Here is a 115,343-nt window from a genome sequence, read left to right on the forward strand (position 1 = left end):
GCTTTCAGATGGATAGATTCAAAACAGTTTGAAAAGTGTTTTATCCACTGGGTTAGAGAAATAGCTGCGTTATCAGACCGTTCAATAGTTGCAATAGATGGTAAGACTATGTGTGGAGCCTTTGATACAGATGATAAAAAATCTCCAATCCATATTGTAAGTGCTTGGGCAAGTGAAAATGGAATGGTACTTGGACAGGTGAAAACAGATGAAAAAAGTAACGAGATAACAGCAATTCCAGAATTATTAGATTTGATATTTGTAAAGAATTGTATTGTGACTATTGATGCTATGGGAACACAAACTAAAATAGCTGAAAAGATCAGAGATAAAAAAGCTGATTATGTCCTTGCACTTAAAGGAAATCAACCTAATTTGTATAACGATGTGGTAGATTTTTTTGAAGATGCTGAAAAGACGAACTTTGAAGGGTTAAAAGTGAAATCCTGTACGACTACAGATAAAGATCACGGACGTATTGAAACAAGAAAGTATTTTTTAGTTGAAAATGTAGATTGGCTTTCCATGAAAGATGACTGGAAAGGATTAAAAAGTATTGGAATAGCTATACGTGAGTGTGTAGTAAAAGATAAAAAAACAGTTAAAAAAAATACTTTATTTCCTCTTTAAAGGACTCAATAGAGGAGTTTGGAAATGCTGTGAGAAAGCATTGGGGAATAGAAAGCACACATTGGTTTCTTGATGTTGTATTTAAAGAAGATACTCGTAGAGTAAGAAAAGATAATGGCCCTCAAAATTTAGCGCTACTAAAACGAATGTCTCTAAATATTTTAAGAGAAGACACTACAGAGCCAAAGTATAGCTTGAAATCTAAAAGATTCGCTTCTTCTATAGATAATGATTACCTTGAGCAGGTACTTATCAAAAACTTTATATAGTAAAACAAAAGATGTATTGTATACCAATTACTGGGCATATCCTGAAAAAGGACTACTTTGTTTTCTATACAAAAAATCCTAGCGGAGCTAATAAGGTCCCTGAAAAATTTTGTTTTTACTCAAATAAAAAATATCAGGGCTCCCATCATTAAATATTTTCCTGCCATATAATGAGCCATTGTAGCATTTTTAATCCCCTTTCGGGGGGGTTAGGAGAAAAAAATATTCATGCGTTTGCCCTGAGTATATTCCTTTTTATTATTGACATAAATGAATTTTTAATATAACATTAAAAAGAAATTCAAATTTATGGGGTGATTACTTAGAATGAGCATTTAATCTTATCCGATTATTACTTTCTTTAAATAGAATTGCAAAAGCTTTAAAATATCTTTTGATAAAAGGATATCTTATTAAAGTTTGCTATAAACTACTTAGAGTTATGGATAGGATTATGTGATTTGTAGATTACCTTATATTTTTATGCACTTATTAGATTAATTTTAAGCAAATTATGCGATAAATTGATACTTTCTGTGCTCGGAATATTTATGTGATGATATCATAACCTTTCCTTAACTTAGTATTGAGGAAAGGTTTTTTGTTTTATCTAAAATTATAGAGTATTGAAAGGATGATAATTATGACGAATATAAATAAGAAAAATGGACCTTCTCCAGATGAATTATACCCAATAGAAAGAGCGAAAAGTCTTTGTTTTATTAAAAATGTTGTTAAAAGTCAAAATATCATAGTAGGGGACTACACCTATTATGACGCTTTTAATAACCCAGAGGATTTTGAAAAAAACGTATTATATCATTATGACTTCATAGGAGATAAATTAATCATAGGAAAATTTTGTGCCATTGCAAGTGGCGTAAAGTTTATTATGAATGGAGCTAATCATAAAATGAAGGCATTTACAACTTATCCATTTGGTATTTTTGGTTCAGGTTGGGAAGCAGGAATGCCTGAGCTTAAAGACTTACCTTTTAAAGGTGATACTGTGATTGGTAATGATGTCTGGATTGGAATGGATTCAACAATTATGCCCGGTGTTAAAATAGGTGACGGGGCAATAATAGCAACGAAGTCAGTAGTTACTAAGGATGTTCCGCCCTACTCAATAGTAGGAGGAAACCCAGCAAAAGTTATTAAAAAAAGATTTAATAATGATATAATAGAATTATTACTTAAAATCAAATGGTGGAATTGGGAGATTGAAAAGATTACAGAAAACATACCAGTTCTATGTAATGAAGATATAAGCAAATTAAAAGAATTAGTTTAAAAAACTTTCTATAGATAACTTCAAATTTTTACACCTTTACTATCAATTTGGTTAGTAAAGGTGTAAAAAGTGCATACTTGCACATGTATATAATTAATCTATAATAAGTTATATACAACATGTGCAAATAAGACCACATTGTTACAGTTTTAAATACAGGAGGGGAAATGTTATGCCTAAAACATATAACTTATATCAAGTTGATTCATTTACAAAAGAAAGGTTTTCAGGAAATCCTGCTAGTGTAATAACCAATGCTGATGGGTTAAATGAGGAGGAAATGCAGAAAATAGCAAGAGAGCTTAACAATTCAGAGACTGCTTTTATTTTTGTTTCAGACAATAAGGATTATGATGTTTACTTGCGTTATTTTACCCCAAGAAAGGAAGTTCCAATTTGCGGACATGCTACAATAGCTGCCCATTATGTTAGAGCTATTGAAGGAAACCTAGGAAGTTCAAGAGTTATACAAAAAACAGGAGCAGGAATACTTCCTGTTGATATCATAAAAGACAAAAAAGATTTTAAAATTATTATGACACAGGGTAAAGTTGAATTTGGTGATTATATCTCCGGTGAAAATAAAAGAATTCTATTAGATGCTCTCAATATATCAGAAGAAGATTTGTTACTTAATTGTCCGATACAAATAGTGTCAACGGGCCATTCAAAGGTTATGGTAGGTATCAATAGTAGAGAACTTTTAAATAACCTAAACCCAGATTATAATGCACTTTCTAAATTAAGTGAAGGTATACTCTGTAATGGATATTACATTTTTACATTTGATTCTGATGAGGAAGAAATTCTAGTAAAAGGGAGAATGTTTGCACCAGCTATAGGTATTAATGAGGACCCAGTAACGGGTAATGCTAATGGACCATTAGGTGCGTATTTAGTTCATCATAACTTAGCAAAATACAATGGTAATACCTTCAAATTTAAAGCTAAGCAAGGGGAAGCGATAAAAAGACCAGGAGTAATAGAAGTCGAAGTTAAAGTTGAAAATAGTAAACCTGTAGAGGTGAAAATAATTGGAGAAGCAGTTGTAATATTTAAGTCAGAATTAACTGTATAAGTACTTAAAAGTTTGAGGTGAAAGCTAAATGCAAAGAACTTATGAAACGGTCAGGCTTCATCTAAAAGTGCTAGACCAGACCTAAGAAGGTTTGGTGTTAGACTATTATGTTATAAATAGAGGATTTTTAGAAGAATGGGAAGATTATATACATATAGTCCTATTGAATGATAGTATGTAATATTTTCTCTAAGTTTGTGCATTTTAGATTATTAAGTAGAATTAGAGAGCTATATAATTATTGACATATTGCATATAATATAGTAGAGTATTTAGTAAATAAAAAGAAAATTCTATGAAGAGAAGAGTAGTTAATAATTAAGTACACAAAGCGAGTGAGGATTGGTGCGAGCCTCATTGGAAATTTATTGATGAATGACATCTCGGAGAAGTTTATTTGAAATTAAGTAGAATAAATCGGTTACCACCGTTAAAAGGTTTAGAGATATCTTTGTTTTGCTAAGATTAAGCAGGATGGCACCGTGAGTATAGCCTCACTCCTACACCAGGAGTGAGGCTTTTTTACTTTTGTTAAAGGTGTTTTATTAATATTCTTGTGCTGTGCGAAAGTGGTGCTATATTTTTAAATTCGCTCAACTAAGAATTAAACGATATTTATTTATCAGATGTTTAAGTTTCACTTTGTGAGCTGCTTAATAGTATAAAACAAGATAAAGTAGGATGGCACAGCGGGTATTACCTTCGCTCCTAAATGGAGCGAAGGTTTTTTTGTTTATCTTCAATTCTAATGAAGTTATTACAATTTAACAACTATTAAAAAGGAGTGATTTACATGAAAAGAACACTAATCAATGAGCTAGAAGGAAAATTAAATAGTAATGTTATAGTAAAGGGATGGGTTCATAGAGTAAGAAAACTTAAGAGCATTACTTTTATAATTTTAAGAGATAGAAGCGGATTGGTACAATGTGTAGTAGATAATAAAGATAATAATATATTAGGATTAAAATGCGAAAGCGTAGTAGAAATAAAAGGTTTAGTTAAAGACGGAAAAAACTCATTGAGTAACTTTGAACTAGCAGTAGAAAGTATTAAGATATTAAGCAAAGTAAATGAAGATTTACCAATTGAGATAAATACTGATGAGTTAAATGTCTCTCTTGAGACAATGCTTAACAACAGAGTTTTAAGCCTTAGAAATGAAAAAAAGAATGCTATATTCAAAATTCAACATCTTATAGTTGAAGGATTTAGAGAATTCTTATCGAATGAGGGTTTTATAGAAATATTTAGCCCAAAGATTGTTGCAGAGGGAGCCGAAGGAGGAACATCTCTCTTTAAATTAGATTACTTCGGAAGAGATGCGTATCTTGCACAAAGTCCGCAGTTTTACAAACAAATGATGGTTGTAGCGGGATATGAAAGGGTATTTGAAATAGGAAACTTTTTCAGAGCAGAAGACCACGATACTGCAAGACACCTAAACCAATTTACCAGCATGGATCTTGAAATGGCGTTTATTGAAGATGAGAATAATATTATGGACATAGAAGAAGAGTTGTTGAAGCATATATTTAATAAGTTAGAAGAGAAAGCTGTAAAATACTTTAGATTACTAGATGCTGAAATTCCTAAAATATCAGTTTCTATACCAAGAGTACAATTTGAAGATGTAGTAAAAATATTAAAAGAGAATTTTAATAAAATAGTAAATGATAATGACTTAGACCCTGAGGCAGAAAAACTTATAAGTAAATATGCAAAGGAAAAGTTTAATTCTGAATTCATCTTTGTTACAAATTATAGTAAGGATAAAAGACCTATGTATACAATGTCTAAAGGTGAAATGGGTACAAAATCCTTTGACCTTATATTCAGAGGGACAGAAATAACTTCAGGAGGTCAAAGAATACATGAATATGATATGCTAGTTGATAGCTTTAAATATAAAAATTTAAATTATGAGAATTTTGCTAGCTATGTAAATGTATTTAAATATGGAGTGCCACCACATGGAGGGCTGGAAATAGGGCTTGAGAGACTTTTGGCTTTGCTTTTAGGTATAAGCAATGTAAGAGAAACAACTTTATTCCCAAGGGATAGAAGCAGGCTAACACCTTAAAACTATATTATAATTTAATAAAAAATTACAGTTTAAAATTTAAATTGTAATCATGGGGGGATAAAATGATTAGGAAATTAAAAGAGCAAGATAGAGAAATAGTCTTAGACTTTTTAAGTGAGGAGCCTTCCATAAATCTATTTATTATCGGAGACATTGAGTGCTTTGGCTTCGATGAAGAATTTCAAGAAGTATGGGGAAGCTTTAATGAAGGCAATGGACTAGAAGCTGTATTATTGAGATTCAACGAGAATTATATCCCATATTTTAAAAATCAAGACTTTGATATCTCAGGATTTAAGGGTATCATTATGGCAGACACTACAAGAAAAATGATATCAGGTAAAGGAAGTATTGTATCGAAATTTAAAGATGTACTAAGAAATCCAAAGGTAAGATCTACTTATTTCTGTGAGCTATCTAATGGAAGTAGCTTGATGAATTTTACTGATTTAATTCAAGTGGCTAATGAGCGTGATGCAGAAAGGATTTGCGATTTGCTGGAGAAGATTGAAGAATTTAAAGATACAGATACTAATTCTGTTGAGAGAATAAGAAGAATTATTACTACTAAAGCAGGTAGAATATATTTCATTGCAAATAAAGATGGGGATGTGTGCACTGTTGCACAAACTACTGCAGAGAACTCAAAATCAGCTATGGTAGTAGGGGTAGCGACTAAAAAAGACCACAGAGACAAAGGACTAATGAGTCAATGCTTATCAAGGTTATGTAAGGATGTTCTAGCAGAAGGTAAAAGCTTATGCTTATTTTACGATAATCAGAAAGCGGGGAGAGTTTATCATAAGCTAGGCTTCGTTTCAATTGATATGTGGACGATGCTAATTGAGGAAAAAGAGGATTAAGGTATAAATACATGCATAAAATAAAACTTGAATAGTTTCCAGGTTTATTTTATTATGTGAAGGATGTGATCAAATGAATGCTGAAGAAATGAAAAAGAAAATAAATAGTAAGGAATACGATTTTCTAAGAGAAGATAAAAGGTTAAACAAAAGTTTAATATTGCTAACAACTGGTGGAAGTTATGCTTATGGGACGAACGTTGATACAGAGGAACACATAAGTGATTTCGATTTAAGAGGGGTCTATTTAAATAGTAAAGAAGAATTGTTAACTATGAATTGCTATGATAAACCAATTGAAAATAGAGAATTAGACGTAACTATATACCCTCTAAAACAGATAGTTAATTTACTTGTTAATGCTAATCCGAATACTATAGAGTTGTTGGGGACAAAGGAAGAGCATCTATTTATTTGTTCAAAAGAAGGGAAAATGTTAAGAGATAACACAGAGTTATTTTTATCAAAACGGGCATATTCTTCTTTTGGGGGATATGCTACCCAGCAGCTTCGCAGGCTTCAGAATGCTTTAGCACATGATAATTATCCTCAGCCAGAAAAAGAAAAGCATATTTTAGGAAGTATTGATAGACAGATGATGACTTTCATCGATAGATATAAAAATATTACAAAAGACATGTTGAAACTATATATTGATAGATCAGATAAAGAAGGATTTGAAAATGAAATATTCATAGATATCAATTTTAATCATTATCCACTAAGAGATTTGAAAAATATGTATTCGGAAATGGCTCAGATATTGAATGATTATGATAAATTAAATCATAGAAATAATAAAAGGGATACTCTACACTTATTAAAGCACTCTATGCATTTGATAAGGTTGTTAAAAATGGGTACAGAAATATTACAAGGTAAAGGAATAAATACTTATAGAGATCAGGATAGAGATTTGCTTTTAGACATAAGGAATGGTAGGTATACCTATGATGAAATTTTTGAGATGGCAGATAAATATGAAAGAGATCTTAAATATGCAAGCGAACATACTTCTTTGCCGGATAATCCAGATTATAACAAAATAAATGAATTAACTATGGAAATAAATAAAAATGTTGTAAATGAATAGCGATAGCGTAAAAGTACCATACCTGGAAGGAGGATTTATATTATACACATATAAATAATAAGGAATAAAGTTATTAATAATACATAAACTCTTAAAAGATTATATGGAAGGAGTTTATCTTGTATGAGTAATTTTAGTCCAGATGATTTTGAAAAAATATTAAATCGTATAAAACACAAAATAAGCAATTTTGTTGAATGTGATGATATAAAATCAATTGAAAGTAACTTTAATACTAAAGCTATGATCTTTAAGTCGAAAAATGATCCTAAAGAGGATGGAACGGTTATAGTTGGAGAAGATAAAGGGTTAATTGCTGTAGATATAAGTGTAACTGATAATGTCATAAGAAGCTTTATTCTCAAAAATCAGTGGGATACAGGTGGGGTTGAGAATATAGTAGGATGGTTTAAACACAAGTATGAATTAGAGAAGAGTCTTAGATAAGGCTCTTCTTCTTTGTTATACATTATTTTTTGAATATTGCATCATGTTTTCTCTGCTTATCGGTAAGTTATGTATATTTAAAAAGGCATATTTAAATGGAGTTTATATAAAGAACCATCTAATAATTGTAATAGAATTAATGAATATGAATAAATATATAATAAAAACAAATTTTTACTATTCAGACAAATGTTCCAAATAAGGGTTGTACATATCAAAAATATATTGATATAATAAAATTGTGAATGTTTTGTGAATTGTAATAATTTATTGATAGTTTAGTAACTAACAATTAAAAGTGATATTTATTAAACTAGACAGAAAATACTTTTAATTCACAGAAATATTATTAACTCAATCTAAATATAAACAGGGGGGATTACATTGAATAAAAGGCTAAAATCAATAGTTTGTACAGTAGTAGTAACATGTTCACTTTTAGCAGTGGAGAGTAGCGTAAGGGTAACACCAGTTGGCATAGATGTTGTTTCAGCAGCTACAGCAGAAGCGCCAGCACCAGCTGCACCTGTACAAGCTACGCCTAAGACATCAAATACATCCAAGTCATATACTTCATATAGAGTATCAACATCAGGAACTGGATTACTTAAACTTGGTTCAAGTGGTAGTGAAGTTAAGTCTTTACAAACACTACTTAATAATAATGGATACAAACTTAATGCTGATGGTATCTTTGGAGAGTTGACTCTAAATGCTGTAAAGGATTACCAAAGTAAAAATGGTCTTACAGCTGATGGAATAGCTGGACCACAAACTCTTGCAAAATTAAATCCAGTAACTACTACATCAAGTGCAACTATACTTGTAATAGGTTCAAGCGGAAGTGATGTTAAATCATTACAAACAATGCTTAATAATAACGGGTGCAATCTAACTGTCGATGGTATCTTCGGTAATTTGACTCTAGAAGCAGTTAAGAGTTATCAAAGCAAAAATGGCCTTGTTGTTGATGGAGTGGTTGGGCCAAATACTCTTGCCAAGTTAAATTCAGTTGCTGTCACATCGGCTACACCAGCGAAACCTACGACACCTGATGTTGTAAAATCAGAAAAAACTACTATAAAAATTGGAAAAGCTGAATTTGCTGCACATGGAACAAAATGCTTTACTGTTGCAGTAGTAGCAATGGCAGGTGATAAAGTTATCAGTGCCTATTTAGATGATTATCAAGTTATGGGTAAAGATGTAGCAAAAGGAGTACCAAATTCTGATGCAGATTTCGGAAAAAATTTCCCAGAAGGAAAGGTGCTAGCATCTAAGAGAGCAAATGCAGTCTATTACAGTGAACATATGAAAGAAGAAGCGAAGGCAACAACACCTGTTGATAAGTCATTAGATGCTATTCAAGCCTTTGTAAAAGGAAAAACAATAGCAGAGTTAGAGGAAATATCAAAGACAAATAGCAAAGATCCAAATGTTGATGCAGTAAGTGGTGCTACATTAGTAGACACAAATGGCTATATTGCTGCAGTTGCTGCGGCAGGAAAGGCTGCGAGTACAAGTAGTCCAGTTGAAGTAGATACTGCAGCAGTAGATTCTATAAAAGTTGGAAAAGTTGAATATGCGGCTCATGGAACAAAGTGCTTTACAGTGGCATCAGTTGCAATGGCAGGCGATAAAATTATTAGTGCTTTCTTGGATGATTACCAAGTTATGGGCACAGATGTAGCAAAAGGAGTACCAAATTCTAATGCAGATTTTGGCAAGAATTTTGCAGAAGGAAAGGTATTAGCATCCAAGAGAGCAAATGCAGTTTATTACAGTCAGCATATGAAAGAAGAAGCGAAGGCAACAACACCTGTTGATAAGTCCTTAGATGCCATTCAAGCATTTGCAACAGGAAAAACAGTGTCAGAATTAGAAGAAGCAGTTAAAGCAAATAGCAAAGATCCAAATGTTGATGCAGTAAGTGGTGCTACGTTGGTAGACACTAATGGTTATCTTAATGCAATTGTTACAGCAGCAAAAGCTGTAAAATAATAAAAAATAGATTGTAATGCACTATTTTTCATAAGCATTACAATCTAATCTTTATAACTAATGTTTTTTCAAAGTAATTATAAAAGACACACCTACATCCTCATTTTTGGCTTTTATACTTCCGTTGTACATGCGTACTATTCTACTTACAATATCTAGCCCAAGCCCAAAGTTACCTCCTTCATCCTTTTTAAAAACGCCAAAAATGTTATTGACCTTATCATCAGGAATTTTTTCACCATCATTATATATAGTAATATATTGTTCCGAGATGTCTTCATATATTTTTATCTTGATAAAACTTTTCGCGTACCTTAATTCGTTGTCTATTATATTTTCGAAAACTATAGTCCATTGTTCTTCGTCTCCGTGCACTTCTATATCATCAATATCAAGATCGAATTTAATATTTTTCTCGTTGTACATGAAATTGTCAACAAGTTCTTCAACTAAATTCTTTATATAAATTTCCTTAAATTCACTTTGATGCTTGGAGATGTATTTGATTTTGGTCAAATAAAGCAAGTTTTTAATTCTTTTCTGCATTCTTAGGGCTTCGGAATCTATTACCTTCATAGTACTTTCCAAATCTCCCTTTGGATAAATTCCATCTTCTACGGCCTTAACATAACTTCTAATTACCATAAGAGGAGTCTTTAAATCATGAGATGCCTGCTGGAGCATTGCCTGTTCATATTCATCCTGCTTAACCAGTTCTTTTCTCATCTCCTCAATGGAGTTTGAGAGTTCTCCTATTTCATCATTCCTATCTATGTTAATACTTTCATCCCACTGCTTCTTTCCTATCTTTTTCACCCTGCTTTCTAGTTCTCTTAAGGGAACCACAAGTCTTTGAGCCAAGTATTTTGCTGCTATAAGACTTATAATTAAAGCAATTATCATTATAGAAAATACTCTTTTCATCAAATTCGCGGCTAGCGAATTTCTATAGGTATCCCACATATATGAGATAGCGAAATTCCCCTTTTTATTATTTCCATTTAATTTGATTACATATAGTATTCTTCCAGTACTTAGTTTTTGAACATATCTTTCAGTTGTACTAGTCTGATTTTCTACCTGATTTTTTAACTTCTTTAGGAAGGGTTTTGCTGCTGTTTCGTTTGGTATGAGCTTTTCTAGCTTCACTAAGTTTGCATCATCATTATAATAGTTTAATTTTATATGCTTAACTTCTCTAATATCATTATTCATTGTACCTGTGTTTATTTCTTCTTTTGAATTAGTCCCACCAGTAGATTTTTGGATTGTATTTTCTTGGGCTACTTCGATAGTTTTATATATTTCATCAGTAAAAAATCTTCTTATAGTTATAGAAAAATATATGGATAACAGTACGAATACAATCACGATTACTGATGTGAATATCATCCATATCTGAAGAGCTAGAGGCCAATTTTTTAACTTCTTCATAATATATCCTTTCTAGTTGGATAGCCTATACCCGTGACCATATATAGTTTCAACCTTTAAATTAGGCATTTTTTTTCTTAGTCTTCTAATTAAGTCATCAACAACTCTGTCACTCCCAAAATAGTCATCTCCCCAAAGTTCATTTAATATCTGATCACGCGTAACTGCGCCTCCTTTTTTATTTATGAGAAGCACTAATAAATCGAATTCTTTGGAGGTCATGGGTATTTCCTCCACATTAAGTTTTACTATTCTCTTTTCCATATCAACAGTATACTCATCTACTATAATTGTATCCTTGTTCTTATCAGTGTTATAGACCCTCTTTAGCAGTTTCTGAACTCTTATAACTAGTTCCCTAGGCATAAAGGGTTTTGAAATGTAGTCATCGCTACCCATTTCAAGGCCAATAATCTTGTCGATATCTTTATCTCTTGCGGATATAAAAATAACAGGAATATCAGCATCTTTCGCCTTTATTTCTTTCAAAAGCTGAAAACCGTCTATGTCAGGCAGCATAATATCTAATACCCATAAGTCAGGTTTAGTATCTATATTATTTCTCGCTGATTCTCCATTCAAGAAGGAAGTAACTTGAAATCTCTCTTTTTCAAGATAAGATTTTAATATATCATTTAGATTTTTTTCATCTTCTACCAAGTATATTTTATAGTTCATATTAAAGTAACACCTCATCAACACTTATTTTATTCGATGGATTTCCGCTCTTGCACTTTGTGAAAGTGAACATCTTAGTTGAACGAATATATATTCGTTCAACTAAGAATTAGGTAAAACTCTATTACTTCATATAATTATATCAAGAAACTGAATAAATAATAAACTAACATTTTCAAAAGTATTCGTAACAAAATAAATGCATGACCTTAAAATTACTAATTCTAAAGTCATGCACATAAATTATTTTAATTCAAGGAAGCAATCACTTGATTTAGTATTGTTCCTCTTTCTTTTATATTAGCTAGAATAGCAGCCTTTTTATCGATAATGGATTTAAAGGTTGTTTCAGCTGCTGTATAATCCTTATTTTTTATATTTTCTTTATAAGTATCCCATAGATGTGCCTTCTCTTGCTCCTGAGTTTTTATAGTTTCATGTAATGTTTTAGACTGTTGAATCTGACTATTAACATTACTTTTTAGTTGTTTATTAGTATCCTTCATGGCCTTTAGCTGATCCTTTAAAGGTGCAATCTGTGTCTTAATTGCATCATCTTTAATCTTTAAATCTTTTACCTGGTTAGTTAAATCTTGTATTTGTTGTTTAATATTATTCGCTTTAGCTACATCTTTTGCGCTAACAGCATCCTTGTGTTGGCTCTTTAAAGAAGCTATCTGTGCATGTAACTGCTTTGCTTGGTCTATTAAGGTTTTTCTCTGACCAGCTAAATCCTTAAATTTAGATACAGTATCTTTACTTAGTGTAGTTTTTGTCTTAATCTTATCCTTTATTTGTTTTGTAGCAGCATTATTTGCATTTTCGGCTTCTTTTGTCTGTTGTCTGAGAGATGTAAGCTGATTCATATCATTAAAATGTACCTTTAAGTATGCATCTCTTGCTTGTTTCTGCTCAGGAGTAAGAGTTGTACTCTGAGAATTTGTTGTAGTTTGAGTAGTGCCAGCGGTATCAGTTCCAGCTGCAAAGGCAATTGTTGATGGTCCTGCAATTAGAGAGAGAGTAAGTAAAATTGACATGAATTTTTTCATTTTATTTTCCTCCTTAAAATTAATTAATATTTAAGTTACTGTTATCATCTAGCAGTGAATCTATCTCATCTGAACTTAGATTCTCAGACTGAGCGTCCACTGAAGTTAGTTGAGTAGGAGAGTCTTCACTGGCAGAATTTATTAAATCACTGTCAGCAATGTTTTTTGAATCCTTCTTTATAGTGGGATTGTTACCATTAGTTAAAGTGTTTAAGGCTTGCTGTGTGTTATTTCCAGCATTCAAGTTACGTGCATCCTTTCCACTATTAGAACATCCAGCAAATAATAGTGTCGATATAGCAAATATGTTTATTAACCCTAATAAAAATCTTTTCTTCAATTTTATCACCTCGTTCTTTAGGTTAATTTAATTATAGATAATCTTTGTGGTGTAAGTATTAAATAATTGTGTGAAATTGTGTGAAATGTTCTTAATAGTAATTTCATAATGACACTAACTTATTCAATAAAGCTAGAACTATGCCTTTGTGAAAATAATAAGATTGAAACAAACACATAATATTAATAGAATTTTAAGAATTAGCTATGCAAAGGAGATTGTGAAAATGATTCATAAACATGGGTTTACAAGATCGCTAATAACAGTTTTAGTGTGTTTTGTTGTAGTTTCAGGTATTTATAGTATGAGAAAACAAGCGAGCTTTTCAAATACAGTTCAATTACTAAAAAATAAACCATTACCTCAACTTAATAATGGTCCAGAATATAAAAATAGAAGGCCAGACCATAGTCCGAAGCTTGGAAATATCGTGTATTATGAAGGCACTAATACTAAAAAAGAAGTAGCGCTAACTTTTGATGATGGTCCTGATACAGTTTTTACTCCTCAAATTTTAGATATTTTAAAGAAAAATAATATAAAAGCAACCTTTTTTATAGTAGGTAATAGAGCAGAAGCTAATAAAGAAATTATAAAGAGGATAGCAAAAGAAGGTCACGCTATTGGAAATCATTCTTGGGACCATGCTGATTTGGGTAGACTGGGACCTGATCAAATTATATATGAGATTAAAAAAACAGAAGATACACTATTTAGCTTACTGGGGTATCGTCCGTCTATAGTACGACCTCCTTATGGGGCTGCTGATAAGAAAGTTTTACAAAAAATTGGCGATATGGGATATAAAGTTATTGATTGGTCTGTCGATTCACTTGACTGGTTGGGTACTCCTCCAAAGATGATAACTTATATTGTGAAGAAGGAAACAAGACCAGGAGGAATAGTTCTCCAGCATTGTGCTAGTGGAAAAAGAGAAAATCTATCTAACACGATAACAGCACTTCCTGAAATAATACAATATTTGAAGTCGGCGGACTATACGTTTGTTAAAGTGTCTGAGCTATTAAATATTTCACCAAGCTTATAAGAAGGGCTATGAATGGGAAGCGAATATCTAAAATGAATATAGTGTACGAAAAGTTTTAATGTAGTGTTTTTGAAAAATAAAGTTGGAGTTTTAATTATATTATAGAAAAGAGGCTATTCCAGAATATATATCTATACATTCTGAAATAGCCTCACTAAATTTATTGAGAAATAAGGGCAATTTACCAAGCGAGTAGTATAAAAAAGCTGTGATTTTAAACCACAGCTTTTGTTTTAGACTTTACAAAGTTAAATATTAAGAGTATAATTAAAAATTGCGCACAAAAATAACCATTCTATCATTATAAATCAAATTTACATTGTAATGATAGCATAAAGTTGGTGATGATGTCAAGAGATTTTATAAAATATAGGAGAGTGATAGAATGTCTAATTTTAAAGAAAGTCAGAAAGAAGAATTGATGAATCTTGAAAAAACTCAATCTATTATTAAAAATGAACTTAAAAAAGAGGAAGAGTCTCTAAATTCTAAACTTCGTAAGGTTATAGCTTCAAGAAGAGAAATGTGGGAAGAAAGTGCACATTCTTCGGAGGATTTTGATGGAATACCAGAAATGAATCAGTATTTAAATGAAGCTAATATAGAAACAAGAACTTATACAAGTACAGAAAAACGAATTGATAGGTATAAAAGGATGTTTAAGTCTCCTTATTTTGGAAGATTTGATTTTGTAGAAGGGGGGATTGGTGACGTAGAAAAGATTTATGTTGGATTGTATAATTTGATGGATGAAAGAACTGATGATATATATGTGTATGATTGGAGAGCTCCTATATCCAGCATATTCTATAGAAATGAACTGGGAAAAGGAAGTTATAAATCTACAGTAGGGATGATTTATGGTGATGTTTTACTAAAAAGACAATACAAAATTGAAGACTCAAAACTTAAATATTTTTTTGACAGCAGCATAAGAATAAATGATGAAATACTGCAGGAGGTTTTAGGTAGAAACTCTTCCGCTAAGATGAAAAGTATAGTTGAAACTATTCAAAAGGAGCAAGATATTATCATAAGAGACACTGAAAATGATCTATTAATCGTTCAGGGTGTTGCTGGAAGTGGGAAGACATCTATTGCACTTCATAGAATAGCCTTTTTGCTTTATGAAGGCTTGAACTCAAAACTAAGTGTAAATAATATCATAATAATTTCTCCAAACTCCATATTTAGCAAGTATATTTCTGATGTACTTCCTGAGCTTGGCGAGGAAAATGTAAAGCAGTTGACCTTCGATGATTTTATTCAAGGAGAAAAAAGGCAAGACCAAATGGAATGCCTCATTCGGCTTCAAGATAGTGATGAAATTGATTTAAGCCTCGAGAGTATAAAATTCAAGGGATCTAATGAATTTGTAGAAATACTTGATAGGCTACTCAAATACTATGAGAGAAAATTGGTTCCTTTTAAAGATGTATATTATAATGGGAAAATAATTGAAAAGGCACAAGAGTTAAAAAGTACATTTCTCAATAACAAGATTAATATGCCTATAGCTAAAAGGCTAAAAAGAATAGAGGGTATGATATTAAACAAGGTTCATCCATTAAGGAAGGAAAGGCTCCAATTGATTGAAAAGATTGTGGAGCAAACAACTGAAAACCATATACTAGAGATAAAATCCTTCAGCAGACTTATAGCTATCAAGGAAGCTAATAGGCTTATGGGGTATATACACAGCTTTACGGAAGTAAATCATTTGGACTTATATAAAATGCTATTTAAAGATAAGAATTTATTTTCAAGGTTATCTAAAGGTATAGATATGCCACATAATATTGATAGAATTATATTTGAAACAAATAAAAATCTTAGTATGGGAGTTATATCCCATGAGGATGCTGCTGCACTTTTATATACTAAGCTTAGGTTAGGCGGCAATGAAAAATTTGGCGAAATCAAACAAGTAGTAATAGATGAGGCACAAGATTATTATCCTATGCATTATCATATTTTTAAAATTTTATTTAAAGCAGCAAGATATACTGTGCTAGGTGATTTTAACCAAACTCTTGAAAAACAGGGCGATAAGAGTTTATACGACCATGTAGAGGATATACTAAATAAAACAAAGTCGGTAAAGCTTACCTTAAATAAAAGCTACAGGTCCTCCTTTGAAATTAATGCATTTAATCAAAGACTGCTTAGTAATAAACAGGAACTTGTATCCTTTGAAAGACATGAGGCAGCTCCTGAGGTTAAATACAATAATGATTTAGATGAACTCAATAAATCAATATGCGAAGATATAGCTAAATTTTATGGGATGGGCTATAAGTCTATAGCCATAATATGCAAGAGTGAAAAAGAGGCAAAGTGTATAAAAGATAGACTAAGTAGTACTATTGATATAAAGATTTTAGATGATAATAGCTATGAAAATAAAAATTCGGTGCTGGTTATACCTTCCTATCTGGCGAAGGGCTTGGAGTTTGATGTGGTGCTTATGTATAATGTGTCTAAAGAAAACTATACAAGTGATTTTGATAAAAGGCTTATTTATATAGCTTGCACAAGAGCGTTGCATCAATTGGTTTTATATTATACGGGTGAGAAGAGTGAATTTATTGACTAAATTCTCATAATAAAATATATTGACTTGCCACTTGCCAGCTGAACGGTACCTTGACATGAAATTAAAATTATGTTATATAAAAGTTAAGAGCTAGCACTCGGCGGCCGAGAGTGCTAATAAGTATTAAAATATAAAATAATATGCATGCGTAGTTTTTTACGAAAGGGGAAATTGTCATGGAAACAAAACAGTTTAAAGCAGAGTCTAAAAGACTGCTAGATTTAATGATTAATTCAATTTACACTCATAGGGAGATTTTTTTAAGAGAGATAATTTCTAATGCTAGTGATGCAATTGATAAAATTTATTACAAGGCATTAACAGACGATTCTTTGAGCTTTGATAAAGATAATTACTATATTAGAGTAATACCTGATAAGGAAAGCAGAATGCTCAAAATTTCTGATACTGGTATAGGAATGACGAGAGAGGAACTTGATGAGCATCTTGGAGTTATAGCGAAAAGTGGATCTTTGAAATTCAAGAAAGAAAATGAATTAAAAGATGGATATGATATAATTGGTCAGTTTGGCGTAGGTTTCTACTCTGCATTTATGGTAGCTGATACTGTTACTGTTATAAGTAGAGCCTTTGGAAGTGACGAAGCTTACAAGTGGGAATCTAAAGGGGTAGAGGGCTATACCATTGAACCATGTAAAAAAGACTCCTTTGGTACAGATATTATATTAAAGATAAAAGAAAATACAGAAGAAGAAAATTTTGATGAATACTTACAAGAGTATAGACTAAAATCTATTGTTAAAAAATACTCTGATTTTATCAGATACCCAATAAAAATGGATATAACTAGAAATAGACTAAAAGAGGGCAGCGAAAGTGAATACGAAGACTACACAGAGGAACAAGTTGTAAACAGCATGGTTCCTATATGGAGAAAGAATAAAAACGAGCTTACAAAGGAAGATTATGAAAACTTCTATTCTGAGAAACACTATGGGTTTGATAAACCAATAAAACATATTCACTTTAGTGTTGATGGAGCTGTAAGTTATAATGCAATTTTATTTATTCCAGAAAAAACTCCATTTGATTTCTATACAAAAGAGTACGAAAAAGGCTTAGAGTTATATTCAAACGGTGTTTTAATTATGAATAAGTGTGCAGATTTATTACCTGATTATTTTAGCTTCGTAAAGGGTATAGTAGATTCAGAAGATTTATCTCTTAATATATCTAGAGAAATATTACAACATGATAGGCAATTAAAGCTTATTGCTAAAAACATAAAGAACAAAATAAAAAGTGAATTAGAAAACTTATTAAAAAATGAAAGAGAAAAGTATGAAGAGTTCTATGAGTCTTTTGGAAGACAATTAAAGTTTGGTGTGTATAGCGACTTCGGAAGCAATAAAGAAGTTCTACAAGACTTACTAATGTTTTATTCATCAAAAGAGAAGAAGATGGTTACTATAGATGAATATGTTTCAAGAATGCCTGAAGAACAAAAATACATCTACTATGCAGCAGGGGAATCAAAAGAAAGAATCGAGAAACTGCCACAGACAGAACTAGTACTAGATAAAGGATATGAAATTTTATACTTTACTGATGATGTTGATGAGTTTGCTATAAGAATGATAATGAATTATAAAGGTAAGGAATTCAAAAATGTATCAAGCGGTGATTTAGGTATAGAAAATGATGAAAATGAAAATTCATCTAATGAACAGAATAATGAGAGTAAGGAACTGTTTGAAAATATGAAAAACATCTTATCAGATAAAGTTAAAGATGTTAGAGCTTCAAAAAGGCTAAAGAATCATCCAGTATGTTTATCAAACGAGGGTGAAGTTACAATTGAAATGGAGAAAATATTAAGCTCTATGCCTAATAATCAAAACATAAAAGCAGATAAGGTTTTAGAGATAAATGTAAATCATGATGTGTTTAAGTCATTGAAGGAAGCTTACGAAAATGATAAGGATAAGCTAAAGCTTTACACAGATATATTATATAATCAAGCACTGCTTATCGAAGGGCTAACAATAAATGATCCTGTAGAATTTACAAATAATATCTGTAAAATAATGAAATAATTAAAAGCCACTTTCAAGTAAAGTTAATCTTGGAAGTGGCTTTTAATTATTGTAAATACCTACTGAGTAATTTATAGTATATATTTATTTTAAGGGAAAGGAAAATGCACCATTTTATAGTGAAATACCTTGAGAATATAGTAATTGTAAATAGAATAGGATATGAGATTTCCGATTTAATGGAACTTAGGAATATACTAAAAAATAGATGCTAATTAAAGGAATAATGAAACTGCACAATAGACAAGCAATAGAGACATAACAACATTAACGGCTTTATCATTTTTTGTAAGAAATTTTTGAAATACAGAGCCAAACAATGACCAGCAGCAGGTTGCTACAAATCCAATAGAAGCAAGAATTACAGAAAATACTGTAAGCATGAGCATAGATTTGTAGTATGGTACTATAAATGTTGAAACAGTTGTAATGCCATAAAGAATAACATTTGGATTGATGAACTGTAAAAGTAGACCGAATAAAAATGTATTTGTACGTTTTTGAGGTTTGTCCTCGCTAAGAGATTTGCTGTTGTAGGTTTTCCATGCAAGCCATAACATATAAGCAGCTCCAATGCAGGACATAATTGGTTTGAATGATGGAATAAAGTTGTAAAGGGCCATGCTGAAAGCGCTACACAGAGCAGTTATAATGAAGACTCCAAAGAATATGCCTACATTAAACATAATGCTCTTCTTAAATCCGTATCGGCCGGCATTTGACATTGATATAATACTATTTGGTCCAGGTGAAAGATTTGAAACAAGGACATAGGATAAAAATGCTGGAAAATTCGGCATAGACATTTACCTCCTAATTATTGTATGGTATAATACACAAAAAGAACAATATATTGTGTTGTGCAGTATAATAATACCATTTGTACAGTATACTGTCAATAGAATGGAGGTAAATTTTGGATAAACTTAATGCTATTATTGCTGAAAACTTAAAAAGATTTCGTGAGGAAAAGAAGCTTAGTCTTGACAATGTCTCAAAGCTTACAAGTGTAAGCAAAAGTATGCTCGGACAGATTGAACGGTGTGAAGTAAACCCCACTGTGTCAACGGTATGGAAGATTGCAAATGGGCTTAAAATATCATGTACCGAACTTATGAGTATGCCGGAATCTGACTTTGAAATCGTAGATAAGTCTGAGGTGCAGCCACTTGTGGAGGATAACGGCAGGATTAGAATATTTCCCGTATTCCCATTTGACAGTGAAAGGCGGTTTGAAATGTATTCTCTCGAGATTGAGACTGAAGGTTATCTATCTACAGAGGCTCACCAGCAAGGCACACAGGAATTCATCACTGTATTTTCTGGTAAGCTTGTTGTAAGTATAAATGGTGAAGATTTTACTGTAACAACGGGCAATTCTATACGGTTTAGGGCAGACAGTATTCACGCTTATAAAAATATTGGCGATTCAATTTGCTCACTAAGTATGGTTATTTACTATCCAATTTAGATTATTAATTATTATTAATTGAACCTTTACGTAGGAAATTGTGAAAAACTATTAGCCATTACTTTACAATAACTAGAAACCCCATTCTGCAATGGAATTAATCCAATGTAGAATGGGGTTTCTAGTTATTGTAGGAATTTTTCATTCATTTTACTTCTTAATAGGGATCCAAATCTCACATTTGTAATCTGACGAGGACATATCCCCCACAGGGAAAACTTCAAGCTCTGGTGCACAATCATGCTGATATCCTGTAGATGGGAACCACTCTGTGAATATTCTTCGAAGAAGACCATGTAATGTTTCAGGCAGTGGTCCGACTGATTCAAATACAGCCCAGGTTGCTGCTGGTATAGTTGCCGAAATATATCCTTTTGGAAGGGTGTCTTTAATTCCCTCAACTGCTATCATATAATTAAATTCATCTTTTGTAAATTTGTCAAAATCCTTACTTACGCCTAAGACACCTAGTTTGCCAGCCTTTGAGGAAAGCCACTCGTATGAACCATTCTTCATGCAGTCGTCCCAAAACTTAGGTACCTGGTGAAAGTTTTCTTCGTTTGCCATAGTTATTCTAGTTTGCTTACCTATTACTGTAAAGCTTCTTTTTTCAACAATCTTATAATTCATATCCTTATCTCCTTTTATTGAAATGTGAAAGGAGAGCTTGGGGTATGCCTTGAGATTTGCTCCTGGCTCGCGGGCAGCGGTCGGGCTCATTCCATGCATTTTCCTAAAAGCTTTTGTAAATGCTTCGGGCGTTTCATAGCCATATTTATAGGCTACATTAATGATCTTTTCACCAGATATAATATCCTGTGCAGCGAGTGTAAGCCTTCTTCTGCGTATATATTCAGCAATTGTAACACCAGTTATCATATGATACATACGCTGAAAGTGAAACGTGGATGATAAGGCAATTTTCGCCACCTTCTCAATATCAAGTTTTTCAGTAATGTTAGCCTCCATGTATTCTACTGCATTGTTCATTGCATTAAGCCAATCCATAAAGCAACTCCTCTCTAGCTCTATATTAAATGATTTCTACTTATTTTTCCTGTCTTTAAATGCTGCCTGGTGACAGGGGTGCTTTATTTCCGCCGTATTTTTTAAAAATACCCTTAATTTTTTCATTTTCACAAAAATCCAAAGGAGTTAATCCAGAAGCGTTTGTTGAATTTATGTTAAAGCCTAGACTTAGAAGAACTTTTAAAAACTCTTCAAAATTTTCATCAAAACAGTTGATATAGTCATCGTGAAGCAGAGTGTTTTTGTATTTATCCCTTATATTTATATCAGCTCCGTATTTTACAAGAAGATTAAGAAGCTCAACAGAATAATTAAAGCTACAGTGGAATATAGGAGTCTTACCAGATATGTTGATTGCGTTAACGTCCGCTCCTTTTTCCAATATCATAGTTATTACATCTATCCGAGGTTTTACCCTTGCACAAAGTCTATGAAGAGGAGTTTCTAAGAATTTACCATGATGACTGTTAACATTAGCACCATTACTTATTAGAAACTCAATTATTTCAGAGTAATTATTCTGGCAATTATCAATAGCATAATAGAGCATGCTTTCAGGTTTAAAGTCAGAGTTTAAATTCTTAGTTCCATGCAAATAATCCCTTATTTCATTTATGTTGCCTTCTTCAATGAATTTATAAATTGACTTAGGTTTTGGAGAAAATATATTATTAAATAATTTCATATTGTTTACCTCCTGTTAATAGATATTTTAGCATACTTAAACAGTAAAAAATACCAGCCATTTAATTTCAAGTTTTCTACAGTGCTCTAGTATTAGAGGGATTTTATATATAAGTTTTTAGATAGTTTTCGAAGCCTATTCTCATCTAAGATATATATTGTCTTATTCTCACATTTTATAATTGATTCTGATTCAAGTTCCTTAAAGGTTCTATTTAAGTGCCGATAGGTTGTTCCTAAGAATTGGGAAATTTCTATAAATGATGAATTTAAAATTATATAGTTTTTATCTGTTATATGCTCAACTAAATAGCTAGACAGCCTATTTATGAGTGGATATACAAAGTTGTATGAGCTATTATTAATGGTTGCATAAAGTTTTTCACTTAAAGAGTCTACTAAATGGTGTAAAAATTTTAGGTTATCAAAATATTTTGTTCTAAGTATATCTGAAGGTATTGCTATCAAATATGTATCCTCTATTGCATCAATGTTACAAAGTATAGGGATGTTTTTTAAAAGCTCTAAATCACCTATAGTATTAAAATCCTTATAAAACTTTAAAAGCATTGATTTACCGTTTTCAAAAAGATAAGAAATTTTGATTTTTCCATCTACAAGCAAATAGTAGTATTCAAGATTAGTCTCTGCTTCTAATATGTATTCGCCATTCTCGTAAAAGTGAAGTTGTGCATGCCTTAATATATCTTTATCCAAAATGTTTTCTATATTATGATTAGCAATATAATGGTTTAAAAGGTCATTGTTCGAGATTCTTCTCATAAGTCCTCCTTAACCTGACATATGTCATATGAAAATTTATATAAATATTATAATTTATATATAAAGTATTGTAAATTATATGAGGAATTAATATATGTACAAAAATTTACCTCTTATAAATTGTATAATACTTGATAGGATATTCTTTAAAACAAAATGATAGTGGGTATAACATGGCCTTGCTTGTATGTTATAATTAGAAAAATCAACTATATTAGGAGGAATTATTATGAAATACGAAATTATAATATTTGATGCAGATGAGACTTTATTTGATTTTAAAAAATCTGAGAGAGATGCTTTTAAGAATACTATGCTTGAATTTGATATAGAATATGATGAAAATCATCATTTAAAAATATACCATGATATAAATACAGCTATATGGAAAGAATTTGAGAAAGGGCTTATTACTCAAAAAAAATTAAAGGTAGAAAGATTCAAAAGATTATCAGATAGCTTAAATGTAGGATTTGATGAGATTGAATTTGCAAAATCATATGTGAAGCATTTAGCTAATGCATCATTTTTATATGATGATAGTATAGAACTAGTAGAAAGTCTGCATAAAGATTATAAACTTACAATAGTTACTAATGGTCTTAAGGATGTTCAGGATAAGAGAATAAGAAAATCTATTATAGCAAAATATTTTGCAGATATAGTAGTATCAGAGGAGGTTGAAATATCAAAGCCAGATCCTAAAATATTCGAACACGCTTTAAACAATATAAAACATACTGACAAGAGTAAAGTATTGATAGTAGGGGATAGTTTAACCTCTGATATACAAGGGGGAATAAATTTCGGCATAGATACATGCTGGTTTAACCCTAATAAAATTATAAATAAAACTGAACTAAAACCTACTTATGAAATTTCTAATTTGTTGGAGCTTAAAGATATACTTGAAAAATAAAAGTTCAATACGAAACCCACTAGGTCATGGTACTTAGTGGGTTTCGTATTGAACTTTTAAGTATCTTTTAAATGAAAAAATAATAGTGTAATGGTTGAATTTTCAACTAGTATATGCTACTATGAAATATATAGTTGAAAATTCAACTATATTTGTTGGAGGTGAGGACTTATTAAAGCTTTAGATAGTCAGATTTTAAGAGAAATAGGAACTTTATCACGTTGTATCCATACTATAAGTGATCTGAAATTTAAAGAAATAAATTTACAGAAGGGTCAGTTTACATTTTTAACCAGGATATGTGAAAATCCTGGAGTAAATCAGATCGATTTATCATATCTTTTAAAAGTAGATAAAACCACAACAACAAAGGCTATACAGAAACTTATTGAGGCAGGCTATATAGATAAAAAAAGGGATAATATTGATAAAAGAATGTGGAGACTTTATCCAAAGGAAAAAGCATTAGAAGTATACACATTTATTATTGAAGAAGAAAACAGAAATATTCAGGTCTGTTTTAATAATTTTACCGAAGAAGAAAAGGAACTAGTACATGGATTAGTTAAAAAAATGAGAGAAAATGTTGAGAATGATTGGAAAGAAACAAAAAAAATTTAGGGGGTATTACGATGATTAGAAAAGCAGTTAATGAAGATATAAAGGATATTATGAAGATTATACAACAAACTATTATTGAAATGCGTTCTTACAACAATACTCAATGGGATGAGAAGTATCCTCAAGAAAAAGACTTCTTAAATGATATAGAAAAAGAGGATTTATTTGTGGTTGAAAGGGAAGGAAAGCCAGTTGGTTTCGTATGCATTAATAAAGTAGAGCCAGCTGAATATAACGGATTAAGTTGGTCACTAACTGAAGAGGTTATGGTTGTTCATAGAATGGCGGTTAATCCCGAATACAGAAGAAACGGGATTGGTACTGAATTAATGAAATTTGCCGATGAATTTGCCATAAAGAATGATATAAGATATTTAAAAACAGATACTTATTCAATAAATACTAAAATGAATAGGTTGTTTAAAAAATGTGGTTATGAATTTGTAGGAGAAATGAGTTTCTTAGGAAGAGAAAAACCATTCTATTGCTATGAAAAAGTGCTAAATAATTTAGTATTGAACTAACGAGAGGAGAAAGGATTGTGAAAAGCGAAAAGGAAAAAATGTTAGCAGGTGATTTTTATAATGCTGGTGATGAAGAATTGATTAAAGAAAGAGCTTATGCAAGAAATTTAACTTTTGAGTTTAATAATACAAGACCAATTGACAAAGAGAAAAGACAAGAAATTTTAAATCAATTGATTATTGCTAAAGGTGCATTTCATATTGAAGCACCGTTTAATTGTGATTATGGTTATAACATTGAGGTTGGTGAAAATTTTTATGCTAATTATGGGTGTACTATACTTGATGTGAATAAGGTTAAAATTGGAGAAAATGTACTCTTAGCACCGAACGTTCAAATATATACTGCTACTCACCCTATTGACCCTATAGAAAGACTCACTGGTAAAGAATATGCTAAACCTATTGTTATTGGGAATAATGTTTGGGTTGGTGGTGGAGCAATAATATGTCCAGGAGTGAAAATTGGAGATAATGTAACTATAGGCGCAGGGAGTGTTGTGACTAAAGATATACCTGATAATGTAATTGCAGCAGGAAATCCATGCAGAGTTATAAGAAGTATTTAATGTTGTGAAATTTTCTCATTACATCTCTAGTCAAGGCTTCCTTGCTTCCAAAATAAAAGTCTACATAATAACCGTTACAATGATCCGTACCATAAATAAATGAGAAAACTGTTGTCAAATAAAGTTTTTATGATTGTATAGTAAAGAAGTTTAGGAAAAATAATATTGACAAGTACATTAAATTTAATGTACATTATAAGAGATAGATTTCAGAAGAAGAGAGGTATTTTTGTGAGTGTTTAGTATCTAAAATAGTTAACTTAATATTAATTCCAAAATAGGGTATATTATACCTTCTGTTTGTTATGGAATTAATTTATACTATTGAAGATACAAGTCCACGAATTTACTTTAAAGAGGTAATAGAATTACCTTTATTAATTGTTGAATTTTAAGCTGTGGAGGTATCCATAGCTTTTTTATTATACAAAAATAGAAATCTATCAAGATTTCGTTGACTTGTAGTGTAATAAAAAAGTAAGGAAGGTTTATTGATATGAATAAGGAAACATTAGAAAAATTACATTACTATGAGTTAAAAGAAATAATAAAAGGATATTGCGTTAGCGGACTCGGAAAGAGATTAATTGATAAATTAGAGCCAAGTAACAATATAAAAGTTGTAAATCAAAGACTAAATGAAACATCGGAGGGAAGAGCATTAATAGATGCCTCTTATCATATGCCATTAAAAGGTGTTTTCAATATATTACCTCTTATTGATAAGATAGAAAAAGGGTCATCTTTAGAGGCAGCTGATTTAACAATGATGTCAAACTTTTTAAGCGGGTGCAGGAAGGTTAAGTTATTCATAAAGGATAAAGAAGGATATGCGCCTACATTAAGTGCTTATGGGGAGAATATTTCTGATTTAAGCTACATTGAAGATGAAATAAACATTTCAATTAGAGGAAGCATGGTGGACTCAAATGCTAGTAAGGAATTAAAAAAAATAAGAAGGCATATTGATATATGTGAAGGCAAAATAAAAGATAAGTTAGACAAATTCCTTAAAAGTAGTGAAAATAAAGAGTATATTCAAGAATTCTTTGTTAGTCAGCGTAATGGAAAATATACTATTCCTGTTAAGGCAGCATATAAAAATCAAGTTCAAGGGACCATTGTAGAAGCGTCTTCAAAAGGAACTACTGTTTTTATGGAGCCAAATGTTATTTCAAAGTACACAAGTGAATTAAGTATATTAAAAGCAGAAGAAGCAGTTGAAGAATACAAAATATTAGCTACTTTAACAGATATGCTTTTCGAGAGAATAAGAGATTTAAAGATGAATATTGATGTTATATCCGAATACGATATGATTTTAGCAAAAGCTAAATATAGTAAAGAAATAGACGGAATTAAGCCTAAGCTAAACGACTATGGATATATTAAGATAATTAAAGCTAAGTATCCTTTAATTAAGAACAGTGTACCTTTAGATTTTGAAATTGGCAAAAATTACAGGGGACTAATAATAACAGGACCAAATGCAGGTGGAAAAACCGTCGTATTAAAGACCATAGGACTATTAACATTAGCAACACAATCTGGATTTCATATTGAAGCTGGAGAAGGTACGGAGATTTCAGTATTTAGCAATGTGTTTGTTGATATAGGCGATAACCAAAGCGTTGAAAATGCTTTAAGCACATTTTCCTCACATGTAAAGAATCTAGCTGAAATAATAAGAAAAAGTACAAAGTCAACATTACTACTGTTTGATGAAATTGGTAGTGGAACAGAACCTAATGAAGGATCAGCTTTGGCTATTGCAATACTGGAAGAGTTATATCATAAGGGATGTATAACTATAGCAACTACTCACTATGGAGAAATAAAGAACTTTTCAAAAGAACACCCTGATTTTGAAAATGCAGCTATGGAGTTTGAAAAGGAAACCCTTGAACCACTATATAAGCTTAGTATAGGAAAAGTAGGAGATAGTAATGCTTTATATATTTCCAAAAAGATGGGGTTATATGACTCAATCATAGATAAAGCAAAGAAATATATAGATAGCAAAAGCTATAATTATAATTTAATAAACGATAGCAAGGTTCTTAAAAGTAAAGAGGTTCAGGTAGATGAAAATTTATATGAATACTCTGTAGGAGATAAAGTTATTCTTTTGGATAATAATGAATCGGCTATTGTATACAAGGAAAGAGATAGATTAAATAATGTGACTATACTATATAACAAGGAGTTTATTGAGGTTAATTATAAGAGAATAAAACTAGAAATAAAGGCAAGTGAGCTTTATCCAGAGGGTTATGATTTAAATCAGTTATTTGTGAGCTATAAGGAAAGAAAGTTAGAAAAAGATATTGAGAGAGGTTCTAAAAAAGCATTAAAAAAAATAAGAAAAGAAAGCCTAAAATGATATAATTACCATTAATTTAAGGTATAGAGAATTAATTTTAAATGGAGGAGAGCTGCATTATGACTATTTATATAGCACTATTAAGGGGTATTAACGTAGGTGGAAAGAATATTATTAAGATGGTTGAGTTGAAACGAGTATTTGAAGAGATTGGGCTTTGCGGGGTTAAAACATATATTCAAAGTGGAAATGTTCTATTCAAATCAAATGAAAAGGAAGAACTGCTGCGCGATAAAATTGAGCGTGAGATTGAGAGGGTTTTTGGATTTTCGGTTAAGGTTATTTTGAGAACAGCAGAGGAGTTAGAACGGATCATCCAGAATTGTCCTTTCTCAGAGAAAGAAATATCAGAAGCGGAATCGCTATCTGAAGCACAGAGTCTATATGTATCTTTACTTCTTTATACTCCTTCTCAAGAAAAGATTGAATGCTTGAATGCCTACAAAAGTGAGGGTGATAAGTTCCAAATAGAAGGAAGAGAGGTTTTTCTTTTAGTTCATAATAGTATCCGAAATTCCAAGGTTGCTAATAATCTTCATAAGTTAAGTGTTCCTGCGACTGTGCGCAATTGGAAAACAATAAACAAGCTTGATAAATTAGCAAAAACTATGGAGATTTAAATTTTAAAAGACATAGGTATTAAGCAATTAAGGTTTAACTTATATAGTACAGATTCGGATTCGGATTGCCCCATAATATCACCACAAATATTTAATGCTCCTAAGTACTTAACAAGATGTGAGTGGTTCACTTCTTAATGGATATTTATTAGTTGCTTATTTATTTACATAGAGTTAACAAATTACATAAATATGTAATAAAGTTGACATAAATATGTAACAATTGGCAACTATAATAATAAGTGTCCTAAGCAATAAAAGCTTAGAGAAAAATAGAATATAATAAGTCCCCTCTTGTTATATAGATTATATAGAAAATAAGCGCTAGTAGAAATACTAGTGCTTATTTGTTTTGTGAAAAGGAGTGAGAGTATGCTAAATATCCACAAAAGCTATGCAGGATTAGAAACTTTTATTTACTTTAACTTTATGTAGCCTTGATTAATTAATTCTTCAAAAAGGTTAAAATGAAGCTAGTTCCAATACCTACCTTACTTTGAACTTCGATAATTCCATTATGAGCTTCCACTATAGACTTAGCAAGTGCTAAACCTATACCCACAGAATCACTTTTTTTTGAATTCTGTGCTTTATAGAATCTTTTAAAAATATTGGGCAAATCATCTTCATTTATGCCTTCTCCAGTATCCTCTATTATAATTCTTGTATAAACAGGATTTTCATAAAGATTTATGTTAAGTTCTCCTCCTTCTAATGTGTGCTCAATACCGTTTTTTATAATATTAATTAATGCCTCTTGAAGCCATAGTCTGTCATGTTCAAAGCAAATTTCTTCTTTTTCTATAAAATTAACTCTAACATTATGCTCTAAAGCCTTACTTTCTAAGGTATCTATTGTTTCTTGTATGGTCTCATTTATACTTTGATTTTCTCTGACAAGTTCTATAGCTTTGGCATCTATCTTGGCTAGTTTTAAAATACTTTGTATAAGATGATGCATTCTATCAAGCTGATTTTGATTGTTTAGTAAAAATGTCTTGCTCTGTTCCTTAGAAAGCTCTTTACTTAACATAATGTCATTATATACAATCATAGAAGATAGAGGAGTTTTAAGCTGGTGAGATATGTCTGACAAAAGATCAACTAAAAACTGCTTTTCCTCATTGAGTTCACTAATATTATTTTTAATTATTCCTCTCATAGAATTAAATGCAACTGAAAGCTTAGATAGGTCTCCTTCCTTGTTTTCATTTATGGTTAGGTCATAATCTCCATCTACAACTTTCTTTGCACCAATAGTAATTCTTCTTATCTTTTTATAGAAAAAAACATGCTGCAAATAGTTAAGCACTAAGAACAAAGCGGACATCAATATAAAAATCAAAAGGATGAAATAATTACTTCTTATGGAGGTTTTGTTTATATAAGGAAAAAGTTCATTCTCTAAATCTTCTGTTAATCCATATTGACTTAACAAAGTTTTTCCTTTTGCTTCATCTTCTTTTGATATTCCTTTTGTGACGATAGGCATAATTTCCTTCTCTAGGCTCGGATTAAACTCAATTATCCTTGCAGCAACAGCTCCAACACTTTTAATATAATCATTCTTTAAGTCATTATAATAAAGCTTTTGAATATATATATCTATAAGTAAAAATGAAATCATTAATGAAAAAAGAATAACTGAGCTCATTTTAAGCTCAGGGTTTGTAAAATATCGTTTCATATTTGTGCTTCTCCTTATATTAGAAATCTTGAGCAGCCTGTAAGCATTAGCCAACCTTAGCAGGTTTTCTTTAGAAGTTATACATGTCATTGTTAACATCTTTGTTCCACTTGTAGCCTAAACCTCTTAGAGTAACTATATATTCAGGTTGCTTGGGATTATCTTCTATTTTTTCCCTTACTCTTTTAATATAAACAGAAAGTGTATTCTCATCAAAGAAAACCTCAGAGTCTTCTGTTAGTTCCCTTAATATCTTCTCACGTTTCATTAAAACCTTTGGGTTATTCATAAATATGAGTAAAAGTTTATATTCCTGAGCAGTTAAAGTGATTTGAGAACAATTTTTTCTAACTACTGCGGTTCCTAAATCAAGTTCTATCTCTCCACTTACAAGCTTATTTGAGGAGGGCATAATACCATTAAAACTTCTTCTCAATAAAGCTTTTACTCGTGATAAAAGTTCTCTTACCCTAAAAGGTTTAGTTATATAATCATCTCCGCCAATTTCAAGTCCAAGCACTATATTTACTTCATCATCTAAGGCGGTTAAAAAAATTATTGGTACGTTGCTTTTTTCTCTAACATATTTGCAAAGCTCATATCCACTTCCATCTGGTAAATTTATATCTAGTATAAGAAGGTCAAAGTGCTCAGAATTAAATAGACTTTTGCCTTCCTCAAGTGTTGCAGCTCTCGACAACATATATCCTTCATCTTTAAGTGAAAATTCTATTCCTAATGCTAAAGATTCATCATCCTCAACTAATAATAACTTACTCATCTATTTCACCTCAAACTATATTATACCAGAATACCACATTCCTCAAAAATCTTATTCCTATTAGTGTTATCCTTGTTAATCAACTCTTTTGAAAAAAACATTAATGCAACACATATACAAATAGTTTCTAACATATTCTTAAATTTAACCATCTTTTATTCTCCTTTAGGTAAGTTTTTAATTTACTATACTTTAATTATATACGGCGGAACCTATCCTATCCATGTCTTCTGCCTTACAAAACAAAAGGCTATCTTACAATTTAGTAAGATAGCCTGTAATAATTTTAATCTTCCCTAATAGCCTCAATTAAATTTTCGTTTTTTATTCTTCTAAGAGGTGTTAACACTGAAAGATATCCAATAATCATTGCAGAAACGGCTGCAATAGCCACAGCATTCCAAGGAATAGTCCATGGAAACTCTCTAACATTACCCAATCCTATATACATTCCGTAAGAGACTAGACATCCTATAAGAGAACCATATATAGTACCTACAATACCATATAGAAGCCCCTCAAGAGTAATCATTTTCTTAAGGCCTCTTTGAGTTAAGCCTATTGATTTTAAGGCTGCAAACTCTCTTTTTCTTAATATAACATTTGTAGTAAGTGTATTTACAATATTAACACTTCCAATTAAAGATACAACTATAACAAAGCCATATACTAGAATTTGCATCATAAGCATTGAGGTTTTCTCTTTTCTATTATTGTCTATATTATTTATTATATTTAAAGATGGATATGCTTTTAATACATTTCCAATCTCATTTAGGGCTTTTTCTTCACTTTTTATGTCTTTAATTTTAACATTTAGGTTTACTGGTTTAATATCCTTGGCACCTGATAAAGCCTTTGCCACCTGAGCTGTAGATATCATCTTTATTCCTGACTGATTTCCCCTATAGTTAAAGGGATCATTATCAAGTATAGCCATGACCTTGGCTGTTTTAACTACATCTTTTCCAAATTCCTTTTTTTCAAATTTATTAGTATAAGCATCATAATATTGAAGTTCTATTTCATCTCCAACCTTTATATCAGCTATTGGTCCCATATAGGATTTACTTGTTTTACCATTAAATATTTTACTTTTGTTTATTAGGATTATTCCATTTTCTTTATTCATTTTTTCTATATTAATATTACCTGCCGATAAATATTTTTTAGACTCCTCTAGGGATTCAGTATCATACACCACTATGGAGCTTGATATAACACTTTTTTCATTAACTTGATTATATATACCGTTGATAGATTTAACTTCGTTAATCTCCTTATCCTTACTAATTGCTGCATCGAAGAAAAATGCATCATATACTCTATAAATCTTGTCAACTGTACTTAAATTCTTTAAAGCCTCAACAATTTTTTCATCTATTATCATTTTTTCTTCCGTAGCTTGATAATCTCTTATTACAGAAAAATGTATGTCCTTTGATTCATTTGGTGTGTTTGTAATGTTTAGGGACATATCCATGAAGGATTTAAAAGTGATAAACAATACAACACTTATTACTATAGAAAACACAGTAATTCTATATCTTTTTCTGCTTCTTTTTATGTTTTTGCTGGCAAGTGATCCCTCAAAGCCAAATAATTTTTGCATAAGCCTATTTTTTCTTCTTTTTATTTTCTCCTTTGTTATAGAGTTTCTGCTGCTTATAGCAACTAAAGGAGATATTTTGCTTGCAAAGTAAGCTGGTATTAATGCGGATATATATATTGATAAGATTCCAACTATCCCACTTATAGCAAGTACTCTAAGTGAAATGTCGGTCTTTATAGCAAAGACTGAATCTCCACCTATTATTTTAAAAGCAAGAGTTATAGAATCCATTGCTATAATTCCAAATAATAATCCTAAAGGAATACCTATTACTGTTAAAACAGTAGCTTCCCTTAACACAAGCTTTCTAATTTGCTTTGGTGTTGCTCCCACAGCTCTTAGTAGTCCAAACTGCTTAATCCTTTCTACTACACTTATTTGGAATGAGTTATATATAACTGCAATTGTGCATATAACTACTATTCCAATTATTATACTTAAGGTCAAATACAGCCCATTCATTCCAGAGCCTTCACCAACGCCAAGCATCATAAGAAGATTCTGGTTTTCTGTAACATTATCCTTTGAAGTCAAAGCCTTAAGCTCACGAACAGCAGTACTTAAATTTGTCTTACTGCTAATTTCTACAACTAACATTGAGTTATTCTTATCAATATTATTGTTTTTAGATAACAATATTCCTTTATTATTTATTTGATTGTCTATGTTGTTTTCTAATATACCTGTAAGTTTATATTCATTATTATTAAATTTAATAGTGTTTCCTATCTTGGCACTTTTATCAATATAACTTAATACCCAATTTTCGATTGCTACTTCATTATCCTTCTCAGGAAGTTTTCCTTCTTTTATTTTGTATGGAATAAGCTCTAAGGCTTTATCTGTGGCAGTTACCTCACTAACCCTTAATTTATTTGTTACATTTACTTCCTCTCCAAAACTGCAAAATCCATACCTTGAAACCTTAGGATTATTAATAATTTTTGAAACTAAGCTCTCATTTGTATTTTTAAAAATTAAATGAAATGCCCCATAGTTGCTTTTGGCTCTTTCTACTTCTGATACTTGCATGCTGTGGAAGAAAAGTCCTATAGTTGATATTAGTGCAACTGATAAAACTATTCCTAAAATAGTAAGTATGGTTCTCTTTTTAGTTGCTCTTAAATATTTTCCCGTAAGCTTTTTATATGAATCTATCATTATATTTACTCCTTTATGTAATTTTTCGGCAAACCCTAATTATTTTTAATATATTTGTCCGAAACTATTTCGCCATCTTGTATTGTAATTACTCTATCAGCCATGGAAGCAATATTTATATCATGAGTAATTAAGATAAGTGTTTGATTATACTTCCTAGCAGTGAGCTTTAATAATTCAATAACCTCTTTTGAATTTTTACTGTCTAAGTTTCCAGTAGGCTCATCTGCAAGTACAATAGAGGGTCTGTTTAGTAGGGCTCTTCCTATAGATACTCTCTGCTGTTGCCCGCCTGAAAGCTCCGAAGGCAGATGATTCTTCCTGTCTTTAAGTCCTAATAAATCTATAATCTCCTTTAGGTAATTGTTATCAATCTTTTCATTATCCAAAAGGACTGGAAGCGCTATGTTTTCTTCTACATCTAAAACGGGAATAAGATTGAAAAATTGAAAGATAAATCCTATCTTACGTCTTCTGAATATGGCAAGCTTCTCTTCCTTATAATCATAAATATTTTCATTATCGATAATAACACTGCCATCTGTGGGCCTATCTAGCCCTCCTAATAAATGAAGTAATGTACTTTTACCTGAACCTGATGCCCCTACAATGGCAACAAATTCTCCTTTATTAACAGATAAATTTATATTTTTAAGTGCTTCTACCTTGCTTTCTCCATTGCCGTAGGTTTTATTTAAATTTTTAACTTCTAATATTTTCATATATACCGCTCCTTTTATTTAATACTATGGGTTAATTATATCCAATTACTATTTTTTGCTCCATGTCTATAGGCTTACAAAAGGTTTAAGCTATCTTACAATTTAGTAAGATAATTTGGGACTAAACTTATAATTTAAATAAAAGAAACAAAACTAAGTTGGTTGCACGAGGAGGAAAGTATATTTATAATTTACAAAGAGATCTTCATTCCTAATTAAAGCATTAATTGAATTTACAACTCTATTACATTCTTAGATTATTGTATATGTTATAATAGGGTCGGAGGTGGTTTTATGGCGCACATTCTCATAGTTGAGGATGAAAAATCCATAAACGATCTTATTGCCATGAATCTTTCATTAGTAGGGCATACCAGCGAGCAGGTATATGATGGCAATGAGGCGCTTGAATACATAAAGCAAAATAATTATTCACTGATTATAATGGATATAATGCTTCCGGGTCTGGATGGTTTCAATCTTATGAAGTACGTTTCTGAAAGTACGCCTGTGATATTTCTTACCGCCATGGGAAATTTATCTGACAGGGTCAAGGGACTAAAGCTTGGGGCTGATGATTATATAGTAAAACCCTTTGAAACTATAGAGCTCCTTGCACGGATTGAAGCTGTACTCCGTCGTACTCAGCGGGCATCGAATATTTTTTCTCTTGATGGTACTGTTGTAAACTTAGAAAGCAGAGTTGTTACCGTAAATGGTAGCGAAATCGAACTAACTCTTCGTGAATATGAATTACTAGAAATACTCATTAAAAATAAGAATATTGCTCTTTCTCGTGAAAAACTACTTAAATTAGCCTGGGAGTATGATTACTTTGGAGAAACGAGAACCGTGGATGTTCATATTCAAAAACTGCGCAAGAAATTAAATTGGGAAAATAGAATAAAGACTGTGTATAAAATGGGTTATCGTCTGGAGGTGAACCTGTGAAGTTTTGGCAAAAGACTTTTATCGGGATTCTAGTGGTTTTTATTGTGTCTATAAATATATGTCTTTACCTGATTTCTAAACACAGCTTTTCACTTAATATGAAACGAGATACGGATCGGGCATTAGGTGAGTATCACCTTATAATGAATAATGTTTATGAAACGATGAACAGTATTTACTATCGTGAACAAACTATGCCAACACATTTTTCTATAGAAAGCTTAATGCAATCTTATGCTGACTACTATATAAAGGAGAATGTATTCCTTGAACTCAAGGAGTCAGATAAGATCCTTTTTTCTAATATACCTTCTTCTGTTATGGCTAACATTAATACTGAGGGGCTTACAAAGGATTCTTATAGAATACAAGTGCTGTCAAAAAACGGAATGAGTTATTTATATATAGACGGTACGATAGCTGAGCAGTATGGAAATTATACTTTAACATACGTCCGTGACCTGTCTGAGCTTTATAATACTCAATCTAAGCTCACACGATATCTTATAATGGTAAGTGCTTCCGTGGAAACAGTGTTGACCTTAGTGCTATTGTTGCTTCTAAGGAAGCTTACCAGTCCCATAAGTGCTATGCAGAAAGCTACCCGTAAAATAGCAGGTGGTGTATATGATGAGAGAATCACTATACCGGGAAAAGATGAATTTCATGATCTTGCAGAGAACTTCAATCAGATGGCTTTCAGCATACAGGAGAAGATAACTGAGCTTGATAAAAATGCACAAGATAAACAACGGCTCGTAGATAATTTAGCACACGAGTTGCGAACACCTCTTACAGCTATACGTGGTTATGCTGAATACCTGCAAAATGCCAATGCCCGTGAGGAGGATAGAATAAAAGCTGCTGGCTATATTCTAAGTGAAACTGACAGAATGCAGAGCTTGGCTTTTAAACTGCTGGATTTAGCACTTGTAAGAAACAGTACATTGGATAATCAGCAAATTATTCCTTGTGAGCTGTTTAATGAAGTTAAAGTAGTGTTAGAATCAAAATTGAAGGAGAAGGGTATCAGATTAGATATTTTTTCCTCATTGCAGGAATTAACTGGTGATTTTGTTCTTTTACAGTCTTTGCTTGTGAATCTGGTGAGCAATGCTGTGAAAGCATCTTTAAATAATTCATCAATACAACTGTCATGTTATTTTGATACCGTACCAGTAATTGAAGTAAAGGATTTTGGCTGTGGCATGGAAGAAGCACATACAAATTTGGTGTGTGAGCCTTTTTATCGCGTGGACAAAGCCCGTTCGCGTAGCTCAGGTGGTATAGGACTTGGATTGTCTATTTGTCGTGAGATTGCACACTTGCATGGAGCAGAGTTAAGAATCAATTCCCGTCCTGAAAGAGGAACAACAGTACAGGTAATATTTACAACTCCTTTACAACCTTCTGAAAACTCTGTAACGCACCAGGATGTATGATATGTTTGTAGTGCTACAAAACATTAATTTAAATGGAGGTTATCAAAATGACAAAGTTTAAAACAATAATTAGTAAATCGTGGATATTTGCTACAGCAGCTGTATTAATAGTAGGAAGCAGTTCTGTAATGGCTCTAACTCTTGGACGCAATGTTGCTGAAAGTGCACCTAAAGACGCAGTTTCAATCGCGACTACTGTAAAAGAGAATACTCAAAGTAAATCAAACAAAAATGAAACTACAGTAGAATATACAGTTAAAGACTTATCCAAGAATGTTTCAGACCAAAAGGATTTGATTATAAAGAAGTTAAGTAAGACATCAGGCATAACTCCTGAACAGGTTGAGGAGAAATACAAAACCGTTATAGCAAATATGACTCCTGGAAGAAAGGATATTTCAGCGCAGCAAGCTGCCGCTTATGCTGTAGATATACTTAAAAAGACATATGGAGTGGATTTTAAGGGGTACAGCGCTGAAGCAAGCTTTTCAAGGGGGGCTGTTCCAAACTCCGATAGTTGGACAGTAATTTTCTACTCTCCAGAAGAAGCTCAGAATAAAGATTCCAAATCATATGTTGCTACAGTAAACTCTGTGAATGGTGCAATCCTTAATGCAGATTTTATCAGCCCTGATCATGATTATACATACTTTCAGAACAAAAATTAATAGCCTGATATGTAGTGAAATTCAGAAAAGAATATAGTAGCATATAATCATGTACGTATTATGAATCCTCCGAAAATTGTTTTTCGGAGGACTATTATTATTTCTTAAGAAATTTGCAATAATTATTGAACTTCAAGGTGAAAAGATGAATATATTTTACAATTTCCTCTGAAGGTTTAGGAAATACTTAAACAGTTAAGGAAAGAATTCTAATGGATTTTTAATTATTCATTATACTGATTAATCCACTCCCTTTTTAAAATAGCATAGACTATATCATCCGTCCATTCATTATCAAGCCAAAAACTTTCCCTAAAATGCGCCTCTTTTCTCATTCCGATTCTTTCAAGTAAGGCTATAGATTTTGTATTTCTTGGGTCAGCTGAAGCAGTTATTCTATGTTTTTGTAAATTACTAAATAAGTAGTTCATTACACCAATGACAGCTTCGGCTGCATATCCTTTACCTTGATTTTCTAAAGATACTGTAAACCCTATTTCTACCTGTTGATTATCTGGATCAATAAAATGAATTCCTATATCTCCTATTAACTCATCGGTTTCCTTAACCAAAATTCCAAGCTGATACCATGTATCTGGCGTATTTGGAACATTGGCAACCTTTTTATAAATGAATTCTTTTACGTCTTCAAGAGTTTGTGGTTTCCAGCCTTGAAATTTATATATTTGTGGATTGGAACGGTATTTAAATATAGACTCTGCATCAGAAATTCTAATACCCCTTAATACTAATCTTTCTGTTGAAATATTCAGTTCATTGAAACTCATTATTTTTACCTCCGAGTGTATAGTTTATATAATCAAAATAGGACAATTCGCTTTTAAAACTAAAAGTATCTACATAGCCATAGTTATGATTTATATGTCTTGTTGCATATAAAATTACTTTTTTTATTTTCTAGAAATGGATAAGATAAAGTCATCTATCATCAATTGAAAGCTGTCTTCGTAATTTGCCGCATTTTGAAAATACCCAAGAAAGCATAAAGAAACAAAACCGTGTAACAGACTTCTTAATGCTCGACTTTTATGAATTAAATATGTTTCATCCTTAATATAGAAACCAAGAACCTGTCGAATAATACCATTTGTTTCTTTTGCCAAACGATTTACTTCTTCATCTTCTGTGCTTTTAATATTCATGAAAAGTCCATAGGCAGTTCTGTTTTCAAAAGCAAAATCTCGATAAACATAGGCATATTCTCTGATAGCTTCCTCACCACTTTTACCAATTAATCTCTGCATTAATTTTAAATTTAATCCATTTAAAAGATATATCGTCATTTCTATCTTAAGGTTATCCATATTAGAGAAATGATTATATAAAGATGGATATTTTATATTTAACTTTTCAGCAATTTTGACAAAAGTAACTTGATCAAGACCAATTTCATCAGCTATTGAAAAAGCAACTTGAATAATTTTTTCCTTGGTTAAGTTTCGTTTTTGCATTTGTAAATCACTCCTTGCAACTATGCTCTATAATGATAGTTTAACATTACAACGCATATTTATCAAACTATAACCAATAGTTTATTAGTTATAAAACATAATTTACTATTATATTAGAGAGTTTGTTTTAAAATCATATGTATTCTAATAGTTTATTGATTTTCATTATGTCTTTTATAATGAGTACATGTGATGCTACACAACATTGTTCTTAAATAATTTTATTCGATGAATACCTGCCATAAAATATCAATTAGTTATATGATAATCAATTTGAAGTAAAAGAGAAGATGAAAACACGGTATTTGGAGGTGCTATAGATATCTATAGAAAAGTTAAGGTACCTTAATAAAAGTATTGACAATTAAAGTGGCAAAGTATAATATAATAATAGTAAGGTACCTTAATAAAATAAAAGGAGATAGTTTGTATGTATAATATATCATCAGAAAAATTGTTGCAACAAATAAATTATTTTACCAATCTTGTTAGCAGAGCACAACATCATTCGAATACTAAATCTAATGAAATCTTGGCTAGCCGGGCGCAAACACATTTGTTAGGCTTGTTGTTAGTACAAGATGGTCTAACACAGAAGGAGTTAAGTTCACGATTGCAAATAAGACCTGCTTCTCTTGGTGAGTTAGTTAATAAACTACAACAAAATGGTTATGTAGAAAGGCGTGTAAACGAAAAGGATAAGAGAATATCAAATGTTTATCTTACAGATGAAGGTCGCAGGTCAGCTAAGAGCGTTATGCAAGCAAGGATGGAATTAGTTGATAATATATTTTCTGGTTTATCAGAAGAGGAAATAAGTCAGCTTTCTTCCTTGATGAGTAAACTAATAAATTCAATTGAACAAAATTCTGGCGATAATGTTGATGATTTACGTAAAGAGTATCATGGAATGATAGAAGAAAGTAATTTCCCCGGTGGAACTGACTTTTTTAATGAAGGTCATAAACATAGTCGTTAGAAACAAGATAGAGATAAAACCTTAGTAACAGCTACTTTAGCAAGTTTTAGGAGGAAAATTAAATGGAACAAGTTGATTTATATTATTTTGAAAAATCGTCTATTTGGAAGGCCATATTGCATATGGCATTGCCAATGATGCTGGGAATGTCACTAAATTTATTTTATAATATTATTGATGCTTTCTTTATTGGGAAACTCAATAACACGGAAATGATGTCAGCTATTACTCTTGCATTACCTTTCACAACCATTCTTATGGCTGTTGGAAATTTATTTGGAACTGGAGGAGGTACTTATATTTCACGACTTTTGGGAGAGAAAAAGCTTGAAGAAGCTAAAAAGGTATCGTCTGTGACCTATTTTATGAGTTTGATTACCGGTTTAGTACTAATAATGTTTTGTGTTCCACTTCTTCAGCCAATACTACAATTGCTAGGTGCGGAAGGGAATAACACAATATTTACTGAGAGAGTTATCCTTGTTTTTACTATTGGGAGTCCTATTGTAATCGCAAACTTTGTTTTAGAGCAGTTGGTCCGTTCAGAAGGTGCCTCTACAGTTTCAATGTATGGAATGGGCGTAAGTGTCGTAGCAAACATTATCTTAGATCCTATCTTGATTTTTACATGTCACTTAAATATTATGGGAGCAGCATTAGGCACAGTATTAGGGAATCTTTGTGCTGTAGTCTATTATATTTTCTATATTCAAAAAAAAGGCTCAACACTAAGTGTTTCATTGAAATCATTTAAACCTACTTTAGATATAACTAAAGATATTTTTAAAATAGGTGTAACAGCTCTATTACTTGATGTGTTTTTAATTACTTCCGGTCTATTATTTAATAACCTTTCAATGAATTATGGAGATTATGTAGTTGCAGGCTTCGGTATTTCACAAAGGATTGTGCAGTTGTCTGATTTTATAGGTATGGGATTATTTATGGGAGTAGTGCCACTTATCGCTTATTCCTACACTGCCAAAAACATAGAGCGGATGTTTAAAATTATTCGATCTACAGCCTTCTATATTACAGTTCTAATTATAATAATTTCTGTAACTTTACTGGTTTTCCGTACGCAGGTTTTTCAGTTATTTAGTAGGGATATAGAAGTTATAAGCATTGGAAGCTTAATTTTTACAGCAATGCTGCTATCCTCTTTATTTACAAGTCTTTCAGGACTGTTCATAGGAATTTTTCAAGGAATTGGAAGAGAAAAAGAAGCGGGAATTATGTCAGTAGCAAAGGGATTAATTATAATTCCTATAATGCTCTTAGCAAATACCTTTTGGGGGTTGTCTGGTCTCATATGGTCATTGACAGTATCAGAAATCCTAGCTTTTTTGGTAGGATTATTACTATGGCTGTGTTTTAAACAAGACCAGACTATGAAAAGTTCAACTCATTAAAATTAAATTGCTTTCAAAAGTTACATGGCTTTATTACACTATACTATTGTGTTATTTTTATAGTTCTTCTTCTTAAGTCATCAGATGATGGCGTATAGTTAACGTAGTTATCATCTGCATCCTTAATACTTCTAATTGATACAGTAGGTTTAACTATTACATCAATTGCATCTATAAGTGACGCATAATATTTGTTAGTAGTATTAAAGTAAAATGTAAGAGTATTTCCCGATATCGTTACAGAATCGGCTTTTACATTTGTTCCATTAATGCCTATAAATAACAAATCATCAGTTTTTATACCACTATTTACATCAAGTGGTGTATCAAATGTTATATAAACTTTTACACCATTTGAATCTTTAACTGCACTCCAATAATCGGAAGTAGTTTTTGGAGCTGCTTGATAATCGTATATTGTAGACTGAGCCGTTGAAAGAGTTGCTGGACTTCCATCGTCATTTGTGGAAACTAGTGAACCAGTTTCATCCTTTGTAAAAGTGGCTCTAATAGCAAGTTTTGCACTTTGGCCTTGAGCTTTTATAGCATCTATCTTAGTTGGACTGCTATTAGTCTTTCCATTAAGATAGGTCACTGCAGGAGCTGTATCATTACTAGTAAGCTCTGCGCCGTCTTTAAATGTAAGAGTTACTTTGTCTCCTAAAATAGTTGCACTATTTGGGTGTACTCCACCTAGTGAAAAGTCACTTGCATTTATTTCATCTAGTGCTCTGCTGAATGCAAGATCAACTTTAAAATCATCTCCATCGTAATAAACTTTGATTGAGTTATCCTTGACAATGGTTCCGGTTGATGATGGTGACTTAATTGTGTCAGCATATGCCACACCATCTAATACATCTCCTGATTCATCTTTGACGTTGGAAACTATTAAAGCAGTCACATCAGTATACTTACCGTTAGTCGTTCTGCCTGTTGTTACAATTAGATAATTTGATGGAAAAGATATTATAGCGCTTTTATTGTCCCCACCAGCTGATATAGTTGTGTCTACTGGAAGTACTTTTGTATTACCTTCTCCATCTATAAACCTGTAATTATCCTGATTTGTAATTGTATCTACGTTCATAGCTTCGCTAAAGTAAACAATAACTTTATCTCTATTTGCTGAAGTATATATTCCTGTTACCTTAGGAGCTGAATAATTACTGCTAATTAAAGTACATGTGTAATCATCCATTGTATTAGGTATAGATTCTGTATCAATTATATTCTTTATTGTTAATAGGTACTTAAGATCAGTTAATGTCCAATTATCATTTGTATTACTTGGGTTGTATTTCTTCATTTTGATTTTGTATGTATCAGTGTCTTCAGTATCTGATTCGCCAGATACATTGTATATTGCATCTATATGGTTAGTTATATCTGTATTATGGCTATCTAACAATTTGTAATTTTCTACATTTGTAGCGTACATGTAACTAACATCTTTGCTGAATTTTACACGGATAGTTTCATTATCAATTACAGTAACAGATTCCACCAAAGGCTTAGTAGTTGATAAATCTTTAATCTGAACTGTAAAATCTGAAGCTTTTATATCTGTTGCTAATAATTTACCCTCAACATATACTGTGAACTTTCCAGTTGTAGTATCCAATGATGCAGCTTTTCCTTTTACTGTTACATTATAATTCTGTGAATCTAATACAGATAACTTGAATGATACAAGTGTTGAAAATGTATCTATTGGATTACTGCATTGTACTGTTGTCATATCTACAAGTGTTGATGATATTTGGTCGTTAACAAATAGGTTTCCGCTAGTATCAGTAGTGACATAATTGGTAGATATTGTTGTAGTTGGAGTAGTAGTAGATTCCAAAAAGGATTGAAAGTTAAAAGTTGTGCCCTTTAGTGTCGCGGAAATAGCTTCTTTAGATATTATATCGTAGTCTACATAGGACTTTCTTACATCATCATAAAAGGCCTTAATACCTGTCTTCCTTTGTAAGAAATCATCATATAATTTAGCGCCAAGATCGTTTGATCCTCTAAGTGTATATGACACAGCTGACGATTTTAATTTGTCATATTGATATTCATATATTTTGCCATCGTTACTACCTATGGCTATAGATGAAGCCTTAGCAAGTACTGTAGAATTTGCTGCAGCTATTAATAAACTAGTTATAGCTGTTGTTGATAGTACAGTCAGTATTTTTTTATTCTTAATCATTTTTTTAATCCCCCATTCTTTTGCTCATTATTATAAGCTGAAAAATATATATTTCATTATCTAAATGATAATTTATATATCCTTTATTTTCTATACTAGTATAATTATACTACTAAATACTATTCTGTAAACCCTAACCATTATTTTAAAAAATAGTAAGATAATATTAGATGTTTTAGGAAAGAAGGAGGTGGGAGATAATTCGACTTTCGTTTCAAACTATTTAAGAATCCACATAAAATATTAAAAAAATAATAAAATATAATTGTTAGAATAGATCATGTTCTTCGAGAATCTTAACTTTAACGGTAAGTTAAAACTAACAAATGAAAGGAGAAGTCAACATGGTAAAAATTATTCCACACTTATGGTTTGATAAGGAGGCTGAGGAGGCATCTAAATTTTATATGTCCATATTTGAGAATACAAAATTAAAGAATAAAACTACCCTTAATAATACACCCTCGGGTACAGTGGAAATGATCACAGTTGAGCTTGCAGGACAAGAATTTATGCTACTATCCGCCGGTCCATTTTTTAAGTTTACACCAGCGATATCATTTTTAATCCTCTGTAATTCTATTAGGGAGACTGAAATTCTATGGGAGAAATTAGTCGAAACTGGTACAGCACTTATGCCTTTAGACGTCTACATGTTTAGTGAAAAATATGGATGGGTAGTTGATAAGTATGGTCTTTCTTGGCAACTAATGTATATGGATGATTTTGAGATTAAGCAAAAAATAATACCCACACTAATGTTTGTTGGAGAACAATATGGAAAGGCAGAAGAAGCCATTCAATTCTACACCAATATATTCAAACACTCGAAAGTGGATTATGTACTTAGATACGGTGAGGATGATACACCAAACAAATCTGGCACTATTAGAAATGCTGAATTTACACTGGAAAATCAAGTGTTTTCAGCTATGGACAGTGCTTATGAGCACGATTTTACTTTTAATGAAGCCATTTCATTTCTTGTGAATTGTGATACACAAGAAGAAATAGATTATTATTGGGATAGATTATCTGAGTTTCCAGAAGCAGAACAATGTGGATGGCTAAAAGATAGATATGGACTCTCATGGCAAATTACGCCAGCTGTTATGAATGATATGATGCAGGAAAAGGATGCTACAAAATTATCACAGGTAACTGAAGCATTTCTTAAAATGAAAAAATTTGATATTGCTGAATTGAAAAAGGCTTATGAAAAATAATTATTCAGCTTTAAATCAATTTGGGTAAAAGACATTTAATGCAACCTTAGTTCAATAAAGGTAGAAACAGAGTGTTTTGCAGAGGAATTTGTAAAAATAAGAAGATTATGATAGTATATAAGCGTATAAGAAACTACCTATGCATTTTTGTAGATTTTAAACTCGTCGTCGCTATTCTCACGAAGTCGTAATGGGTAAGTTAGAGGTAATTCTTATATATTTAGAACTAACAATAGTGAATGGAGGAACTGAAAATATGTCTAATTTACCAAATTGTCCAAAGTGTAATTCAGAATACACTTATGAAGATAGAGGAATTTTTGTTTGCCCTGAATGTGCTCATGAGTGGACTTTAGAATCAGAAGCTGAAAACAGTGAGGAGAAAAAGGTTATAAAAGATGCAAATGGAAATATCTTAAATGATGGTGATTCCGTGACAGTAATAAAAGATCTTAAAGTTAAAGGAAGCTCACTGGTAGTAAAAATGGGTACAAAAGTGAAAAATATACGTTTGGTTGACGGAGACCATGACATAGATTGTAAAATTGATGGTTTTGGGTCTATGAGTTTAAAGTCCGAGTTTGTTAAAAAGATATAGTGAGTACATGTCAAACTAGGCTTGATGCCTAGTTTTTTTAATAAATAAAGGCCAAGGAGAAATCGGTTTATGTAAAGAATTTGTGGGTATCCTTAAATATAACCGAAATTAAAGATCAAAATTTTCAATAACTTTAGAACCAAAGATTTAAAGTAATATTTTATAGGAGGTACATTAGTATGCTTAAAGATGAGTCAAGAAGAATAATTTTAGATTTAGCAGTAAGTTTGGACGGATTTATAGAAGGTCCTAAAGGTGAAGTTGATTGGTGTGTTATGGACCCGGAAATGGGGTTTAATGATTTCCTAAATGAGATTGATACTATTTTTTATGGACGAAAAAGCTATGATTTATGGGGACAATATATTCCACAAGATGAGATTTCTGATACTGAAAAAGAAATATGGAAACTAGTACATAGCAAGAAGAAATATGTTTTTTCGAAAACTTTAACGGAGGTTAATGGCAATGCCATGTTGATAAATAAGAATTTAGAGGAAGAAGTAAGAAAGGTAAAGAAAGAGAATGGTAAGAATATATGGCTATATGGTGGAGCAAGTATTATAAAAGATTTTATAAGTTTGGGACTTATTGATGAGTATAGGTTATCTATACATCCTGTCATTTTAGGAGCTGGGAAACCTTTGTTCATTGATATAAAGGAGAGGATAGGACTTAGACTTGTTAGTACTAAAAGCTTTTCTTCAGGTGTTGTCCAATTATGTTATTATACTAATAAGCAGTAAGGGTTATTAAGGAGTTTTTTATGTTAACAATTAAGAAATTTCGTATGTGTCCAAAGTTTGAAAATTTCTTTGAATTAGTAGTAAGAGACTGACTGGATTTATTTTAAATACAGTGATAAAATGTAAGACGTTGGTTGAAAACTGGCGAAATAGAGGGAAAATTTTAATTTGAGAATCTGTAATTATTGACGGAGGGTGAAAACGCATAATGGCATTTGTAATTGAATTGTTAATCAGAACTTGTATAGAGACAGCGTATCTTACGGGTATGATTATTTTGATTGGATTATTCCTTGGAGTATTAAGAGATAATTCTATACGAAATTTTCAGAGAAGTTTTGGTAGCAAAGCATTAATGGTAACAGGAGTTATTGGTGTTCCAATACATGAATTAAGCCATGCTATCTTTGCTTTATTATTTGGACATAATGTTACAAAAATGAAATTGCTTCAAAAACCAGATGAAGACGGAATAATGGGATATGTACAGCATAGTTATAACCAACGTAGTATTTATCAACAGATAGGAAATTTTTTTATAGGCATAGCACCTATATTTGGAGGTATTTTTTCTATAATAACTTTAATGTATTTTATAATACCACAGGCATATAACAGGTTTATTAGTATATTAATTAAAAGTTTGAACGTTACAGTGTTAAATGAAAGTACGATTAAAGGAATAATAAATTCTTATTTAGGGCTAGTAAAGGTTATTTTCTCGCTAAGTAACTTTAAAAATCCATACTTTTATATATTTTTATTTATAGCGATATGCATATCATCACATATATCTTTGAGTTTTGCTGATATAAAGGGGGCTTCTAGAGGGCTTGCAGTTATATTTTTAATATTATTTATACTCAATGCTTTAAATTTATCAAAGTACATATTAGCTATTGAGTTAATAAAATATAATATTTTATTAACTGGAATCTTAATTGTAGCTCTGATACTTTCTGCTGTAACATTTTTAATAAGTTTAATTTCTATTAGCATAAAGTAAAAATTATAGGCAATGACTGGGAATATGAATTCAGTTTTATTTAATAAATCCTTATGATATCCTTGAAGCTTTATCGGGTAACTTAATAAGTGTAAACCATCAGTTCTAAACTACTTAGCGTTTCAATTGAGAGGATGATTATTATGTTTAAAATAATGATAGTGGAAGACGATCAAAAGATGCGAGAAATAATCTTAGAAAATATTCAGAGATGGGGATTTAAAGGATCTTACGTGCAGGACTTTAATAACGTATTTGATGAGTTTACAAAATATGAGCCTCATCTTATCTTGATGGATATAAATCTTACTGCTTATGATGGATTTTACTGGTGCAGCAGGATAAGAGAAGTCTCAAAAGTTCCAATAATCTTCATATCCTCTAGAAATACTAACATGGATATAATAATGGCCATAAATATGGGAGGAGATGACTTTATTCAGAAGCCTTTTTCACTAGAAGTGTTAATGGCAAAGATAAATGCACTTTTAAGAAGAACTTATAATTACACCAATGCTTCTTCCAATATAATAGAACATAACGGTGTAGTTCTTAATCTTAAGGATAGTTCAGTTTTATTTAACGATAAAAAATTGGAGCTTACAAAGAATGAATTTAAAATTCTTTACACTCTTATGAAGGATAAGGGGAACATAGTAAGCAGAGATAACATAATGAGAGTTCTTTGGGAAGATGAGAGTTTCGTAGACGACAATACCTTAACTGTAAATATTAATAGACTCAGAAAAAAGCTGGAGGATTTAGGGCTTAATAATTATATTCAAACAAAGAAAGGTCAAGGGTATGTAATCTCATGAAATTTACCAAATTTTTAGCAGATAGAAAGTTTTCAATACTTTACTATGTTTTGCTTATGATATTTGTATCTCTGGTCATTTATTTGGGTGGCCCTGTTAAAGTAAGTATAGGAAACATATTATACATAAATTTAGTTTCTTCAGCCTTTTTTATAATTTATTTGATAACAAGATATTTTTATTATAGAAGTTATTATAAAAGTCTATCTGATATTATAGAAAGTGAAAGAGATGAAATAATAAGTCGGCTTCCAAAGCCTAAAAATTATGAACAAGTTCTTTTCCAAGAGGTACTGGCCGCTTTATATAATGAGCAAAGTTCAAAAATACAAAAACTTCATGGGCAAAAAAAGGAATATGAAGAGTTTATAACTTCCTGGGTTCATCAGGTGAAGACACCCATTGCAGTTAGTAGGCTATTAATTGAAAGTAATTCAAGTTCCCGAAACAAGGAAACCTTGTATAGCCTTGAAGAAGAATTAGATAAAATTGAAAACTATATTGAACAAGCTCTTTATTATTCGAAAATAGATGATTTCTCGAAAGACTATCTTATAAATCAAGTTCAATTAGATAGAATAGTTAAAGAATCTGTAAAAAAGCAGGCTAAAACTTTTATTAATAAGAAAATAAGCATAGAAATTGAAGACACTGATTTAGAGGTTACAACGGATAAAAAATGGCTTTCCTTTATTTTTGACCAAGTACTATCTAATGCTTTAAAATATACTTCTGAACGTGGTCGAATTAAAATTTGCGGATTAACCGAAAATAAAGTCCAAAAGCTTATTATAGAGGATAACGGCATAGGTGTTAAACCAGAAGACATCAACAGAGTATTTAATAAAGGATTTACAGGCTATAACGGAAGGGAGAACTATAAATCAACAGGTATAGGTCTCTATCTTTCTAAAAAGTTGGCTAGAAAGCTTGGGCATGATATATTAATTGAATCAACATATGGTGAATATACAAAAGTAATAATTATCTTTCCTAAGCTACTAGATTACTTTCAGGTTTCAAAAGAGTAAACACAAGAGAATAAAAATACTGCATTTAAAAGTGGCACTGCCACTTTTTTGTGCTTTGTGACAAAAATGTAAGGAATCAATATAGTTTTGTAAGGTAGAAAAATGGATTGAAGTAGTTATATTTTATAGAATAATAGTGTAGTTAGAAACAAAAAAGAAACCGGAGGATTAAATATGAATGATGTTTTAATAGCTAAGAATTTAAAGAAAGTTTATGGATCAAGAGGGAATGTGTACACCGCGCTTTACGATATAGGCCTAAATATTAAAGAAGGGGAATTCGTAGGCATAATGGGGCCATCTGGCGCAGGTAAAACAACACTTTTAAATATTATTTCTACCATAGACAAACCAAGCAGCGGTACTGTTACTATAGGGGGAGAAGACATAGTGAAGATGAATGAAGAAAAGTTATCCGTTTTCAGGAGAAATAAGCTGGGTTTTATTTTTCAAGATTTTAATCTTTTAGATACATTGACTGTAAAAGAAAATATAGTTCTCCCATTAGCACTTTCTAAGGTAAACTTGAGTGAGATAGAAAGAAGGCTTAAGGAGGTTTCTGTAAGCCTAGGTATAGAGAATATTTTAAATAAATATCCTTATGAAATTTCAGGAGGTCAAAAGCAGAGAACTGCAGCAGCCAGAGCTATTATAAGTAAGCCTACTTTAGTTCTTGCAGATGAACCTACTGGTGCTTTAGATTCAAAGTCATCTACCGAACTGCTTCAGGCTTTAAGTGATTTAAATGAAAACAACAGAGCAACTATCATGATGGTAACTCATGATGCCTTTGCAGCCAGCTACTGCAAAAGAATAATCTTTATTAAGGATGGTTTATTGTTTACAGAGCTTGTCCGAGGAGGTTCCCGAAAAGAGTTCTTTCAGAAGATACTTGATGTGCTAAAAACCTTAGGCGGCGGCTTAGCCGATATGTAATAAGTTTATTTGAAAGGAGTGGAAAAATGATGGGCTTATTTGATATTGCCCTTAAAAATATAAAAAGAAACTTTTACAACTACTTTTTATACTTTGCATCTATGGTATTCAGCATAATGATTTACTTTACATTTACTTCAATAGAATATAATACACAGGTTCAAAAGGTTGTTGGTTCTTCAATGAATTTTGCTACTGTATTTAAAGCATCAGCCATAGTTATTGCAATATTTGTTACCATTTTTATTTGGTATTCAAACTCTTTCTTTATAAGGAAAAGAAAAAAGGAAATTGCACTTTATTCTCTTCTTGGAATAAGAAAAAGGCAAATTGGAACAATGCTTTTTTATGAAAATATTGTCATGGGTATAGCAGCACTGGGTGCAGGTATTTTGATTGGAAGCTTGCTTTCAAAACTATTTATAATGATTTTGATTAAGCTTATGGGGTTTTCAGCTAGTATTAATTTTATGATACCTTCAAAGGCTGTAATAAATACTATTGTTGTATTTATTATATTATTCCTTATAACCTCAATACATGGTTACAGTCTTATATACAGATTTAAGCTTATAGAGCTTTTTAAAGCTGAAAGTCAAGGGGAGAGAATACCAAAGACTTCAGTATTTCTTTCAATACTATCTGTTTTATTAATCGGAGGAGGATATTGGTTATATACTAGACCAATATCAAGCTTTACGGTCTTTGGAATACTTATAACCTTAGTACTTACGGTAATAGGAACTTTTATGCTCTTTTCTTCGGCAACACTATTAATTATTAAGCTTTCAAAGAAAAATAAGAGAAGATATTACAAAGGTATTAATATGATAGGAACTTCTCAATTGTTATACAGAATTAAAGCTAGTGCCAGAACTTTGGCTACAATTGCAGTATTAAGTGCTGCTACTCTTACATCCATGGAGGTATCTGCAAGTTTTTATTATAAGCTTTCGGTAAATTTACAAGAGAATTATGGTTTTACTTATGCTTATGCAAGCAATGACAAAGCTTTAGATAAAAAGGTAGAAGCTATAATTGCAAAGTATCCTAAAAATAAAATTATTGCATCTGTGGATATGAATTTTATTAAAGTAAATGGACTTTGGCCTGATTTTTCTAAAGCATCTTCGGTGAAAAAGCCTATCACAGCTAATTTTTATATAATATCAGAAAGTAACTATAATGAAATTGCAAATATAAGAGGATTAAAGGACAAGGTGAAACTAAAAGGGAATAATGAGGCTGTTGTATTTAGTCAAATTTTAAATTTTACTACACAGCATGATTATTCTGAAAAAACTATTACAATAAATGAAAATAACGAGAAGAGCACTATGAATGTTGTGGATGTTAAGAATTATTCACTTTCAAACTCTGGCATGATGAGAAATGCTGTTGTTGTAACAGATGATATTTATAATAAGTATTGCACAAAAGATAATACTTTAAGAATCAAAGGTTATGTTACTGATAATAAAAAAGATAGTGAAGGATTGAACAATGAACTTACCAGTCTATTATTGAAGCAACTTCCACAAAATAATGAAGAATCTTTAACTTTTTCATCATATTATTCAGAATATAGGGGAGGACTTAGCATTTCAGGTATAACAATCTTTATCGGTGCTTTCTTAGGCCTATTATTTTTGGTAGCCACCGGAAGTATAATATTTTTCAAGCAATTATCTGAAGCTAATGATGATAAAAGCAGGTATGAGATTCTTAGAAACATAGGGGTAACAAACAAAGAAATCAAGACTTCTATAAGCAAACAAATATTTATAGTCTTTGCTCTGCCGCTGGCAATTGGAATAATGCACAGCTTAGTGGCATCAACACTTTTATCTAGAATCATGAGATTAAATTTAACATTGCCTATAATCATAACTATCAGTGCATACACAGTTATATATATGATATATTATTTTCTAACAGTAAACTCTTATTATAAAATTATTAATGCAAACAGTTAGATAAAGTGCCTAGAGAAATTATTCTCTAGGTGTTTTTATTTAGTTTAGGATATAACTATGGCATACAGATGTCGTACTATTCGGCTATAATCGGATATAAAAAGGATGAACAGGTTGCTGTGGCTGACAGGAAGCCAAACTTAGTTACATATATCAGATGACTTTGTTACTAAAGGTTGGGAAGAATAAGAAGGTTAGAATTATCAAATGAAGAAGTAAGCATGTTACATACCAATCTCTATATAATCAATAAGTTTTTTGATTCATATAGTAGACATGATGCTATTGGTATTTAATAAGTAGTGTGCGAAAAAGGATTTTAAGTAAATATTTAAGTACATTTTATGTTCCCTCAGGCTAGAAGGTTTGAGGGAATTTTGCTTTAGGGGTCGAAATTTCATGTAAAAATAAGTAAATTCAATAAACTATAATACTTTTTAAAAAGTTAAAGAAAATAATTAATAAAATCTCTTGTTTGTGACGTCACGTAACATAATATAATAAAACTAGAGGAGGCGAGGGTATGAGTAATAACAAAGACAAATTACTTACAGTAGGTGAGCTTGCTCGAAGGGGCGGTGTAACAGTGCGTACTTTACAATATTATGATACAAAAGGTCTCTTAGTCCCAAGTGAATACAGTGAGGGTGGAAGACGAATGTACAGTAGGCGCGATATTATACGCTTGCAGCAGATTGTTTTTTTAAAATCGATGGGCTTCTCACTAGAGGAAATACGTGATAGCATACTTCCTACTGAATCGACTTCAGAGCTGGAACAGATGCTTAAACAACAAAAACAAATGCTAATTGAGCAGATATCTCATATCCAAGAAACCGTAAATCAGATGGATAAGATTATAGATGAGATTAAATTAGGCTCTGAAATTGGAATCGACAGATTATTTGTCATTATGAAGTCGACCCAGCTAGGTAATCCTTATTCTTTCCTGATTAGGCACATTAGCAAAAATCAGATGGAGTATTTCTCAAATTGTTTTGCAAGCGAAGAAGCTGCAATTGAATTCAACAAAAACTTACAAGCATTATCTGCGGAACTTATTGAACTATATCAACAAAATGAAAAGCCGCAAGATGTGAAAGGACAAAAGCTGGCAAGTAGATGGTGGAATATGATGATGTCATTGACGAAAGGAGATACTGAATTGATTAAAAACATGTCCACTGTAATTATAAATGATGATAACTGGCCATCGAATGTCAAGCATTTGAAAGAAGCGACTATGTTATTTTTAAGGAGTGCAATCATTACTTATTTAAAAAACAACAATATTAAGCTATTTTAAAAAGAATAAGATAAAGAGGAGAGTATTGAAATGGGCATTAAAAAAACAGGAATATTATCTGTACCAGGAGCTAGTCTTTACTATGAAGTGCGCGGCTCAGGCCCGGTACTTCTTATGATCCACGGCGGAAATAGTGACGCCGATGTTTACTTCGGCGTAGCAGAACATCTTTCAGGCAAGTACACAGTCATAACATATGACCGACGTGGTCATTCACGCAGCAAACTTTTAAATGTAGCTGAAAAGTATCAGATAGAAACGCATAGTGAAGATGCCTACAGACTGCTAACTGCACTGACCAATGAACCGGCTTACGTGTTTGGAAGCAGTTCTGGAGCTATCATCGGGCTGGATTTAGCTATGAGACATCCTGAGCAGATAAGTATACTGATTGCACACGAACCACCATTAACTCATCTTTTGTCTGGAGATGATCAAGTCCAAGCAAGACAAATCCAAGAAAATCTAGAGAATATCGGTCGTCGTGAGGGAGTCATTCCGGCTATTAAGCAATTCGCTTCAATTCTGGGAATGGACAACACTAGCAATACATCCTACCGACCAAATGCCGAGCAAATAGAACGTATGGTTGGCAACATGAGATTTTTCGTTATGCATGAAGCATCAGCAATTAGACGTCACTTGTTGGATCTCGAAAGACTAAAGGTTATATTGAAGACTACATCGATGCCAATTCTTATAGGTGGCGGTGGTGCTTCACGAAATTCCTTTCCATATCTTTGTGCAATTGCTTTGGCAGAACAATTGGAAGTAAATAGCGTGGAGTTTCCCGGAAATCATTTAGGCTATGTAAATCACAGTGAAGACTTCTCTAGTAAATTGCATATCACTTTGGAAAATGAAAGATTAAAAATAGAAGGATAACTTTAACAAAGGATGTGATAAAATGACGCATAAGGAACGAATGAATAAACATTTTAATGGAATGGTAAAAAGATTAATTCCAAAACTTATTGTAAATTGGCTTGTCCCGTTGCTCTTATACGCGCTTTTACGTGATAATTTTTCTAACGACACCATCGCCCTTGAAGTTGCTGGAGTTATCCCGGCAATATGGACTATAATTCTATGGCTATGGAGAAGCCAAGTTAACTGGGTTGGTATAATAGCTATCCTTGGTCTCTCTATCGCAATTGCTGTCTCTGCGTTATCGGGAGGAGGTTCTCTACCGTTAAAACTCTATCACCCGATGATATCTGCTATTGTGGGATTTAGTTTTCTTATCTCTGTGGTCATAAGAAAGCCATTAATGATACTATTACTAAAGAAATTCAAGATTGGTGATCCAGAGCGATTTAGTAATCCTGTAATCAATAGAAAAGTTACCAGTATCACTGTGGTATTTGGATCAGCACTACTACTTGATGCAATAATTCACGTTATTATGGCGATTACTATATCCACAGGCACATATCTTATTATGTCGCGAATAGTTACGATTGGTATGCTAGCTATATTGTTTTTTGCTTCAAAGTGGGTTATGAGAAGAAAGTTCTAAAATATAATTACGTTTAAGTATTATTTTCTCTATATAACTATGTTTATAAACTAATAGTTTATAAAGACCGCAGTGAATATTACTTATCAAGACTTAAATTGAAAAAAGGTAGGTAAATTAAAGGACATAACATATTAGTCATATAAAATATGTTATGTCCTTTCTTCTTCAACTAACGCACCGCGTTAGCTTAGATGAGCTTATTCACAAATGTACATTTATATTGTAGGATGACAACTGTGTCATTTATTTTTATACCTTAAAAATGTATAACCCCGTCCTAAAATTAGGCAGGGTTAGCATAGATTTAATAAAATTTTGATAAAAACACTTCACCAAACTAAAAACTTACTAATAAACTTTCTAAGAAATACGTTACCTCGTCATGAAGTTACTCCTGAATCATCTGACAATAACTATATCGTAAACAACTTCAATTAATAAAGTAAAATAAGAAGTAAATAAAACAAAGTAAAAATATTGACAAAGAATGTCGTTTAATTTACTGTTATGGTATAAGAATAGTAAATTTAGGGCGGTGTTTAATATGGTATTTGGGTATGCTCATATATCTACGGTTGAACAAAATTTAAATAGACAATTAGATGCCTTAAAAGCAGCAGGGGCAGAGGAAATTATCCAAGAGAAAATTACTGGTACAAAAGCAGATAGACCAGAATTAAATAGGCTATTGGATAAATTAAGAAAAAGTGATGTTATATTAATAGCCGATCTTACAAGATTAAGCAGGAGTACAAAAGATTTATTTAGTTTAGTTGAGCTGATAGAAAAAAAAGGTGCAAATATTAAAAGTCTAAAGGAAAGCTGGATGGATACAACAACTCCACAGGGGAAGTTAATGTTTACAATATTTGCAGGTGTAAGTCAATTTGAAAGAGACTTAATAAGTCAAAGAACCAAAGAGGGATTGGAAGCTGCAAGGGCAAGAGGGAAAAAAGGTGGCAGAAAGCCTAAACTAGATGACGTAAAAAAGAAGGCTATATATGATTTATACCAACAAAAGAATACGCTAATAAAAGATATTTGTGATATGTTTGACATAACAAAGCCGACTTTATATAAAGTAGTAGAAGAGATTAGCACTGGTAACAGTGTTGAGAATATCTATAAAAAGTAATTATTTTATGGAATAATTAATAAAACCTTAAGGTTTTCATAAGAAAATTATTATGATATAAATTTTTGTTTTGCAGTACTATAATAATGAATGTTTAAACAGGAAGAAGGGACAGAACTTATGAGTATCAATATTTTGGTTGTAGACGATGAGCAGTCCATAGCAGACCTAATTGAAGTTTATTTAAAAAATGAAGGTTTTACAATATACAAATTTTATAAGGGTGAAGATGCGCTCCGGTGTGTTGAGTCGGAACAGTTGGAGCTTGCGATACTTGATGTCATGTTGCCGGATATTGATGGCTTTACTCTCTGTCAGAAAATTAGGGAAAATCATAATTTTCCTGTTATTATGTTGACTGCTAAAGAGGAAGAAATTGATAAAATTACCGGATTGACACTAGGTGCGGATGATTACATAACAAAACCCTTTCGACCTTTGGAGCTTGTTGCCCGTGTCAAGGCGCAGCTACGGAGATTTACCAAATATAATTCTGCAGATCCAAAACAAGAAGAACACTCGATTGCCTTTTCTGGATTGGTATTGGATATAGATACCCATGAATGTACGCTGAATGAGAAAAAGCTATCACTTACTCCTACAGAGTTTTCAATTCTTTGGGTCCTTTGTTCCAATCGCGGACGGGTGGTAAGTTCGGAAGAATTATTCCATGAGGTATGGGGAGACAAATATTTTACTAACAGTAATAATACGGTAATGGTTCATATTAGGCATCTAAGAGAAAAAATGCAGGACAGCACAGAACATCCTAAATATATCAAAACCATATGGGGGGTTGGCTATAAAATTGAAAAATAACAAAAAGGGTAACTATACAAACCTAAAAAGAAAAGTCTTCTCGCAAATACTTCTGATTACAGTTGCTGATACTGTGACTGTTTATCTAGTGCGCTCTATCCTACGTGGACAGATCGGAGATCGTATCGTTCGATTTTTAGTCAACGCTTTTAATTTTGAAAATTCGGACGCACAGACAATCTATCAGTTAGTGATTCGCAACAATATGGACATGATCCTTTTTGTTGCAATGATAATACTTTTAGTTATCCTTTTTGGACTTTCAATTTCTTGGTTTGTTAAATATTTCGATGAAGTCAGTGCTGGAATGGATAAACTTGCTGAGGAATCCGATAATGAAATTACACTATCACCAGAATTGGATTTTATGGAAAATAAGCTTAATCAGATAAAAAACAACTTGGAAAAACAAAAGAAAGCCGCGCTTGATGCCGAACAGCGCAAAAATGATTTGGTAGTTTACTTGGCTCATGATATAAAGACACCTCTGACATCCGTTATAGGATACTTAAGTCTCCTGGATGAAGCTTCTGATATGCCTCCTGAACAGAAGGCAAAATATGTGGGTATTACCTTGGAAAAAGCTTATCGATTAGAGCAGCTTATAAATGAGTTTTTCGAGATCACAAGATTTAATCTTCAAACTATTATTTTGAATAAAGAAAAAATTAATTTACTGTTCATGCTCCAGCAGATGGCCGATGAATTCTATCCAATGCTGACTCCACAGGAAAAACAGATGTCCGTCAATGTGCCCGAAGGCCTCACTCTGTGGGGAGATGCAGACAAACTAGCTCGTGTGTTCAATAACATTCTGAAAAATGCCATAGCCTATAGCTATGAAAACAGCATCATTGACATTTCTGCAAAACATCAGGAGAAAAATATTGTTATAACTTTTACTAATCAGGGAAATCCAATCCCGCAGGCAAAGCTTGAAACTATTTTTGAAAAATTTTACCGATTGGATTCTGCACGTTCCACAAACACCGGTGGAGCAGGGTTAGGTTTGGCAATCGCACAAGAAATTGTTACGGCTCACGATGGAACAATCTCTGTGGAAAGCAGCACAGAAAATACTACATTTACAGTAAAGCTGACCTCATAAGAAAATCTTAAGAATTTCATAAAATGGAATTCCAACATAGCTCCTTGTTCTGTGGTTGAATAATATCATCACAGAATAAGGAGTTGTTTTATTTAGGAGGAAAAACTGGATATACCGATGAGGCCGGTCTATGTCTCGTGAGTCTCGCCAAAGTGGGTAAACAAGAATATATTCTGATTTCAACTGGTACGAAAGGGGATCACCATTCGGAACAGTATAATATTACCGATGCATTAGCTGTATACAACAGTATAGGAAAATAATAAGTTCTTCATAAGAATTTATTAAGATTTTGATAAGCAAAAATTCCAACATCTCCTGCCTGATTTCGGTAAGATGAAATTGCCAAATCGGACAGACTTTTATATTCCTGAAAGGGGACCTCAGAGATGAAAAGAAAATAGATCATGAAAATGTTTCTATTTCTACTTGGCCTAATACCAGCATAGCTGTCACCAAGTGCAAAGTAAAATTTAAATCGTAGTAATATCAACGATTTCATGTAGATATGCATTTCTAAAAATATTGAGAAAAAATAATAATAAATAATATTTAAAAATGGCTATTTTACTGGTTTTCTAATGCTACTTTGAACTTCATGACATGTTTGTTGGTATTAGGCCTGGTATGTAGAATATATTTCGCAAATGGCTCATAAAGAGGTATTACCAGGTGTAAAAGAATTCATTGAAATGGTTAAAGATAAAGGTATAAAGACTGCTATAGGTTCTGTAAGCAAGGACACTATGACTATATTAAAGAGTGTAGGTTTAGTCTCTCATTTTGATGCTATCATTGATGGAAATAAAATAATCAATGCAAAACCACATCCTGAAGTTTTCTTAAAGGGTGCTGAAGAATTAAATGTGTTACTTGAAAATTGCGTGGTTTTTGAAGATGCACAAGCTGGCATTGAAGTGGGAATGTATAGTGTTGGGGTAGGTTCAGCTGAAATGTTAAACTGAGCAAATTTTGTTATAGATTCTTTTAAGGAACTGTCTTTGGATGATATTAGATTTTGAAGAATAAAGTTTTGGAGGTAGATTAAGATGTCAAGTTTAGAATTGAGACATGTACATAAGATTTATTCAGGTGATGTTACTGCGGTAAAAGATTTCAATCTTGAAATAGAAGATAAGGAATTTATAGTTTTTGTTGGTCCATCTGGTTGTGGTAAGTCTACCACACTTCGAATGATTGCTGGATTAGAAGAAATATCAAAAGGTGAATTATATATAGACGATAAGCTAGTAAATGATTTAGCACCTAAGGACAGAGATATAGCTATGGTTTTTCAGAACTATGCGTTATATCCTCATATGACTGTATATGAAAATATGGCATTTGCACTTAAACTAAGAAAGATTGCTAAAAATGAAATAGATACAAAAGTTAGAGAAGCGGCTAAAATACTAGATATAGTACATTTACTTGATAGAAAACCAAAAGCTCTATCAGGTGGCCAGAGGCAAAGAGTTGCCATGGGAAGAGCTATGGTTAGAGAACCAAAGGTATTTCTTATGGACGAACCTTTATCAAACCTTGATGCTAAATTAAGAGTTCAGATGAGAACAGAAATTTCAAAACTCCATAATAGACTTAATACAACTTTTATATATGTTACACATGATCAGACAGAGGCAATGACGCTTGGGACTAGAATTGTAGTTATGAAAGATGGGATAATTCAACAAGTAGATGAGCCACAAAAGATATACAACCATCCTATAAATATGTTTGTAGCAAGCTTCATAGGAAGTCCTCAAATGAATTTTATTCAAATTAAATTAGAACAGAAGGAAGGAAATGTAATAGCTGTATTTGAAGGAGAGAGTATAGTATTACCTGATACTATGGCAGAAGTATTAAAGCAAAAAGGTTATGTTGGAAAAGAGTTGGTAATGGGTATAAGGCATGAACATATAAACGATGATGAAAATATTATAGTTGAACATAAAGATGCTGTAGTTCATGCAAATGTTGAATTAGTTGAACTTATGGGGTCAGAAGCTTATTTATACTTATCTAAAGGAAAAGCAAACATAACAGCTAGAGTAAATAGTACATCTAAGGCTAAAGTTGGAGACAACTTAAAGATAGCTTTAAATCCAAATAAACTTCACTTTTTTGATAAAGATACGGAAAAAGCTATATCATAAATAACAACTTATATGGTAGTCCTTTATGTTAGTATTGGAAATAGATTAAAGCCTATATTAATAAAACCTTAAGGTTTTATTAAGAAAATTATTATGATATAAATTTTTGTTTTGCAGTACTATAATAATAATGAGTGTTTAATCAGGAAGAAGGGATAGGACTTATGAGTATCAATATTTTGGTTGTAGATGATGAGCAGTCCATAGCGGATCTAATTGAGGTTTATTTAAAAAATGAAGGTTTTACAATATACAAATTTTATAACGGTCAAGATGCGTTCCGGTGTGTTGAGTCGGAACAGTTAGAGCTTGCGATACTTGATGTCATGTTGCCGGATATTGATGGCTTTACGCTCTGCCAGAAAATTAGGGAAAATCATAATTTCCCTGTTATCATGCTGACTGCTAAAGAAGAAGAAATTGATAAAATTACCGGATTGACACTAGGTGCGGATGATTACATAACAAAACCGTTTCGGCCTTTGGAGCTTGTTGCCCGTGTCAAGGCGCAGCTCCGGAGATTTACCAAATATAATTCTGCAAAGCCAAACCATGAAGAACACTTGATTGCTTTTTCCGGCTTGGTATTAAACATGGATACCCGTGAATGTACCTTGAATGAAAAAAAGCTATCGCTCACTCCTACAGAGTTTTCAATTCTTTGGGTCCTTTGCTCCAATCGCGGACGAGTGGTAAGTTCGGAAGAATTATTCCATGAGGTATGGGGAGACAAATATTTTACTAACAGTAATAATACGGTAATGGTTCATATCAGGCATTTAAGAGAAAAAATGCAGGACAGTGCGGAACATCCTAAATATATCAAAACGGTATGGGGGGTTGGCTATAAAATTGAAAAGTAAGAGAGATAAAAGAAGGAATGATTATACAAAAATAAAAAGGAAAGTATTTTTTCAAATGCTCCTTATTATTTTTGCCGCGTCTGCAACTGTTATCTTCCTGCGCTTTGTAATTCAAAGAAACTTTAGTGTTAGTGATAGCATTGTCCGTTTTTTTATGAATACGTTTTTATTGGGTGAAAGCGATGCTGTGAAAATTTATCGGTATGCATTTCTTAATAATATGAGCGTTATTACATTTTTTGTGATTCTAATATTCTTGGTTATATTACTTAAATTTACAGTTTCCTGGTTTACCAAGTATTTTGATGAGGTCAGTGCCGGAATGGATAGACTTGCTGAGGAATCCAATGATGAAATTACATTATCACCAGAATTGGATTTTATGGAAAATAAGCTTAATCAGATAAAAAACAACTTGGAAAAACAAAAGAAAGCTGCACTTGATGCCGAGCAGCGCAAAAATGATTTGGTAGTTTACTTGGCTCATGATATAAAGACACCTCTGACCTCCGTTATAGGATACTTAAGTCTTCTGGATGAGGCTTCTGATATGCCTCCTGAACAGAAGGCAAAATATGTCGGTATTACCTTGGAAAAAGCTTATCGATTAGAGCAGCTTATAAATGAGTTTTTTGAGATCACAAGATTTAATCTTCAAACTATTGATTTGAATAAAGAAAAAATTAATTTACTGTTCATGCTCCAACAGATGGCCGACGAATTCTATCCAATGCTGACTCCGCAGGAAAAGCAGGTGTCAGTCAATGTGCCTGACGGCCTAACTCTGTGGGGAGATGCAGACAAACTGGCTCGTGTGTTCAATAACATTCTGAAAAACGCGATAGCCTATAGCTATGAAAACAGCGTCATTGACATTTCTGCTAAACAGCAGGACAAAAATATTGTTATAACTTTTACTAATCAGGGAAATCCAATCCCGCAAGCAAAGCTTGAAACTATTTTTGAAAAGTTTTATAGATTAGATTCTGCACGTTCCACAAACACTGGTGGAGCAGGGCTAGGTTTGGCAATAGCACAAGAAATTGTCACGGCCCACAATGGAACAATCTCTGTGGAAAGTAACATTGATAATACTACATTTACAGTAAAACTTCCGTCATAAGAAAATCTTAAGAATTTCATAAAATGGAATTCCAACATAGCTCCTTGTTCTGTGGTTGAATAATATCATCACAGAATAAGGAGTTGTTTTATTTAGGAGGAAAAACTGGATATACCGATGAGGCCGGTCTATGTCTCGTGAGTCTCGCCAAAGTAGGTAAACAAGAATATATTCTGATTTCAGCTGATGCAAGAGGAGATCACCATTCGGAACAGTATAATATTACCGATGCATTAGCTGTATACAATAGTATGGGAAAATAATAAGGTCTTCATAAGAATTTATTAAGATTTTGATAAGCTAAAATTCCAATTTAGTCTGTCTTAATTCGATAAGATGAAATTGTCGAATCGGACAGGCTTTCATAATTTCAGAAAGGGGGCCTTGGAGATGAAAAGAGAATAGATCATGCAAAGGTTTCTATTTTTACTTGCAAACTGTAGAGTGAAGAAAAGATTTTACTTCTACGTTAATTTGAAATAGTATGCGATAAAAGCAAAGAAGAATATAATATGAAAGGATAAATCTAAATCATGGAAAAAGTAGGGATTACAATTTATGGATGCGGACAGGACGAGGCCGTTTTGTTCCGAGAGATGGCTCCTCGCTTTGGTGTTATGCCAACTATCACAGATGCAGAGGTATCTGAAGTTAATATTGAATTGGCATTTGGAAATCGATGCATCAGCGTCGGTCATAAAACGCAAATCACAAATTCCATTCTTCTTGCGCTCAGCCAAGCCGGTGTAATGTATATCTCCACAAGAAGTATTGGATATAACCATATTAATGTAAAATACGCGGAGAGCGTTGGCATTTCCTTTGAAAATGTCGCTTATTCCCCCGATAGCGTGGCTGATTACACATTAATGCTGATGCTGATGGCGGTGCGAAATGCAAAATCCATTATCAGCCGTGCAGATATTCATGATTTCAGATTGAATGATGTACGCGGGAAAGAATTACGCGATATGACCATTGGGGTAATTGGAACGGGACGCATTGGCGCAGCAGTTATGGACAGGCTGCGGGGCTTTGGCTGCCACATATTAGCCTATGACCACCGCCCCATAACCTCTGCCAATTACGTTCCTCTTGATGAATTGTTACAGCAGAGCGATATTGTAACGCTCCATACACCACTTAATGCGGATACAAACCATCTTTTTAATCGTCAACGTATCGAGCAGATGAAGCAAGGCGCGTTTATTATCAATACTGCACGCGGTTCACTTCTTGATACCGAAGCTCTTATTCCAGCGCTTAAAAGCGGTAAACTAGGTGGTGCGGCGTTGGATGTCCTTGAAGGAGAGGAAGGAGTATTCTATTTTGACTACAGAAAAAAAACCATTGAAAGCAAACTGTTGTTGAGGTTACAAAAACTACCGAATGTGCTTATTACTCCGCACACCGCCTATTACACAGAACACGCCTTGAGCGATACTGTTGAAAATACTATTATAAATTGCCTGAAATTTGAAAGGAGAAATTAACATGGATAAGTTGAAAATCGCAATTATATTCGGAGGCTGTTCAGAAGAACATCCCATCTCCGTTAAATCTGCGCAAGAGGTCGCAAAAAATCTTGATATCGAAAAGTATGAACCGTTCTATATCGGGATTACGAAAAATGGTGTTTGGAAGCTTTGTCAATACCCTGACGCAAATTGGGAAAGCGGCAGTTGCCGTCCGGCTATGCTGTCACCGGACAGAAGCGTACACGGATTGCTTGTTCTGGAGCAGGGACAATACAAAACGATCCGTTTGGATATGGTGTTTCCAGTTCTGCATGGCAAACTTGGCGAGGATGGTGCGATGCAAGGTTTGTTGGAACTTTCTGGCATCCCCTATGTAGGCTGCGACATCCAAAGTTCTGCTCTGTGTATGGACAAATCCCTTGCTAATATCGTTGCCAGAAACGCGGGAATTGCTACGCCAAATTTCTGGACTGTCACGGCGAACGAGAATATTGATGTCGACCAGCTTACTTATCCCGTCTTTGTAAAGCCGGCCCGTTCGGGTTCATCTTTCGGCGTTAGTAAGGTATGTCGAAAGGAAGAATTGCTGAGTGCAGTGGAAACCGCAAGACAGTATGACTCGAAGGTGTTGATTGAAGAGGCTATCGTCGGCAGCGAGGTAGGATGCGCGATATTAGGGAACGATATGGATCTGATTGTAGGCGAGGTAGATAGAATTTGTCTATCTAATGGTTTTTTCAGAATCCATCAGGAGAATAAGCCTGAAAGCGGTTCTGAAAACTCAACAGTAATCGTTCCTGCTGACATTTCGGCAGAGGCGCGCTTGGGCGTTCAGGAGACAGCAAAAGCCGTATATCGCGCCTTGGGATGCAGGGGACTTTCGCGGGTGGATATGTTCCTTACGGAAGATGGAAAAGTAATACTTAACGAGGTTAATACTTTGCCCGGTATGACCTCATACAGCCGTTATCCGAGAATGATGGCAGCCGCAGGGTTGCCGCTTACCGAAGTGATCGACCGGACTGTGTCGTTGACATTGAAAGGAGAAAGATGATGAAAAATGATTTTGTCTTTGTAGACAAGTTTGTACCCGGAATCCGTTGGGATGCTAAATACGCCACATGGGATAATTTTACCGGCAAACCGGTGGACGGATATGTTGTCAATCGAATTGTCGGTACGAGAGCTTTGTGCGCAGCCCTTAAAAAAGCACGAGAAAAAGCCGCATCCTTTGGCTTTGGCTTGCTTCTTTGGGATGGCTATCGCCCTCAATGCGCCGTAGATTGTTTTCTGCGCTGGTCAAAACAGCCGGAAGATGACCAGACGAAACTAAAACACTATCCGAATATTGGGAAATCCGAGATAGTTGAAAAAGGATATGTGGCTGCTAAGTCGGGCCACAGTCGGGGCAGCGCAATTGACTTAACGCTTTATCATTTAGCTACCGGTAAACTTGTTCCAATGGGTGGCGATTTTGACTTGATGGATTCAGTCTCACATCATGGAGCAAAAGGAATCACGCAAGTCGAAGCGAGAAACCGTCAATACCTTTATTCTATCATGGAGGCCTGCGGTTTTGTTTCATACGATTGCGAGTGGTGGCATTACACACTGAAACACGAACCTTATCCAAACACTTATTTTGATTTTCCCATCACATAATTGAGCCGGCCAAAGAAATTGACAAAAGCTTGAAAGTATTTATATTAGCTAATATTTAGGAAACATAATCTATATAAGAAGAGGTGTTTGTTACAATGGAAATGACAGTATGCAAAATCGTCGCCGCATGCATACGGACGAGATCGTCCGCGCCATGCTTTAGCTTCCCGCTTCCCTGGAACTGATTTTCACATATGATTCAAAAAGAAAGGTGATATCCGCCAACAAAAAAAAACGTGAGTTTAGTGTATCTGTTTCCATGCCTGAAAAAGCAATATCGTATCCCTCCAAGCTCACCCGTTTGGAGGGATTTTCTTTGCGAATCCAATTTGTCTTTAACTATAGACGACCGCTATAAGAAAATCTTAAGAAGTTCATAAGATAGAATTCCAACATAGATCCTTCTTCTGTTTAGATTCTGCACGTTCCACAAATACCGGTGGAGCAGGGCTAGGTTTGGCAATCGCACAAGAAATTGTCACGGCTCACAATGGAACAATCTCTGTGGAAAGAAACCCAGAAAATACTTCATTTACAATAAAACTTACATCATAAGAAAATCTTAAGAATTTCATAAGTTGGAATTCCAACATAGCTCTTTGTTCTGTGGTTAAATAATATCAGTACAGAATAAGGAGCTGTTTTTTATGGTACGAAAAGTAAAAAAGAAAAACTTTAAATCAAATGATGCTAAATTGGCCATACTTTTTCTTGCACCCAGTATAATAGGTTTCTCTATTTTTTATGCAATCCCTTTTATTGGAGGCTTTTATTACTCTATTGTAAGCAGTTCCATTAACGGGACATTCGTGGGTCTTAAAAATTATATAGATTTGATAAAAAATCCAAGTTTTATTAAAGCTGTAACCAACACTGCTCTTTTCGCTTGTTTGAGTGTACCTCTCAATATTATGTTATCCTTGCTGCTTGCACTTATTCTATCAAATAAAGCAATACGAGGCAGAGGGATTTTCCGAACTTTGTTTATAACTCCACTGGTCGTCCCTGTTGCTTCTGTAGTTCTTGTTTGGCAGTCTGTGTTTGATATTAATGGAGCTTTAAATGGTGTAATAGCTCTACTCGGACATACTCCTGTAGACTGGATGAAAAGTGACTTAGCAAGGATTGTGGTAGTCATTGTTTACCTGTGGAAAAACATTGGGTACAGTATGGTACTTTTTCTGGCGGGACTGCAAAATATACCTGCTGAATACTATGAAGCCGCTAAAATTGATGGCGCAACTCCCTTTCAGCAATTTACAAATATCACCTTAATTTACCTTACACCAACGACATTTTTTGTTTTTATTATGTCTATAATAAATTCCTTTAAGGTTTTCAGAGAGACCTATCTCATCTCAGGAGACCACCCTCACAGCAGCATTTATATGCTGCAGCATTACATGAATAATATGTTTGTGCAGTTAGATTATGAAAAATTAACTTCTGCAGCCTTTATTATGGCCTTCTTCATAGTATTCATTGTTTTAATATTCTTTTTTATTGAAAGAAAAATTAATAAATCACTAACCTAGTACAAGTTAGCATTATACTTCGAAGAAAGGAGAAACTCAATGAAATACAGATTTAAGAGGATACTGATTACATTATTACTGTCATTAATGGCGATAGGCTTTCTGTTTCCTTTAGTACTTACATTTTCAAACTCCTTCATGAGCGAGGCTGAAATAACATATAATTACAGCATGATTTCAGAGGCAAGCAGTACAAGTTCAACTATAGCTGATTCAGCAAGCAAATATGCCAGCTTGAGGCTCATCCCAGAGGTCGTTGTAATAGAACAATATTATAATGTGCTCGTTAAGAAGTCTCAGTTTCTTTTTATGTTTTGGAATTCAGTAATTATTACTGTTCCCATTGTTCTTGGGCAAATAGTTGTTTCCTGTTTGGCAGCTTTCGCTTTTGCCAAGCTTAAATTCAAAGGTCGGGATCAGTTGTTTTTTATATACATAATCGTAATGCTCCTGCCCTTTCAGGTAACCTTAGTGCCTAATTATCTAGTTGCAGATAAATTAGGTCTCGTTAACAATTATCTATCCATTATATTACCTGGAATTTTCAATCCCTTTGGAGTATTTCTTATGAAACAATATATGGAACAGATACCAGATTCCTATATAGAAGCTGCAAAAGTAGATGGAGCAAGTCAATTTACAACATTTTTTAAAATCATTTTACCTATGTGCAAAAACGGAATAGCAGCAATGTTTATTTTAGTTTTTATAGACAACTGGAATATGGTAGAGCAGCCTCTGATTTTTCTTAGAGATGCCACAAAGCAGCCCCTTTCAGTATATCTATCCAGAATAATCAGCGGCGAAAGAGGACTTGCCTTTTCAGCGTCTGCAATATATATGCTGCCTATGCTCCTAATCTTCCTGTTTGGAGAAAACTACCTAATTGAAGGAGTTGAACGTTCCGGAATCAAAGAATAAAGTGAAACTTGAATCAGATGGAGTTTCAACTCCATCTGCCAGGGACGTAGCTGCTCGGAACGTACACTTTGAAGAAAAGCAGATATCCCAAATCTTTGATTTGGTGATAGTCGCTTTCACAGAGTGCGATGGGAGTATTAGAGCGGGTAGTCATTGGATAAAACAATCTAAAAATGGAGGTATGAAGAATTGAGACCTGCAGAACTCATTGATTATGCTAGAAGAAAAAAACTCACAGGTAAATTGTTGATTATATTCATAGTAATGATGACATTGTTAACTTTTTTCTCAAATACTATTAATAATTTTACTTTCTCAAGAATCACTGTTGATACAGCCGTTAGTGGAACACTTATTAAAGAAATAAGCGGTAAAGGTACTATAACTGCCAATTCAATTTTTGAACAGTTTATAGACGTTGGTAACAATCTTTTAGTAAAAGATGTTAATGTCAAACTTAACGATACAGTAAAAAAAGGACAGCCAATAATAACCCTTGACATAGGAGACCTCAAATCAAGCTTACAGGACGAGAATGCAAAATATCGTCAGATGCAAATAGCCCTTGATAAACTTGAGGACAGCTCTAATCTGTTGAACCTAAATAATAATATTGAAACTACTCTACAAAATAAAAACCAAAAATCCAACAACTACCAGGATATAAAAACCCTCTTTGATTCTGGTTACGAATCTGCAAATAACCTGCAAAATGCTAAAGCTGCTATGGATGATGCTGAAAGAAGCTATAATCTGGCAGTACAGGCTAAAGAAGCATATATAAAAACAAATCAAAAGGATATTGAAAGTGCCGAGCTTAACTTAGAAATTGAAGCAAGAAAAATAGATACTTTAAATAAGCAAATTGCTAATGATGGAGTATATACAGCACCCTCTGATGGAGTAATCACAGAGCTAAATTTCAATGATGGCTCCTTGGCAAACAACTCCAAAGCTTTATTCAAATTAGCTGAAACATCAGGAGGCTTTCAGGTTTCTATTTCAGTAGACAGCGACCTTGCAGGTTGCGTTAAACCAGGAGACTCAGTAGATGTGGACATTACCTCTCTTGAAGATAAAATAATAGCCGGAAAAATATCTCAAATAAAAGCAGATTCTCATAATGGAGATAATAAGGAACTTATCGTAGATTTAAATGATGCAGATCTTCAGGGCGGAGAGAATGCTGAGGTTAACATAAGTAAAAAAACTAAACAGTATTCTACATTGATACCAAATAGTGCTGTTTATACAGACAGTAATGGCACCTATGTATACTCAGTAATAGAAAAGGAAGGTCCACTCGGAAAAGAAAGTTTTGTTAAAAGACTAGATGTTATTGTGGAAGACTCTGACAGTACTAAGTCAGCAGTGATAAAAGGCCTAGAACCTAGAGATAAGATAGTGACTAAAAGTACGAAATCCTTATCCAATGGCGACAGAGCAGTAGTAGAGAAATAGGCATATAGCCTAAAGGAATGAGGTGAAAAATTGAAGTCATTTAAGCTACCCTATTTTATTCTGGCAGTAGGTGTATTTATTTTAATTTTTAATACCATACTTGGAGCTTCCTTAACCTCAAAATATAGCGAAATAAACGGAAACTATAAAGCAAACAAAGTCGCAGTCAATGTACTAAATAATTCAAATTCACTAGAAAACAGTTCTTTTAGTGAAGATGATATGCTGCATCTTCAAAATTTCGCTTTTAAAAATACCACCACAGCATATGCTGCTGAGAAGAAATCTGATGTTTCCTATAAAAATAGTGGGACTGATGCTGAAATTTATGGTATCAGTGATAAATATACTATGTTTCATCAAATTAAGCTGAAATCAGGAAGTCTTATAACTCCCGGGAATAAAAACGAACTTGTGGCAGTGGTAGATGAAACCTGTGCTGAAGCGCTTTTTAATAATGATAACGTGGTAGGGATGCAAATAGAACTCTTTAACCAAAAGTTTAAAGTAATTGGCGTTATAAACTCAGATAAATCTATTCTGCAAACTCTCACTGACAATGGACTAGGAAGTGTTTATATACCAGTGGATGAAATGCTCTTATATGATAAAGATTCAAAGATTACTTCCTTTGAGGTAAAGCTCTCAAGCAGCGGCACAACTGGTCAGAATATTAGCAAAGTAACTGAAGCTCTTACTTCCATTGGCAAAAGTGCAGATAATTATAAGATCATTGATTACAATGTTGAAAAACTAATTTTAGCACAGAAAGATTTGTTGATGATTTTTATCTTAGGCATAGTTTCAATTCTCATATTACTGCTTGCTGTAAAAGATAAGTCGGTTTATATATATTCAATAATAAAATCAGCTCTTAAAGAGAATTATTTGAAAGATGCTTTAAGACTTAGATCTGCTCTGCTTATCCTTTCAGTACTAGAGATAGCTTCGCTTATAACCTCTATATATCTTATTTGGGTCACAGTAAAATTCAATTTATATATTCCACCAAACTTTGTTCCATCTGAATTAATTGATACAACCTTTTACTCTGATCTTTTTAAGAGCTTAATACAAGATAAAGTCAGAAATGTAGGCTACATTCCTACCTACCCCGAGATGAAGTTAAATTTGTTAAGCATAATGCAAAACATAAATCTTTCCATTGCACTGCTGACAGGTTTTCCATTATATTTCCTCGCACTTAAATTTTTAAAGCTCAAGGAGGAAAATGTATTTAAATCTTTATTATCCTGCTGTATTTTATTAATTTTATCAATAATACTGGCTTTAATTATCTTACTCATATTGAAAATGCCTATCACAATTAACATTAAGGGGGTGATATTAGTTTTTACTTTTATATTTCTTACCCTACTACGGCATTTTGCTGTAGAAAAATAAAATTTATATATATAACAATTAAAGGAGTGTATTTAAAATGTATAAAAACAAATCATTTAGAGTCAATATTTTAAAAAGACTTACCTGCCTAAGCATAGTCGTGTTAATGGCAATTGGGACGGCTGCCTGCAAAAGTACAACAAGTAACAGCAGTGCGACAAATGCTTCAGGAAATAATACCTTAACTATTTCTGTAATAACAAAAGACCCATATCTTGATAAGGCTATAAAGAAATATCAGGAAAAGCATCCAGGTACAACTATTAACGTTAAAGAATATACGTCTAATCCAATAAAAGCAGGAGAGGAAGGGGCAGGTCCCAGAGTAGATGAAAAACCTGAGGATGTTGAAAAATATGTTACTGCAATGAACACAGGGCTTATGTCTGGAAAAGGTACCGATATTATATCCTTAAACACTCTCCCTTATGAAAAATATATTGATAAAAATCTGCTTGTAAATTTAAGCGATATGATTAAAGGAGATAAGAGCTTCGACTTAAATAATTATTACTCAAATATTTTTGATGCCATGAAGTATAATGGAAATCTGTATAGTTTACCTTTAAGCATAAGCCTTAATGTTTTGGAGACTAACAAGGCATTACTGGATAAATACAACATTAAAGTAGATGATAATAAATGGAACTGGAACGACTTTGAGAATACCGCAGCTAAGATTGTAGAAGGCAGCAAAAAAGATGGCATGCAGGGAATATATGCCCTGTCAGGTGTAGATGGAAGTATGCTAGTATCTTACCTTGCTTCTGAAAACTATAATAAATTTGTAGATAAAAACAAAAAAACTACAAGCTTTGATTCAAAAGAATTTATTGAGATTATGAATTTAGCTAAATCAATGATAGATAAAAATTATGTAAATACAGATACTACTAATGGAAAAATGGATGACCTGACTAAGAGAGGAGGAGTAGTATTTAGCCCAACCAAGCTAAGCATGTATTTTGATCTTATGCTCAAAAAACAAGTTTATGAGGGCGGCGTGGATTTTCTAAAGTATCCAGGCCAAGGAGACAATTTGTCTTTCACTGCCACTACAACTTTCGGAATTAATAATAAATCTTCAAATAAAGCCCTTGCCTGGGATTTCCTTAAATTTTTAGTTTCTGATGAGATGATGTCTGAGGGTTCTTGGACTAGCTTTCCAATTAACAAGACTGCATCTTCCAAAGCTGCACAGGACACAATAGATATGTCAAAGAAAGCTATAGAGAATCCTAAACTAAGGTTCGCTAATAATGGTCATGTTGTAAAAATTACCAAACCTCTTACTGAGGAAGATGTTAATGTAGTTCCTGAACTAATTAGCAGAGCAAAAAAATATGCACCTGTAGACCAAAAAGTATTAAATATTGTACAAGAAGAGAGTAAAGCCTTTTTTGATGGTCAAAAGACTGCTGATGCTGCAGCAAAGACTATCCAGGACAGAGTAAATACTTATATAAACGAATAATTGAAAGTAAAGCTGACCTCATAAGAAAATCTTAAGAAGTTCATAAGATGAAATTCCAATATAGCTCCTTGTTCTGTGGTTAAATAATATCATCACAGAATAAGGAGCTGTTTTATTATGGTACGAAAAGTAAAAAATAAAAAATCAAAAATGCCTATATTTGTAATACTTTTGTTGATGTCGAGCATTGTTACCTTTGGGTACAAATACATCATTACTCAAAGAAACCAACATATATTACCGAAACAATATGATGATATAACCTCGTTATATTCTTCTTTAAAGATAACTTCCAATTCTTCTGAACATAAAACAACACCGGGTCCCTCGTTAAAGACAGAACTGGATTCCTCTGTTTCTAAATCTTTAGGTAAGATTAAGAGCCCTAATGCTATTCTGATCCGTTTAAAAGATCAAATCACTTTAATGCAGAAAAATAGCGAGGAAAAAATCTATCCTGCTTCCTTGACTAAAATGATGACAGCCATTGTTGCAATAGAAAATTTACATAATCTGAAGAAAGAAATCAAACTGACCAATTCTACGTTTCAGGGGCTGTACGGAGCAGATGCATCAATGGCAGGTTTTCAGCCAGGTGAGAAGGTAAGCGCTATTGACCTTTTATATGGAGCACTGCTTCCAAGCGGTGCAGAGTCTTGTATTGGGCTTGCAGTTCAAGTTGCGGGTTCGGAGCAGGGATTCGTAAAGATGATGAATCAAAAGGCGGCTGATCTTGGTATGAAAAACACTCATTTTGAAAATGTGACAGGGCTTCATAATAAAAACCATTACACAACAGTGAAAGATCTGTCTATTCTTCTAAGCTATGCTTTGCAAAATGATACTTTCAGGGAGGTTTTTACTTCGTCCCGTCATTCCACTAAACCTACGAACATACACCCTGGCGGCATAACTTTTTACAGTACTATGTTTCAAGAACTCAAGAATCAAAACATTACTGGTGGGGAAATTTTAGGAGGGAAAACTGGATATACCGATGAGGCAGGTCTATGCCTTGCCAGTCTCGCCAAAGTGGGTAAACAAGAATATATTCTGATTACAGCTGGTGCAAAAGGAGACCACCATTCGGAACAGTATAATATTACCGATGCATTAGCTGTATACAACAGTATAGAAAAATAATAAGTTCTTTATAAGAATTTATTAAGATTAATTCGAAGAATATTGATTCATTTACTGTTTATGAAAAATACCTAAAAAACAAGGCATTCTTAAGGAAAACTTAAGAAATTTATAAGTACTTATTTAAAGAAAGCCTATCCCATTCTGGTAAAATGAAGTTATCGAATCGGATAGGCCTTCGTAATTTCAGAAAGGGAGCCTCTCTCATACGAAAAGAAAATAGATTTTACTTCTACATCAATTTGAAATGTAATACAAAAAGTAAAGGAGATTAGATAAAATGACAACATCCAATCAATTAGCTGAAGAAAATTTACAAAAAAGAATTAGAATAGATTATATAGGAAAAATATTATCTAGAGGATTGCTAGCTTTATATTTAGTGATACTAATCTGGTTAGTGTTATTCAAATTACAATACAATATTTTGTCAGTATTTAATTATCATCATAGAAGTCTTAACTTGAATCCATTTGATGCTCCTCTAAAAGTAAATGGAAGAATTAATTTCGGAGAGATGATAGATAATGTTATAATTTTTATTCCTTTTGGCTTGCTTTTTAATGTTAATTTCAAAAAAGTTGGGTTTTTACCTAAGTTTGCTTTAGTACTGGTTTTTAGCCTTACTTGCGAATTAATTCAATTTATCTTCGCTATTGGAGCCACAGACATAATAGATGTAATTACAAATACTGTTGGAGGCTTTCTTGGACTGGGATTATATAGTTTGAGCAATAAGTATATTAATAATAAAATATTAGACAGTATTATTATTTTTGTTGGTACACTTTTAATCCTATTTTTACTCTATTACCGTATCCATGTACTTACACTAAAATATTAATTAATAAAACCTTAAGGTTTTCATAAGAAATTTATCCGATGACTACCCGCTCTAATACTCCCCCTTTTCCAAGGTGGAGTATTAGAGCGGCTACGCCCCTGGATAACGATTTCTCCTAAAGGATAACGAATTCTAAGTGTCAAAGCCACTAAGAATTCTGTTTATAAGCATCAGGTGGAGTTAAAACTCCATCTGATGCCAAGAACTCTGTTTATTATGATATAAGTTTTGTTTGCAGTACATGATAGCTACCCTTTCACTACCCCTATAATATAGATTCTATACCAGTATGTTTTTATCCTATAATTTAGCATTTACTTTGCTCTTGGTAACATGGATGCTGTTATTACCCCAAATAACAAACAAAGCAGAAGTAGATTATACTTCTGTTTTTTGTTTAAGAATTTTATTTATTAGTATATAATAGTAGTAATAAATTAGGAAGTTGTAAGGTTTGGAGGAGATATAAATGGGTAAAGGTTTGCTCGTAATCTGGAGAATGGTAAATACGAATTAGCTGCTGAGTATAAGTTCTTAGAAAAGGAAATAAGTCAAGCAGATTTGAAGATTTAGCTGTAAATATAAAAGGATATATAATTATATGAAGATGGAGAAGATGAAATCTAAAGGAGGTAAATTTATGGCAGATATAAAATTTGAAATAAGAAAAACAGAAGGAGTTCTTTCAGAATCCTCTAAAGGTTGGAAGAAGGAGTTAAATCTAATAAGCTGGAACGATAAAGAACCTAAGTATGATATTAGAGATTGGGATCAGGAGCATAAGAAAATGGGCAAGGGAGTTACATTGACGGTAGATGAGTTAAAAAAGCTTAGGGATATTTTAAATCAAATGGATTTATAAATTTAATAAATCCTCTGATTATAAGTTACAATAATCAGAGGATTTTACTATCTACTCCACCATAAAATCCACATCCACATTGTTTTCTTTAAGCTTGTCTACACTTAAAATTGCTGCCCTAAAAGTCTTCTTAGTACCGTTATAAGTATTAGCTACAAAAAAACAGGTAGGCTTATTATAGGACTCACAGTAATTCATCTTACTTAATTGTTTCTTAAAGCTTCCTAAGCCTAAAACCTCAATGTCTAAATTGTGATCCTTACAGTACTTCAAGAACCTGTCATAGAACACAGTATAATTTAATCTAAGAACATTAACTCCATCAGAACTTTTTATACAATCGTAGTCATAACCTCGATTAAGTTCACTGTTTGCAGCCATTCTGCTTAAGGTTTCAAGAGTAATATCCACCACACTTTTGCTTTTGGTGTTATCCTCTAAAAGTTCTTTTACAACAGAATTTTTCAAGGCTTTTTCTATATCAGTGGCAGAATAGCCTGTAGCTTCTTTAAAATCTAAATCTAGGTTTATAAATACATCTAGCAGAAGGGCTAGTCCAAGTAATCCGTTTGCTATTGATCCCTTTATTCTTTCATTATATATGTTATCTCCAGAAAATTTCTTGTATAACATATCATACGTATTCTTTAAGTTTTTTTCACTCATTTTCAATCCTCCCATTAATAGGCTTTTTCCTAATTTTGATAGTAATGTACTATTCTCTTTAAGATTTATAAAGTTTTTCTTAGTATTTTTATTAAGGCTAGAAGTAGATAAAAATATTTTAAGACTTCTCTCTATGTTAGCAGTTTCTGTTACTCCCATTTCACCGCATAGAATTACAGAGGAACGGGGAACAAATTCAAAGTTTTTACCAAGATTTTGAGAACCTTTAATAGATTTATGTCTATCATAAGAATTTCTCATTATATTTGATATTGTTCCAACCTTTTCGTTTCCAATTTTTTTAGGCTTATATTCATCAATTATCAATGGAAGAAGATTACTGCTGCTTGACAGCTTAGTAAGTGCAAAGTCAGTACAGGAACTGGCATCTAAAATATTTCCCCTGTAACCAAGGATAGGAGATAGCACATTTTCTAGGGTTTGGCTTTTTCCACTACCACTTTGTCCCTCAACTAAAAGATGATTATACTTTATTCCAATATGCTCAAGCTTTCCTTTTAAAAATAAGCCGCAGATATATGGAATTAGGGTAGCAGTTACAGATAAATTATTAAAGTTAAATAGAGAAGGAGCTATAGTTTCTAGTTCTTCTTTTGTAATACAAGGGAATTCTAGTAAATCACTATGGGCTTCTCTACAACTTTCAAGTACAATAGCAGAAGAATTAAGGTACAGGTCGTCACTTATAGCCTTATCTTCATCTGCAAAAAACCATTGGTTTTTTATTTTGTGGAAACCTTGATAGGATAGTCCAGCTATAATTTCAGTTGTTTCAGAGGAAATTTTAGCTTTTATGTGCTGTAAGTCTGAGTTCGAACCATTGAAAACTAATGAAAAGCTGTTTAAGGCTTTTTTAAAGGACAGAATATCATTAAAGTCCTGTGGATTAAAAGTTCTTTCGATTATAGAATCATTAAAATTTGTTTTTAGTTCACATCTTATATGCTCCATAGAAGGAGAAGTAACTATATGTTTAGGTTTTATTATAAAATTTGTAATAGAGATTTGTTGCCCTTTATAATTTTTGCAATAGCATCCATCTTCTATGTAAATTGGGGATTTGTAATATGTATTTTTGGAGCCAACATCTGATTCTGTAAGTAGGCATTCAAGTTGTTTTCTTGAAACTCCTCTACTAATCCAATCTGAAATACTCATGTTTTCATGGAGATCAGGCAGATCTATAATTCCTACACTTTTGCAGGAACTTTTAAAGTTTTTATATACAGCTTTAGAATATTCCTTACTGTACTTACTATTACATTGGAAAATAACAACATCAGCTTTCTTTATTTGCTCACTATATAGTTTGCTAAATTTATTAAAGCTTGATAAACCGCCAAAGGATGTAGTAGCGGTAAAACCTAAATTCTGTAGTGCATCCACAGATTTCTCATCCTCCACATATATAATAGTTTCATTATTTTTTATCCCCTTTACTACAGATGGGAGCAGATACAGTACAGGCTTTATGTCTTTAAAGTTGTAAGTCCATTTTCCTGCCTTGTTCTTGATATAACATTGAAAAGCTTTCTTTATGGCTCCATCTTGAAGCCACTCACTATTTTCAACTTTGTATAGCAGGATGCCATCCACATCTCTGTAATAATATTTGGATATTTTTTTCTCGTTGTTTACCATGGTAATATCACTCTCCGCTAGCTTTTGTTTTGGTTTACAAGTAATATATACACAAATTAGAACAGAGTAGGAAAAGGAAAAATGTTAATAAGTTGTAAATATTACGGTATTACAGCTCTTTAGGAATAGGCAAGGGAAGAATTTCAACTCTTTCTTAAGTATTTATTTTTATTATAGATATATATTTATTTTTTGTAATAGTTATATTGAATTGAAGGAAGGAGTTGATTTTTAAGGGTTAAGATGGATTACAAGTAGTTGTAAGTGGAGTGTAAGTAGTAATTATCAGTTGGTTAAAAACCATATATATATGAATATTACAGTATGCAAATAGAATGAAAGTTAAATAAAGTTCAACAAAGAATAACAAAGTTAAATAAAATACAATAAATTACTTGACGGATGTAAAAATAATTATTATAATTTGACCATAAGCTGATTTTGAAAGGGTAGATTTTTATGGAGAATAAATTTTATACAATAGATAAAATTGCAGAACTATTAGGTATGCATCACAAAACCATAAGGAAATTTATATCAGAAGGAGAGCTTGGAGCAACTAAGGTTGGAAAGCAGTGGAGGATTTCAGAGTGTGATTTAAATGCTTTTATGGAAAAAAATAATGTTAGTATTAATGATAATAAAATTAGTGAAAAGTCAAATATAGATTTTTGCATCAATGAAGAAGTAGAAAACACTGTAGAACAGAAGGTAAATGTGTCCACTGTTGTGGACATAGCAGATATAGGTAAGGATGAGTATATGAGAATCTCAAATACTCTTATAGCTCTCATGAATTGTAAAGATCCTGAAATGGGGAAATCAACAATTAATATGAAATACGATGAAAAGATAAAAAGATTAAGGATAATGTTGTGGGGAAAAATAAGATTTATTGAAGATATGCTGAGTTCAATTTCAGTGCTTGTAGAACAAAATGATTTATAAGGGGTGGAGATAATGAATTATAGAATAGTAGAAAAAAACGGTGTAAAGTATATTGAATACACTTCAGTTGAGAGACAAATTTCTTCGGAACAAGATGTGTTAGATTTTATAGGTATATGTTTTGGAAATGGCGTAGATACACTAATATTTCATGCTGATGCATTTTCTGAAGACTTCTTCAATCTTAAAACAGGTCTAGCAGGAATGATATTGCAGAAATTTATAAACTATCATATAAGAGTCGGTGTTATTTTAGAAAATGAAGAAAAGTTTAATGATAGATTCAAAGAAATGATTCTTGAAGCTAATAAAGGAAATCACTTCAGAACATTTAAGAATATTACAGATGCGGAGATTTGGATTTCAAAGTTATCAGACTAAGGAGGAAAAGATATAATACTCCATTCTGATAAGACTGTAAAACGTTTACGAGGGTTACTTCCACATGAAAAGATAAATATTTTGCCGGAAGTTGGTCATTCCAATGTTAATGATGTAAATAAGATAATAGAATGGTTAAATTTTAGCAGCTAATGACTATCCTTCTTAAAGCAACATAATATGCCTATTGAATAAACGAGTATAATCATTATCTGAAGTAATAAGCAGGCTTTTTTTCTAATAGTACAATTAAAAAACGAAAGATTTTAAAACACTGTATTATTCACACCTGAATTTTATGGTGTTTTTAATTAATAATTTTCGTAAACTGTTTATAAGAGCGTAATATGCTCTTTTTTTTTGGATTTTTAAATAAGTTAAGTGGTATAGACTTAGCTTATTTCGCATTAAGGCACAGTATTTGTTAACAAATTTAATATTATGTAAATTAAAATTAAAGTAAACCAAATAGAAATAAAAAAACTTTGAATTTAACAATATTATATTAAAATCTTCAATTTATAAATAGGTCAAATAAAATGTAAAAATATAGAAGTTTAGAGTTAAAAATTTTTATAAGAATTAATTTTTGTTTGAGTATTTCAAAATATTCTGAAATTAAATTTATTATTTGGAATTTTATGCAATTAATATGAGTATATATGTGATATAACATTTTAGGATAGGCTAGATAAGCAAAGAGGATAGTTTATAAGGAGGATAAGAATGGTTAAGTATTGCATATTTATAGGTTTGTGAGATATGAATTGAAAATTTTATGAGAACTTTAAGTTGTTTTTGGGAGAAATACTAAAATGAATCTATTAGAAGAGCTATAGGAGCTCGCTAAAGACCTAAAACCATAAATAGTGGATTTTACAGAAAGACTATTATAAGTTCCAGCTTTACCTGGAGAAGAAAAAGGCGTAGCTGACCTATATATAATATAAATTGAGAAGCTAGGCTTTGACCTATATGGAGGAGAAATTGACATTTGTGAAATATATAATCAATACTAAACTTAAGTAATTCAGGGAAATGTTTAAAACAGAATAGTTTAGGGAAAGGAGAAGGGTACAATTGTTGAAACCTTAAGAATGTTTACTTACAATGGTGCCCATGCAAGCTTTGAGGAAGATATTAAAGGTAGTTTGGAAGTAGGAAAATTGTTTATGAAAGATAATGAAAGGAAGGTGTCCTATGAAAAGTAGAAAGCCAGCATTTCTAGTTGGATTTATTATTCCATTTATAGCCTTAGTAGTATTAATGCCTTGGTATAATAGAATTGAACCGATGGTAATGGGGTTTCCATTTATATACTTCTGGGTTTTCCTATGGTTATTCTTAACCTCACTTTGTTTGTATATTGCCTATAGAATTGATCCTGCAAACAAAAGTGATAATGATGAAAAAATAGATATATAAAATGGAAGGGAGGCAATATATATGGCGATTTTTGTTTTTACTTTAGTCTTAGCAGCATCAATAGTTTTAGCATTATTATCCGTACGAGGCATGCTAAAATCAGATATGAATGAACTCATGACTGCTAGTGGTTCTTTTGGGGCTTTCCTAATGTTTTTCCTTTCAGTTGGAGAGATTTATAGTATTGGTACATTAATTGGTACTCCAGGAGCTATCTATTCAAAGGGTGCCAGCTATGCAATATGGTTTATTTGCTATATATTACTAGCTTATCCAATTGGATATTTCCTTAATCCATATATATGGAAAATGGGTAGATTGTCTAAAGCAAGTACTTTCTGTGATGCTATAGGTTGGAGGTATAATAGTAAATTTGTACAATCCGGTATTGCATTAGTAGCTATCATATTTTTAGTGCCATGGGTACAAAATCAGTTTGCTGGCATGTCTATTCTTTTTAAATATCTTAATCTCGGGTTTAGTGCTACTACGGGTATTGTAATATCTATAGCTTTAGCTTTTGCATATATTGCCATTGCAGGAATAAGAGCACCTGCATGGGTCAGTATTTTAAAAGATATTCTTTTAATCTTAGCAGTTGTTATACTTGGTGCTGTATGTATGGCTAAAACACCAGGTGGAGTACAAGGTATATTTAGTGAGACAATAAAAGTAGCACCTGAAACACTGACTATACAATCAAGTGCGATGCCGTATACTATTACAACAATTTTACTTCAGATGCTAGGATTTTATATGCTTCCTATTACTGCTCAAGCGACTCTTGCATCAAATAGTCCTAAAATACTAAGAAAAAATTCAATTCTAATGCCTTTATACATGATTATGGTACCGTTTCTTGTAATATCTGCTTATTTCGCAACTCATAACTATAAAAATTTAGCTATTCCTGACCATGCTCTACTTGCAGTAGCTGTAAATAATTTACCAAGCTGGATAGTAGGTTTAATTGCAGGTGGGGCTGCATTAACTGCCATATTAGTTATGTCCTTTACTGCACTCTGCGTAGGCGGTTTGTTCTCAAAAAATATTCTTGGAGTATTTAAACCAGATACTAGCCAAGCTACAATGACTACTTTAACACGTGTTGTAACTGCATTATTTTTAGTTGCTAGTGCTATATTCTCACTTTATTTCCCAGCCCTTATGTTAGGAGTTATAACTGTTGCATACTCTGGTTTATCACAGGTTTTTGTTTCAGTATTCTTTGCATTTGCTTGGAAAAGAGCAACAAAATGGGGAATTATGAGTGGATTGTTTATAAGTATAATATCAGTATTCATGATAACTACGGTTCCTTATGGAATAAATAAAGGATTTGTGGCACTTGTAATTAATTTTATAGTAACTATTGTTGTAAGTTTATTAACAAAACGAGATGATGAAGCAGAACGTAGATATGAGCAGTTAAAAGGATAGTGGTGACTGCCACGTGAGTTACTAGGAATAAGTCAAGTCGTACAGACTTGGCTTATTTTATTTTCCACATGTAAGTTAACAAGTTATATATTATGTATACTACAATAAAAGTAAACAAAAATATCTAATAGAAGTAACGGTATTTCTAAAATAACCTTATACGAATATAGTAACACTAATATAGGGGAGGTTTCATGAAAAAGCATAAACAGAGTTCTTGGCATCAGATGGAGCCTTAACCTATCTGATGCCAAAAACTCTGTTTATTTAAGCAGCTCATTAAGAAATAATTCAAAGGATGAATACTTAAAAAGCGGCATTTGTATCATTGTTATGAAATTCATTACTATAAATTTTGCTGTTTCATATGTGCCTAGCTTGATTTGAATATTATTATTAGACTGTTCTTTAATTAGAATGTCTTCAATTAAAACTATAAGCTTTTCTATGAAAATGTATTCTTTTTTTAAATCACCTTTAACATACTCAGGGCTATCATAAAGTTCAGGAGTAAGCCAAATCTGCTTAAAACTTTTAATAAAGACACTTAACTCATTAAAAGTTTTATTTAACTTGATGTAAATATTATTATTTGAACTTGCTATATTTTGAGCTGTATTAAGATAGTTCTGCCAATAATCGGTCATCATTTCAATAACTAACTCTTTTTTTGTAGGATAATAATTATATATTGTTCCTAAAGCTATGTCACACGCTTTTGATAAAGCTCTCATGCTTAGCTTTGAATAACCTTCATTGTATAGAATTTCTTTAGCCTTGTCTAATATAAGCTGTTTTGGATTTTCAATTATTCTAGCCAATTATACCACCCCATAAAATTAATATAAATGTTGTTTGTAATTCCTATTATGCAATAAAAAACTGATTTTTACAAAGCTTTCCTAATTCTTTACTACCTTCATCCATTACTGAAATCAGTCTTTCATCATTTATCATTCTAGGAATTTTCACCTGATTCACTGAGGCACCTTTATTAATCAACTCATCCTTTAACTTTTGGAAGGTTCCAGGTACTACTGCCTCTAGCTTTAAAGGTGCAATACGCCCAGCCTTTTGCGCCACCATGTATGAGGGGTTTGCTTTTCTTATAGCTTCTTCTAAAATCATCCTGTTCTTTTCTTTATTATACACAAGCTTTTCAGGATTTTCTACTTCTACATAAAATTTATAACAACCTACAGCTTCACTTAAGTCCTGCATTACGGTATAGTCAACAAGGTCCACATCCCATCTTTCAACTGAGGTCATAATTGAATGATGTACTGCTGATTCTGTTGTCTTTTCTGCCACTAAATTAAGTAGCTGTCCTTTTCTATATAAAAATTCAATTACAGGACTATTATCATGGTAATCCACCACTTTAACTACATCCCCCATTCGATAGCGGTAAAATCCCGAGAAATTAGTTATTACAATTTCATAACTTTCACCAATTTCAAGCTCGTCCAAACACAAGGTATCAAGGTCTTGTGAATCTAGTCTATTTAAAGGGATAAATTCAAAGTAAGCTGTTCTCGGTGTAACAACATATGTTACGTCATCAGGCTTTACAGCCATACCAATAAGAGCTTCTGATGCAGCATACACTGAGGAGAAAACAGGAAGATTACCTACAAAGTGTCTAAGCTTTTTAATATAGATGCTAAAGGCTCCACCAGATACACAGCTAACATAATTCATATTAGGCCAAATTCTACTAGCTATTCCTTTTATACCCTTTGATAATTCTCTTTCAAGAACTGCTGCTCTTTTGGTATTAGGCTTTAGCTTTTTTTCTAATATAGTTCTAGTTTTTGATTTCAGCTTTAAGTCTTTATTGATAGTTCCTGTAGCAATATCATTTACAAGTTGTTCCCAATTTTCTTCTATCACTCCAAAGATTTGGACGATATTTGCAGGAAACGGTGAAGCAATATAAGATAGATCATTATCTTTAAGAGCAAATAGTGCATGAAGATAGTTTGCTGTTTGTTGTTCAGGAATCTCTAGGACTTCAATAGGCGAAACCCACATATAGGGTAGTATATGTTTTGCGGCTTTAATTCCTTCAGAAGTGCCAGCACCTGCAGGTATTCCCCCAGGTGTCATCATTGTAGGTTTTGTCATACTCATTAAAAATAACCCTCTGCCTCCTCTTTTAGCTTCAGGAATAGCATTAAAAAGCAAGCCTTGATTAAGAAAATTCATATACCCATTAGTTTTAGCTCTAGAGAGTGAAGTAACAGGAATAAGCTTTTGACTGCCTGTAGTACCTGAACTTAAGGCAAAAAACTCCACTGAACCCATAGTTAATATATTCTTCTCAGCATTAGCAATTTTCTTAATATACTTTTCATAGTCCTTATAATCGGTTATTGGAACTGATTTTTTATACTCTTCTATTCCATTTATATTCTCAAAATTATATTTACGACCATATTCGCTTTCCTTATTTATATTTAATATTTCTCTTAAAATATCTCTATTTATTTCACCAGCATTTTTTAGATCTCTTTGAAAGTTATTATAATACTTCTTAGAAATTTGTGTGAAAGATAAATTTACAAGCGAATTAATTATATTCATTCTATTATCCCCCTATGTCTATGTTTTTTACTTAAATATTGATGTTTCTAATGCCAAACCGTTTAAGTAATTTATATATGCATTTAATGAACAATGTTCATTTCATTAGAAAAAAATATAGAACAATATGAATACATTCATATAATGAACTATGTTCATATTATATTAAACAATTAATCAGTTGTCAATATATCAACTTTGATTGCTATTTACTACCAAAGATATCTATACTATAACATAACTGCACTAACAATAATAATATAGTCATTACAAAGGAGGGGAATGTTTAAGTTAGATCTGAGGAACCGACTACCTATCGCTAGTAGAGAAAATAATTAGATAGCAGTAATAAATATATTAAGCCATAATTTTGGTTCTTACGGACTGAAAGTTATGGCTTAATTTAATTGGAATAAAAATAGACAGTAATAATACCGAATAAGTCGTGAGTTTACAGATAGTTAGGAGCTTATGTAACAATTCATAACTAGGTAACGCAACAAATCATTTAAATATAATTAAATGATTATTATAGTAAAAAAGTTGCATGATTTTACTCATGGAATGTAAGAAAAGTAATGATTTTTGTCTATAAATATTTATGCTTTGACTACTTTATTATCCATTTATTTTCCATTTATTAATATATAATATAAATGAAAAAGTAAATTTTAGGAGGATTTTCACATGAAAAGTAAAAGAACCCTCGTACTCGTTTTGACTGCAGCCCTTATGATGTCAGCAAAGCCTGTTTTTGCCAAAGAGTCAAATAATATTTCAACTGATAATGCTAAAGCAGTAGTTTCTTCACAAATAGTCATTGAAGACAAGCTTACTGCATTACCTGAAAAGGATAAATCTAAGATATCACAGGAGCAGGCAAAGGAGATAGCAAAAAAAGCTTTGGCAGATTACTTTGAATTTACTATTGATGATACAAAGTTTCAAACTAACGTAAATTTTAATTCATACGATCGTAATGGTGTAAAGATAAGTAATTGGAACATACATTGGTTTAGTTCTAGTGACGAAAAACAAATTAATATTAATGTATCAGTAGATGGAATTACAGGAAAAGTACTGAATGTGGATAAAAATGAATATAATCCAAGACAAAATTCTAATCCTATAGCAAGTATTACTGAAGAACAGGCAAAGATAATTGGAGAGAACTTTTTGAAAAAGATAAATCCAGAACAGTTTAAAGAAACTACACCTTTTAAAGATAAGAATTCTATACAATATTATGGTATGTCAAATTATAGTTTCTTATATAGCAGAACTATAAATAACATTCCTTTTGAAGGTAATCAAATAAGAGTAGGTGTAGATGGTGTAACTGGAAAAGTAATTTCTTATGGAGTTGAATGGGATGAGGGATTAAGTGTTCCTGCCGCAGATAAAGTTATGGATCAAAAAGGAGCAGATGATATATTTGATAAGAATACGAAGATGAATTTAAGCTACAACACTTATATGAGTAAGCCTAATGGCACCCAAGAAAGTAAAACTAAGTTAGTATATACTCAAGATTCTTCTTCACCGCTTATAATAGATGCAGTAAGTGGAAAATCATTAACTTGGACAGGGGAAACTTTAGAAAATGTAAAATCAAGAAATATTACCGATAAGCAAAAAGAGGATATCTTTAAAAATGCAAAACCTATTCTAAGCCTTCAAAGTCCGATAAGCAGTGAAAGAGCTGAAGAGGTAATAAAAAATAAAATAAAAGAATTATACGGGGACGGATATGAGTTGGATTCTATAAACTATGATGAACAGAACTATGGGTATATGGGAAAGGGAATGAAGATCTGGTCAGCTAATTATATGAAAAGTGGTACAAATAAAAACTATGGGCCACCAGAAGGACAAATAACTATAAATGCACTAACAGAAGAAGTAGTAAGAGTAGATAAGTTTAGTTTTGAGGGTAAACCAGAAGAAAATTTCACACCTAATGTAACCTGGGAGCAAGCCTACGACAAGGCGATTCAGTTTATAGCTAAAAATTCCCCACAGAAGATTAAGGAAATAAATACAGAACAAAAAAATCTTAATAATCAAAATTATATGTATGGTGGAATTTATGCTAATAGATATATAAACTTTAACTTTAGTAGAATGGTAGATGGAGTGGCCTTTAATAATAATGGTATGTCCTATAATAATGATGGAATAAATGTTAGTATTGATACTAAAACAGGAGAAGTAAATTCCTTTAATTGTATGTGGCAAGATAAGCTAAGCCTGCCAACAGTTGAGAAGACTATAAGCAATGATGAAGCAAAGAAAGTATTTTTAGGGGATAACAAACCAATACTTACATACTTGCTTTTTAATGGAGGCAAAGATGTAAATAAAGCTACTCCTAAAATTGGACTTGTATATTCCATAAGTAATAGATTTTCTCCTTTAAATAGTGTTGATGCATCCACAGGAAAAACCTTGAACATTTATGGCGAAAGTTCAGATAACAATATGGAAACATTTAAGGCTGTAATCAAGGGAAGTACCGTGGAAAAAGAAGCCTTAATACTAGCTTCTCAAGGAATTATAGACACTAAGGATTTTAAATTGGATGGTGGAATTACAAGATTGCAACTAATTAAAATACTTGTTAATGCGAAAGGTTACAATCCATATATGAATGGAATGAAAGAGCTCAGCTTTGCAAGTGGAGTGGGAGCAAAGGATTCAATAGATTATAAGTACTTACAATTTGGAGTAAGTTACGGGATTATTCAAGATTCAAAGGATGAATTTAAAGGAGACGAATTAGTTACAAGAGAAGAGCTTGCACAAAGCCTAGTAAAATTATTAGGTTACAGTAAAGTAGCGGAAATAAAGGGATTACTTAACTTTAGATACTCTGATAGTAGTGCAGTAAGTGCCGATAAAGCTGGCTATCTTGCACTAGCTGGCGGACTTAATCTTCTTGAGGAAAATAATACTGGTAAGATCAGACCAAAGGATAATGTTACAATGTCAGAGGTAGTTAAAGCTGTATATTCAGCGCTTGGAAGTTTATCAAAATAGATAATTCAAAATAAGGATTAGGATACAGATTGCTAAAGATTTGTATCCTGATTTTTTTATTTGTAAATAATCCCGCCTTTGAATCGAGAAAGTGAAGATTCTCTAAATTACTATATATGATAAATATTAACCTTTATAAAGTATGTGTGTTGGGCAAGAATAAATATAGACAGTTATTACGCTGTTCAATAAATTTAGTTGAGAATAAGCTTTAGGTTGTTATATACAAAAAGTTTATAAATAATGTATAATAAAAGTGAGATTTAAAAATTGGAGTAGAATTATGAAGAAATTTAAAAGAAAAATGTCTATAAGTGTAGTTGTAATATTTATCCTTTGTATAGGTTATATATTACATCAGTATGGTAAAACAACCAATACACAAGAATTAAATTTTATTGTTCCTAAAAACTTTACTGCTGAGCAAATAGCGGATAAGTTAAATCAACAGTCTATTATTAGATCGAAGTCATATTTCATGATTAATGCTAAAATATTTGGATTAAAGAATACAATTCATAGTGAAAACCTGGTTATTAAGCCTAGAACAAGCTTTAGAGGAATTATAAATAAAATAAATGAAGGTAAATCAGATTTTTCTATTGTGACAGTACCAGAAGGTTACACTCTTTATCAAATTGCAAATAAATTAGAGAAAAGCAGCTTGGTTAAGAGTAGTGAGTTTATGAGTATTAAGGCAAGTGAACTTGAATCATCAGAGTTTATATCAAAAAATCCTAATGTTCTCTATGAATTAGAGGGATATTTATTCCCGGAAACTTATTATATTCCTGAGGGTTCAGATGGATTAGACATTGCTAAATTGATGTTTAAGGACTTTAAAAAGGTTTTTACAAAGGAATATGTTCTAAGAGCGAAGGAACTTAATTTAAGCGTAAACGAAGTCATAACAGTTGCTTCTTTAATAGAAAAGGAGGCAGCAGATGATGAAGAGAGAAGTAGAATTGCTGGAGTTATATATAATAGATTAAAAAAAGGAATGCCACTACAGGTAGATGCTGCAGTTATATATGCAAAAACAAAAGGTGAAAAAACACTTGGGAAAGTATTATATAATGATTTAAAAGTAGAGTCAAAATATAATACTTATTTATATAAAGGTCTTCCACCAGGGCCAATTGCTTCGCCAGGTAAGGCATCCATACGTGCAGCACTTTATCCAGAAAACCACGATTATTTGTATTACGTAGCTGGAGAGAAGGGCCATGTTTTTAGTAAGACTTATGAAGAGCATTTGAAAAATGTTAAGAAGTATATCAAGTAAAACTTGAATCAGATGGAGTGAGGACTTCATCTGATTTTTAGAGTGATTAGCCATTAGATAATAAGTTTAAAAAAGTTTTTAAAAAGTGTTGACGTAATTTATAATAGTTGATATAATAACAAATGTCAGCAGGACATGGAAAGATGGTCGAGTTGGTTTAAGGCACCGGTCTTGAAAACCGGCGTACGGGTGACCGTACCTAGGGTTCGAATCCCTATCTTTCCGCCAAGTGTTGAAAACAGCTAGTTTCAAGGATTTGAAGCTAGCTGTTTTTTTATTTTCTCATACTAGGAATAAGGTCGCCAGTCACGACGGCCTAATAAAATATATTAACCAATAGGATTTGTTAATCACGAATTTTATGAAACCTTCATATTTTGTTAGTAAAATAGTTGGAGGGTATAATGAAAAAGAGATTTGGAACTGCTTTAAATTGCATTGATGGTAGAATTCAAATTCCTGTAATAAGATGGATAAAAGAAAACTTTGGCGTAGATTATGTGGATTTGATTACAGAACCCGGGATGGATAAGGTGTTATCTCAAGGTAAGTGGGTACAAACTGAAAGAATAAGAGAGAAAGTTGTTATTTCAATAACGGCTCATAATTCCAATGTAATTGCTGTAGTAGGACATTATGATTGTGCTGCCAACCCTGTTAGTGATTGTGAGCATTTTCAAGACATAATAGCATCAACACGCATAGTAAAATCATGGGGACTGCCAGTTAGGGTAATTGGGCTATGGGTTGATAAATTTTGGCATGTACACGTTATCGATATGTAGGTTGTAGTTATATATGATATATAGAAAATAATTAGATGGATTAATACTTAAAAAGGAAATACTGAACGACTTTAATAGAAAACAGTGATAAGATATTATTATAGTGGGTGTACCAATAGGGACTACAAGCTGATGGCACAATAAAGAGCACTTGGTTAACTTCAAGTGCTTTTAATTCTATGAAACATAACAGAACTAACAGATAAGTTTGAAATTATTAATTCTAGTAACTGTAAAATAAATAAGGTTGAGGATAAGATAGAAGAAATTTTATTGTGAAAACAATTATTGGACAATCATAAATTTGAATAAGTTTAAATGATATATAACAAAAAGAAAATGTAAGATAATTTATAAGCTTAATTACAATACTTATTTTTATTTAACAAAATCTGTTACTTAACTGTTTACAATGGGTCTTATGTTAAATTTATGTTAAATTGTTGAATTATTGAATTGATTGTAATATAATTGACAATGTTGTTTAAAATTGTAACATGGAGATGTGGAAATGGAAGAACAAATAGAAATACTGAGGGAAGAATTGAATCGGTTAACTGAAGATAATGCATGTTTATATTCGGATCAAGTATTGAAACTTAGCCAAGAATTGGACAGGCTTATTTATGAGTATTATCAAAGTATAACAAAAGAGAGACTATCAATTGAATGCTAGCCTCATCTCTTTAAATAAAGCGATTTTTGTAGTAACGGGAACTATGAGAATTCTATAAATTTAGCACCATATATTGAAGAGTATAATTATATTATATTGTATAACACTAAACATTATATTAGGCATTTTTATATAGTCATCGTAATAATTAATTTCTAAGTATATATACTATAATTGGACTAGATTAGATAGCTGTTTGGTCATTACGATAGGTAATATAATAGATATATAAATTGCATGAATAAAAGACCTTTCTTGGAACAAGCTAATACTGAGGAAGGGGTGCATAGATAAATGGTTAATAAACGTAAAGTAAAACATAAACAACTTGTTAGACTAGGAATATGGAAAACTCCAGAAGGAAATTTTGAATATATAGATCCAAGTGAAAAAAGTAAATCAAGATACAGTCCCATTAGAAAGTATGAGAGACCTTAATAGGTCTCTTTTTGTATACTTATAATTGCTGTATATTAAAGTATCAGAAAAAGTAAAAAAATTAATAATACTAATAGGAAATTATTAACAAATGTTGAATATATATATAATAAAAGTGAAACCGAATTCTAGCATATAGAATGAAGATACAAAATCATCTTAGATAGGAGTGAATTAACTGTGAAGATTGCTATAATAGGTGCAGGGGCTATGGGGAGTTTATATGGTGGTTATCTTTCAAAGGTTTGTAAAGAGGTATATTTAATTGATGTCTGGCAGGATCATGTTGATGCCATAAATGAGAGTGGTCTTAGTATACAAGAAATAGGTAAAGAAATAGTAGTTCATCCAAAGGCCTTAAGTAGTGCTGAAGGTGTAGGATATGTTGATTTAGCTATAGTTTTTGTTAAATCCATTATGACTGGCAAGGCATTAGAGAAAAACTCAGCCCTTTTAGGTCCTGATACTATAGTACTTAGTTTGCAAAATGGTTACGGGAATATAGATCAGATATGTAAACATGTAAAAGTTCATAATGTTATTGCAGGAACTACGGCTCATGGAGCAACAATGCTGGGACCAGCACATATTAAGCATGGGGGTATAGGAGAAACTCATATTGGATGGGTTGCAGGCAAAGAAGATAAAAGAATCGATAATGTACTGGGGATTCTAACAGGGGCAGGCTTTGATACTGTTATTTCAGATAATGTTATGGAACTTATATGGTCGAAGCTAATAGTTAACGTCGGAATTAATGCTCTTACTGCTATATTTAGAGTTGAGAATGGAAGACTTCTTAAACTTGAAGAGACAAGAGATTTAATGAGAATGGCAATTGAGGAAGCCGTTACAGTAGCTAAGGCTTCAGGCATTAGTTTCGATGTAGGAAATATGGTTAAAAAGGTTATGGAAGTTGCCTATAAAACTAGCGAAAACAAATCTTCTATGCTTCAGGATATCCTAAACAAAAGAATAACGGAAATAGATACAATTAATGGTGCTATTGTAAAAGAAGGGGCAAAGTATTCAGTTGATACACCTATAAATCTTGTGCTTACTAATATAATCAAGTCAATAGAAAAAGGTATTTAACAATAAGTAAAATATAGGGTGATTAATTGAATCGATTTTCCTATACATGAAAAGGGGATAAGTAATGGAACAAAAAAATGACTACAATATAAATTCACTTATTAAATCTCTAAATATACTAGAACATCTTTTGGAAAACGGTGAAATGAGTATATTAGAGTTAGCAAATTTATCTGGTATGGGTAAAAGTACAGTACACAGAATACTAGGTACATTTAAAACAACGGGATATGTTGAGCAGAACAAGGAAAATAACAAATATTATGCAACACTTAAAATATTTGAGATGGGGAATAAAGTTGCAAATAGGATTCCATTAAGAAAGATTGTGAGACCATATATAGAAGAACTTTTCGAAAAATGTCATGAAACTGTTAACTTTGCAATTGTAGATAAAAACGAAGTTGTATTCCTAGATAAAATTATTACTGCAGAGCCTTTGAGAATAGAATTGGAGGTAGGGAAAAGGGTACCTGCCTACTGTAGTGCTCTTGGAAAAGCAGTTATGGCTTTTAAAAAGGATTTAGACATTTCACAAATAGTTTTCAACAAAATAACTAATACCACAATAGATTCTGAAGAAAAACTTATAAAGAATCTTGAGGAAATAAGAAAAACTGGATATTCTTTAGATGATGAAGAGTATATAGAGGGGCTTGTATGTATAGCAGTACCAATAAAGGATGGATTAAACAATTCTATTGCTGCAATAAGTATTGCTGCGCCAGCAATAAGGATTGATGAAGAAAAGAAGAAGATATATATTGAGCTATTAAAGGAAACTACTCTAAGAATAGCATCTCATGTTAAATATTAATATAAACCCTTTTCAGAAGTTAAATAATGTGAAAGACTCACATTAAGATTTACAAAAGTTGATATGTTATAAGTAATAAGGTTTAGCACTAAAATTAAATTCATTTTTATTGCTAAATCTTTTGTTTTACAAATGATTAGAAAATAATGAATGAAGCTATTCTGAGACAACTTTTCGAATCAGATGTTTTTAAAATAATTTTAATTTTATATTATTTATAAAAATATAGTTCAAAGTTAAAGGCAAGGTATGAATAAAGATACAAAGAAATTGACAGAAAGATTAAAAAAATAACGAGCCATATGGAATTTTTTATATTAAGTTGAATATATATTAATTGTAGATAAATAATGGAATGATATTCTATAATGTAGAATATATAAAGGAGGAAAAAAATGAAAAAGAAAATGACTGTTTTAGATTTTCAAAAATATAAAAACGAGGGTAAGAAATTTGCTTATGTGACAGCTTATGACTATACAACAGCATCTATTGTAAATGATAGTGAGTGCGAAGTTATTCTAGTAGGCGATTCCCTTGGTATGGTTATGTTAGGTTATACGAGCACAACAGGCGTTACCATGGAAGATATGGTTCATCATATTCGCCCAGTAGTTAAGGGTGCCCCTAATACATTTATTGTTGGTGATATGCCTTTTGGTTCTTATAATGTTAGTTCGGAGCAAGCTGTTATGAATGCAAACCGTTTGATGAAAGAAACTGGCTGCGATTGTATAAAATTAGAAGGCGGCATAGAAATGGCAGACAAAATTGAAGCAATTGTAAAAGCTGGTATACCAGTAATGGGACATTTAGGCCTTACACCACAGACAACCAGTCAACTTGGTGGTTTCAGGGTTCAGGGTTCAACACCTGAAAGTGCTGCAAAATTAATTGAAGACGCTAAGATAATTGAAAAAGCAGGTGTTTTTGCTATTGTTCTTGAATGTGTTCCTAGTTGTGTAGCAAAAGTTATGGCTAAATCAGTAAAAGTTCCTGTTCTTGGTATTGGTGCTGGTCCAGACGTTGATTGTCAAGTATTAGTTACACAAGATTTACTCGGAATGTATGGTGATTTTAAACCAAAGTTTGTTAAGCAATATGCACAGATTAGAAAATCTATGGTTGAAGCACTTAATGAGTTTCATAAAGAAGCTCTCGATGGAAGTTTCCCATCACCTGAATTTAGTTTTAATGCAAAGGTTCCTGGGTATGAAGAAGGTGTATCTCATGCTGAAGAAATGAAAGAAGAAGTGTTAAAAAAGCTATATTAAAATATTATTAGGGGGGTACAAAGTATGAATATTTATATAACGGCAATTGCTTTATATTGTATAGCACTAATAATAATAAGTATAGTTGTATCTAAATATGTAAAGAGCGGAAGTGACTTTATGGTAGCCGGAAGAAAATTTAACTCCGGGTTACTATTTGCTACATTAATAGGAGGTAATATTGGAGCAGGATCTACTGTTGGTATTACAGGGCTTGCATATACGTCTGGTATATCAGCAGTTTGGTGGATGATTATGTCAGGTCTTGGAAGTTTAGTACTTGCATTTTGGGTAGGACCAAAGGTTTGGGAGTTATCTACTAGATATAATTTGCTTACAGCTGGCGATTTTTTAGATAAAAGATATTCAAAAAAATTTAAGGGTGTTTTTTCTACAATGATGGCAATTGGAACATTAGCTTTATTTGCAGGACAGCTTATGGGTGTTGCATGGATATTAAATGTAATTGCTGATGTACCTAAGGGTATAGGTGTAATTATTGGTGCAATCGTTGTTACAGTATACTTCGCATTTGGTGGCATAGTATCTGCTGCATATGTTGGAATATTAAAATTAGTGGTAGTTTTATCAGGATTTATAATTGCGGTACCTTTTGCATTAGGTCATGTTGGTGGATTAAGTGGATTACACACAATGGTGGCAGCAAACTTAGGAAGTGTGGCTAAGACAAACAGTTATTTTAGTTTCTTTGGATTAGGAGCTACTATAATAATAGGATATTTTTTCATGCTTACGCCTTCATTCTTCGTATCTCCAGGCCTAATTGGAATAGTTTTCGGATCTAAGGACAAGGACACTATAAGAAAAGGCACTACCTATAATGCAATAGTACAATTTGTTTTTGCCTTTATTCCAGCAATACTTGGAATGTGTACCTTCGCAATGTTTCCACATTTAGCTCAGCAAGACTTGGCATTACCTACAGCAATGAAAGAATTATTACCTGTATGGGTATCAGCAATAGCTTTAGCGGCAGTCTTTGCAGCTGAAATAAGTACGGCAGATACTGTTTTATATATGTTAACAACATCTTTTACTAACGATATATTTAAGACATTCATAAAGCCTGAAATTACCGGAACTGAATTACTTAAAATGAGCAGATATGTTACTTTTGTTTGCGGAGTTCTTGGAGTTGGAATGTCATTAATGCTTCCTAATATAATAACTGCACTTTCAATTTTTTATACATTAATGTCTGTATCATTGACAGCACCACTACTTTTTGGTATATTCTCAACTCGTCCTACAGCAGCAGCAGCTTCAGTTTCAGCAATTCTAGGTGTTGCAGTTACACTTGTATTGACATTTGGTTTTAAAGTGAAATTATTTGGAGTTTTAAATGCTCAAAGTACTGGAATGATTGTATCACTTATTATAATGGCTATAATGATGTATGCTTTCCCATCTAAAGCATTTAAAGATGGAAATAAGGAAGTAGAGATGGAAACAATGAAATAATAGTTGCTTTTGCTTACCAAAATGATTTATAGGATTAGGGAGGAGGAAAAATGATTTTTGATTTTTCTTATGCAGATTACGCTTTTAAAAACGGAAAAGTAATTACAGTAAACAAGAGGGATGAAATTGCTGAGGCGGTGGCTATAAAGAGGAATAAAATAGTTTACGTAGGCAATAATGAAGGGTTAGAGAAGATTATTGGTCCTACTACCAAGATTATTGACCTTAAGGGGCGTGCCTTAACACCTGGATTTATTGACAGCCATTATCATCCTATATTAAATGGATTCTTTGGGAATACAGAAGATGCTGCAATTATAAATACAGGATATGCTAATTGTAAATCAATTAAGGATATCATTGAGTTAATTAAAAAAGCTGCTGCAAAGAGAAAACCTGGTGAATGGATTTCAATGATGGGCTATGATCAGAACAGGGTTGAAGAGAAGAGACATATAACAATAGAAGAGATGGACGAAGCTGCTCCTAATAATCCCGTACAGTGCATGAGAACATGTGGACATATTTGTATGTATAATACACTTGCTCTAAATACAGTTGGAATATATACTCCAGAAGATGCTAAAAAATTTTCACATGATGAAGTCGTAGTTGAAAACGGAAAGTTAACTGGTATGGTTAAAGACCACACACATTTTCATATTTGGAGTAAAGTGGTTTATACTGATAAACAGCAGAAGGATGCTGCTATGAAGTCAAATAATCTGCTACTTCGAAACGGAATTACTTCCGTACATGATGCAGGGGAGTGTGATAAGCCTTCTTACCACATTATGCAGAGTATTTGTAAATCAGGAGAATTTAAGGTTAGAGAATACATGATGCTTCATAGTATCTTTGGAAAGCCTGTTTCTCTTGAGGATAACGAACATTTCCTTTCCCTTGGACTACAGAGTGGGCTTGGAGATGAACATTTTAAAATTGGTACTTGTAAGTTTATGATAGATGGGGGAACAAGTGGACCTTCTTGTGCAACAAGAGAACCTTATTGCCATGATCCTAACATGCCTGGCATTCTTGGTTGGGAGAGAGAAGAAGTGGCCGATTATATTAAAATGATAAATGATGCTGATTGCCAGGCATCAGCTCACGCTGTAGGTGACCTAGCTGTAGAGTTCATGGTGGAAGGTTATGAAAAGGCCTTTAAAACAAACCCAAGACCCGAAGCAAGACATAGAATTGAGCACTGTGCTATTGTAGACCAGGATCTTATTGATAGAATGGCTAAGCTAAATGTTTGCCCAAGCGCAAATCCTGGATTTATATCATGGAATGGAAGAAATTATTTTAAGTTTTACGGAGACAGAATGAAGTATTTTGTGGCGCTAAGAAGTATGATTGATGCAGGAGTCATGGTTTCAATTGGAAGTGATGCACCATCAGGACCTGTAGAATCAATGTATATATTAGATGCTTGTGTAAATAGAACTGATAGAGTAACAAATGAACCAGTGGACCAGACTCAAAAGATTACTATATTAGAAGCAATTAGACTTTACACCTATAATGGAGCTTATTCCAGTTATGAAGAAAATATTAAAGGTAGTATTGAGGTTGGTAAATTAGCTGACATGGTTATTCTTTCTGACGATATTACATCTTACCCACAAGATAAAATACTTGATATCAAAGTTGATATGACTATAATTGACGGAAAAATAGAGTATGAGAGACCTTAACGGGTCTCTCTTTTTATGGTGACAATCCACTTGCAAGGGAGGAGGCACGTTAATTCAACCTAATTTCTCCCTCTAATGTAGTAACGGCATGTCCTCCAACTTTAATCTCAGTAATCTGATTGTCATTTTTGGTGATATTTACATAAACTAACCCAGGCCTTTCTACTTCATTTCCTTCTTCACCTATAAGGCTGATTTCTCTATCAAAACTCACCAAATTATTATATGCAATATAGGATGCGACGCAACCATTTCCGGTTCCACAAACTGGATCTTCAGGTATTCCGACAATTGGGGCTATATCTCTTAGATGATAGCTATACCTGGCATCTATAGTTTCCATGCAAAAAGGATCAATGCTTACTAAGTCATACTCTCTGCTTAAATCCTCTATGGCTTTTAAATCAGGTTTTGCATTCATAAGTTTATCTAAAGTTTTTATTCCAAAAACTAACGTCCAAATTCCTGTGCTAATCTTCATTATTGGGGTATCCAGTAAATCCTCCTCTATTAACCCGAGAAGACTAGCAACTTTTCTTCTATGAAGCTTAAGTTCCTCAAAGATTGGTGGCTTCTGCGTCATCATAAATACTTTTTCATTATTAATTTCTAACAATTCCACAGGTAAGACACCTGCTTTAGTCTCTTGATAAAATTTACTTTTTCCTAAATCTAGCTTTCCTTCTTCATAAAGAGAATGAAATACGCTTATAGTAGCATGTCCACATAAATCTACCTCTATTTTGGGAGTAAAGAATTGCACTTTAAAATCTGCAACCTTAGAAGGAGAAACAAAAGCAGTTTCTGAAAGATTCATTTCCTTTGCAATCTTTAATTTTAGAGTATCATCTAAGGAAGCTGAGTCTAGTACAACACCAGCAGGATTCCCACCAAAGGGTACATTTGTGAAAGCATCCACCTGTTTAATTTTAATTTTAATTTTCATTAAACTATCCTCCAAACATAAACTTGTTATTAGTTCATTATTTTTGGTAACCTTGGTAATTCAACATAGTTACTTAAAATATACTAAAATACTAAAAAGTTATGTATTGATTACTTGTTAATATCTGTATATAGTATAATTATAAGCAAAGGAGTGTTAAATATGATTAAAGATTTAGTTTTAAGGAATAGGACATACAGAAGATTTTATCAAGAAGAAAAAATAACGCTGGAAACATTGAAAGAATTTATAGACTTAGCAAGATTATCTTCTTCAGGGACAAACATGCAGTCTTTAAAGTATGTATTATCAAATACTGAAGAAAAAAATGAAAAGGTATTTAAAAATATTAAGTGGGCTGGATACTTAAAAGATTGGGATGGACCAACTGATGGGGAAAAGCCAGCAGCATACATAGTAATGCTTCAAGATTTAAGTTTAAGTAAAAACAGTTTTTGGGATTCTGGGCTAGCTGCACAAAGTATTCTTTTAGGCGCTGTAGAAAAAGGCTTTGGAGGTTGCATGTTTGGCAATATAGACAGAAAAGCTTTAGCTGAAGAACTTGGGCTAGGAGAAGATTATGGGATAATAATGGTTATAGCACTCGGAAAACCTAAAGAAATAGTTAAACTTGTGCCACTTGGAGAGTCAGGAGATATTAAATATTATAGGGATGAAGATGGTGTTCATTATGTGCCAAAGAGAGCTTTAGAGGATATAATCTTAGATAATTAAAGATTTGATTGAATTTTTATAGGGAACAAAAAAGGTCAGATTACATGCTAAAGTAGGACTGTATCTAAGATTAAGTATTTTAAAGGTACATTAGTATTAGTATGAAAAATTTTTATAATGTGAAAATAAATAGCTAATTGGAACTTTTTTTATACTTAACAATGTGTTAACAATAAGAGCATTATATACTATCATAAAACCTTTCTAGTGGGATAATATAAAATTAGAAAGGAGCGTTGTGATGTGGGAAAAGATTACAGCAATTCTTTAGGCAATGCTACAACTAAATCTAAAAATAAGAGCAATAGTTTTTATGTAATAAGTAAAGATGATATAATGACAATGTTTAATACAGAAGAATCAGAAAGAAAATCTATGAGGATATTTAGAATATTTAAGTAGATAAGGACTTTATGAAGATATACCTCCTGTGTTCTCAAGAGTTATATCTTCGTAAAATGGCAAATTTAAACTTAAACAATAACAAAGTTTATTTCTAGTTGTCAAAATGGTTAAAAAATTAATACTTGATTTTGTTGTTTAAAAAGCACTATCAATATTTATTGCGTTTCAGTAAATATTGATAGTGCTTTTGACGTATAACTTTAAAATTACAACTTAATTTATTATCAAGTAAATGTCCTACTCTATGCTATTTTTAATTTTCAAGAGTTTCTGATCTAATTTTTTAATTTTATCTTCTTCGCCGCCTAAATTCTGAACACTATTTAAATCCTTTATATTAAACTCATCAAATTGCTTAATTTCACTGTCAACTCTGTCAATATCAAGAGAATCAACTGCAGCTTTTAGAGAGGTAAATGCCTTTACATATTTATTTATGAATACACAAATCTTATCCAGGCTGTCTAGTTCGGTATTGATGGCATTTACGTACTCTAACTTTAGAGCTTGGAGATTATCTGAAGCTTGTAGTAAGGAGACATTATTTCTAAGATTCACTAATGTTTCTCTATAGTTTTCTAAATAAGAGTTACTATCTTCAAGCATCTGAATAAATCTGCTAATACCGTATGATAGCTCAAAGGGAGTAGTAGGATTTTCTAAATTCTTCATGAATTCTTCATTATTAAAAAGGGCTTCAACATCATTTGAAGTCTTGGTGTTTTTATCTATGTATGATTTACAGTAATCTGATAGATGATTAATAAAATCCTTTTCAGCTTGAGTTGTATTTTCGGATCCTTTTAATGAATATTCAACTACAACATCTACAGAACTTGGGCCTCCAATTACAATTAAATCTTTATAATTTTTACTGTGGATATAATTACTTTGGTTTTCTATATCCTGACCATCAGTAAGTAGTATCGGAGCATTTAGCTTAGCTGCTAAAGCACTTCCAGAGAGAGCATCAGGAAAGTTTGTTCCATTAGCTATTATTGCAGTATTAGAATCTAAATTAAAATGTTTTGCAATATTTAATGAAGTCTCATATCTATTTTCACCATATATTCTTTCTATTTTGCTGTCATCTAAAGCTGGAATTAAGTTTTTTAATTCAATAATTACTTCGCTACCAACAGCGCCACTTCCACCTATTATATATATATGGTTTGGTTTAATGGTTGAAATGCTATTTTTAACTTCCTCAGGTAAACTTGTCTTACCTGTAATCAATATAGGGTATCCTTTTGAAGCTGCTACACTAGATATGCTAAGTGCATCAGCAAAGCCATCATAACCGTTAGTTATGACTACTGGAGTTCCTTCTTCCACATTCATGGTACTCACAATGGATTTATTTGTATCTGATCTATTAATTCCTCCAAGTCTTAAGACATTGCTGTATCCTAGTCCTTTAATATAACTTATGAAGTCTTCACTTACTGAAGCTGGTCCACCTAGAACGAATATTTTACCATTCTTGCTTAAGTGATTTTTAATATATTGAATAGAATCGGAGCTTTCTTCTATAGACGTATTTAAGAGCAATATAGGAGCTTTATACTTTTTAGATAGAACACTACCAGACAAAGCATCCGGAAAATCCTTACCACTAGTTACTATTACATTTTCAATTTCACCATTATTGAATTTATTTGAAATGTTAACTGAAGTTTTGTATCTATCAGTACCATATATTCTACTTATATTACATCCACTCTTTGCATGAACAGTGCCAGAAATACCTACAACAAGAGTAGTTACTATAGCTAAACTTAAAACTCTTTTCAAAGTATTCACAACCCCTCTATAAATTTGTATTCTAATTTTATCATGAAAGTGTAAAATTTAACATGATAAAATTAAAACTTGAGCCTATATTGTGATAAGCTCAAGCTAAGTACTTGTGATTATAGTAAATTTACAGAATACTTTTCTTCAAGTTTTAGTGGATAATAGGACTTTTTAGCTTTTCTTAATCCTTCTATACCTAAATCTTGCTCTCTATTAATATATTTTACAGAACTTAAATATTCTTGTGCGAAAACTTTATTTATGAAGGAATAAATTCCTCTTATATCTTGTATTCCTTTTTCTATATAAACAATTGCTGTATCTTCATTTACACATTCGCCAATTGTAAAAGCAGATACAATGCCATCTACATAAACAGCAATTCCTTTTTGGTTAAGTTCATCCATATGATTTATCAATTCCTTAATACCTTCTAGTTCATAAGAAAGATATTCATCGTCACTGTATTTCTCGGCATGCCAAGCTTCAGCAGCCTTTATACAATCATCTTTTACAAAAGGATCAGAGAAATCTTTTACTATATAATTATAGGTTTTAGTAAAGTAATTAAAATGATTTTTTTTACCATGAAGCTTTTTACCAGATAATGTAGCTAGTTTTTCTCTGTCATATATATAATCAAAATTATCTGTGTCTTCTTCAATTACAGCCTGGTCACCATAAATCTCCTTTATATCCTCTAAGAAGGGTTTCTCTATATCTTTAAATAGATAATCCATTTTATTTTCTATTTTGTATTCTTTTAATTTTTCAACTAATTGTTTAAGGTTATCTCTTGTATAGCCTATAGGTTGCATAAAGTGATATTTTCCTTTGAAATCTCTTTTCTTTATAATTAACACACCATCATATACTGTATATTGAATATCACAACCTTTTCTCCAAATAAGAAGATTAGCAAAAGTATACTCACTAGTAGTAAATGTATGTTCATTTAAGTATTTATCAAAAACATGTTTATCTTCAAAAGTTAAAGGGTAAAATATAAGGTTATTTGAGTTTAAAGTTTTTATTTGTCGTATATCATTATAAACGATTATGTCACAAAGATTAGTTGGATGTAATGTTAGCATATAAAATACTCTCCTTATCTCATCTGTAAATTTAAACAAATTTCATATTTAAATCAATTCTCATAAATGTTTACAGTTATGTAAACGTGAAAAATTGCATAGACTTGAAACTATGCAATTATTTAAAATTTAGCTAATACACAGTAAGGATTTACTGCTAAATGATGTTTATATGATTTTAATAAAAAACCAAAGAATTAATTACAAAATTTGCTTATTATACAAGTTTATTATATAACTTTATATATATAATAGTGAAGTATGCACTTTTAGGTTTTATGGTATAAAAAATATACTACTATATATAATAATAATACTTAGAGTTTTTTTTGCAAACATTGATTATAGTAGAAAAATAACGTTAAATTAAGCGTTTCATAGAAGTAAAGGTTTTACTACCTTGTTTCTTCCCATTCTGGTCTCAAAATACCATAAAGGTACATATCATACCTATTTCCATCTCTGAATATAAATTCTCTGTAAGTTCCTTCTCTTTTAAAATGAAGACTCTCATATAATTTTATTGCTGGTTTGTTATAGGATAATACATTAAGTCCAATTCTATGTAAATTTAATTCTTGAAAGCCGAATTCCATAGTAAGTGCTAGTGCCTCTTTACCAATACCCTTACCTCTACAAGAATTATCTCCTATGCCTATGTATATCACAGCAGCGCCATTGTTCCAAAGGATATTTTCAAATCCAGTTACGCCAATGAATTTGTTATCTTCTATAGTTCTAATGGCAAATATGTATCTATCTTGCGCACCTCTTATTTCTTTTAGCATTTCACTAAGTTCAATTTTACATTTTGGTACTGCTGCAATCATATCATAAAGCCTTAAAAAATTCACATCATTATACCATGACTCAAAAATAGGTAAATCCTCTTCTTTTAATGAAGTTAATCTTACATTATTGCCTTTTAATAGATTTTGTATTAACATTTTTACACCTCATGTCTACATTTATAGATTAATAGAATCAGGTATATTATAACTTATTATATATAATATATACAATATGATAGAGTTCTTTAGTTGTCAGTGGATAGCAGTTGACTAAATAGGCTTATGCCTCACATACATCTATCCACTCACCATTAGTTATATTCTGCATTTTTTGAGGTGTTATTTTAAGTGCAGCATTTACAGCACCAGCAGCTGGGTAAACGTGCTCAAATTCTTGTAGTGATACATCTAGATAAATGTTTAAAGAGTTTTTTAAACCAAAAGGACATACTCCTCCAACTGGATGTCCTGTAACTTCTTCGACTTCACTCAAATCTATCATTTTTGCTTTTGTACTAAAAAATTGTTTATATTTTTTATTGCTAATTTTGGCATCACCACGAACCACAACCAAAATATCCCTATCCTTTAATCTAAAAGCTAAGGTTTTTGCTATTAATTTAGGTTCTACTCCAATAGAACTTGCCGCTTGCTCTACTGTTGCTGATAGTTCACTTAACTCGAAAACAGGGTCTTCTTGTGTCCTTTCTAAGAAGAAGTTTCTTACACTCTCTATACTCATTCTATTCCTTCTTTCAATAATTATTTTTTACATATAAGTTTATTTTATAGATTTAATATTGTCAAGTGCTGGGTTTTATGGGAAAAAGTAAATAAAGAAACTAAAGCATTATAAACATTGTTATAATGCTCCTTTATATTTTTGATTTTCAAGTGATTTGTTAAACTTTTGTTTCAGAGGAATTTAAGAAGAATAGCTATAATAAGATAATATTAAAGAAAAATATTTGTTATAGATTCTAAATTCTATAGCAAATATAAGTTGAAATACTTATATCAATTAATATAAATTTGAGGAGATCAAGAATGATTAGTGTAACTAAATTACTATGTGAATCTAATAATTATGGAGATAGTCTACGCTATGTTGAAGGAGCTGCAAAGGAAAAACATGGAGTTAGTGCAGGAAGAGGGCCTGTGGTTGTTTGGAACTGCACTAGAACCTGCAATTTAAAATGTGTTCATTGTTATGCAGACTCGGAAAATAAGAAGTACGAAGGTGAGTTAACTTTAGAAGAAGGAAAAAATTTCATAGATGATTTAGCAAATTTCAAGGTGCCTGTAATACTTTTTTCCGGTGGAGAGCCTCTTATGAGAAGGGATATCTTTAGTTTACTAGAACATGCCGGTAAATATAATATTAGAGGTACTATTTCAACCAATGGAACACTTTTAACAAAGGAGGTATGTACTTCATTAAAGAAGTTTAGAGTTGGTTATGTAGGAGTTAGCTTAGATGGAATAGGCTCAAAACATGATGAATTTAGAAGGACAAAGGGATGTTTTGATAAGGCTCTAATTGGAATACAAAATTGTTTACAGAGTGGTCAAAAAGTTGGACTAAGGTTTACAATTAATCGTCACAATTTTAATCAATTAGAAGATATTTTCAGATTAATTAAGGAAGAAAATATTCCAAGAGTATGTTTTTATCATTTAGTCTACTCAGGCAGAGGAAGTGAAATGATAAAAGAAGATATTACGCATGAAGAGTCACGATTGGCAATGGATTTAATAATGAGGAAAGCTTTAGAGTTTGGGCCTAAAGTAGAAATTTTAACTGTAGATAATCATGCAGATGCAGTTTACTTATATATGAAAGCAAGAGAAGAGTATCCTCACTTATCAGAAAAAATATGGAATCTCCTGAGTGCAAATGGGGGTAATAGGTCAGGTATGGCATTTGGAAATGTAGACTTTCAAGGAAATGTACACCCAGACCAGTTTACTTCGCACTATACATTTGGAAACATAAGAGAAAGAAAGTTTAGTGATATATGGAAAGATAGTTCTAATCCAATTCTTACAGGGCTTAGAGAGAGAAAGCCACTATTAAAGGGGCGCTGCGGTAATTGTAAGTGGTTATCTGTTTGTAACGGGAACTTTAGAGCACGTGCAGAGGCGGTTACAGGAGATTTCTGGGAATCTGATCCGGCATGCTATTTATCCGATGAAGAAATTAATTAAATGAGAAGGAGGTAATGTATGATTATATCCTGGAATACGACTAATAAGTGTAATATGTATTGCGAACATTGTTATAGAGAATCTGGCCAAGAAGATAAGGGGGAGCTAACAACAGATGAGGCAAAGGATCTTTTAAGGGAAATAGATAAAGCAGGGTTTAAAATAATGATATTTTCAGGTGGGGAGCCTTTGATGAGAGAGGATATTTTCGAGCTAATTAGTTATGCAACTAGTTTAGGATTAAGACCGGTTTTAGGTACAAATGGATCGCTTATTACGAAAGAAGTTGCAATGAAGCTTAAAAAAGTGGGGCTTAGAGCTGTGGGCATAAGCTTAGATAGTTTAAATGCAGATAAACATAGTGAGTTTAGAAAGTATAAGGAAGCTTGGAAGGATACTGTATACGGTATGAGAAACTGTAGAGATGTAGGCTTGTCATTTCAAATTCATACTACAGTTATGGATTGGAACAAAGATGAACTACTTCATATTACAGATTTTGCATACGCAATGGGAGCACAAGCTCACCATCCCTTCTTTTTAGTCCCAACTGGAAGAGGAGCAAATATTGAAAAAGAGGCTTTAGATTTAGAAGATTATGAAGGTTTGCTAAGATCAATTATGGAGAAGCAAAAAGAAGTTAGCATTGAATTAAAACCAACTTGTGCCCCTCAGTTCATGAGAATTGCAGAAAGTATGGGGATGAATCTAAGATTTAGCAGGGGGTGCTTAGCAGGGATAAGTTACTGCATAGTAAGTCCAAAAGGCGATGTGCAAGCCTGTGCTTATTTAAAGGAAACGGCAGGTAACATTCGGGAAATTCCATTCAGTCAAATTTGGAGAGAAAGTAAAATTTTTAATGAACTTAGAACATTAGATTATAAGGGAAGCTGTGGTAGTTGTAAGCATAAGAAAATTTGTGGAGGTTGTAGGGCAAGAGCAGCATATTATAATGAAGGAGACTACATGGCAGGAGATGACTTATGCAGTTGTTCACCAAAAGAATATAAAGTTATAAACTAAAAACTGGCGTTACAAATTGGAGTATATTAGCAATTATTCTGCATTATAAATAAACGATATAGGAAAGGTGAGTTAATGGAGGCGTTAGATAAAAAGGTACTAAATAGCATTCAAGAGGATTTACCTATAAATAATAGACCTTTTTCAGATTTAGGAAAACAATTAGGCATATCAGAAGAAGAAGTTATTTTTAGAATACAAAAACTAAAAAAGGCAGGGTATATTAGAAGATTTGGTGGAATTTTTAATTCAAAAAAACTTGGGTATAGCAGTACTCTGTGTGCAATTAGTGTAACAGAAGATAAAGTTGATGAAGTGGCGACAATAATAAGTAAGTATGATGAAGTCACTCACAACTATATAAGAGAGCATCATTATAATATGTGGTTTACTGTAATTGCACCTTCGGAAGAAAGAATAAACGTAATTTTGGAGGGCATTAAAGAGAAAACTAACATTCAGGATATAATCAATTTACCTTCAGTTAGATTATTTAAGGTAAAAGCTGCTTTTAAGCTTTCGGAGGAATAGCTATGATAAGTGATTTACAAAAAAGGATTATTAAAAGACTATCATCAGATTTACCTATTTTACGAGAGCCCTATAAAGAAATAGCTAAAGAATTAGGGATTTCAGAACATGAATTAATAACTAATCTTAATGACTTAAAGGAGAGGGGGATTTTGCGAAGAATAAGTGGAGTTCTCTATCACAGGCAAGCTGGATATAGTGCTAATGCAATGGTTGTGTGGATAATACCAGAAGATAGAATAGAAGAGATAGGCAAAATAGTGTGTGAATTTAGCGAAGTTACTCATTGTTATCAAAGGCCTACTTTCCCTAATTGGCCTTATAACTTTTTTACTATGGTTCACGGTGAAACAAATAAGCAATGTGAAGGCATAATCAGAAGGATTGCAAACATAATTAGTATTTACGACTATGAAGTTTTGTATAGTACAAGGGAACTTAAAAAAAGTAGCATGAAGTACTTCCAATATCTGTAATGGGGTCAGACCCCATTGCAGATGTTGGAAGTACTAATTGTTAGCCCTATTTATTATGGTATCACTTATTTATAGTTTGTAATTATCATAAGTTTATCAAAATATACATAGTTAAAAATTCCATTACTATCAATGTTATTTGTTGTGAAACCAAAGTCGGTATTTATGGAAGAACTATTTATCTTTGTTTTAGTTAAGCTTTGAAGGAAATCATTAAAAATTACTTCCTTTACATCCTCCCAAGAAGATTCTATTTGATTAATTTTGCAGTAGTTTAAAAAGACATCATAAGTGCATATTACTTTGTAATTTAAAAATATACCGTTATATAGGCTTATCTTTATGTCTCCAATTTTTTGGTTATCTGAAACAGTATTAATCATCTCAATTTGGTATTTTGTTAAGTTCGGAAAGCTATTATAAATAAATAAGTCTTTCACAGGAAGATAATTAAATAATAATTTATGGCTGTTGCTACAGATAAATGAAAAAATAAAATCCTTATAAACCAACACTTCTTCTGTAAAACCATAATCCGTCTCTAATATCCTGATTTTGTTGGAACTCTTGTAAGCCTCCATAGCAAATTTGTTAAACTCAAGATTTTTATCATCTAAGTTATTAGAGTAAGGCCAATAATTATGAAAAGCATTGTTGGTGTTTGAAAATTTAAATTCTCTTTTATTTACGTTGATAATATAAATAATAAACACCTCCCTCTTCATTTAACAATCTCTTATAAAATTATATAAATTACTATATTATATTATATGAAAGATAGACTAATACTGTTAATCTATGAAATTTTATGAAAATTGAAGGAAATACAAGCAAAAGTCATACATGTTAAATAGACTAATAGTAGGAGAAATTTTAAAATATAGAATTAAATTTTGGGGAGTGAGATTGTTATGTCAGAAATTCTTGTAAACGTTACCAGAGGACCTTTGGTTGAAAGTATTCATAGAGGTGATATAGCAGTAGTTAATAGCAAAGGGAAGCTTTTGTATTCCTTTGGAGATCCCTATAAGATTACTTATATGAGATCGGCTTCAAAGCCAATTCAAACCTTAAACGTGATTTTAAGCGGTGCAGCAGATAAATTTAACTTTAATGATGAGGAAATTTCTATTATGTGCGCATCTCACTATGGTGAGGAATTTCACAGAAAAGTTGTAGAGAGAATTATGAAAAAGATGGGACTCACTATATCCAATTTGCGCTGTGGCGCTACCCTGTCTCTAAGCGACGAGTATGCCAAAAAGCTAATTTGGAATCATGTCACTCTTGATCCTACTAATACAGATTGTTCTGGAAAGCATGCTGGAATGCTATCAGTTTGTATACACAAAGGATATAGCGTGAATGATTACAATTTAGAATCTCATCCATTACAAAAAGAAATTAAGAAGATAGTAGCAGAACTATGCGAGATAGCTGAAGAAAAGATCTATATAGGCATAGATGGTTGTACTGTTCCTGTTTTCGGAATTCCTTTATATAATATGGCGTTAGGTTTTGCTAAAATAGCTAATCCAAAAGAACTAAGTGAGGAATATAGAGGTTCTTGTGAGAGGGTTTTCAAAGGAATGGTTAATGCTCCAGAGATGGTAGCAGGTACCAATGGTTTTTGTACTGAACTTATAAAAAACTCTCATGGAAAACTTATAGGAAAACTTGGAGCAGAGGGAGTTTACTGTATTGGAGTTAAGGACAAGGATCTTGGCATAGCTCTAAAGATTGAAGATGGAGCATATAGAGCCGTATGGCCAGCTGTTCTAAAATGTTTACAAGATTTAAATGTATTGGATAAGGATGAAGTTAAATTACTAGAAAGATTTAGAGTGGGGAAAAATCTTAATAATGTAAAGGAAGAAGTGGGAGAGATTAGAGCAGTATTTGAACTTAAAAAATTAGTTTAGGATATGAAAGAAGTATAGGACAACATTCCTATACTTCAACTTCCTCTATTTCTTTGATTTTCACAGTTTTTTCTATTAGGGCTTTACTCTTTAATCCAAAATAGGTAGTTCCCCAAACGCCCACTAGTATCATAATAGAACCAATAAGATGATAATATCTAAATTTTTCATGCAATATTATGACTCCAGCTACTATGGACACTATTGTAGAAATATTTGCAAAAACTGCTGATTTTGATGCTTCAATTTTAGATAATGTAAAGTTTACTAAAAAGAATGCAATTACTGAAGATAAAATTCCTAAATATATAATAGAAATGATAAAATCTCTATTTTTCAGTGGTTCAAAATAAAGATTTATAGTACTCATAGCAGCATGCTGTATAAGTGAAATCACGTTAAAGGTAACAGCAGCTAATCCCATCATAAAATAAGTTATCTCCATAGGTTTAAAGTTTGATGAAAGCTTTCTGGACATTATGTTAAAAGCTGCAGCAGACAATACAGTAATTATAAGAAGAAGAATCCCAAGTATACTTGTGCTACCTGAGTCTGTACTGTCCATAAATGCTATAAAAGCAACTCCTAAAACTGAGATTACTATGAAAACAGATTGAGTTTTAGACGCCTTTTCATTAAGAAAATATGAAGCAAGTAGTGTAACTACTACTGGAATAAGTGCGATCATAATTCCTGCAAGTGAGGATGATGAATGTTTAATTCCATAGGTTTCGAATATAAAGTAAATAACAGGCTGCGTTAAGGCAAGAAAAAATAAGTTTTTTATAGGTTTATTTTTGTAATCAACTTTAATGATCTTTAAAAACACAAGAAAGGTCATTATCAAAAAAGCCGTTGAAAATCTAAAAGATAATAAACTAAAGGGTGAAGCTACATTTAAGGCTTTCTTTGAAAATAGGAAACTTAAACCAAATATCAAAGATGTTGTTGTAGCTGATAAATAAGGTAAGCAACTTTGTTTTTTTAACATATTTTCCTCCAGGAATTTAAGAATTTTTTTACATACAGATATATAATACAATCAAACATTAGTATATTGCAATAAAGAATTTAAATTTAATTGTAATGATTAAATTTTCAGTTATAACTCGAAATATTATGAATTGTTTTGGTAGTTGTTAAATAAGTGTTAAGTAACTGTAACAAAAGTTTAAAAACTAAATATAATAAAGTGAAGGGATAGTTTTATGATTCACAATTACCAATAAACACACTTCAGTTTTTATATTGGTTTCAAGTTACATATCAATTAAAAAAGGAGTGAATCTATGACAAAGAAAAAGATATTTTCCCTTTCTATTATTATAGTCTTTATAGCTTACATTGCTGCCTCTCTAATGATTGTGAATAAGAAACCTGACATTTCAAAGATATCGAAAGCTCAACAGATAGCTGAGTATAGCAAACCTGCAGTAGTTCGTATTGTTAGCGGTGCAATGATTCAATGGAAGTATACTCCGGACTATGATTACTATTTCTATTACCTAGATTCAGCAATAATGGAATACCTAAAGTCTACATCATATCAAACTATGGATATTGGTGCTGGGTCTGGAGCGATTATAAGTCCTAATGGATATATTGTTACTAATGCTCATGTGGTGGAAATCGCGAAGCTTGATAATGCTCAAATTATAAAGAATGAAATAGCACAGATGAGTGTTGCAATATCGCAGGCGTTTAATTCAAGTTATGGAGTTAACTTTAAACCAGATGCGTTAGCTGCGTATTTAGAGACGCACCTAAAAGCAATAAAAGTAGAAAAAGTCATAAAAGTAATTCTTCCAGGCGGTGGAGAATTTTTAGATGGTGAAGTAAAAAGCTATGGTGCACCTGTAGGAGAAGGTAAAGATGTTGCAGTAATAAAAATAGAAAAAAATAATCTCCCTTCTATTATGCTTGGAGATTCGGAGAAGGTTCAACTTCAAAATAATGTGTGGTTATTTGGATATCCGGCAGCAGCAGACTCACAGCTCTTATCTAAAGAATCTATTCTTGTAGTTTCAATAACAGATGGGAAAGTTTCTGCAGTAGATAAAAAATCTTCCCAAGGAGCACCAGTGCTTCAAATTAGTGCAGCGGCTACTCATGGCAATAGTGGAGGACCTGTTATTAATGAAGATGGTAAAGTTGTAGGACTTTTAACCTTTAGAAGCGAAAATAACCCAAAAGAAACCCAAGGATTTAATTTTGTAGTACCAGTTAATACAGTATCAGAATTTGTAAATCAAGCAGGGGCAAAAAATGAGGAAGGGGCCGTTAACAAGTTATATAAGGAAGGATTACAGTTGTACTGGGGAGAATATTATAAAGATGCTTTAGTTAAATTTGAAGCTGTACAAAGACTTAACTCAAATCATTCAGAAATTAAAAAACTTATATCCGATTGTCAGCAAAAGAGTTCTGAAAGTAAAATTTTATGGTCAAAATATAAGAATGTTACTCTTGCTACAGATGCAATAGCTTTAGCTTGTATAATAGCGTTAATCTACTTTGGATTTATAAAGAACAAGAAGGAAAATGGTGTGAAAGAAAATAGAAATAAAGGGATATTAAAAGATACTACTAATGAAGATGTGACTAAGAATCAGAATGGTGACAATTTACAAAAGGTTAGGTTAAGAAAAAGTCGAATATTGTATATTACCAAAAAAGAGGTAAAGGATGATAATGAAGATAAGGACAAAAATTAACTGCTACTAATACAGTGAATAAAAAATCTTTTTAGGGTCAATTTAACCTTAGAAAGGAGAGTGGGGAAATGAAAGATAAACACAGGAAACTTGATAATAAACAAGCTAATAAGAATACAAATAGAAACAAGAAACTATTTTCTGATCCAGAATACATTGAAAAAGCCGTGGATAAAATAATGAATATAATAGAAGAAAGGTAAAAATGAAAGGGGCTTGAATAAAGTATTCAAGCCCCTAGTAATATTTTTTAGTCTTCGTATCTTATAGTCAAGCATATTATAGTTCTTATAATTCTAATAGCTTCTCTACGAGTTAATCCAGCGTTTAATAATGCGTTTAGAACTTCTGGATTATTTCTTAATATTTGGTTTAATATTCTGTCTACCATTGGGTCTCTTCTACAAGGTATATTGCCTGTTGTAGTTGTTCTAGTTGTTCTAGTTGTTGTAGTTCTATCTGTTGTTGTTTCATTTTCAAGTATATCTCTAATACCCTCTAGGTCTTGAATTATATGATTAATTAAATCTGCTAATTGATCATTTGTGCTTGGATTTGTTGTTTGTGCCCCTAAAACTTGATTTTGTGCTTGTGTCCCCAAAACTTGACTTGGTGATTGTCTTCTTGAATTATGATTTGAACCCATAAAGAACCCTCCTTATTTTCTTTTGTCAATTTATAATATGCTAGAGAGGGTTTTTGGTGTTAGGTTGTCCATATGATTTTTAAACTTGATTGCCTAATTAGAGTTAATAAAAATACTTTATTCCAATATTATAAAACAAAAATGAAACTATCCAAGCCGTAGTAAACTGATAAAAAATAGAGATTAGAGTCATTTTTGTACCAAATTCTTTTTTCATGGTTATAACAGTTGAAGCACAAGGAGTATACAAAAGAATAAATATTAAAAAACTCAGTGCTGATATTGGACTAAAATGATTCAAGATAGTTACTGAAAGATTACCGCCATATAAAACACCTAAAGTTCCTGCAATAACTTCTTTTCCCATTAAACCTGTCAAAAGAGAAACTGAGTTTTGCCAATTTCCAAAACCAAGTGGAATAAAAATAGATGATATTAGTTTACCAACAAAAGCTAGGAAGCTATTATTAATATTTACCATGCCACTTAAATTAAAGTTAGATAATATCCAAGTTAAAATTGACATAGAAAAAATTATAGTACCAATTTTCTTTAAGAAACCCTTACCTTTTTCCCATGTATGAAGTAAAAGCAATTTTAAATCTGGCAATATATACTCTGGTAGCTCATCAATGTAAGGCTCGTAATCTTTTTCTTTAACTACTAGCTTGAAAATTAAGCTGAAGAAAAAGGCGAGAAGTACACCAGTTAGGTACATTAGAGCTAGAATAATAATCTCTTTACCTCTAAAAAATATTGTTGCAAAAAGCATGTACACTGGAAGCTTTGCATTACAAGACATTAGTGGTATCAAAAGAGCAGTAATATTTCGCTCTCTTTCGTCTTCAATGTTTTTAGCTGCCATAAGTGCTGGGACTGAACATCCAAAGCCTATTATCATAGGTATAAAGGACTTTCCAGATACTCCTCCCATATTCATAATTCTGTCCATTAGGAAGGCTGCTCTATTCATATATCCACTATCTTCTAAAAATGATAGCAAAGCAAAAAGCGTTAGTATAACAGGAAGAAATACAAGCACTGAGCTGATTCCTGATAATATTCCATCTATTAAGAGGGATCTAAACCAAGTACTTTGAGTGTAAAGAAGTTTATCTAAAAATGGTATTGTATAATCAAATAATGCACTTCTTAAAACATCTGACAAAGGAGTACCTACCCATGAAAATACTATCTTAAAGACAAAATATATAATTGTTAGAAAAATAGGATAAGCTAAATATTTATTTAAGATAATTCTATCAATTTTTTCTGTTACATTATTGAAGATGTCTTCTTCTACAGAAACGCAAGTGTCCATTATTTTGTCAATAAATGAATATATATCTTTCTCTTTAGAAAGATTTTGTTCTAATAGTTCAGGGAAATCATAGTTGTTAGCTCTAATGTAGCTATGTATAACACTAATTTCGGCATTATTAAGATTGTCTACTTTTATAATTTTAATTCCAATTTCTTTAGAAAGTTTATCAGTGTCAACATATATTCCATTCTTCTCTGCTTTATGAGTCATGTTAAGAATCATAAGAAGAGGTATATTTAATTTTGTTAGTTGTAATGTTAAATATAAATTCCTTTCCAAATTAGAAGCATTAACAATATTGATTACCAAATCAACCTTATTTTCTTTTATATAGCTATTAAATAGCTCTTCTGTTTTTGAAGCAGTATTTATAGAATATATTCCTGGGAAAGCTACTATTTTAATTTCATTATCTATGAAACCTTCTTGTTTATCAAGCTTTGAAGCACCTTCATCATCAAAGTTTTTTTGTATCTCCGCAATTTTATTGAAAAAAGTTTCTTGACCTACATTAGGGTTACCAATTAAAGCGCAAACAGTCATGATCTTCTCCTTGTACACAAATATATTACATTAAGTTGATAATATTTCTCATTGTTATTATATCAGCAAATTAGTAATGAATGAAGTGAAATTTAGGTTAAACTAGGTTTTTGTAGAGTTTAATGGATATCCTAGAGAATTATAGTTAAAACTAAAGCAAGAAATTAAAAACGATATATTTCATCTCATTTTTCGACTATTTTATAAAACAAGTAGTGTGCTGATTATTTACTAATTTGCTATAATGAAGTGAAAATTATATTTTTGGAGTTTTTTAGTAGTTATCTCGTAACTAAATGAAATGATTTAGTATTTACTAAGTTTCAAACGGGAGTGTAGTAATATTTTTAAGTGAAGGAGGAACTAATTAAACATGAGTCATGAAGTATATAAAAATAGATGGCGAATTCTTACAGTGGTCTTACTTGGGCCTTTCGTGGCAACTTTGGATAGCAGTATAGTGAATGTGGCACTTCCAGATATGGCACAAAGATTAAATGTAGGGATAAATACAATTCAGTGGGTTGTAACTAGTTACTTAATTGTTATATCTGCTTTGGTTTTGATTTTTGGTAAAATTGCGGATATAGTTGGTAAAACAAAGGTTTTTCAATACGGATTTATAGTATTTTCTGCAGGATCTCTTTTATGCGGAATATCAAAAAATGTTAATTTTCTGATATTTTCTAGAATTATTCAGGCGATAGGCGCGGCTATGCTTATGTCCTCAAACCAAGGAATTATAGCATCAACCTTTCCTGCAAATGAAAGAGGAAGAGCACTTGGGCTTTCAGGTACAACTGTAGCAATTGGTACTATGCTTGGTCCACCACTCGGAGGAATTATGGTTGAGGTATTTAATTGGGAATCCATATTTTTAATTAATGTACCTATAGGAATAATAGCATTTTTTTTAGGAATGAAAATGCTTCCAAAAGAAAATAAGAAGGAGAATGTTGAAGGTTTTGATGTTAAAGGTTCCATGTTATTTATGATTTTTGTGGTTACCTTGTTTTGGGCTATGTTAAGTGGTGAAAAGTTAGGATGGCAAAATAAGTATATAGTAATAAGCTTTTTAATAGCAGCAGTATGTTTTGTTACCTTCTATTTTGTCGAGGTAAAAGAAGATAATCCTATGCTTGATTTTTCTATGTTTGAAAATAAGCTCTTTAATGTAAGTATATTTTGTGCCTTTGTTTCCTTCGTAGTATTATTTTGCAACAACATAATACAGCCTTTTTATCTTCAATATGTACTTAGAATATCTCCTGCAAGAGCAGGTATAGTAATGATGGTATTTCCTATAGTTGCAGGAACTACTGCACCTATAAGTGGATATATTTCTGACAGGCTTGGAAGCGAACTTCTTACTTTCTTCGGACTTTTAGCTACGACTATAGGACTTGTCTTAATAGGATTCTTAAATGCCAATTCTACATATTTTGATATTGCAATTAGAATTGCTGTATTAGGTTTTGGAAATGGTCTATTCCAATCACCTAATAATGCTATCGTTATGTCCCTTGTTCCCCGTAGTAAACTTGGAATAACAGGAAGCATTAATGCTTTGGTAAGAAATACTGGTATGGTATTTGGGATAGCTTTTTCTGTAGCGCTGCTATACAATAGGATGAGTTATGAGATAGGTCATAAGGTTGTAAACTTCGTACCGGGAAG

At 32.1% G+C, this 115,343-nt stretch carries 105 protein-coding genes, 1 tRNA gene, 3 pseudogenes and 1 other annotated feature (2 of these 110 running past the window's edge); of the genes and pseudogenes, 81 read left to right on the plus strand and 28 right to left on the minus strand.

Going from position 1 to position 115,343, the window contains the following annotated elements:
* From AC0N0V_RS08865 to AC0N0V_RS08905, 9 genes are all read left to right on the plus strand, one after another.
* On the plus strand, positions 1-630 hold the 3' portion of the coding sequence (locus tag AC0N0V_RS08865) for an ISAs1 family transposase (protein WP_474463602.1). 234 nt of this gene lie to the left of the window's left edge; the window shows 630 of its 864 coding nt (coding positions 235-864); its start codon lies beyond the left edge, outside the window; it ends in the stop codon at positions 628-630.
* A gap of 29 nt (positions 631-659) precedes the next feature.
* Positions 660-899 (plus strand): transposase, encoded by a 240-nt coding sequence (locus AC0N0V_RS08870; RefSeq protein WP_474463604.1) that lies wholly within the window; start codon positions 660-662, stop codon positions 897-899.
* Positions 900-1,542: 643 nt separating this feature from the next.
* Complete coding sequence (locus tag AC0N0V_RS08875) at positions 1,543-2,193, plus strand: Vat family streptogramin A O-acetyltransferase (RefSeq protein WP_474463605.1); 651 nt, start codon at positions 1,543-1,545, stop codon at positions 2,191-2,193.
* 172 nt (positions 2,194-2,365) lie between these two features.
* Positions 2,366-3,271 carry a PhzF family isomerase gene (locus AC0N0V_RS08880; RefSeq protein WP_474463606.1) on the plus strand — a complete coding sequence of 302 codons (906 nt, stop codon included), beginning with the start codon at positions 2,366-2,368 and terminating at the stop codon, positions 3,269-3,271.
* A 286-nt stretch (positions 3,272-3,557) separates the two neighbouring features.
* Positions 3,558-3,776, plus strand: a binding site (T-box leader).
* 288 nt (positions 3,777-4,064) lie between these two features.
* The gene (gene aspS, locus AC0N0V_RS08885) at positions 4,065-5,354 is read left to right on the plus strand and encodes an aspartate--tRNA(Asn) ligase (RefSeq protein WP_474463607.1); all 1,290 of its coding nucleotides are present in this window, start codon (positions 4,065-4,067) and stop codon (positions 5,352-5,354) included.
* A 65-nt stretch (positions 5,355-5,419) separates the two neighbouring features.
* Positions 5,420-6,220, plus strand: a complete 801-nt coding sequence (locus AC0N0V_RS08890) for a GNAT family N-acetyltransferase (protein WP_474463608.1) — start codon at positions 5,420-5,422, stop codon at positions 6,218-6,220.
* A 73-nt stretch (positions 6,221-6,293) separates the two neighbouring features.
* The gene (locus tag AC0N0V_RS08895) at positions 6,294-7,313 is read left to right on the plus strand and encodes a DNA polymerase beta superfamily protein (RefSeq protein ID WP_474463609.1); all 1,020 of its coding nucleotides are present in this window, start codon (positions 6,294-6,296) and stop codon (positions 7,311-7,313) included.
* Positions 7,314-7,436: 123 nt separating this feature from the next.
* Positions 7,437-7,760 carry a hypothetical protein gene (locus AC0N0V_RS08900; RefSeq protein ID WP_474463610.1) on the plus strand — a complete coding sequence of 108 codons (324 nt, stop codon included), beginning with the start codon at positions 7,437-7,439 and terminating at the stop codon, positions 7,758-7,760.
* A 384-nt stretch (positions 7,761-8,144) separates the two neighbouring features.
* Entirely contained in the window at positions 8,145-9,761 is a 1,617-nt protein-coding gene (locus tag AC0N0V_RS08905; RefSeq protein WP_474463612.1) for a peptidoglycan-binding domain-containing protein, read from the plus strand.
* A 57-nt stretch (positions 9,762-9,818) separates the two neighbouring features.
* Here the strand turns inward: AC0N0V_RS08905 and AC0N0V_RS08910 are convergent, their stop codons facing one another.
* From AC0N0V_RS08910 to AC0N0V_RS08925, 4 genes are all read right to left on the minus strand, one after another.
* On the minus strand, positions 9,819-11,195 hold the full coding sequence (locus tag AC0N0V_RS08910; RefSeq protein ID WP_474463613.1) for a sensor histidine kinase: 1,377 nt from the start codon (positions 11,193-11,195) through the stop codon (positions 9,819-9,821).
* 12 nt (positions 11,196-11,207) lie between these two features.
* A complete protein-coding gene (locus AC0N0V_RS08915; protein ID WP_474463614.1) occupies positions 11,208-11,873 on the minus strand; it encodes a response regulator transcription factor in 666 nt (221 codons plus the stop codon).
* Positions 11,874-12,121: 248 nt separating this feature from the next.
* Positions 12,122-12,922, minus strand: coding sequence for a hypothetical protein (locus AC0N0V_RS08920; RefSeq protein ID WP_474463615.1), 801 nt, complete (start codon positions 12,920-12,922; stop codon positions 12,122-12,124).
* 19 nt (positions 12,923-12,941) lie between these two features.
* Positions 12,942-13,262: a hypothetical protein gene (locus AC0N0V_RS08925; RefSeq protein ID WP_474463616.1), complete on the minus strand. Its 321-nt coding sequence runs from the start codon at positions 13,260-13,262 to the stop codon at positions 12,942-12,944.
* A 226-nt stretch (positions 13,263-13,488) separates the two neighbouring features.
* Between AC0N0V_RS08925 and AC0N0V_RS08930 the strand changes: the two genes are divergently transcribed.
* From AC0N0V_RS08930 to htpG, 3 genes are all read left to right on the plus strand, one after another.
* Positions 13,489-14,310 (plus strand): polysaccharide deacetylase family protein, encoded by an 822-nt coding sequence (locus tag AC0N0V_RS08930; RefSeq protein ID WP_474463618.1) that lies wholly within the window; start codon positions 13,489-13,491, stop codon positions 14,308-14,310.
* Between the two features lie 385 nt (positions 14,311-14,695).
* Positions 14,696-16,906, plus strand: coding sequence for a HelD family protein (locus AC0N0V_RS08935; protein WP_474463619.1), 2,211 nt, complete (start codon positions 14,696-14,698; stop codon positions 16,904-16,906).
* Positions 16,907-17,082: 176 nt separating this feature from the next.
* Positions 17,083-18,963 carry a molecular chaperone HtpG gene (htpG, locus tag AC0N0V_RS08940; RefSeq protein ID WP_474463620.1) on the plus strand — a complete coding sequence of 627 codons (1,881 nt, stop codon included), beginning with the start codon at positions 17,083-17,085 and terminating at the stop codon, positions 18,961-18,963.
* 215 nt (positions 18,964-19,178) lie between these two features.
* Here htpG and AC0N0V_RS08945 read toward each other — a convergent pair whose 3' ends face one another.
* The gene (locus AC0N0V_RS08945) at positions 19,179-19,763 is read right to left on the minus strand and encodes a LysE family transporter (RefSeq protein ID WP_474463621.1); all 585 of its coding nucleotides are present in this window, start codon (positions 19,761-19,763) and stop codon (positions 19,179-19,181) included.
* A 116-nt stretch (positions 19,764-19,879) separates the two neighbouring features.
* Between AC0N0V_RS08945 and AC0N0V_RS08950 the strand changes: the two genes are divergently transcribed.
* A complete protein-coding gene (locus tag AC0N0V_RS08950; RefSeq protein WP_474463623.1) occupies positions 19,880-20,434 on the plus strand; it encodes a helix-turn-helix domain-containing protein in 555 nt (184 codons plus the stop codon).
* A 150-nt stretch (positions 20,435-20,584) separates the two neighbouring features.
* Here AC0N0V_RS08950 and AC0N0V_RS08955 read toward each other — a convergent pair whose 3' ends face one another.
* The 3 genes from AC0N0V_RS08955 to AC0N0V_RS08965 all read right to left on the minus strand — a co-directional run bounded on the left by AC0N0V_RS08955 (position 20,585) and on the right by AC0N0V_RS08965 (position 22,930).
* Positions 20,585-21,442, minus strand: a complete 858-nt coding sequence (locus tag AC0N0V_RS08955; protein WP_474463624.1) for an AraC family transcriptional regulator — start codon at positions 21,440-21,442, stop codon at positions 20,585-20,587.
* 55 nt (positions 21,443-21,497) lie between these two features.
* On the minus strand, positions 21,498-22,148 hold the full coding sequence (locus tag AC0N0V_RS08960) for an ankyrin repeat domain-containing protein (RefSeq protein ID WP_474463625.1): 651 nt from the start codon (positions 22,146-22,148) through the stop codon (positions 21,498-21,500).
* Positions 22,149-22,240: 92 nt separating this feature from the next.
* On the minus strand, positions 22,241-22,930 hold the full coding sequence (locus AC0N0V_RS08965) for a Crp/Fnr family transcriptional regulator (RefSeq protein WP_474463626.1): 690 nt from the start codon (positions 22,928-22,930) through the stop codon (positions 22,241-22,243).
* A gap of 229 nt (positions 22,931-23,159) precedes the next feature.
* On the opposite strand from AC0N0V_RS08965, the gene AC0N0V_RS08970 reads away from it, so the two are divergent.
* The 6 genes from AC0N0V_RS08970 (at position 23,160) to AC0N0V_RS08995 (ending at position 28,566) form a co-directional block, all read left to right on the plus strand.
* Positions 23,160-23,849 (plus strand): YjjG family noncanonical pyrimidine nucleotidase, encoded by a 690-nt coding sequence (locus AC0N0V_RS08970; protein ID WP_474463627.1) that lies wholly within the window; start codon positions 23,160-23,162, stop codon positions 23,847-23,849.
* A gap of 258 nt (positions 23,850-24,107) precedes the next feature.
* Entirely contained in the window at positions 24,108-24,470 is a 363-nt protein-coding gene (locus AC0N0V_RS08975) for a MarR family winged helix-turn-helix transcriptional regulator (protein WP_474464493.1), read from the plus strand.
* Between the two features lie 11 nt (positions 24,471-24,481).
* Positions 24,482-24,994, plus strand: coding sequence for a GNAT family N-acetyltransferase (locus tag AC0N0V_RS08980; RefSeq protein ID WP_474463629.1), 513 nt, complete (start codon positions 24,482-24,484; stop codon positions 24,992-24,994).
* Positions 24,995-25,011: 17 nt separating this feature from the next.
* Complete coding sequence (locus AC0N0V_RS08985; RefSeq protein WP_474463630.1) at positions 25,012-25,563, plus strand: sugar O-acetyltransferase; 552 nt, start codon at positions 25,012-25,014, stop codon at positions 25,561-25,563.
* A 496-nt stretch (positions 25,564-26,059) separates the two neighbouring features.
* Positions 26,060-27,946: an endonuclease MutS2 gene (locus tag AC0N0V_RS08990; protein WP_474463631.1), complete on the plus strand. Its 1,887-nt coding sequence runs from the start codon at positions 26,060-26,062 to the stop codon at positions 27,944-27,946.
* Positions 27,947-28,005: 59 nt separating this feature from the next.
* Positions 28,006-28,566 carry a DUF1697 domain-containing protein gene (locus AC0N0V_RS08995; RefSeq protein ID WP_474463632.1) on the plus strand — a complete coding sequence of 187 codons (561 nt, stop codon included), beginning with the start codon at positions 28,006-28,008 and terminating at the stop codon, positions 28,564-28,566.
* Positions 28,567-29,011: 445 nt separating this feature from the next.
* Here the strand turns inward: AC0N0V_RS08995 and AC0N0V_RS09000 are convergent, their stop codons facing one another.
* The 5 genes from AC0N0V_RS09000 to AC0N0V_RS09020 all read right to left on the minus strand — a co-directional run bounded on the left by AC0N0V_RS09000 (position 29,012) and on the right by AC0N0V_RS09020 (position 34,529).
* Positions 29,012-30,253: a HAMP domain-containing sensor histidine kinase gene (locus AC0N0V_RS09000; RefSeq protein ID WP_474463633.1), complete on the minus strand. Its 1,242-nt coding sequence runs from the start codon at positions 30,251-30,253 to the stop codon at positions 29,012-29,014.
* Between the two features lie 70 nt (positions 30,254-30,323).
* Complete coding sequence (locus AC0N0V_RS09005; RefSeq protein WP_474463634.1) at positions 30,324-31,034, minus strand: response regulator transcription factor; 711 nt, start codon at positions 31,032-31,034, stop codon at positions 30,324-30,326.
* A gap of 20 nt (positions 31,035-31,054) precedes the next feature.
* Positions 31,055-31,186, minus strand: coding sequence for a hypothetical protein (locus AC0N0V_RS09010; RefSeq protein ID WP_474463635.1), 132 nt, complete (start codon positions 31,184-31,186; stop codon positions 31,055-31,057).
* Positions 31,187-31,320: 134 nt separating this feature from the next.
* Positions 31,321-33,807: an ABC transporter permease gene (locus tag AC0N0V_RS09015; protein WP_474463636.1), complete on the minus strand. Its 2,487-nt coding sequence runs from the start codon at positions 33,805-33,807 to the stop codon at positions 31,321-31,323.
* A gap of 35 nt (positions 33,808-33,842) precedes the next feature.
* Positions 33,843-34,529 carry an ABC transporter ATP-binding protein gene (locus AC0N0V_RS09020; protein ID WP_474463637.1) on the minus strand — a complete coding sequence of 229 codons (687 nt, stop codon included), beginning with the start codon at positions 34,527-34,529 and terminating at the stop codon, positions 33,843-33,845.
* Positions 34,530-34,823: 294 nt separating this feature from the next.
* Between AC0N0V_RS09020 and AC0N0V_RS09025 the strand changes: the two genes are divergently transcribed.
* Genes AC0N0V_RS09025 through AC0N0V_RS09035 form a run of 3 tightly spaced genes read left to right on the plus strand, consistent with a single transcriptional unit; the run spans position 34,824 to position 37,590 of the window.
* On the plus strand, positions 34,824-35,480 hold the full coding sequence (locus AC0N0V_RS09025) for a response regulator transcription factor (protein ID WP_474463638.1): 657 nt from the start codon (positions 34,824-34,826) through the stop codon (positions 35,478-35,480).
* The gene (locus tag AC0N0V_RS09030; protein WP_474463639.1) at positions 35,477-36,922 is read left to right on the plus strand and encodes a sensor histidine kinase; all 1,446 of its coding nucleotides are present in this window, start codon (positions 35,477-35,479) and stop codon (positions 36,920-36,922) included. The genes AC0N0V_RS09025 and AC0N0V_RS09030 overlap by 4 nt, the downstream gene beginning before the upstream one ends.
* A 47-nt stretch (positions 36,923-36,969) precedes the next feature.
* Positions 36,970-37,590: a hypothetical protein gene (locus tag AC0N0V_RS09035; protein WP_474463640.1), complete on the plus strand. Its 621-nt coding sequence runs from the start codon at positions 36,970-36,972 to the stop codon at positions 37,588-37,590.
* A 224-nt stretch (positions 37,591-37,814) separates the two neighbouring features.
* On the opposite strand, the gene AC0N0V_RS09040 is transcribed toward AC0N0V_RS09035, so the two are convergent.
* Both AC0N0V_RS09040 and AC0N0V_RS09045 read right to left on the minus strand, forming a co-directional pair.
* Complete coding sequence (locus AC0N0V_RS09040) at positions 37,815-38,378, minus strand: GNAT family N-acetyltransferase (protein WP_474463641.1); 564 nt, start codon at positions 38,376-38,378, stop codon at positions 37,815-37,817.
* A 123-nt stretch (positions 38,379-38,501) separates the two neighbouring features.
* The gene (locus tag AC0N0V_RS09045; protein WP_474463642.1) at positions 38,502-39,062 is read right to left on the minus strand and encodes a TetR/AcrR family transcriptional regulator; all 561 of its coding nucleotides are present in this window, start codon (positions 39,060-39,062) and stop codon (positions 38,502-38,504) included.
* Positions 39,063-39,492: 430 nt separating this feature from the next.
* On the opposite strand from AC0N0V_RS09045, the gene AC0N0V_RS09050 reads away from it, so the two are divergent.
* Both AC0N0V_RS09050 and AC0N0V_RS09055 read left to right on the plus strand, forming a co-directional pair.
* Complete coding sequence (locus tag AC0N0V_RS09050; RefSeq protein ID WP_474463643.1) at positions 39,493-40,041, plus strand: MarR family winged helix-turn-helix transcriptional regulator; 549 nt, start codon at positions 39,493-39,495, stop codon at positions 40,039-40,041.
* 62 nt (positions 40,042-40,103) lie between these two features.
* The gene (locus AC0N0V_RS09055; protein WP_474463644.1) at positions 40,104-41,453 is read left to right on the plus strand and encodes an MATE family efflux transporter; all 1,350 of its coding nucleotides are present in this window, start codon (positions 40,104-40,106) and stop codon (positions 41,451-41,453) included.
* A gap of 43 nt (positions 41,454-41,496) precedes the next feature.
* On the opposite strand, the gene AC0N0V_RS09060 is transcribed toward AC0N0V_RS09055, so the two are convergent.
* On the minus strand, positions 41,497-43,656 hold the full coding sequence (locus AC0N0V_RS09060) for a cell surface protein (RefSeq protein WP_474463645.1): 2,160 nt from the start codon (positions 43,654-43,656) through the stop codon (positions 41,497-41,499).
* Positions 43,657-44,000: 344 nt separating this feature from the next.
* Here AC0N0V_RS09060 and AC0N0V_RS09065 point away from each other — a divergent pair, with 344 nt between their 5' ends.
* The 32 genes and pseudogenes from AC0N0V_RS09065 (at position 44,001) to AC0N0V_RS09220 (ending at position 74,812) form a co-directional block, all read left to right on the plus strand.
* Positions 44,001-44,882: a VOC family protein gene (locus AC0N0V_RS09065; protein WP_474463646.1), complete on the plus strand. Its 882-nt coding sequence runs from the start codon at positions 44,001-44,003 to the stop codon at positions 44,880-44,882.
* A gap of 256 nt (positions 44,883-45,138) precedes the next feature.
* The gene (locus AC0N0V_RS09070; protein ID WP_474463647.1) at positions 45,139-45,480 is read left to right on the plus strand and encodes a zinc ribbon domain-containing protein YjdM; all 342 of its coding nucleotides are present in this window, start codon (positions 45,139-45,141) and stop codon (positions 45,478-45,480) included.
* 179 nt (positions 45,481-45,659) lie between these two features.
* The gene (locus AC0N0V_RS09075; RefSeq protein WP_474463648.1) at positions 45,660-46,226 is read left to right on the plus strand and encodes a dihydrofolate reductase family protein; all 567 of its coding nucleotides are present in this window, start codon (positions 45,660-45,662) and stop codon (positions 46,224-46,226) included.
* Between the two features lie 208 nt (positions 46,227-46,434).
* Positions 46,435-47,232 carry a hypothetical protein gene (locus AC0N0V_RS09080; RefSeq protein ID WP_474463649.1) on the plus strand — a complete coding sequence of 266 codons (798 nt, stop codon included), beginning with the start codon at positions 46,435-46,437 and terminating at the stop codon, positions 47,230-47,232.
* Positions 47,233-47,375: 143 nt separating this feature from the next.
* The gene (locus tag AC0N0V_RS09085) at positions 47,376-48,050 is read left to right on the plus strand and encodes a response regulator transcription factor (RefSeq protein ID WP_474463650.1); all 675 of its coding nucleotides are present in this window, start codon (positions 47,376-47,378) and stop codon (positions 48,048-48,050) included.
* Positions 48,047-49,081 (plus strand): sensor histidine kinase, encoded by a 1,035-nt coding sequence (locus AC0N0V_RS09090; protein ID WP_474463651.1) that lies wholly within the window; start codon positions 48,047-48,049, stop codon positions 49,079-49,081. Before AC0N0V_RS09085 ends, AC0N0V_RS09090 begins: the two co-directional genes overlap by 4 nt.
* Before the next feature lie 174 nt (positions 49,082-49,255).
* The gene (locus AC0N0V_RS09095) at positions 49,256-50,017 is read left to right on the plus strand and encodes an ABC transporter ATP-binding protein (protein ID WP_474463652.1); all 762 of its coding nucleotides are present in this window, start codon (positions 49,256-49,258) and stop codon (positions 50,015-50,017) included.
* Between the two features lie 26 nt (positions 50,018-50,043).
* Positions 50,044-51,993, plus strand: a complete 1,950-nt coding sequence (locus AC0N0V_RS09100; RefSeq protein WP_474463653.1) for an FtsX-like permease family protein — start codon at positions 50,044-50,046, stop codon at positions 51,991-51,993.
* A gap of 523 nt (positions 51,994-52,516) precedes the next feature.
* Positions 52,517-53,299 carry a MerR family transcriptional regulator gene (locus AC0N0V_RS09105; RefSeq protein ID WP_474463654.1) on the plus strand — a complete coding sequence of 261 codons (783 nt, stop codon included), beginning with the start codon at positions 52,517-52,519 and terminating at the stop codon, positions 53,297-53,299.
* A 30-nt stretch (positions 53,300-53,329) separates the two neighbouring features.
* A complete protein-coding gene (locus AC0N0V_RS09110; RefSeq protein WP_474463655.1) occupies positions 53,330-54,184 on the plus strand; it encodes an alpha/beta fold hydrolase in 855 nt (284 codons plus the stop codon).
* A gap of 22 nt (positions 54,185-54,206) precedes the next feature.
* On the plus strand, positions 54,207-54,818 hold the full coding sequence (locus tag AC0N0V_RS09115) for a VC0807 family protein (RefSeq protein ID WP_474463656.1): 612 nt from the start codon (positions 54,207-54,209) through the stop codon (positions 54,816-54,818).
* Between the two features lie 547 nt (positions 54,819-55,365).
* Positions 55,366-55,956 (plus strand): recombinase family protein, encoded by a 591-nt coding sequence (locus AC0N0V_RS09120; RefSeq protein WP_474463657.1) that lies wholly within the window; start codon positions 55,366-55,368, stop codon positions 55,954-55,956.
* A 120-nt stretch (positions 55,957-56,076) separates the two neighbouring features.
* Entirely contained in the window at positions 56,077-56,775 is a 699-nt protein-coding gene (gene vanR, locus AC0N0V_RS09125; protein ID WP_474464496.1) for a VanR-ABDEGLN family response regulator transcription factor, read from the plus strand.
* Positions 56,753-57,883 carry a vancomycin resistance histidine kinase VanS gene (gene vanS, locus AC0N0V_RS09130; protein ID WP_474463658.1) on the plus strand — a complete coding sequence of 377 codons (1,131 nt, stop codon included), beginning with the start codon at positions 56,753-56,755 and terminating at the stop codon, positions 57,881-57,883. The genes vanR (AC0N0V_RS09125) and vanS (AC0N0V_RS09130) overlap by 23 nt, the downstream gene beginning before the upstream one ends.
* A gap of 92 nt (positions 57,884-57,975) precedes the next feature.
* Positions 57,976-58,146, plus strand: a pseudogene (locus tag AC0N0V_RS09135) (D-alanyl-D-alanine carboxypeptidase family protein); the annotation flags it as partial.
* A 384-nt stretch (positions 58,147-58,530) separates the two neighbouring features.
* On the plus strand, positions 58,531-58,848 hold the full coding sequence (locus tag AC0N0V_RS09140; RefSeq protein WP_474463659.1) for an HAD-IA family hydrolase: 318 nt from the start codon (positions 58,531-58,533) through the stop codon (positions 58,846-58,848).
* A gap of 84 nt (positions 58,849-58,932) precedes the next feature.
* Complete coding sequence (locus AC0N0V_RS09145; RefSeq protein ID WP_474463660.1) at positions 58,933-60,042, plus strand: ABC transporter ATP-binding protein; 1,110 nt, start codon at positions 58,933-58,935, stop codon at positions 60,040-60,042.
* Positions 60,043-60,206: 164 nt separating this feature from the next.
* Positions 60,207-60,905, plus strand: coding sequence for a VanR-ABDEGLN family response regulator transcription factor (vanR, locus tag AC0N0V_RS09150; RefSeq protein WP_474463661.1), 699 nt, complete (start codon positions 60,207-60,209; stop codon positions 60,903-60,905).
* Entirely contained in the window at positions 60,883-62,028 is a 1,146-nt protein-coding gene (gene vanS, locus AC0N0V_RS09155) for a vancomycin resistance histidine kinase VanS (RefSeq protein ID WP_474463662.1), read from the plus strand. Before vanR (AC0N0V_RS09150) ends, vanS (AC0N0V_RS09155) begins: the two co-directional genes overlap by 23 nt.
* A 92-nt stretch (positions 62,029-62,120) precedes the next feature.
* Positions 62,121-62,291: pseudogene (locus AC0N0V_RS09160) on the plus strand (D-alanyl-D-alanine carboxypeptidase family protein); the annotation flags it as partial.
* Positions 62,292-62,561: 270 nt separating this feature from the next.
* Positions 62,562-63,521 carry a D-lactate dehydrogenase VanH gene (vanH, locus tag AC0N0V_RS09165; RefSeq protein ID WP_474463663.1) on the plus strand — a complete coding sequence of 320 codons (960 nt, stop codon included), beginning with the start codon at positions 62,562-62,564 and terminating at the stop codon, positions 63,519-63,521.
* Between the two features lies 1 nt (position 63,522).
* Positions 63,523-64,560 carry a D-alanine--(R)-lactate ligase VanI gene (gene vanI, locus AC0N0V_RS09170; protein WP_474463664.1) on the plus strand — a complete coding sequence of 346 codons (1,038 nt, stop codon included), beginning with the start codon at positions 63,523-63,525 and terminating at the stop codon, positions 64,558-64,560.
* A complete protein-coding gene (gene vanX / locus AC0N0V_RS09175; RefSeq protein ID WP_474463665.1) occupies positions 64,560-65,168 on the plus strand; it encodes a D-Ala-D-Ala dipeptidase VanX in 609 nt (202 codons plus the stop codon). The genes vanI and vanX overlap by 1 nt, the downstream gene beginning before the upstream one ends.
* 402 nt (positions 65,169-65,570) lie before the next feature.
* Positions 65,571-65,723 (plus strand): annotated as a pseudogene (locus tag AC0N0V_RS09180) (ATP-binding protein); the annotation flags it as partial.
* Between the two features lie 92 nt (positions 65,724-65,815).
* Positions 65,816-66,703, plus strand: a complete 888-nt coding sequence (locus AC0N0V_RS09185; RefSeq protein WP_474463666.1) for a carbohydrate ABC transporter permease — start codon at positions 65,816-65,818, stop codon at positions 66,701-66,703.
* Between the two features lie 39 nt (positions 66,704-66,742).
* Positions 66,743-67,624, plus strand: a complete 882-nt coding sequence (locus tag AC0N0V_RS09190; RefSeq protein ID WP_474463667.1) for a carbohydrate ABC transporter permease — start codon at positions 66,743-66,745, stop codon at positions 67,622-67,624.
* Between the two features lie 189 nt (positions 67,625-67,813).
* Positions 67,814-69,085, plus strand: coding sequence for an efflux RND transporter periplasmic adaptor subunit (locus AC0N0V_RS09195; RefSeq protein ID WP_474463668.1), 1,272 nt, complete (start codon positions 67,814-67,816; stop codon positions 69,083-69,085).
* Between the two features lie 30 nt (positions 69,086-69,115).
* Positions 69,116-70,489: an ABC transporter permease gene (locus AC0N0V_RS09200; protein ID WP_474463669.1), complete on the plus strand. Its 1,374-nt coding sequence runs from the start codon at positions 69,116-69,118 to the stop codon at positions 70,487-70,489.
* A 37-nt stretch (positions 70,490-70,526) separates the two neighbouring features.
* Entirely contained in the window at positions 70,527-71,963 is a 1,437-nt protein-coding gene (locus tag AC0N0V_RS09205) for an ABC transporter substrate-binding protein (protein WP_474463670.1), read from the plus strand.
* Positions 71,964-72,080: 117 nt separating this feature from the next.
* A complete protein-coding gene (locus AC0N0V_RS09210; protein WP_474463671.1) occupies positions 72,081-73,106 on the plus strand; it encodes a D-alanyl-D-alanine carboxypeptidase family protein in 1,026 nt (341 codons plus the stop codon).
* 340 nt (positions 73,107-73,446) lie between these two features.
* On the plus strand, positions 73,447-73,950 hold the full coding sequence (gene vanZ-A / locus AC0N0V_RS09215; protein ID WP_474464497.1) for a glycopeptide resistance protein VanZ-A: 504 nt from the start codon (positions 73,447-73,449) through the stop codon (positions 73,948-73,950).
* Between the two features lie 640 nt (positions 73,951-74,590).
* Complete coding sequence (locus tag AC0N0V_RS09220; protein ID WP_474463672.1) at positions 74,591-74,812, plus strand: YdbC family protein; 222 nt, start codon at positions 74,591-74,593, stop codon at positions 74,810-74,812.
* Between the two features lie 51 nt (positions 74,813-74,863).
* Here AC0N0V_RS09220 and AC0N0V_RS09225 read toward each other — a convergent pair whose 3' ends face one another.
* A complete protein-coding gene (locus AC0N0V_RS09225; protein ID WP_474463673.1) occupies positions 74,864-77,140 on the minus strand; it encodes a hypothetical protein in 2,277 nt (758 codons plus the stop codon).
* Positions 77,141-77,599: 459 nt separating this feature from the next.
* Between AC0N0V_RS09225 and AC0N0V_RS09230 the strand changes: the two genes are divergently transcribed.
* From AC0N0V_RS09230 to AC0N0V_RS09245, 4 genes are all read left to right on the plus strand, one after another.
* Positions 77,600-78,088, plus strand: coding sequence for a helix-turn-helix domain-containing protein (locus AC0N0V_RS09230; protein WP_474463674.1), 489 nt, complete (start codon positions 77,600-77,602; stop codon positions 78,086-78,088).
* A 12-nt stretch (positions 78,089-78,100) separates the two neighbouring features.
* On the plus strand, positions 78,101-78,469 hold the full coding sequence (locus AC0N0V_RS09235) for a DUF4180 domain-containing protein (RefSeq protein ID WP_474463675.1): 369 nt from the start codon (positions 78,101-78,103) through the stop codon (positions 78,467-78,469).
* A 1,200-nt stretch (positions 78,470-79,669) separates the two neighbouring features.
* The gene (locus AC0N0V_RS09240) at positions 79,670-79,894 is read left to right on the plus strand and encodes a DUF3311 domain-containing protein (protein ID WP_474463676.1); all 225 of its coding nucleotides are present in this window, start codon (positions 79,670-79,672) and stop codon (positions 79,892-79,894) included.
* A gap of 21 nt (positions 79,895-79,915) precedes the next feature.
* Positions 79,916-81,334, plus strand: coding sequence for a sodium:solute symporter family protein (locus tag AC0N0V_RS09245; RefSeq protein WP_474463677.1), 1,419 nt, complete (start codon positions 79,916-79,918; stop codon positions 81,332-81,334).
* A 263-nt stretch (positions 81,335-81,597) separates the two neighbouring features.
* Here the strand turns inward: AC0N0V_RS09245 and AC0N0V_RS09250 are convergent, their stop codons facing one another.
* Both AC0N0V_RS09250 and AC0N0V_RS09255 read right to left on the minus strand, forming a co-directional pair.
* Positions 81,598-82,155 carry a TetR/AcrR family transcriptional regulator gene (locus AC0N0V_RS09250; RefSeq protein WP_474463678.1) on the minus strand — a complete coding sequence of 186 codons (558 nt, stop codon included), beginning with the start codon at positions 82,153-82,155 and terminating at the stop codon, positions 81,598-81,600.
* Between the two features lie 46 nt (positions 82,156-82,201).
* Complete coding sequence (locus AC0N0V_RS09255; RefSeq protein WP_474463679.1) at positions 82,202-83,920, minus strand: GH3 auxin-responsive promoter family protein; 1,719 nt, start codon at positions 83,918-83,920, stop codon at positions 82,202-82,204.
* A gap of 687 nt (positions 83,921-84,607) precedes the next feature.
* Here AC0N0V_RS09255 and AC0N0V_RS09260 point away from each other — a divergent pair.
* The 11 genes from AC0N0V_RS09260 (at position 84,608) to AC0N0V_RS09310 (ending at position 96,511) form a co-directional block, all read left to right on the plus strand.
* The gene (locus AC0N0V_RS09260) at positions 84,608-86,959 is read left to right on the plus strand and encodes a YcdB/YcdC domain-containing protein (RefSeq protein ID WP_474463680.1); all 2,352 of its coding nucleotides are present in this window, start codon (positions 84,608-84,610) and stop codon (positions 86,957-86,959) included.
* 283 nt (positions 86,960-87,242) lie between these two features.
* Positions 87,243-88,244, plus strand: coding sequence for an endolytic transglycosylase MltG (gene mltG, locus AC0N0V_RS09265; RefSeq protein WP_474463681.1), 1,002 nt, complete (start codon positions 87,243-87,245; stop codon positions 88,242-88,244).
* Positions 88,245-88,381: 137 nt separating this feature from the next.
* Positions 88,382-88,472 (plus strand) — tRNA-Ser (locus AC0N0V_RS09270).
* 176 nt (positions 88,473-88,648) lie between these two features.
* The gene (locus tag AC0N0V_RS09275) at positions 88,649-89,029 is read left to right on the plus strand and encodes a carbonic anhydrase (RefSeq protein ID WP_474463682.1); all 381 of its coding nucleotides are present in this window, start codon (positions 88,649-88,651) and stop codon (positions 89,027-89,029) included.
* Positions 89,030-89,540: 511 nt separating this feature from the next.
* Positions 89,541-89,705, plus strand: coding sequence for a Spo0E family sporulation regulatory protein-aspartic acid phosphatase (locus AC0N0V_RS09280; protein ID WP_474463683.1), 165 nt, complete (start codon positions 89,541-89,543; stop codon positions 89,703-89,705).
* Positions 89,706-89,999: 294 nt separating this feature from the next.
* Positions 90,000-90,143, plus strand: a complete 144-nt coding sequence (locus AC0N0V_RS09285) for a hypothetical protein (protein WP_474463684.1) — start codon at positions 90,000-90,002, stop codon at positions 90,141-90,143.
* A 180-nt stretch (positions 90,144-90,323) separates the two neighbouring features.
* Entirely contained in the window at positions 90,324-91,238 is a 915-nt protein-coding gene (locus AC0N0V_RS09290) for a ketopantoate reductase family protein (RefSeq protein ID WP_474463685.1), read from the plus strand.
* Positions 91,239-91,302: 64 nt separating this feature from the next.
* Complete coding sequence (locus AC0N0V_RS09295) at positions 91,303-92,055, plus strand: IclR family transcriptional regulator (protein ID WP_474463686.1); 753 nt, start codon at positions 91,303-91,305, stop codon at positions 92,053-92,055.
* 395 nt (positions 92,056-92,450) lie between these two features.
* Complete coding sequence (gene panB / locus AC0N0V_RS09300; RefSeq protein WP_474463687.1) at positions 92,451-93,329, plus strand: 3-methyl-2-oxobutanoate hydroxymethyltransferase; 879 nt, start codon at positions 92,451-92,453, stop codon at positions 93,327-93,329.
* Positions 93,330-93,353: 24 nt separating this feature from the next.
* Positions 93,354-94,811 carry a sodium:solute symporter family protein gene (locus AC0N0V_RS09305; protein WP_474463688.1) on the plus strand — a complete coding sequence of 486 codons (1,458 nt, stop codon included), beginning with the start codon at positions 93,354-93,356 and terminating at the stop codon, positions 94,809-94,811.
* A gap of 50 nt (positions 94,812-94,861) precedes the next feature.
* Positions 94,862-96,511, plus strand: a complete 1,650-nt coding sequence (locus tag AC0N0V_RS09310; RefSeq protein WP_474463689.1) for an amidohydrolase — start codon at positions 94,862-94,864, stop codon at positions 96,509-96,511.
* Positions 96,512-96,560: 49 nt separating this feature from the next.
* Here AC0N0V_RS09310 and AC0N0V_RS09315 read toward each other — a convergent pair whose 3' ends face one another.
* The gene (locus AC0N0V_RS09315) at positions 96,561-97,457 is read right to left on the minus strand and encodes a PhzF family phenazine biosynthesis protein (protein WP_474463690.1); all 897 of its coding nucleotides are present in this window, start codon (positions 97,455-97,457) and stop codon (positions 96,561-96,563) included.
* Between the two features lie 162 nt (positions 97,458-97,619).
* On the opposite strand from AC0N0V_RS09315, the gene AC0N0V_RS09320 reads away from it, so the two are divergent.
* Both AC0N0V_RS09320 and AC0N0V_RS09325 read left to right on the plus strand, forming a co-directional pair.
* On the plus strand, positions 97,620-98,192 hold the full coding sequence (locus AC0N0V_RS09320) for a nitroreductase family protein (protein WP_474463691.1): 573 nt from the start codon (positions 97,620-97,622) through the stop codon (positions 98,190-98,192).
* Between the two features lie 243 nt (positions 98,193-98,435).
* Positions 98,436-98,594 carry a hypothetical protein gene (locus AC0N0V_RS09325; protein WP_474463692.1) on the plus strand — a complete coding sequence of 53 codons (159 nt, stop codon included), beginning with the start codon at positions 98,436-98,438 and terminating at the stop codon, positions 98,592-98,594.
* A 240-nt stretch (positions 98,595-98,834) separates the two neighbouring features.
* Here the strand turns inward: AC0N0V_RS09325 and AC0N0V_RS09330 are convergent, their stop codons facing one another.
* The 4 genes from AC0N0V_RS09330 to AC0N0V_RS09345 form a co-directional block, all read right to left on the minus strand.
* Positions 98,835-100,391 (minus strand): cell wall-binding repeat-containing protein, encoded by a 1,557-nt coding sequence (locus AC0N0V_RS09330; RefSeq protein ID WP_474463693.1) that lies wholly within the window; start codon positions 100,389-100,391, stop codon positions 98,835-98,837.
* A gap of 119 nt (positions 100,392-100,510) precedes the next feature.
* The gene (locus tag AC0N0V_RS09335) at positions 100,511-101,488 is read right to left on the minus strand and encodes a DUF2156 domain-containing protein (protein ID WP_474463694.1); all 978 of its coding nucleotides are present in this window, start codon (positions 101,486-101,488) and stop codon (positions 100,511-100,513) included.
* Positions 101,489-101,883: 395 nt separating this feature from the next.
* Entirely contained in the window at positions 101,884-102,435 is a 552-nt protein-coding gene (locus AC0N0V_RS09340) for a GNAT family N-acetyltransferase (protein ID WP_474463695.1), read from the minus strand.
* A 124-nt stretch (positions 102,436-102,559) separates the two neighbouring features.
* Entirely contained in the window at positions 102,560-103,021 is a 462-nt protein-coding gene (locus tag AC0N0V_RS09345) for a YbaK/EbsC family protein (protein ID WP_474463696.1), read from the minus strand.
* Between the two features lie 305 nt (positions 103,022-103,326).
* Here AC0N0V_RS09345 and nirJ1 point away from each other — a divergent pair, with 305 nt between their 5' ends.
* The 4 genes from nirJ1 (at position 103,327) to ahbB (ending at position 106,517) form a co-directional block, all read left to right on the plus strand.
* Complete coding sequence (nirJ1, locus tag AC0N0V_RS09350) at positions 103,327-104,487, plus strand: putative heme d1 biosynthesis radical SAM protein NirJ1 (RefSeq protein WP_474463697.1); 1,161 nt, start codon at positions 103,327-103,329, stop codon at positions 104,485-104,487.
* Between the two features lie 18 nt (positions 104,488-104,505).
* Positions 104,506-105,510 carry a putative heme d1 biosynthesis radical SAM protein NirJ2 gene (nirJ2, locus tag AC0N0V_RS09355; RefSeq protein WP_474463698.1) on the plus strand — a complete coding sequence of 335 codons (1,005 nt, stop codon included), beginning with the start codon at positions 104,506-104,508 and terminating at the stop codon, positions 105,508-105,510.
* Positions 105,511-105,585: 75 nt separating this feature from the next.
* On the plus strand, positions 105,586-106,041 hold the full coding sequence (gene ahbA, locus AC0N0V_RS09360; RefSeq protein ID WP_474463699.1) for a siroheme decarboxylase subunit alpha: 456 nt from the start codon (positions 105,586-105,588) through the stop codon (positions 106,039-106,041).
* A gap of 2 nt (positions 106,042-106,043) precedes the next feature.
* Complete coding sequence (ahbB, locus tag AC0N0V_RS09365; RefSeq protein ID WP_474463700.1) at positions 106,044-106,517, plus strand: siroheme decarboxylase subunit beta; 474 nt, start codon at positions 106,044-106,046, stop codon at positions 106,515-106,517.
* A 65-nt stretch (positions 106,518-106,582) separates the two neighbouring features.
* On the opposite strand, the gene AC0N0V_RS09370 is transcribed toward ahbB, so the two are convergent.
* On the minus strand, positions 106,583-107,242 hold the full coding sequence (locus tag AC0N0V_RS09370; protein ID WP_474463701.1) for a hypothetical protein: 660 nt from the start codon (positions 107,240-107,242) through the stop codon (positions 106,583-106,585).
* 186 nt (positions 107,243-107,428) lie between these two features.
* On the opposite strand from AC0N0V_RS09370, the gene AC0N0V_RS09375 reads away from it, so the two are divergent.
* Positions 107,429-108,439, plus strand: coding sequence for an asparaginase (locus AC0N0V_RS09375; RefSeq protein WP_474463702.1), 1,011 nt, complete (start codon positions 107,429-107,431; stop codon positions 108,437-108,439).
* Between the two features lie 28 nt (positions 108,440-108,467).
* On the opposite strand, the gene AC0N0V_RS09380 is transcribed toward AC0N0V_RS09375, so the two are convergent.
* Positions 108,468-109,430 (minus strand): DMT family transporter, encoded by a 963-nt coding sequence (locus AC0N0V_RS09380; protein WP_474463703.1) that lies wholly within the window; start codon positions 109,428-109,430, stop codon positions 108,468-108,470.
* 298 nt (positions 109,431-109,728) lie between these two features.
* Between AC0N0V_RS09380 and AC0N0V_RS09385 the strand changes: the two genes are divergently transcribed.
* Together AC0N0V_RS09385 and AC0N0V_RS09390 are read left to right on the plus strand one after the other, a co-directional pair.
* Positions 109,729-111,153, plus strand: a complete 1,425-nt coding sequence (locus AC0N0V_RS09385) for a S1C family serine protease (RefSeq protein WP_474463704.1) — start codon at positions 109,729-109,731, stop codon at positions 111,151-111,153.
* Between the two features lie 68 nt (positions 111,154-111,221).
* Complete coding sequence (locus AC0N0V_RS09390; RefSeq protein ID WP_474463705.1) at positions 111,222-111,356, plus strand: hypothetical protein; 135 nt, start codon at positions 111,222-111,224, stop codon at positions 111,354-111,356.
* 47 nt (positions 111,357-111,403) lie between these two features.
* Here AC0N0V_RS09390 and AC0N0V_RS09395 read toward each other — a convergent pair whose 3' ends face one another.
* On the minus strand, positions 111,404-111,799 hold the full coding sequence (locus AC0N0V_RS09395) for a hypothetical protein (RefSeq protein WP_474463706.1): 396 nt from the start codon (positions 111,797-111,799) through the stop codon (positions 111,404-111,406).
* 103 nt (positions 111,800-111,902) lie between these two features.
* Entirely contained in the window at positions 111,903-113,666 is a 1,764-nt protein-coding gene (feoB, locus tag AC0N0V_RS09400; protein WP_474463707.1) for a ferrous iron transport protein B, read from the minus strand.
* 373 nt (positions 113,667-114,039) lie between these two features.
* On the opposite strand from feoB, the gene AC0N0V_RS09405 reads away from it, so the two are divergent.
* Positions 114,040-115,343, plus strand: the 5' portion of a protein-coding gene (locus AC0N0V_RS09405; RefSeq protein WP_474463708.1) for an MFS transporter. The gene runs 127 nt beyond the window's last position; the window shows 1,304 of its 1,431 coding nt (coding positions 1-1,304); it begins with the start codon at positions 114,040-114,042; the stop codon falls past the right edge of the window.

The sequence above is a fragment of the Clostridium sp. CS1-1 genome (genome assembly GCF_056135525.1).

Bases quoted from the DNA above. Each gene is read 5' to 3' on its own strand.
- AC0N0V_RS09005 (WP_474463634.1), bottom strand. From the start codon at position 31,034: ATGAGTAAGTTATTATTAGTTGAGGATGATGAATCTTTAGCATTAGGA.
- AC0N0V_RS09075 (WP_474463648.1), top strand. From the start codon at position 45,660: ATGCTTAAAGATGAGTCAAGAAGAATAATTTTAGATTTAGCAGTAAGT.
- AC0N0V_RS08895 (WP_474463609.1), top strand. From the start codon at position 6,294: ATGAATGCTGAAGAAATGAAAAAGAAAATAAATAGTAAGGAATACGAT.
- AC0N0V_RS09345 (WP_474463696.1), bottom strand. From the start codon at position 103,021: ATGAGTATAGAGAGTGTAAGAAACTTCTTCTTAGAAAGGACACAAGAA.
- AC0N0V_RS08970 (WP_474463627.1), top strand. From the start codon at position 23,160: ATGAAATACGAAATTATAATATTTGATGCAGATGAGACTTTATTTGAT.
- AC0N0V_RS08955 (WP_474463624.1), bottom strand. From the start codon at position 21,442: ATGGATTGGCTTAATGCAATGAACAATGCAGTAGAATACATGGAGGCT.
- AC0N0V_RS09025 (WP_474463638.1), top strand. From the start codon at position 34,824: ATGGCGCACATTCTCATAGTTGAGGATGAAAAATCCATAAACGATCTT.
- AC0N0V_RS08915 (WP_474463614.1), bottom strand. From the start codon at position 11,873: ATGAACTATAAAATATACTTGGTAGAAGATGAAAAAAATCTAAATGAT.
- AC0N0V_RS09050 (WP_474463643.1), top strand. From the start codon at position 39,493: ATGTATAATATATCATCAGAAAAATTGTTGCAACAAATAAATTATTTT.
- feoB (WP_474463707.1), bottom strand. From the start codon at position 113,666: ATGACTGTTTGCGCTTTAATTGGTAACCCTAATGTAGGTCAAGAAACT.
- AC0N0V_RS09070 (WP_474463647.1), top strand. From the start codon at position 45,139: ATGTCTAATTTACCAAATTGTCCAAAGTGTAATTCAGAATACACTTAT.
- AC0N0V_RS09320 (WP_474463691.1), top strand. From the start codon at position 97,620: ATGATTAAAGATTTAGTTTTAAGGAATAGGACATACAGAAGATTTTAT.
- vanH (WP_474463663.1), top strand. From the start codon at position 62,562: ATGGAAAAAGTAGGGATTACAATTTATGGATGCGGACAGGACGAGGCC.
- AC0N0V_RS09185 (WP_474463666.1), top strand. From the start codon at position 65,816: ATGGTACGAAAAGTAAAAAAGAAAAACTTTAAATCAAATGATGCTAAA.
- AC0N0V_RS09285 (WP_474463684.1), top strand. From the start codon at position 90,000: ATGGTTAATAAACGTAAAGTAAAACATAAACAACTTGTTAGACTAGGA.
- AC0N0V_RS09260 (WP_474463680.1), top strand. From the start codon at position 84,608: ATGAAAAGTAAAAGAACCCTCGTACTCGTTTTGACTGCAGCCCTTATG.
- mltG (WP_474463681.1), top strand. From the start codon at position 87,243: ATGAAGAAATTTAAAAGAAAAATGTCTATAAGTGTAGTTGTAATATTT.
- AC0N0V_RS09010 (WP_474463635.1), bottom strand. From the start codon at position 31,186: ATGGTTAAATTTAAGAATATGTTAGAAACTATTTGTATATGTGTTGCA.
- AC0N0V_RS09035 (WP_474463640.1), top strand. From the start codon at position 36,970: ATGACAAAGTTTAAAACAATAATTAGTAAATCGTGGATATTTGCTACA.
- AC0N0V_RS08880 (WP_474463606.1), top strand. From the start codon at position 2,366: ATGCCTAAAACATATAACTTATATCAAGTTGATTCATTTACAAAAGAA.
- AC0N0V_RS09145 (WP_474463660.1), top strand. From the start codon at position 58,933: ATGTCAAGTTTAGAATTGAGACATGTACATAAGATTTATTCAGGTGAT.
- AC0N0V_RS09230 (WP_474463674.1), top strand. From the start codon at position 77,600: ATGGAGAATAAATTTTATACAATAGATAAAATTGCAGAACTATTAGGT.
- AC0N0V_RS09390 (WP_474463705.1), top strand. From the start codon at position 111,222: ATGAAAGATAAACACAGGAAACTTGATAATAAACAAGCTAATAAGAAT.
- AC0N0V_RS09315 (WP_474463690.1), bottom strand. From the start codon at position 97,457: ATGAAAATTAAAATTAAAATTAAACAGGTGGATGCTTTCACAAATGTA.
- AC0N0V_RS09100 (WP_474463653.1), top strand. From the start codon at position 50,044: ATGATGGGCTTATTTGATATTGCCCTTAAAAATATAAAAAGAAACTTT.
- vanI (WP_474463664.1), top strand. From the start codon at position 63,523: ATGGATAAGTTGAAAATCGCAATTATATTCGGAGGCTGTTCAGAAGAA.
- AC0N0V_RS08965 (WP_474463626.1), bottom strand. From the start codon at position 22,930: ATGAGAAGAATCTCGAACAATGACCTTTTAAACCATTATATTGCTAAT.
- AC0N0V_RS09235 (WP_474463675.1), top strand. From the start codon at position 78,101: ATGAATTATAGAATAGTAGAAAAAAACGGTGTAAAGTATATTGAATAC.
- vanR (WP_474464496.1), top strand. From the start codon at position 56,077: ATGAGTATCAATATTTTGGTTGTAGACGATGAGCAGTCCATAGCAGAC.
- AC0N0V_RS08995 (WP_474463632.1), top strand. From the start codon at position 28,006: ATGACTATTTATATAGCACTATTAAGGGGTATTAACGTAGGTGGAAAG.
- AC0N0V_RS09000 (WP_474463633.1), bottom strand. From the start codon at position 30,253: ATGAAACGATATTTTACAAACCCTGAGCTTAAAATGAGCTCAGTTATT.
- AC0N0V_RS09115 (WP_474463656.1), top strand. From the start codon at position 54,207: ATGACGCATAAGGAACGAATGAATAAACATTTTAATGGAATGGTAAAA.
- vanR (WP_474463661.1), top strand. From the start codon at position 60,207: ATGAGTATCAATATTTTGGTTGTAGATGATGAGCAGTCCATAGCGGAT.
- AC0N0V_RS09080 (WP_474463649.1), top strand. From the start codon at position 46,435: ATGGCATTTGTAATTGAATTGTTAATCAGAACTTGTATAGAGACAGCG.
- AC0N0V_RS09095 (WP_474463652.1), top strand. From the start codon at position 49,256: ATGAATGATGTTTTAATAGCTAAGAATTTAAAGAAAGTTTATGGATCA.
- AC0N0V_RS09385 (WP_474463704.1), top strand. From the start codon at position 109,729: ATGACAAAGAAAAAGATATTTTCCCTTTCTATTATTATAGTCTTTATA.
- AC0N0V_RS08935 (WP_474463619.1), top strand. From the start codon at position 14,696: ATGTCTAATTTTAAAGAAAGTCAGAAAGAAGAATTGATGAATCTTGAA.
- AC0N0V_RS09255 (WP_474463679.1), bottom strand. From the start codon at position 83,920: ATGAATATAATTAATTCGCTTGTAAATTTATCTTTCACACAAATTTCT.
- AC0N0V_RS09210 (WP_474463671.1), top strand. From the start codon at position 72,081: ATGGTACGAAAAGTAAAAAATAAAAAATCAAAAATGCCTATATTTGTA.
- AC0N0V_RS09190 (WP_474463667.1), top strand. From the start codon at position 66,743: ATGAAATACAGATTTAAGAGGATACTGATTACATTATTACTGTCATTA.
- ahbA (WP_474463699.1), top strand. From the start codon at position 105,586: ATGGAGGCGTTAGATAAAAAGGTACTAAATAGCATTCAAGAGGATTTA.
- AC0N0V_RS08945 (WP_474463621.1), bottom strand. From the start codon at position 19,763: ATGCCGAATTTTCCAGCATTTTTATCCTATGTCCTTGTTTCAAATCTT.
- AC0N0V_RS09310 (WP_474463689.1), top strand. From the start codon at position 94,862: ATGATTTTTGATTTTTCTTATGCAGATTACGCTTTTAAAAACGGAAAA.
- AC0N0V_RS09305 (WP_474463688.1), top strand. From the start codon at position 93,354: ATGAATATTTATATAACGGCAATTGCTTTATATTGTATAGCACTAATA.
- AC0N0V_RS09225 (WP_474463673.1), bottom strand. From the start codon at position 77,140: ATGGTAAACAACGAGAAAAAAATATCCAAATATTATTACAGAGATGTG.
- AC0N0V_RS09090 (WP_474463651.1), top strand. From the start codon at position 48,047: ATGAAATTTACCAAATTTTTAGCAGATAGAAAGTTTTCAATACTTTAC.
- AC0N0V_RS09395 (WP_474463706.1), bottom strand. From the start codon at position 111,799: ATGGGTTCAAATCATAATTCAAGAAGACAATCACCAAGTCAAGTTTTG.
- AC0N0V_RS08900 (WP_474463610.1), top strand. From the start codon at position 7,437: ATGAGTAATTTTAGTCCAGATGATTTTGAAAAAATATTAAATCGTATA.
- vanX (WP_474463665.1), top strand. From the start codon at position 64,560: ATGAAAAATGATTTTGTCTTTGTAGACAAGTTTGTACCCGGAATCCGT.
- AC0N0V_RS09375 (WP_474463702.1), top strand. From the start codon at position 107,429: ATGTCAGAAATTCTTGTAAACGTTACCAGAGGACCTTTGGTTGAAAGT.
- AC0N0V_RS09105 (WP_474463654.1), top strand. From the start codon at position 52,517: ATGAGTAATAACAAAGACAAATTACTTACAGTAGGTGAGCTTGCTCGA.
- AC0N0V_RS08960 (WP_474463625.1), bottom strand. From the start codon at position 22,148: ATGAAATTATTTAATAATATATTTTCTCCAAAACCTAAGTCAATTTAT.
- AC0N0V_RS08990 (WP_474463631.1), top strand. From the start codon at position 26,060: ATGAATAAGGAAACATTAGAAAAATTACATTACTATGAGTTAAAAGAA.
- AC0N0V_RS09240 (WP_474463676.1), top strand. From the start codon at position 79,670: ATGAAAAGTAGAAAGCCAGCATTTCTAGTTGGATTTATTATTCCATTT.
- ahbB (WP_474463700.1), top strand. From the start codon at position 106,044: ATGATAAGTGATTTACAAAAAAGGATTATTAAAAGACTATCATCAGAT.
- AC0N0V_RS08980 (WP_474463629.1), top strand. From the start codon at position 24,482: ATGATTAGAAAAGCAGTTAATGAAGATATAAAGGATATTATGAAGATT.
- AC0N0V_RS09335 (WP_474463694.1), bottom strand. From the start codon at position 101,488: ATGCTAACATTACATCCAACTAATCTTTGTGACATAATCGTTTATAAT.
- AC0N0V_RS09015 (WP_474463636.1), bottom strand. From the start codon at position 33,807: ATGATAGATTCATATAAAAAGCTTACGGGAAAATATTTAAGAGCAACT.
- AC0N0V_RS09045 (WP_474463642.1), bottom strand. From the start codon at position 39,062: ATGCAAAAACGAAACTTAACCAAGGAAAAAATTATTCAAGTTGCTTTT.
- AC0N0V_RS09085 (WP_474463650.1), top strand. From the start codon at position 47,376: ATGTTTAAAATAATGATAGTGGAAGACGATCAAAAGATGCGAGAAATA.
- AC0N0V_RS08910 (WP_474463613.1), bottom strand. From the start codon at position 11,195: ATGAAGAAGTTAAAAAATTGGCCTCTAGCTCTTCAGATATGGATGATA.
- AC0N0V_RS08875 (WP_474463605.1), top strand. From the start codon at position 1,543: ATGACGAATATAAATAAGAAAAATGGACCTTCTCCAGATGAATTATAC.
- AC0N0V_RS09205 (WP_474463670.1), top strand. From the start codon at position 70,527: ATGTATAAAAACAAATCATTTAGAGTCAATATTTTAAAAAGACTTACC.
- AC0N0V_RS08930 (WP_474463618.1), top strand. From the start codon at position 13,489: ATGATTCATAAACATGGGTTTACAAGATCGCTAATAACAGTTTTAGTG.
- AC0N0V_RS09040 (WP_474463641.1), bottom strand. From the start codon at position 38,378: ATGAGTTTCAATGAACTGAATATTTCAACAGAAAGATTAGTATTAAGG.
- AC0N0V_RS09055 (WP_474463644.1), top strand. From the start codon at position 40,104: ATGGAACAAGTTGATTTATATTATTTTGAAAAATCGTCTATTTGGAAG.
- AC0N0V_RS09370 (WP_474463701.1), bottom strand. From the start codon at position 107,242: ATGAAGAGGGAGGTGTTTATTATTTATATTATCAACGTAAATAAAAGA.
- nirJ1 (WP_474463697.1), top strand. From the start codon at position 103,327: ATGATTAGTGTAACTAAATTACTATGTGAATCTAATAATTATGGAGAT.
- AC0N0V_RS09245 (WP_474463677.1), top strand. From the start codon at position 79,916: ATGGCGATTTTTGTTTTTACTTTAGTCTTAGCAGCATCAATAGTTTTA.
- panB (WP_474463687.1), top strand. From the start codon at position 92,451: ATGAAAAAGAAAATGACTGTTTTAGATTTTCAAAAATATAAAAACGAG.
- AC0N0V_RS09020 (WP_474463637.1), bottom strand. From the start codon at position 34,529: ATGAAAATATTAGAAGTTAAAAATTTAAATAAAACCTACGGCAATGGA.
- AC0N0V_RS09140 (WP_474463659.1), top strand. From the start codon at position 58,531: ATGGCTCATAAAGAGGTATTACCAGGTGTAAAAGAATTCATTGAAATG.
- nirJ2 (WP_474463698.1), top strand. From the start codon at position 104,506: ATGATTATATCCTGGAATACGACTAATAAGTGTAATATGTATTGCGAA.
- htpG (WP_474463620.1), top strand. From the start codon at position 17,083: ATGGAAACAAAACAGTTTAAAGCAGAGTCTAAAAGACTGCTAGATTTA.
- AC0N0V_RS08890 (WP_474463608.1), top strand. From the start codon at position 5,420: ATGATTAGGAAATTAAAAGAGCAAGATAGAGAAATAGTCTTAGACTTT.
- AC0N0V_RS09295 (WP_474463686.1), top strand. From the start codon at position 91,303: ATGGAACAAAAAAATGACTACAATATAAATTCACTTATTAAATCTCTA.
- AC0N0V_RS09060 (WP_474463645.1), bottom strand. From the start codon at position 43,656: ATGATTAAGAATAAAAAAATACTGACTGTACTATCAACAACAGCTATA.
- AC0N0V_RS09280 (WP_474463683.1), top strand. From the start codon at position 89,541: ATGGAAGAACAAATAGAAATACTGAGGGAAGAATTGAATCGGTTAACT.
- AC0N0V_RS09340 (WP_474463695.1), bottom strand. From the start codon at position 102,435: ATGTTAATACAAAATCTATTAAAAGGCAATAATGTAAGATTAACTTCA.
- AC0N0V_RS09220 (WP_474463672.1), top strand. From the start codon at position 74,591: ATGGCAGATATAAAATTTGAAATAAGAAAAACAGAAGGAGTTCTTTCA.
- aspS (WP_474463607.1), top strand. From the start codon at position 4,065: ATGAAAAGAACACTAATCAATGAGCTAGAAGGAAAATTAAATAGTAAT.
- AC0N0V_RS09120 (WP_474463657.1), top strand. From the start codon at position 55,366: ATGGTATTTGGGTATGCTCATATATCTACGGTTGAACAAAATTTAAAT.
- AC0N0V_RS09380 (WP_474463703.1), bottom strand. From the start codon at position 109,430: ATGTTAAAAAAACAAAGTTGCTTACCTTATTTATCAGCTACAACAACA.
- AC0N0V_RS09110 (WP_474463655.1), top strand. From the start codon at position 53,330: ATGGGCATTAAAAAAACAGGAATATTATCTGTACCAGGAGCTAGTCTT.
- AC0N0V_RS09275 (WP_474463682.1), top strand. From the start codon at position 88,649: ATGAAAAAGAGATTTGGAACTGCTTTAAATTGCATTGATGGTAGAATT.
- AC0N0V_RS08920 (WP_474463615.1), bottom strand. From the start codon at position 12,922: ATGAAAAAATTCATGTCAATTTTACTTACTCTCTCTCTAATTGCAGGA.
- AC0N0V_RS09065 (WP_474463646.1), top strand. From the start codon at position 44,001: ATGGTAAAAATTATTCCACACTTATGGTTTGATAAGGAGGCTGAGGAG.